We start from the raw sequence: 114,124 nt of genomic DNA, 5'->3' as shown, positions 1-114,124 counted from the left end.
AAATGCGGATTCCGCAAGAAAACAAAGCGACTCAGGCATGGTTCGATAAGGTCGCAGCGCGCCCCAGCGCCCAACTTTAATTTCGTTGAATTCAATCGACACAATTCGTCGTCACGAACTGTACATAAATGTCTAGACAGAAGTGAACAGTGCGTCTAGCGTCCCGTTTAAGTCATGCAGGGGAGAGCGGGATGAAGTCTCAGTATCGCGTTGTGGTTATCGGAGGCGGGGTCGTAGGCGCTTCGGTTTTGTATCATCTGGCCAAGTTCGGCTGGTCGGATGTGGTGATGCTTGAGCGACGACGGCTGGCCTCGGGGTCATCGTGGCACGCAGCGGGCGGTATTCACGCGCTGAATGCCGATCCAAACATGGCGGCGCTGCAAGCCTATACGATCGACCTGCTGAGTGAGATCGAGAAAGAATCAGGCCAGAATATCGGTTTGCACATGACCGGCGGTCTGACCTTGGCAGGTACGCCCGAACGGTGGGAGTGGTTGCAGGCGAATTACCGTATTTTCCAGTCCATCGGCATTGATGACTGCGAATTGTTGTCGCCGGAAGAGGCGCAGAAACGCTGCCCGATCATGTCCACCGATGGCGTCTTGGGCGCGATGTGGGCTGATCGCGAAGGCTATATCGACACGACTGGTACGGTCCAGGCCTACGCGACGGCGGCGAAAAAGCGCGGTGCGGAATACTATGAGGAAACCAAGGTCGAAAGCCTGACGCAGACGGCCGATGGGTGGGAGGTTGTGACCGACAAGGGCACGATCACCTGCGAGCATGTGGTCAACGCGGCGGGGCTCTGGGCGAAGCAGGTCGGGCGCATGGCGGGGGTAGAACTGCCGGTTTCTCCGCTGAAACACCACTATCTAATCACCGATACCGTGCCCGAGGTCGCGCAGGCCGATTTCGAGATGCCGATGACCGTGGACCTAGAAGGGTTCACCTATATGCGGCAGGACCAGAAAGGCGTTCTGGTCGGTATCTACGAGGTCGAGCACGAACACTGGGCCATGGACGGCGCGCCGTGGAAATATGGCGAGGAACTGTTTCAGGAACAGCTGGATCGGATCGAGAATGAGCTGACACTGGGTTTCGAACGCTACCCCTCGATCCAGAATGTGGGTATCAAGACTTGGGTGAACGGCGCCTTCACTTTTGCGCCGGACGGCAACCCTCTGGTCGGGCCGGTGCCGGGCAAGCGTGGCTATTGGTCGGCCTGTGCTGTGATGGCGGGCTTCCTGCAAGGTGGCGGCGTTGGCAAAACACTGGCCGAGTGGATGATCCATGGCGAGCCCGAAGCCGACGCGTGGCCGATGGACGTGGCCCGCTTTGGCGATTTTGCGCAAAACAAGCGCTATATCCGCGAAACCACGGGGCAGTTCTATTCACGCCGCTTCGTGATGACCTATCCGAACGAGCAATTGCCTGCGGGGCGTCCTCTGAAAATGGCCCCGGCGCATGATGCTATGACCGAAGCCGGGTGTAAGTGGGGCGTCAGCTGGGATCTGGAAGTGCCACTCTATTTTGCGCCGAAAGGGTTCGAGGAAACGCCAACCCTGAAACGGTCAAACGCGCATGACATCGTGGCTGAGGAGTGCAAGGTGATCCGCGAGGGTGTCGGTTTGATGGATATTACCGGCTTCTCGCGGTTCGAAGTCAGCGGCCCCAACGCGCAGGTTTGGCTGGACAGGGTGATGGCTTCGAAACTGCCTGCGCCGGGGCGTGCCAAGCTGGCCCCGATGCTGGGTGAGAACGGGCGGCTGAAGGGTGACCTGACCGTTCTGAACTGGGGCGACGGGACGTGGTGGATCATGGGCAGTTATTACCTGCGCGCCTGGCACATGCGGTGGTTCGATGACCACATGATCGACGGTGTCTCGGTCCGCGATCTGGGCGAAGAATATTGCGGGTTTGCGGTGGTTGGCCCGAAATCGCAGGCGGTGGTCGAGAAGCTGGCCGAGCAGGATATCTCGGGCCTGAAATTCATGGGCTGCGGCGAGTTCGATATTGGTTTGGTCCGCGCCCGCGTGGCCCGTATGTCTGTGACCGGCGAGAAGGGCTATGAGATCAACTGCCGCTATGGCGACCACATCAAACTGCGTCGGATTTTGCTGGAAGCCGGGGCCGACGAAGGTATCCGCGAATGTGGCTTCAACGCGATGCTGTCCACGCGGCTTGAAAAGAGCTTTGGCATCTGGTCGGCGGAATTCACGCAGCTTTATACGCCGGGCATGACCGGGATGGATCGCTGGATCGACTGGGACAAATCCTTTGTCGGCAAAGAGGCTGCCTTGGCGGAACGCGACGGCAACGGACCGGCCCAAGTGCAGGTCACGCTGGAGGTCGACGCATTGGACGCTGACGCCAGCGGGTACGAGCCCATCTGGGCGGACGGCGAACGCGTGGGCTTTGTGACCTCGGGCGGGTACGGCCACTATACCGGCAAATCGCTGGCAATGGCGCTGGTCAACCGAGACAAGGCCGAGCCGGGGACCGAGTTGTCAGTGCATGTGGTCGGTGTCGAACGCTCTGCACGGATCGTTGCGCCATCACCGTACGACCCACAAGGCAAAGCGATGCGAGGCTGAACATGGAAGCTCAACGTGGCAGACGCAGGCGGGGACGTGGGGCCGAAGCCGCCCCCGCACCCAAACGGGATGTGAATTACCGCCAGCTCAGAAACCCGTTTCCGCCGATGGAGGTGTTCTCGGCGGATCAGATCGCCGACATGCACGCGTCGTCCTTACGTCTGTTGCAGGAACTGGGCATCAAGGTGCTGCTGCCCGAAGCGCGGTCGTTGTTCGCCAAGGCTGGGGCCAAGGTCGATGAAGACACCGAGATGGTGTTTATTGGCAAGGATATGGTCGAGGCCGCTGCCGCCTCGGCCCCCAAATCCATCGCTTGTCGGGCAGGGGCGCGGCATCGGGATTTCACGCTGGAATTGGGATCCTTGGTCTTTCAACCTGGTGCCGCGGCCCCCAACGCCACCGACCTTGAACGCGGGCGGCGGCCGGGATCGGGACGCGACTATCTGGAATTCCTGAAGCTCACCCATCATTTCGACGTGTTCCAGATGATCTCGCCTTTGGTCGAACCGCAGGATGTTCCGACCAACGTGCGACACTACTTCACGACGCGCGCGCAGATGGAGCTGACGGACAAGTTCCCTTTCTTCTTCTCACGTGGGAAACCGCAGGTTTTGGACAGTTTTGAGATGCTGTCTATCGCACGAGGGCTTTCGGATGACGCATTCCGCGCGGACGCGCATTGTTATACGATCATCAACACCAACAGCCCGCGCACGCTGGATATTCCGATGGCGCAAGGGTTGATCGACTTTGCGCGGCACGGCCAAATCTCGATCATCACACCGTTCACGCTAATGGGCGCGATGGCTCCGATCACCGTGGCGGGTGCTATCACTCTGTCCCATGCCGAGGCGCTGGCCGCGTTGACCCTGACGCAGCTGGCCAACCCCGGCGCGCCGGTGTGTTATGGGACGTTCACAAGTAACGTAGACATGAAATCGGGCGCGCCTGCCTTCGGGACGCCTTCGCACTTTCAGGCGTCCTTGGCAGTGGGGCAGTTGGCGCGGCATCTGGGCCTGCCATGGCGGTCGGCTGCGGGGTCGGCCTCGAATATCAATGACGTGCAGGCGGCGAATGAAAACCAGTTCGGCCTGTGGGGCTGTCTGATGGCCGGGGCAACCGTGATCATCCATTCGGCCGGGTGGCTCGAAGGCGGCTTGACCGTATCCTACGAAAAACTGGTTAGCGATGCCGAAGTGCTGAACATGGTGGCCGAGCTGTGCAATGGCGCGCAGGCCGGCGCCTCCGAGATCGGGTTCGATAGCGCGCTGCGCGAGGTCGACCCCAGCGGACATTTCTTTGCCACCAGTCAGACAATGGAGCGCTATAACACCGAGTTCTACCAACCCCATCTGCACGACTATGCCAATTTCGGCACGTGGACGGAACGCGGATCGGTCGATGCCAACCATCGCGCGACCGGGGTCTGGAAGGACATCCTTACCAATTTCGAATCCCCCGTTCAGAACTCTGACCGGCTGGGCGATCTGCACGACTTCATTGCCCGACGCACAGAGGAGGGCGGTGCGCCGCCCGAGAGTTGAATGAGCAAACCGATCCTGCACCGCGACGACCCCGAGGCCGAGCCTCTGGTGGGTAACATAAAGGTCACGCGCGACGACTGGTTGAACGTGGCGATGGACGTCCTGATCTCGGACGGGATCGACCAGATCAAAGTGCTGAATCTGGCCGAGCGGATGGCTGTGTCGCGGTCTTCGTTCTATTGGTATTTCAAATCGCGGCAAGAGCTGCTGGACGCGTTGTTGGCACGCTGGCAGGCGACCAACACCGCTGGGTTGATCCGTCAGGCCGAGGCCCCGGCAGACACGATCACGGGCGCGGTGTGCAATGTGCATCGCTGCGTGGTGAACACCGATCTGTTCGACACGGCGCTGGATTTCGCCATCCGCGACTGGGCGCGTAAATCGGGCAAAGTGCGTCGTGCGCTGGATCAGTCGGATGCGCGGCGGCTAGAGGCTTTGCACGCGATGTTCGCGCGCTATGGGTATCCCGAGGTCGAGGCCGAAACCCGAGCCCGCGTGCTGTACTACATGCAGATCGGATACGATCTGGCGCAACTGAACGAACCCATGTCTGTGCGGATCGCCATGGTGCCGCACTATTTGTTTGTCTTCACCGGGGTTGAGCCGCGCCGTGAAGAGATCGAGGAATTCAGCGCCTATTACCGGCGCTACTGGACAGGAGATCCGTCATGACCCAACCAGACGCAATCATCATCGGAACAGGCGTGATCGGCGCAGCTATCGCGTTCGAGATGGCCAAGGCCGGGTGGAAAACCTTGTCACTGGATCGCAATACGCAGGTTGGGCATGGCTCGACCGCCGGGTCATGCGCGATTATTCGGATGCATTACTCCACCTTTGATGGCACCGCCTTTGCGTGGGAGGGCTATCACTATTGGCGCGACTGGGCCGCGTATCTGGGCTTGCCAGAAAACGCTAATCTGGCGCAGTTCCGCGAGACCGGGTGCCTGGTGATGAAGACCGAGGCCAACGGGACGTTGGAAAAACACATGGTTAACAGCGCGGATCTGGATTGCCCGTTCGAGGAATGGACACCCGAGAAGATCACCGAGCGCTTGCCTGTCTATTCCATGGACAGTTTCACACCGCCAAAACGCATGGACGATCCTGAGTTTGGCCTGTCCAACGGACGGAAGATGCAAGGCGGAGTGTTCTGGCCACAGGCAGGCTATGTGACTGATCCGGCATTGTCGGCGCAGAACCTGATGGATGCCGCCAAACAGCACGGGGCCGAGGTGCGAACAGGGGCCGAGGTGGTTGAAATTCTGACAGAGGCCGGGCGCGTAGCCGGGGTCAAGCTGGCCAATGGTGAGGAGATTCGTGCCAAGGTGGTGGTGAATGTGGCCGGGCCGGGGTCGGCCATCATCAACGGTATGGCAGGGGTGCTGGATGATATGACCATCGAGACGCGCCCTCTTCGGCAAGAAGTCGTGCATGTGCCTGCGCCCGAAGGGTTCGATTTTGAAAACGATGGCACCATCGTCTCGGACAGCGACATCGCGCTGTATTGCCGCCCCGAGCATGGCAACCACATCCTTGTGGGCTCGGAAGACCCGGAGTGCGATCCGCATCAGTGGTGCGAGGATGATGTCAACTACAACCGTGATTTCACCGACCAATGGACCACGCAGGCGATGCGCTATGCCCAGCGGGTTCCTAGCCTGGGCATCCCGTCTAAGACGCGTGGTGTGGTGGACCTATATGACGCCTCGACCGATTGGATTCCGATCTATGACAAATCCAGCCTGCCGGGGTTCTACATGGCCTGCGGCACAAGCGGGAACCAATACAAGAATGCGCCGATTGCCGGCAAGATGATGGCTGCTCTGATAGACTATGTCGAAGGTGGCGCTGATCATGACGCCCAACCGCTGCAGTTTACGTTGCCCTATATCAATCGCGTGATCGACGTGGGGTTTTATTCCCGGAAGCGCCCGATCAACGAGGAAAGCAGTTTTTCAGTTTTGGGGTAGTTTGACGCGTAAAACGCTCTAACCTTTCTGGGGACTGCAACAAGGCAGGACCCCAGAATGACCGATACTCAGACCCGAGTTTTGATTATTGGAAGCGCGCCGGCTGCCGTTGCAGCGAAAGATTGGGAGCGTTCGCCATTTACGCACATAGTGGCGATCAACAACGCCTGGCGTATTCGTAATGATTGGGATGTACTGATCCACCCCGAGGACTTCCCGGTCGAGAACCGACCCGCCGCGACGCTTAGCAGTCAATCCATTGTTGGTGCCGCAGACTACGTACCTTTGCAAAATGACTATGGTGGGTTCGTCTACGCGGGCGGCACGATGGCCTTTACCGCAGGGTACTGGGCACTGGCTGCGCTGCGCCCCTCTGTGTTGGCATATTTCGGCTGTGACATGGTATACCCCAGCGCTGGAAAGACACATTTTTATGGAACCGGGGCGGCCGATCCTTTGCGTGCTGACGTTACGCTCAGGTCACTTGAAGCAAAATCGGCTCGGCTTGGGTTGTTCGGTGCTGCTCAGGGATGTCGGATCGTGCGGCTTTCCAACGGGGAAAGCAGGCTGGTCTATCCTTCGGTCGCTTCGACATCGCTTGGTTCGGTCGATCTGCCGTGCACGCATGGGATGAGTGCGGCATTGCAGCGTGAAAAAGAGCTTGGTTACTACGTGCCGTCGGGTCGCTATTGGGAGCATTCGGATGCGTTTGACACCGACCGAATAGATGAATTGGACAAGATGTGGCTGTCAGCTTACCGGCAGAGTGCGTTGGGTAAGGTCGCCTAAGCTGCGAATTTCACCCAGGCCCAGACCATTGCGACATAGGTTAGATTGTGCAGGCACTGATCCAGCCCGGCCGCGCGCCAAAAGGCCGCTTGCGTTGGCATTAGTTGTTTTTTGTCGGAATAGCTGGCCTTTGCGAAATCAATATTGAAATGAACGATCCATTCCAGCGCGGCGATGATAAGAATAAATGCCCAAGGCGAGCCAAATAGTAGGAAAACAATGACGGACCCCACAACATGCACTGCCGCATGTTGTGCGCGTCCCATATGAAAATATTCCCCGCGTCCCGCCAGCATTTTCGGCGTTTGGAGGTAATAGTCCGCAAACATATGTTTGATCTGCAATAAGCAGAGCATCAAAAACACTGCGCCTAAATTGGCAGGCAAATGAATCCTCCCGACATCGTCCTGATTTAAACACTAGGCGGTAACTTGTGGTTGCGCAAATGAACTTGTTCACATTCGGCGAAAATCTGATCAAATTGGAAACTGTTTGCGTCGCTGGCCACGATTGCGGTAAATTCAAACCATTGGATTTGCGACAATGTCGCCAAGATCGGGTCAGTGATCCGCAACAGGGGCAGGTTCCATAGAACGCACGATTTTCCGCTTTATTTGGAAATACTCCAAACGCGATCAGTTGATCTTGCTGGCCGTGACTGCGACGCTGTTTCCGCTGCTTTACCTGACGCTGGAATTGCCAAAACGGATCATCAACGATGCGATCGGGGCCGGAAGCTCGGTGGTGAACGTGATGGGCTATCAGTTGCCGCAGACCACCTTCCTGATCATCCTGTGTTTCGCGTTTCTGGCTGCGGTTCTGGCCCACGGCCTGATGAAAATGCGGATCAACACGATGAAAGGCGTTCTGAGCGAGCGGATGCTGCGTCGTTTCCGGTATCAACTAATCAGTCGCGCGCTGCGCTTTCCCCAACCTTATTTCGAGCGCGTCAGCCAGGGTGAGATGGTCTCGATGATCACTGCCGAAAGCGAGCCGATGGGCGGGCTGATGGGGGACGCGATCAGCCAACCCGTGCTGCAGGCCGGGCAGATGATCACCATCCTGTCTTTCCTGTTTCTGCAAAGTGTCTGGTTCGGCCTTGCCGCGGTTGCCTTAATCCCGGTGCAGGCCTGGTTGATCCCCAAGCTGCAACGCCAGATCAACCTGCTGAACAAAAGCCGGATTCAAGAAGTTCGTATTCTGGCCGCCCAAATCGGGGAAAACGCGGCGGGCGCGTCGACGCTGCGCACGAATGGGGGGTGGCGGTATCGTCGTGCGATGATCTCGGACCAGCTGGGGCGGCTGTTCAGCATTCGTTTCGAGATTTACCAGAAAAAGTTCTTTATGAAGTTCATCAACAACTTCATTTCGCAACTGACGCCGTTCTTGTTTTATCTGGTCGGCGGATTGCTGGTTCTACAGGGCTCGGTCTCGCTGGGTGCGCTTGTCGCGGCGCTGGCGGCCTACAAGGACCTGAGCTCTCCGTGGAAAGAGCTGCTGACCTACTACAATCAGACTCAGGACATGTCATTGCGCTGGGACGTAGTGGTTGAACGGTTTGCACCCGCGGGAATGGTTGACGAAAAACTGTTCGAAGGCGAACCAGACAGCACGCCGCGCCTGAACGGCGATATAACACTGGGTCACGTCTCGGTCCGGGATATGGACGGCAATCAGGTTCTTGATGACCTGAACCTGACCTTTCCCGGTGGAAAAACCATCGGCGTCGCAGCCCCCAGCGAAGAAGATCGGCGCGCCCTGGCAGAATTGCTGACGCGCGAGATCATGCCTTCGTCCGGTCGGGTTGAAATCGGGGCGGAAAACATGGCCGACCTGCACCAAGGCGTCGTTGCTGCACGAGTTGGATACGCGTCTTCGCGTCCGGTGATGTTTCAAGGCTCGTTGGGCGACAACGTTATGATGCCGATGCGGTTCAAGCCGGTGACAGGCGGGGTCGAAGATCACGACTTTGCAGAGACCCGGCGGGCAGGGAATAGCGACGATCCCTACAGAGCCGAATGGCTTGACCCTTCGCGGGCTGGTGTTGAAAACGCCGAATCTCTGCGCGACTGGTGGCTGCATCTGATCGACGGCATGGGCTCGGGCGCGGCGCTTTTTCAACGTGGGGCAGAACAGGTCTTTGAACCGGGCGAACACCAGGATCTGGCCCGGAAGCTTATTGAATTGCGACCCCTCGTACAGCAGGCGGTGCGAGATGCCGGGCTTGAACAGCAGGCCCTGATCTTCGACTGGTGCTGCTACAATCCTGCCTTACCCGTTGCCGAAAACCTGCTGTTCGCGACCCCGCGTGTGCCTGTGACGCAGGACTTGCTGGCCCGCCAACCTGTCTTTTTGGGAGAGCTGCGAGAACTGGGCCTGGACGAGACACTGGTCAACCTGACGCGCGATGTGGTGGATATGCTGCGGCAGATCTTTGGTCTGGACGGCACAGACCATCCGCTGTTTCGAAAGCTGGGCCTTGAAGCACAGACTTATGAAAGCGCGATAGAATTGCTGGAGCAGACGCGGGATGAGGGGGTCTCGGGTCTGAATGACGAACAGCTCGCTAACCTGCTTGCGGTTCCCGTTGTGATTTCGGCCGAGCAAATCGGTCCGGCATTTTCAGATGAACTGAAGAACCGCATTCTTGAACTGCGCCACAGTCATTCGCATAAACTGCTTGAGACTTTGCACGACGTGTTTGTGCCACTGAATGCCGAAGAATTTGCGCCCGGCCTGACGGTGATGGAGAATGCGTTGTTCGGCAAGGTCAGCCAGATTGGGGGTGCGCGTTCAGATGAGGTGCGCAAACTGATCGTGGATGTTCTTGACCGCAACGGGGCACGGCCACAGGTGGTCGAATTGATCTATGACGTTCCGGTGGCGCTGGGTGGTCAGAATCTCCCGGCGGTTTTTGCCGAGCCGCTCTCGTTCACGCGCGCGACGATCAAGAAACCGGATATCCTGATTTTGGATAATGCGCTGGCCAGCTATGACATGGCCACGCAGGTGGCGGTCTATAAGAATATACGCTCTTTGCTACCTGAGACGACCGTCATTTATCTGAACGATCAGTATGACAATCCGGATGTATTCGACATGTATGCCGAAATCCGGCAGGGTCGGGTGGTTTCAGATGAAGGACCTGCGGACGTGGAAGAAGACAGTGCAGCCTCGGCCGACTTGGCGCGCAAGCTGCGCGCGCTTGAGCAGACGCCGCTGTTTTCGGGTCTTGACCGTCGTCAGCTGCGCCTTTTGGCTTTTGGTGCCCGCTGGTTTGACGCCAAGCCTGGCGAGGTTGTGTTCCTCAAGGACGACCAACCCACAGATGGGGCCTATGTGGTGTTGGAAGGCGAAGCGGGTCTGTATCTGCCACAACCTGACGGACCGGATCAGTTGATCACAAAAGTTGGTGCAGGAGCGCTGGTCGGAGAGCTGGGCCTGATCCGCAAAGAGCCGCGCGCACTGAGCATGCTTGCCGAGACGAATCTGTCCTGCCTGCGGATCGGGGAAGAAGAGTTCTTGGCCGTTGTCGAAAACGATGCCGCCACGGCCTTTAAGCTGATGCAGGTGATTGCAGGGTATGTGTCAAACTAGTCTTGCGGTTTACAGAACAGGTCGTAAAGCAAACCAATCATTTGGGCCGTGTTTCCGTCCTGCAACGAATAGTAGATCGTTTTCCCCTCGCGCCGGGTCGACACCAGCCCCTCGCCGCGCAATCGCGCCAGCATCTGGCTGACGGCGGCTTGTCGGATATTCAGCAGGTTCTCAAGCTCACCCACTGATTTCTCACCTTCGCCCAAATGGCAAAGGATCATCAGGCGGCCTTCATGGGCCAGAATTTTCAGGAACGCAGCGGCATGCGCGGCGCTCTCTTGCATATCTGAAAGGGCGCTGTCCTGATCCTGAGCGTCTTTTTCCTTAAGTGTCACGTAGGAGCCTGCTTGTGATAGGGGGTCAAGGTAATATGCCCCAAACCGCAGCAGTTTGTCACCCCTCGGTTGCAGGGGCACCGCCCTGAAACGCATTGCCGTCGACGTAATTGCAAGGTTCTTCCTGCATCTGAAGGTGTAATCCGTCACCTGTCAAAGGATGCGCCCGCGCCAAGTCTTCGTCGACATCGATGCCCAAGCCTGCAGCCGCCGGTGCCGTTACAAAACCGTTTTCAACGCGCAACGTGCTTTTGATCAGGGCGTCGTGAAATGGGGTCTCGATCGTTTCCAGCAAAAGCAGATTTGGGATCGAAGCCGCCAGATGAATATTCGCGGCCCATTCCACCGGCCCCGCGTATAAGTGCGGAGCCATTTGTACGTTAAAGACCTCGGCCATTGCAGCGACTTTCTTCATTTCCCAGATGCCACCGGCACGGCCCAGTGCAGGTTGAAGAATCTCGGCTGCGCCTGCGCGCAGGACGGCTCCGAACTCGGCCTTCGTGGTCATTCGTTCGCCTGTTGCCACAGGAATTCGGACATTGCGGGCAACACGGGCCATGTCCTCGATCATGTCGGGGGGCGTGGGTTCTTCGAACCAGAGTGGCGAATATGGCTCTAGCGCCTGACCCAGGCGGATCGCACCGGCGGTATTGAATTGGCCATGGGTGCCGAACAGCAGGTCGGCCTTGTCGCCCACGGCCTCACGGATGGCCTTGCAGAAGGCGACAGACATCGAGATATCGGACATTGCAGGCATATGCCCGCCGCGTATTGTATAAGGCCCGGCAGGGTCGAACTTGACCGCTGTAAAGCCGCGCCGGACCATTTCAGAAGCGCATTCAGCTGCCTGATCAGGTGCAGTCCAAAAGTCGTTAAGATTATGCTGGGGTAGGGGGTACAGATAGGTATAGGCGCGGATCCGATCATTCACCAGCCCACCCAGCAGAGCGTAGACGGGACGGTCGCGATCTTTGCCCAGAATGTCCCAGCAGGCGATCTCAAGCCCCGAAAACGCGCCCATGACTGTCAGATCGGGTCGTTGTGTAAAGCCGCTGGAATAGGCGCGGCGGAACATAAGCTCGATGTTTTCGGGGTTTTCGCCCTGCATGTGACGCTCAAAGACGTCCCGAATGACGTGGCGCATAGCATCAGGGCCTACAGATGAAGCATAGCATTCGCCCCAACCGGTTATACCCGTGTCGGTCGTGACTTTGACCAATATCCAATAGCGCCCGCCCCAACCGGGTGCCGGCGGAGCGGTCACAATGATGTCGAGGTCCTGCAGCTTCATGGCGTCTCCTCCGGTCGTTTGCCTTAGGCTTTGTCGAACATGATCACGTTTCGCTTGGCCGAGCCGGTTTTGGTGTCTGCGATCGCCTCGTTGATCTGCGACAACGACCACCGGCCCGAGATCAGCTCGTCCAGCTTCAGCCGCCCCTGTTCATACAAGTCAATCATCCAGGGAATATCGCGCTGTATGACCACGTCGCCCATTTTCGATCCGATCAGGCCTTGCCCTAGCGCTGCAAGGATAACGGGTTCATAGCTTGACTGATCACCAGAATGAGGCATCCCGATCATGACAGCCTTCCCACCGGGCCCAAGATATCGGGGTGCCTGATCATAGGCCGGGATGGCGCCTACCGTGATCAGCACGGCGTCGGCCCCACGCCCGCCCAAGGCTTTGTAGGCGTCCTTCCATGGTGACTTCGACGTCGCCAAAACACCATGCGTCGCACCGAACTCTGCAGCGATGTCCAACTTATCTTCGGTCATATCGACGGCCACAATGCGCCGCGCTCCGGCGATACGCGCGCCCTGAATGGCGTTTAGCCCCACGCCGCCAGCGCCGATCACGACCACGTCCTGCCCTGGACGCAGACCGGCGGCGTTCACCGCGGCCCCCACGCCGGTGATCACACCGCAGGACAATAGGCTGGCTACATCCTTGGGCATGTCTGCCGGGATTTTCACAATCTGACGGTGGCTGACCACAACTTTTTCGGCAAAGGCACCGCAGGCCATGGCCTGTTCCAGCGGTCCACCGTCGGCCGTGCGCAGCGGCCCTTTAACGGTGTCATATGGCGTTTCGCAAATCGTTGGGTTACCGCCTGCACAAGACGGGCAGGATCCGCAGGCGCGGATGAGGGTGACGACAACCGGGTCGCCGATGGCAAAGCCCCCAGCTGCCGGACCAACCGCAGTAATGACGCCCGCGGCCTCGTGCCCGTAAACGGCAGGCAGGAACCCACCCCAGGCACCGCTTGCGTAGTATATATCCGAGTGGCAGATCGCGACCGCGTCCAGAGTGACTTCGACCTCGCCCGTTTGAGGTGGCGCGATTTGGATGTCCTCGATGACCAAGGGGTCACCGAAGGCCCGGCAGACGGCGGCTTTGATTGTTTGCATCTCTTCCCTCATTTCCTTTGGGCCACGGTGGCGCGCCGGATTGCAGGCTGCAAGGTGGAATCCGTCACAGCGGTGTCGCTGTTACACTTTTTTGGGTTTTGCTTTCAGAAAGGCTGCAAAGCCGACGACCATCAAGGCCATGGCCAGCAAGAAAGGGGCACCCGGCAGATAAAGTCCCGTATCTGGTCTGGCAAACTGCGCAAAGACGCTGGTCATCAGCAAGGGGGAAATCACCATCGATAGGGCATGCAGTGAGGTAAGGACGCCCTGCAACTCGCCTTGCTGGCTGTCCGGCGTAGCCTTGGACATCATCGCTTGCAAGGCGGGGGTCACAACCGCACCCAGCGCGGTGAGAGGGATCAGCAGCAATGCGATCGGACCACTTGTCAGAAACGCCAGAATAGCGAAGCTGATAATCTCGATGACCATGCCGTAGATGATCGTTCCTCTTTCGCCCAGATACCGGGTAGCTGGCCGGATCAACCCGCCTTGAACGGCAGCCATGCCAATTCCATAAACACCAAGGGACAAGCCGATCATCTGGGGGGACCACCCAAACCGTTCGGTGGTGAAATAAGCCCAGATGGCAGGGTATACGTAAATTGAGATCGAATAGAGGAAATATACCCACAGCATCGGGCGAATGCCGGGCAATCCCGCAATGGCGCGGAGGGAATTGATTGGGTTTGCGCGGCGCAGATTGAAAGCTCTGCGCGTTTTGTCGGTCACGGTTTCGGGCATTACGAAAAGGCCAATTGCAAAGGTCACCAACGATAATGCTGCGGCTGCCCAGAAGGGGGCGCGGGTCCCGTATTCGCTCAGCAGGCCGCCGGTCACGGGGCCCAAAACGAACCCGACGCCGAAAGCTGCGCCGAGCAGACCGAAATTGGCCGCCTTTTCTGCGGGTTTGGAAACATCTGCCATAAAGGCTGCTGCAGTGGCGTGGGTGGCCGCTGTGACACCACCGACAATCCGCCCAACCAATAGCAGCCATATACTGCCCGCCAATGCCATCACCACATAGTCCAACGACATAACGAACAGCGACACCAGCAGAACTGCTCTGCGCCCATAGGCGTCTGAAAGATTGCCGAGGATGGGGCCGAAGACGAATTGCATTGCCGCAAATGCAGTGCTGAGAACACCTCCCCAAACTGCTGCACCGGCCAGCGTACTGCCCTGAACTTCGACGATGAGTTCGGGCATGATCGGCAGAACCAGCCCAATGCCCATTGCGTCGATCATGACTGTGAGCAGGACAAAGAGAAAGGGAAGACGCATGGAAACCGCTGAGTGAATACTCCGGCACTCTAGCCACAGAGTTTATCGCTGAAAAGTGGCTTACGCCCCGCCCTCGTGGGGCAAGTCAATTGCGATACTGTCCAATATTTCGGCCAGCTGACCCGGATGGGAAAAGAACGGAGAGTGAGAGCTGTCGATGCTATGCCGCATGGCTTCGGGAACGCCGAAACTCATCTGCTTTTGATACTCGGGCGGGATCGTGCGGTCGTCGGTGGCTTGGATATAAGCCTTGGATACGCGCGCGAATGCATCGCTGAGCGGCAGGGGCGTATCTTGCGGCGCAATGGCCTGAGGACATAGCCGCGAAAGCGCATAGGGTACGGTTTCAGCCGGGCAGTCGTGATAAAACAGATCCTGAACCCGCTCGGGCTTGACCGTGTAGGATAGACCATCTGCCGATTTATCCACCGCATCTCCGATGGTCTGACGAGCGGACTGTCGGCGCATCTCGATCATCGACATCCCGTCTTTGGGAAGGTAGGCGCACAAATACACCAAGGCGCGCATCCTTGTCGGCTGGGCCTCGGCCGCGGCGCTGATCGGGTAGCCGCCCCATGAATGCCCGACGACAATCGTCTGCGGCGAACACGCCTTGAGTACCGCGTCGCGGCATCCCTGCAATGTGACCTCGGAAACCGGTGTCGGATCAGCACCGTGGCTAGGCATGTCGATTGCGCGTGCCGTATGCCCCAAGGCGGCAAGTTCGGGGATCAGATCGCGCCAGCACCACGCACCGTGGCATGACCCATGGACCAAAAGGAAATCTGCCAATGCTGTTCTCCTTCAGATATGCCCGATATCCGCCAGGAAACGGCTTAGAATCGCTGCGTATTCCTGGGGTTGCTCGACACAGGGCAGATGCCCGGCTCGGCGCATCAGTTCAAAACGAGAGCCGGGGACAAGATCAATGGTTTCCCGTACCAGATCAGGCGGAGTTGAGCCATCCTCGCTGCCGGCAATGCCCAGTGTAGGCAATCTTAAGCCGCTGGTTGGCGTATAGAAATCCGTGCCTGAAATCGCCGCGCAACATCCCAAGTATCCGTCCTCGGGTTGTCGCGCCATCATGTTGCGCCATAACAGGTGATCTGGCGTCGCCCGAAAGGCTTTTGAGAACCAGCGTTCCATTGTGGCGTCTGCCAGCGCTTCGATCCCACCCTCACGAATGGCGTCCATACGCTGGTTCCACATCGCTGGGGTGCCGATTTTGGCCGCGGTATTCGACAAGACCAACCCCCGGATCAAGTCCAACCGTTTGACGGCCAACCCTTGTGCGATCAGCCCGCCAATCGAAAGGCCCACGAACACACAATCCCGGATTTCGAGGTGATCCAGCAGGGATTCTGCATCCCGAACCAGCGCCCCCATAGAATACGGAGCAGGTGGTGCAGAAGACAGCCCGTGCCCCCGTTTGTCATACCGGATCAGGCGAAGCCCGGCCGGCAGATGAGGCAATACGGCGTCCCAAAGCCGCATATCCGTGCCCAGCGAATTGGCGAATACGACCGGTGCCCCGCTTGGATCGCCATCCTCACGGTAATGGAGCTTTATGTCCCCGAAATCTGCAATTTGCATGACACAATCCCCATTCGTCATACGTTCAGCCAGCACCCTGCCTTATCGGTCCTGTGTTGTCAGGTCAGGAATTCCAGTGCTTTTCCAAAGACTTCCGGGTCAGCGTTGCCGCCAGATGCCACTACGATAACCGTGTCACCTTCAATTTCGGCGCCACGGTACAAAGCGGCCGCCAACGACACAGCGCCGCCGGGCTCCAACACTATTTTCAATCGCAAGAACGCTTGGGCCATGGCGCGAAGGGCTTCCTCTTCCGTGACCGAAAGGCCCGGACCGCACAAACGGTTCAGGATGGGAAAGGTGAGGTCGCCGGGCTGCGGTGTCAGGATCGCATCGCAAAGATTTCCGGATGTCGCCTTGTTCGCCTGAATATGCCCGGTCGCCAATGAGCGTTTCACATCGTCAAATCCTTCGGGCTCACACGGGCGCGGGCGAAGCCCCGGAGCGTGACCCTCCAATGCCAGCGCAATTCCAGACGTCAGCCCGCCTCCGCCGCAGCAGACAAGAACGTCGGCTTGGGTGACGCCGAGGGCAGTGGCTTGCCGGGCGATCTCCAATCCCGTCGTGCCCTGACCCGCTATAACCTGTGGTTCGTCATAGGGTCGGATCAGCGTCAAGCCACGCTCGGCTGCAAGGGCTTCGCCGATCTCTTCACGGCTTTCATTAGCGCGATCGTACAACACCACTTCTCCGCCCAAAGCGCGGGTGTTGTTGATTTTCAGCTGAGGCGCGTCCGAGGGCATGATGATGACGGAGGATATGCCGTGTTGTGCGGCGGCATACGCTACCCCCTGTGCGTGGTTGCCCGACGAATAGGCGATCACACCGCTCTGGCGCTCGGCTTCACCCAATGCGGAGATGGCCGACCAAGCCCCTCGAACCTTGAAACTGCCCGTGTGCTGCAGGCACTCGGGTTTAACCAGAACCCGACGGCCGGCAAGTTCATCAATGAACGGAGAAGACAGCAGCGGCGTTTCCCGCACATGTCCTTTCAGCCGCTCAGCGGCGGCTTCGATCATTTGCAATGTGCTCATAGGGCGTCCAGTGTTTTTCGGATCAGATCAAGCGACTCAGGTTCATCCAGAAAAGGCGCATGGCCCCGGTCTGGAACCGAGACAGAGACCAGCCCCGGATGTCGATCATGCATCTCGGCCAGGGTCTGCTCGCTTAGCACGTCCGAGTTTTCGCCGCGAATAACACCGGTCGGGATGTTTCGCAGAGCTTCATAGAACAGCCACATGTCCGGTATCGCGCCTGCCGCTGCCTGATCCAGAAGAGCGGTGCGCAGGCTTGGGTCATAGCGCAGTTTCAAACCTTGCGGGGTTTCCTCGTTCTGGAACTCAGCCATTTGTCGCCACCTTTGCAGTGGGACACCGGGGAAATGCGCCTGCATCATGTGCGGCAGGGCACGCGCCGCGTCGTCATAGGTCTTTGATACGGGTTGTTTGCCGACATAGTCCATGATCTTGGCGATACCCGACGTATCGATGACAGGGCCAATATCGTTAAGCACAACTGCGGCCAGACGCTCCGGGTGGCTGGCAGCCAGTGCCATGGCGATCAGACCCCCGCGTGACGTTCCGATCACTGATACCCGCTCAAGGCCAAGGTGATCCAGCAATTCAATGGCGTCATGCGCTTCGCGCAAGACGTTGTAGTTTCCATGGTCGGGGTCATAATCCGATTGTCCACGCCCCCGGTAATCCATCGCGATCATTCGATGATCGGCCATATGTGGCGCCAGAAACGAAAAATCCTGCGTGTTACGGGTCAGCCCTGCAAGACAGAAAACAGGCGCGCCGGACCCGGTGTCCTCGAAATATAGTTTCTTGCCGTCAGTGGTCGTGAAAAAGGGCATTACAGTCCTGCGATTTGGGGAATGGTCGTCAGGTCGGACAGTACATGCGCAGGCTTCCATGGCAAGCGATCCATCGGCTCCTGTGCCCGGTTGACCCAAGTGGTCACGAAGCCGTACCCGCTGGCCCCCGCGGCGTCCCACCCGTTTGAACTCACGAACAGAACCTCGTCCCGCGCGCATCCAAAACGTTGTTGAACCAGATCATAGACTTTGGAATGCGGTTTGAAGACGCCGACACTTTCGACCGACAGAACATCGTCTAGTACATCGCCGATGCCGGCCGATTGGACCGCTCCGTCCAGCATCGGAGGGGAGCCGTTCGACAGTATTGCAGTCTGAAGGCCGCCGGCTTTCAGAGCGGCTAGCATGGCGGGAACCTCGGGGTAAGCCTGCAATTCCCAATACAGGTCCAGCAAGCGCTGTCGCAAGGTCGCGTTGCCGTCCAGACTAGTGGCCTCCAGCGCCCAGTCCAACCCATCTTGGGTCACGTCCCAGAAATCAGCATGAGCGTCGGCAACGGCGCGCAGCCATGTGTATTGCAACTGTTTCAGGCGCCAGTAATTCGCCAGGTCGGGCCACTTTTCCTGCAATGATTCAAAGCCCGGTTCTGCCGCGGCCTGTCGTGCCGCAGCCGCGACATCAAAAAGCGTGCCATAGGCGTCGAAAACGCATGTTGTGATCGGCATCGTGTCCCCTCCATCCATCCGGCGCAGGTTTGCACAACAGGTGGTCGCTTGAAAGGGGGAAGGGTTTACAATGACGTGTCAGCCCCTAGGGTTGGCCGTTCAACTCTTTAACGGCCGGAGGCCAGAATGACCGCAATCAAACAGGGCGACACTGTTCGCATTCACTACACCGGTACGCTGTTGGACGGAAACGTCTTTGACAGTTCGGACGGGCGCGACCCGTTGGAGTTCGTGGTAGGCTCGGGCCAGATCATCCCGGGTCTGGACAGTGCGATGCCGGGTCTGACGGTTGGCGAAAAGAAGCGAGTCGAGATTGCCTGCGGTGATGCCTATGGACCGATTAATCCAGAAATGCGGCAAAGTATCCCCCGCGAAGGTATCCCGGATGACATTCCCCTGACACCAGGATCACAACTGCAGATGCAGACGCCTGAAGGTCAGGTGCTGCCAGTCACGGTGGTCGAGGCTGACGACGCAACAGTGACGCTGGATGCAAATCATCCATTGGCTGGTCAGGATCTGATTTTCGACGTCGAGGTTATTTCGGTCAACTGACCTATCGTAGCAGAGAGGATCAGACTGTAATCAGGCTGGTCCAGGATTCGAACTCAGCACGAACCTGCGGCTGCGTGAAAAACACAAACAACATTAACAATGTTGTCAGGCCCAGCAATGCAATCCGCCCGCGTACCCCTAGAAAACCCGATTTACGACGGGACCTAGAGGAGCGCGCGTTGCTTGCAACAATATGATCAGCTTTGCTCATGCCGCCTGTTTTGCCGGTGAAAGATGGTCAAATCTTGGCACCGGCAGGGAAAACTCGGGTCACATAAAGTCTGGCTGCGGCATGCCCAGTACGTGGAACCCGCCATCTACCTTGATAATCTCGCCCGAGGTGCAGGCTCCGGCTTCTGATGCCAAGTACACAGCAGTGCCGCCCACGGCCTCCAGCGTCGCGTTCGAGCGCATTGGCGCATTCTGGTCGCAGAACTTGTAGGTCTTGCGTGCGCCACCGATGGCCGCACCGGCCAGTGTTTTCATCGGACCGGGCGAGATGGCGTTCACGCGAATGCCTTCGGGGCCTAGATCATTGGCCAGATAGCGCGTAGCCGATTCCAGCGCCGCCTTGGCGACACCCATCACGTTGTAGTTCGGAACCACGCGGTTCGAGCCCTGATAGGTCAGCGTCAGCAAAGTGCCACCATTGTCCTTCATCATGGGATAGGCGCGGCGGGCGACCTCGATAAAAGAGTAGGCCGATACATCCATCGAATGTTTAAAGTTCGCCCGCGTTGTGTTCAAGAACCGGCCGGTCAGTTCCGACTTGTCCGAATAGGCGATTGCGTGGACCACGAAATCAATCGTCGGCCAACGCTGGGCTAGTTCGTCAAAGGCGCGATCCAGCGATTCGTCGTCGGTCACATCCGCGTCGACCATGAAGTCGCTGCCGAGGCTTTGCGCCAAGGGCTCCAGCCGCTTTCCGAATGCTTCGCCCTGATAGGTGAAAGCCAGTTCGGCGCCCGCTTCGTGCATGGCCTTGGCGATGCCCCACGCGATCGAGCGGTCATTGGCCACGCCCATGATAAGGCCGCGTTTGCCTTTAAGAAGATCCGACATCACATTCACCCGTTATACTTTGAAAGAACCATGGATCCGTTGGTGCCGCCAAAGCCGAAGCTGTTGGTCATCACCGAGTCGAGTCCCGCATTTTCAACGACTTGCGTTGCAATTTCACCGGGCTGGATGCCTTCGGCGAGCGTTTCGACATTGATCGACGGTGTAATGAAATCATTGTCCAGCATCAGCAGGCAGAAGATCGCCTCCAATGCGCCCGCAGCGCCTTGCGCGTGGCCGGTCATCGACTTGGTCGACGAAATCGGCGGCACGTTGCCTTCGCCAAAGATGCGGCGCACGGCTTCAACCTCGCCCACATCGCCGACCGGGGTCGAGGTCCCGTGGGCGTTGATGTATCCAACCTTGCGGCCTTCGGGCAGGGTGGACAGGGCCAGACGCATCGCGCGTTCGCCGCCTTCACCCGAAGGCGCCACCATGTCATGCCCATCCGAAGTGGCTGCATAGCCGGTGACTTCTGCGTAGATCTTGGCCCCACGCGCCAAAGCGTGATCCAGATCCTCAAGCACGACGATGCCGCCGCCACCGGAAATCACGAACCCGTCGCGATTCTGATCAAAGGCGCGCGAGGCTTTGTCCGGCGTGTCGTTGTATTTCGACGACATCGCGCCCATCGCGTCGAACAGGCAGGACAGCGTCCAGTCCAGTTCTTCACCGCCGCCTGCAAACATCACATCCTGCTTGCCCAGCATGATCTGTTCCGCCGCGTTGCCGATGCAATGCAGCGAGGTCGAGCAGGCCGAGGTAATTGAGTAGTTGATGCCCTTGATCTTGAACGCCGTTGCAAGGTTGGCCGAAATCGTCGAGCACATGCATTTCGGCACCGCGAACGGCCCGATCCGCTTGGTCGCGCCGTTTTTCAGCACGGTCTGATGCGCTGTCAGCATGGCGCTGGTCGAGGGGCCACCCGAGCCTGCCACCAGACCTGTGCGCGGGTTCACCACCTGATCTTCGGTCAGACCGGAATCTGCGATAGCCTGGCTCATCGCGATATGGGCATAAGCCGCGCCGGGCCCCATGAAACGCAAGGTGCGCTTGTCCACATGCTCTGTCACGTTGATCTTCAGCGAGCCGGCAATCTGGCTGCGAAAACCGTGTTCGACCATCTGGTCGTTGGCCTCAATGCCGGATTTGCCAGCTTTGAGTGAGGCCAGAACCTCTTGGGCATTGTTCCCGATGGAGGAGACAATCCCCAAACCGGTGACAACTACTCGACGCATATGCGTGCTCCTTATTTCGGGCCGATCAGGCTCAGGCTTCGGACAGGACGACTTTCATGTCCTTGACGTCGTAAATCATTTCACCGTCCGCTTCGACGATGCCATCCGCCACACCCATGGTCAGGCGGCGCGTCTGGATCGCTTTTTTGAAATCAATTTTGTAAGTCAGCATCTTGCGGTCGGGGCGGACCATGCCGGTCAGCTTGACCTCGCCCACGCCAACAGCCATGCCACGCCCCTGCCAGCCGCGCCAGCCCAGGTTAAAGCCGGTCAGCTGCCACAGGCCATCCAGCCCCAAACAGCCGGGCATGATCGGGTTTCCGGGGAAGTGGCAGTCAAAGAACCACAGATCCGGAGTAATGTCGAATTCAGCCAAAACATGACCTTTGCCATACGCGCCACCATCGGCTGAGATATCGATAATCCGGTCCATCATCAGCATCGGCGGGGCAGGCAACTGCGCGTTACCGGGGCCGAATAATTCGCCACGGGCGCATTTCAGCAGATCATCCTTGTCAAAGCTGCTCGGGAATTGGGCCATTCTTGCCGCCTCTCCTGCCAGGGGTCTGTTCATTCAATCTGGCCTCGTCTAGCACCCGTATGCAAGGTCCTGCAAGAGCGGTGGCCAACATCATGCGGTGTTCTGTCCGTTCTTTGCGAATGAATTTCATTTGAAATTACCTGACTTCAGCACCTATATATACTTCAGCAACAAAACGGTATCGGATTCATGACACCAGAAAGCCAGAGCATAGCCACGAACTGGTTGGTTCACGCCGGACTGCGCCCGACGCGTCAGCGTGTGGCCCTGGCCGAGCTTTTGGTCGGGGACGGAAAGCACCGTCATGTGACGGCGGAAAGCCTGTTTGAATCAGCTAAAAAGAACGGCGATGCCGTGTCTTTAGCGACTGTATACAACACTCTGCGGGCATTCTGCGACGCGGGCGTTCTGCAGGAAATCACTGTAGACGGGTCGAAAAGCTATTTCGACACCAACACGCATGATCACCCGCATTTTTTCTGGGAGGATGAAGGGCGCCTGAGCGATGCACCATCCGAACAGCTTGTGATCCAGCGCCTGCCCGAAGCACCCGAAGGGGTCGAGATCGCTTCGGTCGATGTCGTGATCCGGTTGCGAAAGAAGTAACCTTACGTCGTTAATTCCGACAGGATATCTTGCGCTCTGTCCAAGAGGGTGTCCATTGGACCCGTTCCATGCCGCGCGAGCACGACGGGCTCGGCTGCGAAATCATCGGTGACAGGTCGACTAACCAGTGGCCTCCCATCGTAGCTAACTGCAGCGGGGATATTCGCATAGGTCATAGCGACTCCTTCATTGTTTGCGGCCAGGCTGCGTTGGATTTCAAGTGATGCAGCGCGGTGTGCGACATTGGGTGTCTGCCCAGCTTTGCGAAACAAAGTCAGAAAATGTTGGGCAGAAAGTCCTTCGTCCGACAGGATCAAGGGATACGCCGCGATTTCCTTCAACGAGAGATGCCTGTGCTCCGCAAGCGGATGATCCGGAGACATCACCGCGTTCGGGCATGTGATGCAGAGCGACGTGGTTGTGAACCCGGCATCCAGCGTCAGCCCATAGGTAATCGCAAAGTCGATCTCACCCTGAACTAAGCCTGAGATTAAACCTTGGAAATTATCTACCCGGTAAGTCACATGGACATCTGGAAGGCCCTCTCGCAACAGGCGCAAAGCGCGGGCGAGCAGGAAGGGGGCAAGATCGTCGAAACATCCCAATCGCAAACGAGCCGCTGCAGGCCCCGTGGAGGTTGCGTTTTCCAGTTTCGCGGCGCGCGACAGCAATGCCTCGGCCTGTTCGATGAATGAGCGCCCTTGCGGGGTCACGGTCATCGCAGCACCGCGCTTTCGTGTGAATAATGGGTACCCCAGTTGGTCTTCGACCCGTGTTAGGGCGTTGGACAAAGCCGGTTGCGAAACATTCAGATGTTGGGCCGCCGCGGACAGGCCGCCGTATCGTCCAATGGCGCAGACATATTCGTATTGTCTAAGTGAAAGGTATAACATGGTTTTATATTTAGCTTCAAAAGATATGACTTGAACAGAGACCAATGCCATGCGCAGATCACAACGCAATCGGCACGGAGACTGACATGACCCATCCCCTTGTGACGCAAGACATGATCGACACCTATCAGCGCGACGGTGTTGTTCTGATCCGGAGACTGTTTGCCGATTATGTGGAAACCTTGCGCGATGGGGTTGCGGCGAACATGGCTGAGCCTGGCCCATACGCTTCGGACAATAAGAAACAGGGCGAGACCGGACTGTTTTTTGACGATTATTGCAATTGGACGAGGGTCAAACAGTTTCAAGATGTGATCCACAACTCTCCGGCAGCTGAGGTTGCCGCCGATCTGATGCAGTCACAAACTGTTCAGATGTTTCACGACCACGTCCTGGTGAAGGAACCGGGCACCTCGATGGCAACGCCGTGGCATCAGGATGGGCCGTATTATTTTGTTGAAGGTCAGCAGACGATCAGTTTCTGGTCACCGCTTGATCCGGTGACAAAAGCGACCTTGCGCTGCGTGGCCGGATCGCACCAGTGGGAGAAAGAGGTTCTACCGACTCGCTGGGTGTCCGAAGAAGGGTTCTTTCCCGATGAGGGCCAATACATTCCTGTCCCTGACCCGGATGCTGAAGGGATGCGCGTGGTCGAGTTCGAGATGCAGCCAGGTGACGCGGTAGCGTTCAACTATCACACGCTGCACGGCGCGCGCGGGAATCACTCTGACAGCCGCCGTCGTGCGTTTTCACTGCGTCTGGTGGGCGATGACGCGCGCTATGTAGAGCGACCCGGTCGAACCTCACCGCCGTTTCCGGGCCATGACATGGTGCCCGGGCAGCGTCTGCGTGAGGATTGGTTTCCGATGGTGTGGCCACGATAGGGGGCTCTGCCCCCGGCGCGGCGGGGCCGCACCTCTCCAGGGATATTTTTGGCCAGATGAAGGTTGGATCAGAACCACTGACCGGATTCGATCAGGCCCAAATCCAGCAATTGGGTCGAGTTCCATTCGAACGCGACCGAGTTCCGCCACTTGAAGCTTGGGATGTCGAAGGTCGACCCGGCGTTTGATTTCAGTGCTTTAGCCGCACGGAATGAGCAGATCGCTGCGGTCAGGTTGTGGTGCCAGGGGCAGGAATACGTGTTATATTCTGGTTCGCTAAAGGTGTGATCGGGCAACAGGCGCAGATTTTTGCGGGGCTTGAACAGGCCAATCCTGTCGATGCGGCGGCGTTCATAGGGGATGTGGTCTTCGAACCTCCAGCGCAAACCACCGGACATGTCCAGCTGGCGCTCTAGCGGCTGACCGTCAGGAGTGTGGCGAGTGTGGGCATAGTATCCAATGCGGTCCAGCATAGCACGATCCGGAGCCACTCCGTTGGGGAAAGCCGTAAGGTCATCGGCATACAGATCGACCACATGGGTCAACATCGCATCGCGACGTTCTTCGGTGTGAAAGGCTAGCATCTCACCGATGGTGCGGGTCTCGCAGAAGGGGAAGAACAGGTATTCGGCGTTGTAGCAGTAATACATCCAATTGGATGGAGCGGCTTCAATCACCTTGTTAATCGTGTCGAAAACGACGGTCCGCGGTGCGCAGGTCAACGCAACCCGGTGAATACGTTTTGTCAATTCCTCCGGCAGTGTGAATTCTGCGGGCATAAAGGCGATCAGATTGGTAAACCCAAGTTTCAGGTGATGGCGTATTGTACTTTCAAGTTCGACATCGTCCTCGGCAAAGATCAGGGCAATCGGCCCCTTTTTCAGCGCATCCGTGCCGGATTGCAGGAAAGAGTTTACAGAGTCGTACTGCATGGCCTGTTCGCGCTCGTCTTGCTGGTGTTTTGGGTCAAAATCGGGTAATCGCGCGGGCATTGCAAGCGGCGTTCGTAAGGTATAGATGACGCCGATCCCGCGAACGCAAAAGGCCCTACCCATGTCGGAACCTAAAAAGCTGTACATCAAGACCTATGGTTGCCAGATGAACGTCTATGACAGCGAACGTATGGCCGAAACGCTCGGCGGTCAGGGATATGTAAAGACAAAAAGCCCCGATGACGCTGATATGATCTTGTTGAACACCTGCCACATTCGTGAAAAGGCCGCTGAAAAGGTCTATTCCGAGTTGGGTCGTTTCAAAGGTCTGAAGGCGGAAAAGCCTGATCTTAAGATCGGGGTGACCGGTTGTGTTGCACAGGCCGAGGGCGAAGAGATCATGCGTCGTCAGCCTCTGGTCGATCTGGTGGTGGGGCCGCAAAGCTATCACCGTCTGCCCGAGATGGAAGCCAAGACCCGCGAGGGTGCCAAGGCGCTGGACACCGATTTCCCGGAAGAAGACAAGTTCGAAAAGCTCAAGAACCGACCCAAAGCCAAGCGCGGCCCCACGGCGTTTTTGACCGTTCAGGAAGGTTGCGACAAATTCTGTGCCTTCTGTGTTGTGCCCTATACCCGCGGGGCCGAAGTCAGCCGCCCGGCGGATCGCATCATCCGCGAGGCGCAGGATCTGGTCGAACGCGGCGTGCGCGAAATCACTTTGCTGGGTCAGAACGTCAACGCCTATCACGGGGCTGGCCCGAACGGTGACATGACGCTGGCGGGGTTGATCTGGGAGTTGAACAAGGTTGACGGGCTGGAACGTATCCGATTCACCACGTCGCACCCCAACGACATGGCCGATGACCTGATCGAAGCGCACGGAACCTGCGACAAGCTGATGCCCTATCTGCACCTGCCGGTTCAGTCGGGCTCGGACCGGATTCTGAAACGGATGAATCGCAGCCACACGGCGGACAGCTATCTGCGCCTGATCGAACGCATCCGTGAAGCACGGCCCGATATCATGATGTCGGGCGACTTCATCGTGGGCTTCCCCGAGGAGACAGAAGAGGACTTTCAGGCCACGTTGGATCTGGTGGAGCAAGTTAGATACGGATATGCATATTCGTTCAAATATTCGACGCGACCCGGTACGCCGGCGGCCGAGCGGTCTCAGGTTGATCCTGAGGCGGCGGATGACCGCCTACAACGTTTGCAAGCTGTGATCACCCGCCATCAGCGCGAAATTCAGGATGCCATGGTAGGCCGGAATGTCCGTGTTCTGTTCGAGAAGCCCGGTCGCCTGCCTGGCCAAATGGTCGGAAAATCCGAGTATCTTCATTCGGTTCACGTCTCGGGCGCCAATGTCGAGGTGGGTGAGTTGCGCGACGTGCGCATCACCGCGTCGGGGGCAAATTCGCTTGCGGGCGAGCTGCTCTGAACCCGGCTGAAACTGTGGTGAAAACACCAACGCCTGATTCTGAACCGAAAATTAATACTTGATTTATGACTTCGATCTATGCTCGGAGAAATGCTAGATTTTTTAGGGGTCTAGGGTTCCATACGTATCAGGAGTTCTAGTCTCCTAGGCAGATCAGTGTGTCGAGATGTCGGAGATTGCGAGTGTTTGAATTGACGGTTCTGAAAAGCTCTGGTTTGCGTCTGTTGTGGGGGCTACTTACTTCCATTGTCTTCGGGTCCTGCGCTTTGGCCGGGAATTCAGAACCTGGTCTCACCGATCCGCCAGTAGTCAACCCCAAGCGTTCTAACGGCGACATAAGTGCATTTTACCTGGGCGTTACCGGTGGATATTCTCTCGGAGGAACAGATGAGTTTGGGTTGGCAACGCCCGGGGCCACATTTCCTGTTGGAGACTTGGATCTGAAGGGGTCATTCGGCGGTGTTCGCGCAGGTTGGCGTGGAGTGCTTCCTGCGCGAAGTGGGCGCGACTACGTATATGGGCTAGAGATTGGGTACGAGTTCGGCTCGATAGATGATGAAGTCACCACCTCGGTCAATGGCGTATCTGTTACCGGCGGCTCCGAGGTGTCTGATATATTTTCTGTACGGTTTCGCAGTGGCCTAACGAACAAAAGCGGCAGTATTTTGTATTTTGTGTCTGCTGGTTATGTTCGCGGAGATGTCGAAACGACGAACAGCCTTACGTTTGGCCCGACAGCCCAGTCCTTCCAGGAATCCGACAGCAGGAATGGTTTTTCTGTCAGTATCGGAGCTGAGCATAGCCTGAACGACGATTGGTCGATTACTGGTGAATACGAGTATGTTCAGTTTGAGGGCAAGGATGTCGAGTTTGGCAGCGGGTTTTCGACTCGTTCGACGCCTGAGTATCGCAGTCTTCGGTTTGGTTTGAACTACACCTTCTGACCTCCTTAAGTCTGGTGGCCTGTGGGCCTGAAGTCGGTTCGATATACTCGAGTGCAATCGGCGGTTTTGTCATTCGTTTGCGAAAATTTGAATCTGTGGCTTGCGCCCACCGGCAATTGTTGTCACGCTCGGGGAGAAACGCCAAGACAGGAGAACGGATTGGCCATCGGTGCCCTTACCCCACCGCAAGATGAAATGCCCCAGCGTGAGGCGTTTGTTGAATTTCCCGACAACCGGTTGTTGATTGATTTGTGCGGCGAATATGACCGTAATCTGACCGACATCGAACAAAAACTCTCGGTGCAGATTGTGCGCCGTGGCAACCAGCTTGTGGTCATGGGCGACGAAGACGCCCAGAAACAAGCGATCGAAGTGTTACAGGCGCTTTATACAAGGCTGGAAACCGGTAAGGATGTCGAAGCCGCCGACGTGGATCGCGAATTGCGCATGGGCGGGTCCGAGAAGGGAACGGGAAGTCGCGAAGGTGATCAGCTCGAGATGTTCAAGGGCGGAACGGTCGAGATCAAAACCAGAAAGAAATTGGTCGAACCGCGCACAGATGCCCAAAAAGCCTATGTCCAGTCGCTGTTCAACAATGAACTGGCCTTTGGCATCGGACCAGCGGGTACGGGCAAAACCTATCTGGCTGTCGCTGTTGGTGTGTCGATGTTTATCGGCGGACATGTGGACCGTATAATCCTAAGCCGCCCTGCGGTCGAAGCCGGTGAAAAACTGGGCTATCTGCCGGGTGACATGAAGGACAAGGTCGATCCTTATATGCAACCGCTGTACGATGCGTTGAACGATTTCCTTCCGGGTAAACAGTTGGCCAAGCTGATCGAGGAAAAGCGAATCGAAATTGCGCCCTTGGCCTTTATGCGCGGTCGAACTTTGGCAAATGCGTTTGTTGTCTTGGACGAGGCACAGAATGCCACGACTATGCAGATGAAGATGTTCCTGACGCGTTTGGGCGAGGGTAGCCGAATGGTGATCACCGGTGACCGCTCGCAGGTGGATTTGCCGCGCGGGGTTCAGTCAGGTCTGGCCGATGCGGAACGGTTGCTTAAGACGATCCCGAATATCAGCTTCAACTATTTCACGTCGAAAGACGTCGTGCGCCATCCGCTTGTCGCCGCGATCATCGAGGCGTATGAGGCCGACGCGGGCCGTGAAACCTGAGAGGTTTCAGGCTACGATGCCCGGGGCTTTGGACGACAGACATGAACCTTGAACTGACGGTGGAAGACACTCGCTGGCAGGGGCTGGAGCCCTTGGCACGCCGCGCCATTCAGGCGGTTATGGACCATTGTAACCTTCAAGAAGACTGTGAAATCAGCCTATTGGCCTGCGACGATGTCCGTATCGCGGATCTGAACGCTGAATTCCGGGAAAAACCCTCGGCGACTAATGTACTGAGTTGGCCTGCCGAAGATTTGGCCGCGGACATCGCAGGTCAGCCGCCGTTATCTCCGACCCCGGATTTTACCGGAGAGACAGCTTTGGGGGATATCGCGATCTCATTTGACACCTGTGCACGTGAAGCGGCTGAGGCAGGAAAAGCCATGGATGATCATGTCACACATCTGATCATTCACGGAATGTTGCATTTGTTGGGATACGATCACATCCGTGACCCGGACGCCACTTTGATGGAGGGGGTCGAAGTCGAGATACTTGGCAAATTGGGTATTGATGACCCATATACTGTTTAATAGGGGCCATTTTGGCCGATCATTTGGAATGGGATAATGGGCGATACAGACGGCAGTTCTATGGCAGCGCAAAGCGCGCAACCAAAGGAAGGCACAGAAAACATCAAAGAGAAAGCTGGGTTTTTCTCTCGAATAGTGGATGCATTCTCGTCGCAAGATGATGAGCAGGTTTCGGGCGCCAATGGGCATGAAACCGACAAAACGCAACCACGTGGCATGATCAATCTGCGCAGAATGCGAGTCGAGGATGTTGCGATCCCGACAGCAGAAATCGTGTCGGTCCCATCAACCATAACCAAGGACGAACTTGCGCAGGTGTTTCGCGAAAGCGGCCTGTCACGTATCCCGGTCTATGACGGCACTCTGGATACGCCTTTAGGGTTTGTGCATCTCAAGGATTTCGCGCTGACCCATGGGTTTAACGGAACCTCATCCACATTCGACCTAATCTCAATGTTGCGCACTTTGCTGTTCGTGCCACCCTCGATGCCAATCGGCGTTCTGATGACAAAAATGCAGACCGAGCGCAGACACATGGCGTTGGTGATCGACGAATATGGGGGCGTCGACGGTTTGGTAACGATCGAAGATTTGATCGAACAGGTTGTAGGCGAAATTGCGGATGAGCATGACGCCGATGAAAGCCAGCTTTGGCTACAAGAAAAGCCGGGTTGCTATATCGTTCAGGCCCGCGTACCGCTCGAGGATTTCGAGGCCGAGATCGGACGTTCCCTGACCAGCCATGAGGACGTCGACGAAGAGGAAATCGATACCCTGGGCGGGCTTGTCTTCATGCTCTCGGGGCGCGTTCCTGCCCGTGGCGAAGTTGTCTTGCATCCCGAGGGGCCCGAGTTCGAAGTCATAGATGCCGATCCGCGCCGGATCAAAAGACTGCGGGTCATGTTGCCGGATCTCGTTGCATGAACCCTGCCGCGAGGTGGCCATTCTGGATGACTTTTGGTTTGGCAGCGTTTCTGGGCGCCATTGCGGCGTTTGGGCTAGCGCCATTCGGTTATTGGTTTGCAACTGTGGCCGCGCTGCTTGGTCTTGGGCCGTTGTTCGTCACTGCGCCTTCTCGGTCACGCGCGGCCTGGATCGGCTGGGCATTTGCCACCGGGTATTTTGCGCATGCTCTCAGCTGGATTGTCGAGCCCTTTCTGGTCGATGCCGAGCGTCACGCCTGGATGGCGCCATTTGCCCTGATTTTCATGGCCGGAGGGCTCGCGATATTCTGGACCTGCGCTTTTTGGCTGGTGCGCCGTCCGAGCGCGTCTGCACTTGGTCAGGCTGTCTTGCTTGCATTGGCGGTTTCGCTTGCCGAGGGGGCGCGGGGGTATGTTCTGACGGGATTTCCATGGGCTGGATTGGCGCAAATATGGGTTGACACTCCGGTGGTCCATGTTCTGGCGTTGATCGGCCCTTATGGGTTGGGCGCCGTGACCTTGTTGGCAACGTTACCTCTCGGGGCGGCGTTGGTGCAGCGCTCAAGGATCGGGGCGGCAGCCACGTTGTCTGTTGGTGTTATCGGGCTGGTAGTGGCTAGTGCGTTGTCTGTGCCTGCAGTGACCTTTACCGGTCATGTTGTCCGGATTGTGCAGCCCAATGCGCCGCAACACCAGAAATGGGACCCTGACTACGCTCCGCTTTTCTTTGCACGACAGTTGGAGTTTTCAGCAGCGCAGCCCCGACCGGATATGATTGTTTGGCCTGAAACGTCTGTCCCGGCTTGGTTGGGTAGCGCGCAACCCTATCTGGATGCAATCGCGGATGCAGCCAAGGGTGTGCCAGTTGTCTTTGGGATACAAAGAGGCGAGGGGCCTCGGATCTACAACTCATTGGTCTATCTGGGCGAAAATGGCCAGCAAGACGCGTTGTATGACAAACATCACCTTGCCCCGTTTGGCGAGTATGTTCCTTTTGGCGATTTAATGGCGCGTTTCGGTGTTTACGGGATGGCGACTACAACGGGACATGGTTTCAGTGCAGGGCCAGGGGCCGAACTGTTCGAGGCGGGCAAGCTGGGCAAAGCACTGCCATTGATTTGTTATGAGGCCGTCTTTACGCAAGATGTTCTATCGGCTCCGGCGCGGGCTGATTTTTTGCTTCAGATCACAAATGATGCCTGGTTTGGAACCCGTTCGGGACCATATCAGCACCTTGCGCAGGCGCAGATGCGCGCTGTTGAACAGGGTCTTCCGATGATGCGTGCCGCTAATACCGGTGTGTCCGCCATGATCGACCCGCTGGGTCAGGTGACGCAGTCTTTGGCGCTGGGAAACGCGGGTTTCATAGACGCTGAGCTTCCTGCGCCTTTGGCAGCGACCCTTTATTCCAGGCTTGGCGACTATCCTCTTTTCCTTGCACTGTTTTTCGCGACGATCGCACTGTGGCGACCTGCTCGGCGGACTTGATAGCAATTACTGATTGACGCTTTCAAACTCTGAGCGTATCCCCCATGTGCCCGTCACAACGGCTTCCTGGCGTGATGGGGAAATCTTAATGGAGCACTTTTATGTCCCGACAGAACTATACTTTCACTTCGGAGTCCGTATCCGAAGGGCACCCCGACAAGGTCTGTGACCGGATTTCGGATGCGGTACTTGACGCATTTCTGAACGAAGAACCTGAAGCGCGCGTGGCGTGTGAAACTTTTGCCACGACCAACCGGGTTGTTATTGGTGGCGAAGTCGGTTTGTCGGATCAAGACAAACTTCACGATTACATGGGTCGCATCGACGAGATCGCGCGCGACTGTATCAAGGATATTGGCTACGAGCAGGACAAGTTCCACCACGAGACCGTCGAGGTTACAAACCTGCTGCACGAGCAATCTGCCCACATCGCACAGGGCGTTGATGCCTCGGGCGACAAGGACGAAGGCGCCGGCGACCAGGGGATCATGTTCGGCTACGCTACGACCGAAACGTCTGCGCTGATGCCGGCCCCGATTCAGTATTCCCACGCGATCCTGCGCCGTCTGGCAGAGGTCCGTAAAAACGGTACCGAGCCCGCGCTGGGCCCTGACGCGAAATCGCAACTGTCGGTCGTGTACCGCGATGGCAAGCCTGTGGGGGTCAGCTCGATCGTGTTGTCGACCCAGCACCTGGATGCAGCGCTGTCTTCGGATGATATCCGCGCTATTGTCGAGCCTTATATCCGCGAAACCCTGCCCGAAGGCTGGCTGACGGCCGAGACCGAGTGGCACGTGAACCCAACCGGCAAATTCGTGATTGGCGGCCCCGACGGGGATGCGGGCCTGACCGGCCGTAAAATCATCGTCGACACCTATGGCGGTGCCGCACCTCATGGAGGCGGCGCGTTCTCGGGCAAAGACCCGACCAAGGTGGACCGTTCAGCGGCCTATGCGGCGCGCTATCTGGCCAAGAACGTAGTCGCTGCTGGCATGGCGGAACGCTGCACCATTCAGCTGAGCTATGCGATTGGTGTTTCCAAGCCGCTTTCGATCTATGCCGAGACCTATGGCACAGGTCAGGTTTCCGACGCCGAAATCGAAAGGGCCGTTGGACAGGCGATGGACCTGACACCGCGCGGTATTCGTGAACATCTGCAGATGAACAAGCCGATCTACCAGCGCACTGCAGCTTATGGTCACTTTGGCCGTGAACCCGATGCGGATGGCGGTTTCAGCTGGGAACGCACCGACCTTGTGGACGCGCTGAAAGCGGCGGTCTGATCGGTATCCAAAGGTGCGCCCTGACGGGCGCGCTCTTTTCTGGTGCTTTTTGGGGGCGGCGGGTCTGTTGAGTGGACCGGCCGCCTCTTGCGTCTGTGGTGTCTGCGCAGTATGGGCACGGCCATGAGCACCGAGACACCCCAACGCCCCCGCAGGAACTTTTATGGCCGCTTCAAGGGCAAAACCCTGAAGCCCAGTCAAAAGACGTATCTGAGCGAAGACCTCGATGCGCTGTCCCCCGGTGCGGTCGATTGGGAGAGTAACCCCGAACGCGCGCCGCTGGACCTGCAGGCGCTGTTTGGCGGGCGGGATGTCTGGCTTGAGGTTGGCTTTGGCGGCGGTGAGCATCTGGTGCATCAGGCGGCGAACAACCCCGATATCGGCATCATCGGGGCCGAACCCTACGTCAACGGCGTCGCCATGTTGCTGGGCAAGATCCGGCAGGCTGGGGTCGAGAACCTCGCTGTGCATCCTGGCGATGCGCGCGACCTGTTCGATGTTTTGCCCGAGGCCAGCATCTCGCGTGTATTCCTGCTCTATCCCGATCCGTGGCCCAAGACGCGGCACCATCGTCGCCGCTTTGTGACACAGGAACATCTGCAACCGCTGGCGCGGGCGCTGAAACCGGGTTCGATCTTTCGGGTCGCGACTGATATTCCCGACTATGTTCGCCAAACGCTTGAGGAAGTGCCACGCGCCGGGTTCGAGTGGCTGGCCGAGCGCCCGGCTGACTGGCGCGAACCATGGGACGATTGGATTTCCACCCGTTACGAACAGAAGGCTCTGCGCGAAGGGCGCACGCCGCATTACCTGACCTTCCGCCGCACAGGCTGATTGCCGCTGGACCAACCGGCCCCAATTCGCTAATCGGCTAAGGCACTGATAGCGAAAACAGGAGCCCCCATGTCCGGACACGGCACGCCCATCCCGATGACCTCATATCCCTGCGGTCCGCTGACCGGAACGGCAGAGGTGCCCGGCGACAAGTCGATCTCGCACCGATCGCTGATCTTGGGCGCGATGGCGGTGGGTGAGACGAAGATTTCCGGCCTGCTAGAGGGCGAAGATGTTATGGACACCGCCAAGGCCATGCGCGCTTTTGGGGCCGAGGTCACAGATCACGGCGGCGGCGAATGGACCGTGCATGGCGTGGGCGTTGGCGGGTTCGCCGAGCCGGATCAGGTGATCGATTGCGGTAACTCGGGCACCGGGGTACGGCTGATCATGGGCGCGATGGCAACCTGTCCGATCTCGGCCACGTTTACCGGCGATGCCAGCCTGAACAAACGCCCGATGGCGCGGGTGACGGACCCGCTGGCGCTGTTTGGGGCGCAATCGGTTGGTCGCTCGGGTGGGCGTTTACCGATGACCATCGTGGGCGCGGCCGAACCCGTTCCGGTACGCTATGAGGTGCCGGTGCCGTCAGCGCAGGTGAAATCTGCTGTGCTGCTGGCAGGTCTGAACGCACCGGGCAAAACTGTTGTCGTTGAAAAAGAGGCCACCCGCGACCATTCGGAACGGATGCTGGCCGGGTTCGGCGCAGAGATCACCGTTGAGGATACAGATGAGGGCCGGGTGATCACCCTGACCGGTCGCCCCGAGTTGAAGCCCCAGGTTATTGCCGTTCCGCGCGACCCGTCCAGCGCGGCGTTTCCGGTTTGCGCAGCGCTGATCACGCCCGGTTCGGATGTTTTGGTGCCGGGCATTGGCCTGAACCCGACCCGCGCGGGGCTGTTTACCACGCTGCGCGAGATGGGCGCGGACCTGACTTATGAAAACGAACGCGAAGAAGGCGGCGAGCCCGTTGCCGATCTGCGGGCGAAATACTCGCCTAACATGAAGGGCATCAACGTGCCGCCGGAACGAGCGGCCTCGATGATTGACGAATACCCGGTGCTGTCCGTGGTTGCGGCCAATGCCACCGGCACCACGATGATGGGCGGCGTGAAAGAGCTGCGCGTCAAGGAAAGCGACCGGATCGACGCAATGGCCCGCGGGTTGCGCGCCAATGGTGTGACCGTGGAAGAGGGTGAAGAATGGTGGTCGGTTGACGGTCTGGGCATCGGAAATGTTCCCGGCGGCGGTACCTGCGAGAGCTTTTTGGATCACCGCATCGCCATGTCGTTCATGGTGATGGGAATGGGAGCGAAAACGCCGGTCTCGGTTGATGATGGCGCTCCGATTGCAACCTCGTTCCCGATCTTTGAACCGCTGATGGCGACGCTGGGCGCCAAGGTCGAACGCGCGTGAGTTTCACGGTTGCCATAGACGGGCCAGCGGCTGCAGGGAAGGGCACGATCTCTAAGGCCGTCGCGGCGCATTTCGGCTTTGCCCATCTGGATACCGGGTTGCTCTACCGCGCGGTGGGGCGGCGCACGCTTGAAGGGACGGACCCGATCGCAGCGGCGCAGGCCCTGACAGCCGAAGAATTGCAACAGGGTGACCTGCGTACGGCCGAGATCGCGCAGGCGGCCTCGAAAGTGGCGGTGATCTCCGAGGTCCGCGCGGCTCTGGTCGATTTCCAGCGCGCCTTTGCGCGGCGGGTCGGGGGTGCGGTTCTGGACGGGCGCGATATTGGCACTGTCATTTGCCCCAATGCCGAGGCGAAGTTGTTCGTAACCGCCAGTGCCGAGGTCCGGGCTGAGCGGCGTTACCTTGAATTGAGTGCCAAGGGGGCCAATGTCACGCGCGATCAGGTTCTGGCCGATGTGCGCGAACGCGATGCGCGGGATGCAGAACGCAGCACGGCCCCGATGAAACCGGCCGAGGATGCGGTGCAACTGGACACATCGCAACTGAGCATCGAGGACGCTTTGGCGCAGGCCATCGAGCTAATCGAACAGAAAAAGCCCGCGACGCCGTAACGCCGCGAGCTTTCGCTTGGAGGTGGGTTAAAGCTCGCCGACTGCGACGCTTTTGATCTTTGACCATTTGCCATCAGCGGTTTTTGCCGTGCCGGGTACGTCTTTCAAAAACGCGGCGCGGGTTTCGGCATTCAGGAACAGGTACAGCTTGCCGTCGGCGACCAGGTATTGATCCGGATCACCGTCAAATTTCTTGCCAACCGACACCCCGAACGAGCAGAACCCACCATGCTGCGGCAGATAGGCGGCGGGGTTTGCCTCGAACGCGGCAAGGTTCTCGGCGGTGGTGAAATAGTAGGAGGCACCGTCATAGGTGGCCGAATGGTTGGCAAAACCATCAACCGGATTGCCGTCATTGACCAGTGCCACCAGATCGACCCCATGTGCGGCCAGAGGAGCGCCCGCCGCCGAGATACCGTTCGAGACGTTGATTTCATCTGCGGCAAAGGCCGGGGCGGCGATCAGGGGCAGGGTGGCGATCAGAGTGGTCAGAACCAGGGATTTCATTGCGTTTCCTTTCATCATTTAAGCTGGGCGCGGCCGGATTGCCCGCCGCTGAAACAAACCTAGGCGTCAGGAGTTGAACGGACTATGATTGATGAGCTTGAAAACATTGCAGATCGTCCGATACTCGGATCGTTTGGAAGGTTCTCCTCACCAAGCTTTGTTTGGCCAGTGTCGTTTGATCCACATATGTTCAATGGGCAACCTGCAGGAGCGATGCGATGATCCGACTAGCCCTTTTTCTGATAGTTCTGGCCACAGGTCTGGCCGCTCAAGAGGCGCAGGACGCTCCTGAGTTGGAACCGCCCATGACCTATGAGCGGCTAGGAAAAATTCTTTTCGCTTTGGACCCGGAGGCGCTGCCGCAGGGGCCTGGTTTTCAGCTGACGGTCGGGGATACTCCGGTTCTGGTCATCACGGATGTGAACGCCGATCGGATGCGGGCCATGGTGTCGATTAGCAGCGCGGCTGATCTGTCACCCGCGGACCTGCAGCGCATGATGCAGGCGAATTTCGACAGTACGCTAGATGCGCGTTATGCGATCGCCAACGGTACCTTGTGGGCGGCCTATATTCATCCGTTGTCCACGTTGGAAAAAGACCAGCTGATCTCGGGTCTGGCCCAAACGGTTAACATCGCCAAGACATACGGCACCCTCTATTCCGGCGGTGCTGCAGAATTCGGTGGTGGTGACAGTCAGGGCCTACAGCGCGAATTGATTGATGAGCTTTTGAAGAAAGGCGAAGAGATCTGAGGCAGGCGCAACTATGCGCGTTCAGATGCTTGTCTGACACGCCGTTTTGGCGCGCTCAACGCCTATGTCATAGGCTCTGGCCCGGTGCGGGAAAACTGTTATAGTTCCCCAAAATAAAAAGGGGGGAGCAGAGCAGAATGAACAATCGATTGCGCAAAATCACCATTGTGGGTGGCGGTACAGCCGGGTGGATGACCGCACTTATCCTTGAGATGGTGTTGTCCCGGACATCGGCGCCAAAAGATCGACCGCGGATATGTCTGATCGAAAGCCCGAATATTTCGACTGTGGGTGTGGGCGAAGCAACGGTTCCTCGTATGCCGGTGACGCTCCGGCAGGCTGGAATAGCTGAACGGGATTTCTTTCGCGAAACCAACGCTTCCTTCAAGCTGGGTGTGAAGTTCTGCAACTGGAACAAGGACGCCAAAGGTAACCGTATCGATTATATGAACCCATTTGCTCATGGCCAAATGCTGGAAGGGCTTGAAGCGGCCGAGTATTACTTGCGATTTGGCAATGGGGATCGGGATTTCACGCAATCGATCGCTCCGCATGACGATTTGGCCCGTCTCTGCAAAGGCGCGCGACCGCTGGGCGCACCAGAATTCGAGCAGCGATTTGGCTATGCGTATCATCTGGATGCGGTGAAATTCGCAGGGATGCTGACCAGGGTTTGCACCCAGCGCGGTGTCGAGCACATTCAGGATGAGGTCCAGTCGGTTGAATTGGACGAGCAAGGCAATGTCAGCCACCTGATGTTAGAGCGTAAAGGTCGCCATGACATCGAGATGGTTGTGGATTGCACCGGGTTCCGTGGGTTAATCATCAATCAGGCTCTGGGTGAGCCGTTCATGGATTACTCGGACTATCTGCCAAATGACCGGGCGATGGCATTGCAGATCGAACATCCTGATCCGGACAAGATCGAGAGTGCCACACGGTCCACGGCCCTGGGGGCCGGTTGGACCTGGCGCGTGCCTTTGTTTAACCGAGTGGGCACCGGCTATGTGTATTCCTCGGCGCATCGCACGGATGATCAGGCGGCGGACGAGTATCTTGAATGGTTGGGAGACAGCGGCAAGGGACTGACGCCGCGCGTTATCCCGATGCGCGTTGGGCGGGTGCGAAACGCCTGGGTAAAGAACTGCGTCGCCATCGGCCTGTCTGGCGGTTTCATCGAACCGTTGGAGAGCACTGCGATCCACATGATCGACCATGCGATCCGCTGGTTTGCCGAACACCTGCCGACGCGTGATATCGAGCCGTCACTGCGCGCGCGCTACAACCGGCAGATGGATAAGCTCTATGACGAGGTGCTTGAATTCATTTGTCTGCATTACCGGCTGGGCAACCGCACGGATGATCAATATTGGATCGACGCACGGACCGAGATGAAAATTCCCGACCGGTTGGCTGAGAACCTTGAGCTTTGGCAGCACCGTTTGCCTATGCAGCACGATGTCGAGTTTGCCACTCTGTTCGACCATCGCGTTTTCCAAACAGTGTTACTAGGCAAACAGGTCTACGACACCGGCTATGGAACTGGTATTCGCGACCGCGTTCGTCCGTTGAAAAAACCGATTTGGTTCCAATGGTGGAAGGGCGCGAAGGTGGATCTGGCTCAGATCCTTAAGTCCATGCCAGATCATAAGACATTGCTACGCGACATTCGCGGTGAGTTGGAAAAACCGGCCTTCGGTAAGCCGGCAAGGCCGACAGTGGCGATGCCAGGGGTAAAACCGGCACCTTTGGCCGTTCAGAACATGCCGAACTTTGCTGAAATTCAAAGCGGCGCAAAGGATTTGCAACTCTTTTAGCAGCACCTTGCGCGGTGCAAAAAAATGTTCAGACCAAACTTGGGGGCAGGGCAAAATCCTGCCCCTTTTCTTTGAAGGGAACTCTTGTTGGTCGCCCTTTGGTATGTAATAACATCACAAATTGCGATGAGGCCAACGGTGCATTTTGAAGATGATACACATTTTAAGCGCGGGACGGTCAGGCGAAGCGGCCGTAACCTGCGCAGTAATCTGAAACGCCGGCGGCGGTGCACGTGCCCGATGCAGGCATACGACTCGTTGCCCTCTGAATTACGCGCCTGGCTGGCAGAAGCGTGCTTGCCCTGGAGCCCTTCCTCGGCCCTGAAAATCTGGAATCGTTCGGGTGGATCGGTAAATGCTGCCGAAGCCCTGTCCCGGCTTGATGCAATCGAGCAGTCTATGTTGAGAAGGGACTCGGTTGTCTGGACGGGCAAAGAATGCGCGTAAGCTGGCAATTAAGGGCTTTGCTCTTGCGCATTGCCTGAAATCGGCCTATACGCGCGCTGTCTTAACACGGGCGGTCAACGTCCGGATGACGTATCTGAGCAGGGCCGGGTTACCTCGGCCCTTTGTGTTTGTGTAGTCAGATGCGCACCGGATTACGCTTGCAAGGCACCATGAAACAAGACCGGCGGAGACAACCGCTCGGCCAGAAAAAACACTTGTAAAGGAAAACACTGCCACATGGCTGATACATCCATGGAGGAATTCGAAGCCCTCCTGAACGAAAGCTTCGAAATGGACACGCCCGAAGAGGGCTCTGTTGTCAAAGGCAAGGTTCTGGCGATCGAAGCCGGCCAGGCCATCATCGACGTAGGCTACAAAATGGAAGGCCGCGTTGATCTGAAAGAATTCGCAAATCCCGGCGAAGCCCCTGAAATCGCTGTTGGTGATGAGGTCGAAGTTTACCTGCGCGCCGCAGAAAACGCCCGTGGCGAAGCTGTCATCTCGCGCGAGATGGCCCGCCGTGAAGAGGCATGGGACCGTCTGGAAAAAGCATATGCCGACGACCAGCGCGTCGAAGGTGCAATCTTTGGCCGCGTCAAAGGTGGCTTCACCGTCGATCTGGGTGGCGCAGTTGCGTTCCTGCCCGGCAGCCAGGTTGACGTGCGCCCCGTGCGCGACGCTGGCCCGCTGATGGGTCTGAAGCAGCCGTTCCAGATTCTGAAAATGGACCGCCGCCGTGGCAACATCGTTGTCTCGCGTCGCGCAATCCTGGAAGAATCGCGTGCCGAACAGCGCGCCGAAGTTATCGGCAACCTGTCCGAAGGTCAGACCGTCGAGGGTGTTGTCAAAAACATCACCGAATACGGTGCATTCGTTGACCTGGGCGGCGTTGACGGCCTGCTGCACGTCACCGACATGGCATGGCGCCGTGTGAACCACCCGTCCGAGATCCTGACGATCGGCGAAACCATCAAGGTTCAGGTCATCAAGATCAACAAAGAGACCCACCGCATCAGCCTTGGCATGAAGCAGCTGCAAGAAGATCCGTGGGATCTGGTTGCTGCGAAATACCCGCTGGGCTCGGTCCATCAGGGTCGTGTCACCAACATCACCGACTACGGCGCGTTCGTCGAGCTGGAAGCCGGTGTCGAAGGTCTGGTGCACGTATCCGAGATGTCCTGGACCAAGAAAAACGTCCACCCCGGCAAGATCGTTTCGACCAGCCAGGAAGTCGACGTCATGGTTCTGGAAATCGACGGCGCCAAGCGTCGCGTGTCTCTGGGCCTGAAGCAGACTCAGCGCAACCCGTGGGAAGTGTTTGCAGAAACACACCCCGAGGGCACCGAGGTCGAAGGCGAAGTCAAGAACATCACCGAATTCGGTCTGTTCATTGGCCTCGAAGGCGACATCGACGGCATGGTTCACCTGTCGGACCTGTCCTGGGACGAGCGTGGCGAGGATGCGATCCAGAACTACCGCAAAGGCGACATGGTTCCGGCCGTCGTTTCGGAAGTTGACGTCGAAAAAGAGCGTATCTCGCTGTCGATCAAAGCCCTGGGCGGTGACAAGTTCGCCGAAGCCGTGGGCGGCGTGAAGCGTGGTTCGGTCATCACCGTTGAGGTCACCGCGATCGAAGATGGTGGTATCGAGGTGGAATACGAAGGCATGAAGTCCTTCATCCGCCGTTCGGACCTTTCGCGTGACCGTGCCGAGCAGCGCCCCGAGCGTTTCAACACTGGCGACAAGGTCGACGTCCGCGTCACCAATGTCGACAGCAAGACTCGCCGTCTGGGCCTGTCGATCAAAGCACGCGAAATCGCCGAAGAGAAAGAGGCCGTGGAACAGTACGGTTCTTCCGACTCGGGCGCGTCGCTGGGCGATATCCTGGGCGCAGCGCTGAAGTCGGGCGACTAAGTCCGGACCTCAGTCCAAACAGTTTTACGGCCCCGTACAAGAGTGCGGGGCCGTTTTTGTTGCGAATCAACATGTTCTGAATTTTGAGCTATATTCACCTGCTGTTCATGCTTTAGGGGGTCAATTCCCGTGAACGGGCAAAAAATCGCGTGACTTTGAGGCAGAATCAAGGCTCAGCAGACAGAGTCAACGTTCCCCCGAACTAAGTTTTTTCCTATACTGTTCAGAATAATAGACATGGTAATCCGGTCGCCTGGGAGGGTAACGCATATGATCCGTTCAGAACTGATTCAGAAAATCGCCGACGAGAACCCACATCTTTACCAACGCGATGTCGAGCGGATCGTGAATACTGTGTTCGAAGAAGTGACCGATGCCATGGCCCGTGGTGATCGGGTTGAACTGCGTGGCTTTGGAGCGTTTTCGGTCAAACAGCGCGACGCGCGGGTGGGCCGAAACCCCCGTACTGGCGAGACCGTTCAGGTCGAAGAAAAAAGTGTTCCGTTTTTCAAGACTGGCAAGTTGCTAAGGGACCGTTTGAACGGTAAAGCCTAAGGCATGATGCGCTACGTTAGATATGCTTTTTTGGCGATCCTCGCGATCGTTCTGATCTCGGTTTCGCTGGCCAACCGCGAAGCCGTTGAGCTGACACTGATGCCTCAGGCGATTGCCGATCTGATTGGGTTCAATATCAGCACCTCTCTGCCCTTGTTCCTTGTGGTTCTGGGCAGCGTTGTTGCGGGCCTGGTTATCGGGTTCCTCTGGGAATGGCTGCGTGAGCATAAGCACCGTGCAGATGCGTCGGCCAAAACCGGTGAAGTTCGCAAACTTGAACGCGAAGTCAAAAAGCTCAAGAAAAAGCAGAACGAAGGCAAGGATGAGGTCCTCGCCATTCTGGACGAGGCCAGCTAAGCTAACATGTCCGATGTAGCGGTCAAAATTTGCGGCCTGACCGCCGCTGACCAAGTGCGCGCCGCAGCGGACGCAGGCGCGCGGTATCTAGGGTTCAACTTCTTTCCGAAATCACCGCGCTATGTCTCGCCGGAGCAAGCCGCCCAACTAACGGATCACGTCCCTGTCGGTGTGGCAAAAGTGGCCTTGGTGGTGAACGCATCTGATACGTTGCTGGACAGCATTACCGCAGCTGCCCCGTTCGACATGTTACAGCTACACGGGTCGGAAAGCGTAGAACGTGTGCAAGAAGTCAAAGCGCGTTACGGTCTGCCCGTCATAAAGGTGGTTGGCGTGGCCGATGCCAAAGACCTGCAAGCAATAGACACCTACAGTGATGTTGCCGACCAGTTGCTGGTTGATGCCAAGGCCCCTAAAAACGCGGTCTTGCCAGGTGGAAACGGGTTGGCCTTTGATTGGCGTTTGCTGGCTGGGCGTAAATACTGGCGCAAGCCTTGGATGCTGGCCGGTGGCTTGAACCCCGATAACGTGGCCGAGGCGATCCGGATGACCGGTGCACGTCAGGTGGACGTTGCCTCGGGTGTGGAGAGCGCGCCGGGTATCAAGGATGCCGATCTGATGCGTGCCTTTATCGCTGCGGCAAACGCGACCGGTTGACGCGTCTGGCAAAGCATCGAGCGAGTGCGTTTTGCCATGGCAAATCCCGCCGCTACCTCCTATGAACGAAAGGTAAGATGACGGAGACAGCCATGGCCAACGATCTTTTCAATTCCTTCATGTCCGGTCCTGATGAGCAGGGCCGTTTTGGCATCTTCGGCGGACGGTTTGTCAGCGAGACCCTGATGCCGCTGATCCTGTCGCTGGAAGAGGAATACGAGAAGGCCAAAGACGATCCGACTTTCTGGGCCGAGATGGATGATCTGTGGGCGAACTATGTGGGCCGCCCCTCGCCGCTGTATTACGCGGAACGTCTGACCGAACACTTGGGCGGCGCGAAGATTTACCTGAAACGTGATGAGCTGAACCACACCGGTGCGCATAAGATCAACAACGTGCTGGGGCAGATCATTCTGGCGCGCCGTATGGGCAAGACCCGGATCATCGCCGAGACCGGCGCAGGGCAGCACGGCGTGGCCACAGCCACCGTTTGCGCGAAGTTCGGCCTGAAATGCATCGTCTACATGGGCGCCCATGATGTGCAGCGTCAGGCCCCCAACGTGTTCCGTATGCGCCTGCTGGGGGCCGAGGTGATTCCGGTCACGTCCGGCCGAGGCACGCTGAAAGACGCGATGAACGATGCGCTGCGCGACTGGGTGACCAATGTGCGCGACACGTTCTATTGCATCGGCACCGTGGCCGGGCCGCACCCGTACCCGGCGATGGTCCGCGATTTCCAGTCGATCATCGGTAAGGAAGCGAAAGAGCAGATGATGAAGGCCGAAGGCCGTCTGCCCGACACTATCATTGCCGCCATCGGTGGTGGTTCAAACGCGATGGGCCTGTTCTACCCGTTCCTTGACGACAAATCGGTGAATATCATCGGTGTCGAGGCCGGTGGCAAAGGTGTGAACGAGAAGATGGAGCATTGCGCATCATTGACCGGCGGGCGACCCGGCGTGTTGCACGGCAACCGCACCTATCTGCTGCAGGATGATGATGGGCAGATTCTTGAGGGCTACTCGATCTCTGCCGGTCTGGACTATCCGGGCATCGGGCCCGAGCATTCCTGGCTGCACGACATCGGCCGCGCGCAATATGTTTCGATCACCGACAAAGAGGCGCTGGAGGCGTTCCAGCTGTGCTGCGCCACCGAAGGCATCATCCCCGCGCTGGAGCCCAGCCACGCACTGGCTCACGTTATGAAAATTGCGCCCGAACTTCCCAAAGATCACCTGATCTGTATGAACATGTGTGGACGGGGCGATAAGGACGTGCAGACCGTAGCCAAGTATCTGAACTTTGACATGTCGGATACAGAAGGCCGCAGCGCCGACTAAACCCGATTGCGAAAACCACAAAAGGCGCGCCTGCTTGAGCGCGCCTTTTTTTGTCCGCCCACCTGCTTAATCTGCGTTGGAATGCTCTGTCAGAATCGCCAGAGAGACGATGTCCAAAGCGCGCTGATGGGTTGCTTCAAGGTGCACTTTGGGTGCACACCCTTCGTCATGGGCCTGTAGAAAACGGCTGGCGCAAAGGCACCAACTGTCTCCGGGGTTGAGGCCGGGAAAGTTGAACTCGGGGCGCGGTGTGCTGAGGTCGTTGCCGACATACTTGGAAAAGGCCAGAAACTCGGCCGTCATCACGGCGCAGACCGTATGGCTGCCCTGATCTTCGGGGCACGTATTGCAGGCCCCGTCACGAAAGAACCCGGTCAGAGGGTCTTGGGAGCAGGGGGCCAGAACGCCCCCCAGCACATTGATGCTGTCCTGTTTTTGCATGGCGACACCCTACAGGCTTTGCGCAATACTGCGAAACATTTCGACATTGGCTTCGTTTACGCCATCGTCGCGGAAATTGCGATCCGCTCCGGTCGTCACGATCAAAACGCCGCGGGGTTGGTCGAAATAGATATACTGACCGTAAACGCCCCGTGCGAGAAACTCGCCCTCATGCGCACCTATCGGAATCCACCATTGGTAGCCATAACCGATCTTCCCGACCTCGGTCGGAGCGCTGGGCAGGACGGATTCGGCGACCCAATCCGCGGGTACGAGTTGCTGACCGTTGTGCTGCCCATTCTGCAGGATCATTTGACTGAACCGGGCAAAATCCCGAGTTGTGAAGTTCAAGCCACCTAGAACAAAGGCAACCCCGGCACCGTCGGTCACGTAATAGCCGTCGTATTCCAGACCCAGCGGCTGAATGATCTTTTCGGTCAGCAAGTCAGTGACGCTGCGCCCGGTTGCGCCTCGGATCACCATTCCAATCACATGGGTGTCGATCGAGACATACTGCCAGGTCTCACCCGGTTTTGTGAAATTGTCCTGCAGCGAGGCTGCAAAATCGTCCAGCTTTCCACCCAACGCCACGACACGCCCCATACGGTTGATGTCTGACTTGGGGTCAAAATAATCCTCGTTGAATGTGACGCCGCTGGCCATATTCAGCACATTGCGCAGGGTCGCGCTGTCATAGGCCGTACCCTTCAGTTGCGGGGCGTATTGAACCACCTGATCATCCAACGAGGTGATCGCGCCTTCCTCCAATAGGATACCGAACAGAGCCGAAAGGTAGCTTTTGGCGACCGACCAGGAAATCCGGCGGTCTTCCGGCGTGGTGCCCAGGTAATACTCCTCGAACCGGATCTGACCATCCTGCATCACGAGAAGAGACGTCACAGCCCGGTCTTCGATCCACTGATCGGTGCCTTCGGGTAGATCAAAGCCAGTGCCATAGGGCAGGTCCCAGGTGGGGCCGTCACCGCGCGGCAGGTCGACCGTCAGGAACGCCTGATCCATATGCGAGAAGTTATGGACAATCTTGTCTTCGCTGAATAGCGAATTCACTGCCATAAGTCGCTGAATTTCTTCACGTTTCCAGAAGCCAACAACCACGGCGGCCAGTACCAGCATCAATGTGATGCGCAGCACCCACTTCAACAGCGTTCTCATATGTCTCCTCCCATATGCGTGCTGTATTGGACCGCGCCCCGATGCGATCTGCAATCGGGACGTTACGGCAAGACCTATGAGTCTATTTGAACTTATCCAGCAGTTTTTGCATGGCCGATCGTTCATCGACCTCGGGCTCAGGCGCGGGCTTTGGTGCCGATTGGGACGGTTGAGGCGTTTTTGACGATCTCGGTGGCGCAGTCCGTAGGGCAACCGCATTCATGAACTTGCCGCTTTCGTTATCGGCAAGATGCGCGGCCCCATCTGATACGCCGCGCAGCACGTCCTCCAGCCAGTCCGAGTCAGCCTTGGCAAAGTCGCCCAGAACGTAAGGAGAGACCATCTCTTTGCGCCCCGGATGCCCGATCCCTAGTCGCACACGATCATAGGCGGGGCTGATATGTTCGTGGATGGATCGCAGCCCATTGTGACCGGCGTGACCACCGCCCGCCTTGACCCGAACCTTACCGGGAGCGAGGTCAAGCTCATCATGAAAGACGGTCACATCAGTCGAGTCTAATTTGTAGAACCGCATCGCTTCGCCAACAGATTGACCCGAGCGGTTCATGAAAGTCTGCGGCTTGATCAACAGCACTTTTTCGCGACCCAGCCGCCCTTCGGCGATCTCGGCCTGAAACTTGGACTTCCAAGGGCCAAAGCTGTGATCTTGGGAGATCCTGTCTACAGCCATAAAGCCGATATTGTGGCGGTTGCGGGCATATTTCGCCCCCGGATTCCCCAAACCGACGAACAGCTTCATGATCTCGTCCCCGTTGCTTTGCACAAGGTTGATGGCACGGATCGCGACCGGTTTTCCACCCCAACCCTGCAAAAGAAAACGGGGCCCATCCGGACCCCGTTTCCAATCCAGTCACTCAAGCGTCTGGACTTATTCTTCTTCCTGACCGACGACTTCAACCTCGTCTGCAGCCACTTCTTCACCTTCTTCGTCGTCGCTGGTCGACAGACCGGTCGGTGCCGAGATGTTCGCGATCACGAAGTCACGGTCGATGGTGGGCTTGGTGCCTGCAGGTAGATCCACGGCCGAGATGGTGACAACATCGTTGATGTTCAGACCGGTCAGATCAATTGTGATCTTCTCGGGGATGTCACCGGCGGTGCAGACCAGCTCAACCTCAGGACGCACAACAGTCAGAACGCCACCCTTCTTGATGCCGGGGGCTGCTTCTTCGTTGACGAACTCAACGGGGATGAACAGCGCAATCTTGGTGGTCCGACGCAGGCGCATCAGGTCCAGGTGGGTCGGCAGGTCTTTGACAACGTCACGCTGAACGTCGCGGCAGATGACGCGGACGTCCTCGTGGCCTTCAACCTTCAGGTTCCACAGAGTGGACTTGAACCGGCCTGCTTTCAGACGCTTGAACAGTTCGTTGAACGGGATCTTGATTGCCAGTGGGTCTTTGTCGCCACCGAATACAACGCCCGGAACCATGCCTTCGCGGCGGGTCTGACGAGCGGCGCCCTTGCCTGTCCCCGTCCGTTCCAGAGCTACGAGATCAGGAATCTCTCCAGCCATGATAATTCTCCAAATGTTAGGGCGGGCATCCTCCAAGGCTGTATGCCCGCGTGAAGCCGCGTCCTTAGCTTGATTCATCTGTTTTGGAAAGGGGTTTTTACAGGTTCAACCATTTGCGAGGCTCTGCCTCGCGCTCCGAGGTATTTTCAGCCAGATGAAGTGCAGATCCCTTGCTTGATCTGGCCACAAATATCTCGGGGGAGTCGCCCGGAACGGGCGGCGCGGGGGCAGAGCCCCCTGACGCCCTGATCACTTGCGCCAACGTCCGCCGAAATCTTCGGGCACCAATAGATTGTGCCGGCCCAGGTCGGTGACTTTTCTTTCACCACACAGTGCCATGGTTGTGTCGAATTCCTTTTGGATGACGTCCAGCGCGGTGGTCACACCTTTTTGTCCCATCGCCCCCAGACCATAGACAAACGCTCGGCCGATATAGGTGCCTTGCGCACCCAGGGCCACTGCTTTCAAAACGTCCTGACCGGACCGGATGCCGCTGTCCAGATGGACCTCAATATCGCCTCCGACCGCGTCCATGATCTCGGGCAGAACACGGATCGAGCTGAGAGCACCGTCCAGTTGCCGTCCACCGTGATTGGATACCACGATGGCATCAGCCCCAAGTTTGGCCGCCATCCGGGCGTCGTCTGCATCCAGGATACCCTTGAGGATGACCTTGCCGCCCCATTGTTCCATCAGCTTTTCGACTTTTTTCCAGTCGAGGCTGGGGTCGAATTGTTCGGCCGTCCACGCGCCCAGCGACGACGCGTCCGAGATACCGTCCACATGGCCAACGATATTGCCGAATTCCCGCCGTTTGGCGCGCAGCATTTCGATCCCCCAGGACCATTTGGTCATCAGGTTCGCGATGGTTTTGGGGGTCAGCTTTGGCGGCGCGGACAGGCCGTTTTTCAGGTCCTTGTGGCGCTGCCCCAGGATCTGCAGGTCCAGCGTGATGACCAAAGCGGAACACTTGGCGTCTTTGGCCCGTTGGATCAGTCGGCTGACGTAATCCTGATCCTTCATGGTGTAAAGCTGGAACCAGAATGGTGCCGAAGTGTGTTCGGCTACATCTTCTATCGAATTGATGGACATTGTGGACAGAGTGAAAGGCACTCCGAAATCTTCGGCGGCTTTGGCGGCCTTCATCTCTCCGTCTGCGTGTTGCATACCGGTCAGACCAACCGGAGCCAGCGCGACTGGCATTGTCACATCCTGCCCGATCATTTTGGACGCAGTTGACCGCCCAGACATGTCAACAGCCACCCGTTGGCGTAGCCGAATATCTTCGAAATCCGAGCTGTTGTCGCGAAAGGTCTGTTCGGTCCAGCTTCCGCTTTCTGCGTAGTCATAGAACATGCGCGGGACACGCCGTTCATAGATGCGTTTGAGATCTTCAATATTCGTGATGACGGGCATGAGGTCAGCTTTCGAAGGATTGGTATAAATTGTTTACCAATACCCGACCCGCGTCGCAACGCTGCATTTGGTGTTGGTAGGTGATTGGATTGTTCAAAGAAAAACCGCAGCGGCATAGGCCAACTGCGGTTTCAAAGCGATTAAGTGGTCGCAAGCCGTCTCAGGCGGAATGTGCCCCATCTGAGAGCGTCTTGACGAAGTCGAGTACCTCGGCGACGGGCTGGCCCTTTGCGATCTGACTGACGATAGCCGAGCCGACCACTGCGCCGTCTGCCACGCTGGCGATGGCCTTCGATTTTTCGGGTGTATTGATCCCAAACCCAACGATGACCGGCAGGTCGGTTGCGGCCTTAATGCGGGCGACTTCGGGGCCGACATTAGTGGCTTGCGCCTCGGCCGCGCCGGTAATTCCGGTAATCGATACGTAATAGACAAAGCCCGAGGTGTTCTGCAGCACACGGGGCAGGCGTTTGTCATCGGTCGTCGGGGTGGCCAATCGGATGAAGTTTAATCCGGCGGCTTGCGCGGGCAGGCACAGCTCGTCATCTTCTTCTGGCGGAAGGTCGACAACGATCAAGCCATCGATGCCTGCGGACTTTGCGTCCTTCAGGAAGCTGTCGACGCCGCGGCTGTAAATCGGATTGTAGTATCCCATCAGAACGATCGGTGTCGTGTCGTCGGTTTCGCGAAAGCTGCGGGCCAAATCCAGCGTGCGCTGCAAGGTCATACCGCCATCCAACGCGCGTTGTCCGGCGGCCTGAATGGTTGGCCCGTCGGCCATTGGGTCGGTAAAGGGCAAGCCAAGCTCGATCACGTCGACGCCCGCTGCCGGAAGGCCCTTAACGATCTCAAGCGAGGTGTCGAAATCTGGATCTCCGGCCATGATATAGGCAACGAATGCCTTTTTACCTTCGGCCTTGAGGGCGGCGAATTTGGCGTCGATACGGGTCATCTGTGATCCTTGCATTCAGGTTTGATCCTGATGTGCAGAAACTTTGGCCGGAAATCAATCCCGACTGACCAGATTGACCTAGAACCCCAGGTGATAGCGTAGGAGCAGCGCATTCACGCCGGGGTTAAAGCTTTCGGTACTGGCGTTCGATTTGTGAGTGACTGCCAGCGAAATGGCGTTGCCGCTGTCCAAGGTATAGCCAAGACCCAGAAGGCTGCGAATCTGAAAGCCACCACCCAAGTCATTGTCGCCATTAGAGGCGTTAAAGTAGCCTGGCATCACACTCAACTCAGCGAACCAGCGATCCGAAAAGGAATAGATGCCCACCAAACCTGCGCCGATATGCGTGTCTCCGTCGGTGTCGACGGTCAGCGCCGCACCCAGACCAGCGCTGAAGCGCGTTGCTTCGTGAAACGGACGGTGCTGGTATTCCAGTGAAAACACGCCCTGATCGTCGCCGTTGCCGTTAGAAAAATCCGCAAAACCCGCGCCAAAGATGACAGATTGGGCCTGCGCCGAGGTTGCAGCCACGAGCAAGGCGACAGAAGTAAGTAACGCTTTCATTGGGTTCTTCGTAAATTAATTGTGTGTGAATTCCTACTTGGGGACCATGACCCGCGCGGTTCAACTCACGCAAGTACAAATACCGTAACGGTTTAGTGAAGCTGCGGTGGCCATCTGCCGGTTGCACCGGTTGGGTTGCGCATTTTCCACAACCTGCCTAGAAGACGCCGTCACATCGCTTCAGGAGGCCGCAATGGGCTTTAAAATGGGAATCGTGGGTCTGCCGAATGTAGGCAAGTCGACTCTGTTCAACGCGCTGACCAAGACTGCCGCGGCACAAGCGGCGAATTTCCCGTTCTGCACCATCGAGCCGAATGTGGGCGACGTGGCCGTGCCGGACGAGCGTTTGGACAAGCTGGCGGCAATTGCGTCCTCGAAGCAAATCATCCCGACGCGCATGACCTTCGTGGACATCGCCGGTCTGGTGAAGGGGGCGTCAAAGGGCGAGGGGCTGGGCAATCAGTTTCTGGCCAATATCCGTGAAACCGACGCGATTGCCCATGTGCTGCGCTGTTTCGAAGACGGTGATGTGACCCATGTGGATGGCCGCGTTGACCCGGTGGCTGATGCTGACACGATCGAGACCGAACTGATGCTGGCCGATCTGGAAAGCATCGAAAAGCGCCGCGCCAATCTGGTGCGCAAGCTGAAGGGCAACGACAAAGAGGCGCAGCAACAAGACCGCCTGCTGGCCGAAGCGCAAGCTATGCTGGAAAGCGGTAAACCCGCGCGGCTGGTTGAGGTTACGGCCGAGGACGCCAAGGCGTGGAAGATGCTGCAACTGCTGACCACCAAACCGGTTCTGTATGTCTGCAACGTGTCCGAAGAAGAAGCCGCCGAGGGCAATGAATATTCCGCCAAGGTCGCTGAAATGGCTGCCGCGCAGGGCAATTCTCACGTCATCATCAGCGCCAAGATCGAAGAAGAGATTAGCCTGCTGGAAGCGGACGAAGCCGAAATGTTCTTGAGCGAGATGGGCCTGGAAGAACCCGGCCTCGACCGTCTAATCCGCGCGGGCTACGACCTGTTGAAACTGGAAACCTATTTCACCGTCGGCCCGAAAGAAGCCCGCGCCTGGACCATCCGCACCGGCACCGCGGCACCGCAGGCGGCTGGCGTGATCCATGGTGATTTCGAAAAGGGCTTCATTCGGGCCGAGACCATCGCCTATGACGACTACATCGCCGCCAATGGTGAGCAGGGCGCGAAAGAGGCGGGTAAAATGCGGGCTGAGGGCAAGGGTTACATCGTCAAGGATGGCGATGTGATGCACTTCTTGTTTAACAACTGAGCCCGTCTGGCAAACGTCTGTATCAGAGCTTTTCGTTCAGGCTGCAATGGCTGATCAGCCACCCGCCGTCAGGTTGCAGGTGCAAAACGTTAAGGGATGTCCCGTGACCGGTCGTCCCTTCACTAAAGTGGACAAGGCACCAGCCGATTTGACCGTCGATGCCCGCCTGAACAACCGTAACGATTTTGTCCTCACCACCTTCCTCAACCCATTCAGCATGGGTCGCTTCGATAGCCTTTCGACCGTTGGCTGCAGGACCGTAGGGCGAAAATAGTTGTGCGTTATCCAGGAAGAACGACGCGCAACCAGTTGCATCTTTTGACCGATAGCAATCAACATACCTGTCATACAATTTCTGAAAAACTTCTACAGCGGTCATCCGAAGCCTCTCCGTGTTGCCCTTGCCATGTATTAGAGGCGAGTTTCTTGAGTGAGACAAGAATGCGTTCAAAGGTATGCTCGCATGCAAACGGTGCTTTTCCCGCAGGTTAATACGGCTAAAGTGGTCGTCGGCCCGTTATTGGAAAACTCGAATATGATCGAAATCCGCGACCTCCAACTCCTTAGCGCCCTTGCGCGGCACCAGCATTTTGCCAAAGCGGCCGAGGAATGCGGGATTTCGCAGCCCGCCTTTTCCATGCGCATCCGCAACCTTGAGGACAGGCTTGGCGTCTCGATCGTCCGCCGTGCCAACCGGTTTCAGGGCCTCACCGAAGAAGGCGAGATGATCGTCCAGCGGGCGCGGCGTATTCTGGATGAGACCAAGGCGTTGGAACAGCAGGTGCAGGCGTCCAAGGGTGAGATCACGGGGACGCTGATCCTGGGCGTGATCCCCACCGCAATTGCCTTTACCGGACGTCTGATCAAACGGTTGCAGCAGGCCCACCCGCGCATCCTGTCGCGGATCGAAACCATGTCGGCCACCGCCATTCAGCACCGGTTGGATGAGGGCAGTCTGGATGCGGGCATCACCTATGGTGACAGCATCGGCACCGATCTGCGGCAGGTTCAGCCCCTGTACGAAGAAACCTATGTGCTGCTGGTTCCTGCGCATATGACTGATGAAACCGGGCCGATCCCGTGGGCGCAGGTGGCTGAGTTTCCGATCAGCCTGCTTGAGCCGCAGATGCAGAACCGGCGTATTCTGGACCGGATTTTCGCTGAACAGGGCCTGCACCCGCATGTGGTGGCCGAAACCAGCGGCTTCACCGCTTCGATGGTCATGGCGCGCGAGGGGTTGGCGGCCACGGTTGTTCCCCGCGTGCTGGTACGGGCGCTGGGCGAGTTGAAGGGGACGAAAGTGCTGCCTCTGGTCGATCCGGTCGTCAGCAAGCCGATTTGCCTCGCCACGCTCAGCCGTGATCCGGAATTGCCAACGGTTGAGGCGCTACGGGCGGTTGTCGCCTCCTTACGGTGATAAGGATTCGTTATCGTGCGATTGAAATATGCGATTTGACGATATGCTAGTCTGATGAGACACGGGGCCTTAATCGGAGGGCATCATGGCACCATTAGACACCAAGCCATCAGGCGCACCCAAGGGCGTCTGGAAGTCAGGTAAAGGCAAAGGGCGGCACACGCCCAAAGGCCGTCAGTTCACGGATGAGGCGCAGGCTAAAATCGCACGCCTGCTGGGCGACCGCCCGCGCCGCCGCGATCTGCTGATCGAATTCCTGCATTTGATTCAAGACGAACACGGCCATATCAGCGCCGACCACATCGCCGCTCTGGCGGTTGAGATGCGCATCGGTCAGGCCGAGATCTATGAGACCGCCACCTTTTATGCCCATTTCGATGTGGTGAAAGAGGATGAGACGCCTCCGCCCGCGCTGACCATCCGTGTCTGTGATTCCCTGTCCTGCGAAATGGCCGGTGCCCAGCAGCTGCAAAAGGCGCTGGAGGACGGTCTGGATGCGTCGGAGGTTCGCGTCGTGCGTGCGCCCTGCATGGGCCGCTGCGATACTGCGCCGGTGCTTGAGATCGGTCACAACCATATCGATCATGCGACCCCCGAAAAGGTGCAGGCTGCGATTGCGGCTGATGACACCCACGCGCATCTGCCCGACTACGAAGCCTTTGCTGCTTATGAGGCGAACGGCGGCTATGCCAAGCTGAAAGAGCTGCGCGACGGTGGCGATTGGGAACAAGTTCAGGAAGACATCCTGTCCTCGGGCCTGCGTGGTCTGGGCGGTGCGGGCTTCCCGTCGGGCAAAAAATGGGGCTTTGTTCGTATGAACGAAGGCACCCGCTATCTGGCCGTGAACGGCGACGAGGGCGAACCCGGCACGTTCAAAGACCGCTACTATCTGGAGCGCACGCCGCATGTCTTCCTTGAGGGCATGCTGATCGCCGCATGGGCGGTTGAGGCCGAGACCTGCTTTATCTACATGCGCGACGAATACCCAGCGGTTCTGGAAATTCTGCGCCGTGAGATTGCCGCGCTGGAACGGGCCGGGATCGTCGCGCCTGGCTATATCGACCTGCGCCGGGGGGCCGGTGCCTATATCTGCGGCGAAGAATCTGCGATGATTGAATCGATCGAGGGCAAAAAGGGCCTGCCGCGTCACCGTCCTCCGTTCGTGGCGCAGGTCGGCGTGTTTAACCGCCCGACGTTGGTGCACAATGTCGAGACGCTGTATTGGGTCACCAAGGTGTGTCGCGAGGGGCCGGAATGCCTCAACAGCACAGAAAAGAACGGCCGCAAGGGCCTGCGCAGCTATTCGGTCTCGGGGCGTGTGGCAAAGCCGGGCGTCTATCTACTGCCCGCCGGTTCGACCATTCTGGACGTGATCGAAGCGGCCGGAGGGATGGCCGAAGGTCAGACCTTCAAGGCCTACCAGCCGGGCGGTCCGTCTTCGGGGCTGTTGCCCGCATCTATGGATGACATTCCGCTGGACTTCGACACGCTGCAACCGCATGGCACCTTTATCGGCTCGGCCGCAGTGGTTGTCCTGTCCGATCAGGACACCGCCCGCGACGCGGCGCTGAATATGCTGCGGTTTTTCGAGGATGAAAGCTGCGGCCAGTGTACACCCTGCCGCGCTGGTTGCGAAAAGGCGGTCAAGCTGATGCAGGCCGACAAGTGGGACACCGATCTGCTGGAAGACCTGTGTCAGGTCATGGGCGATGCCTCGATCTGCGGTCTAGGGCAGGCTGCCCCGAACCCGATCCGCCTGGTCATGAAACACTTCGCTGACGAAATCTGAGGGGAGACAGAGCCATGCTAGACGCAAGCCCAAACAAGACCGTCACCTTCAACCTGAACGGCGAAGATGTCACCGTGCCCGAGGGTTGGACCATCTGGGAAGCCGCCAAAGGCCAAGGGTTCACCATTCCGCACCTGTGCCACAAACCGCAGCCGGGCTACAAACCCGACGGCAACTGCCGCGCCTGTATGGTCGAGGTGGAGGGCGAACGCACACTGGTCGCTTCGTGCATCCGACCCGCAGCGGATGGTATGGTAGTCAAGACAGACAGCGACCGCGCCGAGAAATCGCGCGCCATGGTCATGGAACTGCTGGTCGCTGACCAGCCGGAGGAGGCACATGACGCGTCCAGCCACTTCTGGGACATGGCCAAGCTGAATGATGTCAGCGACAGCCGGTTCCCGGCGAAAGAGGCCGAGAAAATCCCGCTGCTGGATGACAGCCACGTTGCGATGCGCGTCAATCTGGATGCCTGCATCAACTGCAATCTCTGCGTGCGCGCCTGCCGCGACGTGCAGGTGAACGATGTAATTGGCATGGCTGGTCGTGGCCACACAGCGCAGGTGGTTTTCGACCAGAACGACCCGATGGGCGATTCAACTTGTGTCGCCTGTGGTGAATGCGTTCAGGCTTGCCCGACCGGCGCGCTGATGCCTGCGACCGTGCTGGATGACCAGCAGAAGGGTGACAGCAAAGATTACGACTCTGAGACCGAAAGCGTCTGCCCGTTCTGCGGCGTGGGCTGTAAAGTTTCGCTGAAGGTCAAGGACGGCAAGGTCAAGTATGTCGAAGGCATCAACGGTCCGGCTAACGAAGGTCGCCTGTGCGTCAAAGGCCGGTTCGGCTTTGACTACATCCACCACCCGCACCGTTTGACCAAGCCGCTGATCCGGCGCGAGGACGCACCTGCCAAGGGCTTGAACGTCGATCCTTCGAACTTGTCGACCCATTTCCGCGAAGCGACCTGGGAAGAGGCGATGGATCTGGCCGCGACCAAGCTGAAGGAACTGCGCGACGATGATCCGCGCAATGTCGCTGGTTTTGGCTCGGCCAAGTGCACGAATGAAGAAGCCTATCTGTTCCAGAAGTTCATCCGTCAGGGTTTCCGCCACAACAACGTCGACCACTGCACCCGTCTGTGCCACGCGTCGTCGGTGGCCGCGCTGATTGAAAACGTTGGATCGGGTGCGGTTACGGCTGCGTTCAACGACATCAAAGACGCGGATGTGGCGATCATCATCGGGGCCAACCCTATCGAGAACCACCCGGTTGCCGCGACCTATTTCAAGCAGTTTACCAAACGCGGTGGCAAGCTGATCGTAATGGACCCGCGCGGTGTCGGGATGCGCAAGTTCGCCGATGAAATGCTGCAGTTCCGACCGGGAGCGGATGTGTCGATGCTGAACGCGATCATGAACGTGATCGTCGAAGAGGAGCTCTACGACAGCCAATACATCCATCGGTGGACCGAGAACTGGGAGGCTGAAAAAGAACACCTGCGCCAGTTCACGCCCGAAGCGATGGCTCCGATCTGCGGTATTGAACCGGATCAGATCCGCCGGGTGGCCCGTACCTTTGCACAGGCCAAGGCCGGCCTGATCTTCTGGGGCATGGGTGTCAGTCAGCATATCCATGGAACGGATAACTCGCGTTGTCTGATCAGCCTCGCGCTGATGACCGGGAATGTTGGTAAACCGGGCGCGGGTCTGCACCCGTTGCGTGGTCAGAACAACGTGCAGGGCGCCTCGGATGCTGGTCTGATCCCGATGTTCCTGCCGGACTATAAAACGGTCACAGACGACAACATCCGGGCGAAGTTCACCGATGTTTGGGGATCAGAGGATTTCTCGAACGAAAAGGGCCTGACGGTCACCGAAATCATCGACCAGATTTATGCCGGAAACATCAACGGCATGTATATTTTGGGCGAAAATCCGGCCATGTCTGACCCGGATGTGAACCATGCCCGCGCAGCGCTGTCAAAGCTGGACCTGATGATCGTTCAGGACATCTTCCTGACCGAGACGGCAAACTACGCTGACATCATCCTGCCGGCCTCGGCGCTGTATGAAAAGAACGGCACCGTGTCGAACACCAACCGTCAGGTGCAGCGTGTGCGCCCGGCTGTCGCTCCTCCGGGTGAGGCGCGTGAAGACTGGGCGATCACTGTGGAATTGGCGCAGCGCATCGGTCTCAACTGGGATTACACCGATGTGTCTCAGGTCTTTGCTGAGATGAAGCTGACCATGGAGTCGCTGGACAACATCACGTGGGAACGTCTGGAAAACGAAACGATCACCTACCCGTCCCTGTCCGAAACCGATCCGGGTCAGTCCATCGTGTTCGGCGACGGATTCCCCCGGGCTGATGGCAAAGCCAAATTCACGCCCGCCAGCGTCATCCCGCCGGATGAGGCCCCAGATGCCGAATATCCGATGATCGCCACAACAGGTCGTCAGCTGGAACATTGGCACACCGGGTCGATGACCCGCCGGTCCAACGTTCTGGATGCCGTCGAGCCCGAGGCGAACTGTTCGATGAACCCGCGGACCCTCAAACTGATGGGGATTGAGCCGGGTGAGACGATCCGCCTGACCACCCGGCGCGGCTCGATCGACATTATGGTGCGCGCCGACCGGGCGATTGCCGAGGATATGGTGTTCATTCCGTTTGCCTATGTTGAGGCAGCAGCGAATATCCTGACCAACTCGGCCATCGACCCGTATGGCAAGATCCCCGAGTTCAAGTTCTCGGCCATCAGGGTTGAAAAGATCGAAGACGCCATCGCGGCGGAATAGCCGACCACCACTCATCTTGGAAAGGCGGCCCTTGCGGGTCGCCTTTTTCTTTTCTTGACAGAGATTTATTGACGGCCAAACCTGTCACCGCTTTTGGTGGTGGAGGGTTCCATGGCGCGCCGCTTTGTCGATTTGTCCGTTCCGCTGGAAACCGGGATCATATCCGACCCGCCGATCATGCTGCCTGAAATCGAATACCTGACCCATGAACAGACTGCAGAACAGGTCATGTCTTTCTTTCCCGGCCTGCAGAAGGACGATTTACCGGGCGGTGAGGGCTGGGCCATAGAACGTTTGCAGATCGCGACCCATAGCGGCACTCATCTGGATGCGCCGTACCATCATCACTCGACCATGAATCGAGGAGAACGCGCGATCACGATCGACGAGGTGCCGCTGGAATGGTGCATGAATCCCGGTGTGAAACTGGATTTCCGCCATTTTGATGATGGCTATGTGGTGACGGCCGCAGATGTTGAGGCTGAATTGAAACGCATCGGCCATACGTTGCGGCCATTGGACATCGTGGTCGTCAACACGTCCGCAGGCACGCATTATGGGCAACCTGATTATCTGATGAAAGGTTGCGGCATGGGCCGCGCAGCAACGCTGTATCTGACCGAGCTCGGTGTGCGCGTCACCGGCACCGACGCCTGGAGCTGGGATGCCCCTTTTGCCCTGACCGCTCAGGAATACGCCGAGACACAAGATGCCTCAATTATCTGGGAAGGCCACCGTGCTTCGATAGACATTGGGTATTGCCACATGGAAAAACTGACCAATCTGGAAAGCCTGCCGCCGACCGGTTTCGAAATCTCGTGTTTTCCGTTCAAGATCAAAGGCGCTTCGGCGGGATTCACGCGCGCCGTCGCCATATTTGAGGATGATGCAGATGACTGAACCATTGGGCGGCCATGATGGCCCCTATGACGCACCTGTCGAAATTCACGGATTCAAGGTTCTGCCGGAATGGATTGACTATAATGGCCACATGAATGTGGGCTATTACGGAGTGGCATTTGATATGGCGCTGGAACGGTTGATGGTTGATCATCTGGGACTGGGCGAAGTTCAGGTCGGCGCGTTGGGGCAGGGGCCTTACGTCCTGCAATCGCAAATGTCTTTCCTGCGCGAAGTTCTCGAAGGTCAGTCGTTGACCTTTCGCTTTCGCATGTTGAATGCCGATCACAAACGCGGGCACTATTTTGCCCAGATGCTTTCGGCTTCAGGCGAGGTGTGCGCTACACAAGAAGCGCTTTTCATGAATGTCAGCCATACAACAGGTCGATCTGTTGCGTATCCAGTTTGGGCTACAGCCCGGTTGGCGCGGATGGCGCGTGATCATGCAGAGCTTGAGCCGGCGCCTCAGATCGGTCAACCGATTGCGATCCGGCGTCAGTAATTGCGTTCAAAGAACACACCCAGCCCAGTCTCGCCCCGGCCATCGACAGTGCCCCGGACGGTGAAGTTATCGGTGACGTCAAGGTTCAGGTTCACTTCGGTGTCGCCTTCTGTGTTGACGGTGAAATCGGTGTAGAGGTTGTCGCTCAGGTAAGCGCCCGCGCCCAAGCGTCCCGCTCCGCCTTCCGTCGCGCCTATATCGACCGTGTCTACCCCTGTGCTGTCACGCAGCCCCTTGGTGGCATCACCACCTGCGCCGCTAAGTTGTGCCAGCGATGCCGCCATCTGGGCAATCACAAAGGGCGACAGTTCCGAGAACCGGTTGCCAAACAACAACATGGCCAGAGCCTCTTCGGCGGGGCGTTCCGGGTCAGAGAATACGTCGACTTCGGGTGAATCCAGCGGCCCGGCGATTTCGATCGTAGCAGTACCGTCCGAGGTGCTGGTTGAAGATTCGAACTCGATATACGGTGTGAGGTCGCCTTGCAGCGTTACGATACCCTTGGTCAACGCCAATCGACGCCCCAGAATATCAAAGTGACCGCGGATCAATTCTATCTGCCCTGACGGGATGACGGATGATGTGGTCCCGCCGATAAACAGCCGCCCACCCAGTTCCGCGTTCACGCCGCGACCGCGCACAAAGACCTCTTTCGGGGCCAGCAATGCGATATCCAAAGCAATGCGCGAGTCGCTTTGTGTGGTCTCTTCGTCCTTGACCAGACCGGCGCGTTCCCGTGTCAGCAGTTCTGCAGCACTTTCGCCAACATGCTGGATGTCGGGGATCGCCGCCGCCCCTACCGCGCCAGAGGCGGCTGCTAGGTTGATGTTTGTTTCAACGAAATTGATCTGCCCTGAAACCGAGCTGTTTCCTGCCAACGCTCCGGTCATGGCAATTTGTCCAGCCAGTGTGGTCTCATACAAAAGCTGGTCCGTCAGAACCAGGTTATTCAAAGTCGTTACGATATTCGCGTTGAAGGGCGGGGTCAGGTCAACCGGCCCGGCGACCGAGAACGATCCGCCGGCGCGGGTGCCGCCGGAAATGGAAACCGTTGCTCGGCTTCGCGACAGATCGACTGACCCGCTGATGCCAGTGATTGTTTGCGCGGCGCCCGGAATGGCCAGCGATGTGCCAGAGGTGGTGATCGACCCGCTAAGGGCATCAAGCGCTGGCTTGCCCTTAAGAGTAACGTCATACCGGGCAGTTCCGTCGATTTTATTGGGTGAAATGAACAGGTTGGCAATTCCTATGTTCAAACCGCCCACAGCCTTCAGATCCGCTTCACCCGTGCTTTCGTCAAACGTACCCGAAACGTCGCTGTTAATCTGCGCGGGGCCTTCGGCGCTGGTGTCGATGGTCCAGATGCCACTTTTGCGTTGCGCAGTACCCGTGGCAGCAATGGTGCCGGGGAAGTCGGGTGCAAATCGTTCAATGCGATTGAACTTGGCGTCAAATTCCACATCTGCGTCGCCGTCTGTTTCGACTGTCCCTTTGAGATTGGCATAAGAACTGTCAGGTCCGCTTAAATTTGCAGTTCCTTCCAACCCGGTCCGAGTTGGCGCCACGTTGCCTTCCAAAGTCAGGGGGCCAGACAGAGTCCGGGTCACACGGGCGACGTCGTCCAGTGTCACCGAGTAATCCAGCCCTCCGGCTTCGCGCGAGACCTTGCCCGAGGCGTTTGCAGAGATTGCCGTTCCTGTCAGTCGGAACGTGCGAACATCCAGACCCTCGTCGCCATTTTCAGCGTCTATGGTCAGGGTTGTACGCCCCTCAATCAGCTTGTCGAGCACCTCGATCCCGGCCCGAATGTTGTTGGCGTCCACGTTCCCTTGAACGTCAAAAGCGCGCGTGGCGAGGTCGCCGCTGCCCTGTAGGTTGGCGTTCACCGATCCGGCCAGATCTTGCCCGGCCAGTCCCGAAAAAAGCGACAGGTCAGGCACGGTCAAACGCGCCTGACCCTGGCCCGAGGGTTCTTCGGTCGGGTCATTTATCGTGGCCTGAACCTGCGCGCTCAGGGCTTGGGCGTTGATTGTTGCGCTTCGTATATCAATGGCATCTGCAGTCCGTGCACCATCCCACTGGATTGTGGTCTGACCGGTCAACAGGGGATCAATATCCGCCATGCCCGTTCGTATGTTCCGACCGACGACATTGGCGGTGCCGTCAAACTCCAACGTTTGTACTGTCCCCGTGCCGCTGACTTCTGCCCGTACTGAGCCCCCCAGCTCACGCTGCGCCAAGCCCGAGAACACCGACAAGTCCGCCGCATTTACCCGCGCTTGCCCGTCGATGGTCAGATTGCCATCGGGTGTGGTCACATCGCCGCTTGCCTGAGCCTGCGCAGCTTCGCTGTTCAGATCGAAGGCGCGGATGGTAATGCCGTCTGAATCACGTTTGGCATCCAGCGTGATTGTCGTTTCGCCAGTGATGACCGGGTCGATGTCGTCGCGCCCGGTTGACAGGTCGCTGCCCTCGACAGCCAGCTTGCCGTCAAAGCTGCCTTCCAGTGGCGATCCCGACCCATCAATTCTGGCCGAGACCCGCCCCCCAAGGTCCATCTGTGCGAGGTCCGAAAATCGGGCCAAGTCAGACGCTTCGAGCGTAGCTGAACCGTCCACGTTCAAACCGCTGTTCAGGCCATCGACCAAAGCATCCAGCGCAAGCGTATAATCCGATCCGACCAGTTCGAACCCCGATAGGTTCAGCGACTGATCACTGCCATAGTCAAACTGGCCGTCCAGCGTGATGCGTTGGCCGATGGCCGTGTTCAAAGCAGGATCAGTCAAATCAACACCGGTGACGCTGGCTTGAAGGTAGCCACTTACTGACAGGGTTTCGGCCTGATCCAGAACTCCTTGCGCCGTAATCCGGGCGTTTTGCAGGTTGGCTTGAGGGGATTTAAAGCCGTCCGCCGTCAGGCTCAGGTCCCAAAGGTTGCCGTTTTTCTGATCGAAAAGTGCGGAAATTTGTGCGGCCTGAAGGGATGTATCCCCGCCAGCCACAGGCAGGATCACAGCCTGACCGTCTGGAGGCGTGATACGTCCCTGCAAAGCCGCAAGTGCCAGTGTTCCACCTTGGGCCAGTTGCAACTCGCCCTTCAAGTCCAACGCTTGCGTGGTCAGTTCCAGGTCCGAGACATCCAGCGCCCCTTCGGGTTTGGTTTGGCCGTTTACGAAAAGTCGTGTCTGGGTGCCAAAGAACGGATCGATATCGGCTGATAGAAATGGGGTCAGATCACCACTGAGGTCGGTGGTAAACGCAATGCCTTCTGATGCACCTTCGGTGGCCGCGCGCAGGCGAACCTGACCGGTCACGCGTTGCTGGTTGTCGCTGCTCAGGCCGATATCGGCGCTGAAATCCGTCAGCGGGCCGGACCCTTTGGCGGATAATCCGATAGGTGGGCTGTCGGGAATGTTCAGGGCGGTAGAAATCAGACCGCCGGATGCTTCGGTCACATTCAGATCAAGGGTGATCTCGCTGGTGGCGTTCTGGAACCCGGCGGTCAGAGTGATTTCGTCGCCCGCGCGGTCCAGCCGGGTGATATCGAGATTGGTGTCCAACGTTCCGTCGGCCAGGGAAAGATTGCCGGTAACCGACAGGTCTGCGGCCACGCCTATCAACGGCTCGCCCAGGGAAATCTCGTCTATACGAATTTCGCCGATCTCGATGGAAACGGGCAGTTCAGGAAGTTGAAATGGCTGAGTTTCGGCAGAAGGTGCAGGTTCGTCCGGTGCGGTTGTCGCGCCGGGCGCGCGAGCGATGTCGATTTCCTGCGCTGTCAGCGCGTTAACCGAGAATCTGCCTCGGATCAGCGCCAGGCGGTTCCAGTCCAGTTGCGCGTCCTTGATGGTCAACCAGACGCCTTCATCATCCGCGACTGTGATTTCCTCGATGGTGGCGCGCGCGCTCAGGGCGCCTTGCAGACCCTTGACCGTAACGTTCTGATTGTCACCCGACAGCGTATCTTGCAGGAAATTCTCAAGCATACTGCCACCGCTGTCTTCCTGCGCGGCCAGAGGAGGGGCATAGAGGACCAGCGTGGCGGTCAGGACTGTATATGAATATCGCCTTATCAAAATGCCTGTCCGATCCCGATGTAGAACTGCAGTCCATCGCCGGTGTCGCCCTGAACGGGAACGGCGAGGTCAAGACGCAATGGGCCAAAGCCACCCAAATCGTATCTGACGCCTAGACCTGCGCCAGAATGGGACGCCGCGGCGCTGGTGACGAATGAGGACGAATCCACCACGCCGTAATCATAGAACCCGACCAGCGAAATCGCATCGTTTATCTTGCCCCTGACTTCTCCGGAGAGGCCAAGGAAGGATTTGCCGCCGGCAATTTCGTCTCCGACCGGAATGCCGAGGCTTTCGAACGGTTGCCCACGTACGGTGCCGGCGCCACCGGAAAAAAACAGGAAGTCTGGGGTAACTGCGTTCAGTGACGGCCCCAGGACTGAACCTGCTTGCACCCGCCCAGCAAGTACAATGCGCCCGCCAGTTCCCAGGCTGGTATAGGTGCGCGCGTCAGCAAAGAACCTGATGCCGGTCTCAGTTTCTGAAATTCCCAGAAAGGGCATGATCTGTGCGTCCAGATAAAACCCTTTCGTCGCACTGACCTTGCTGTCGCGCTGATCCCACTCGGTGCGGGTGGGGACAATAAAGTATCGGAACTTGCGCCCGTCGCCGAACGCGTCATCCGCGTCGGACCATTGAAACCCGGCCGAAGCTTCGGCGTATAGCCGATCCGAGAAAGTACGTCGCGCACCATACGCCAGCGATGTTATAGTAACGTTGTAATTGTCGGTGTTGCGGCGTTCCAGCAGGGCGTTCCAGAACGTGTTGTCATCTGGTCCCAGCCGATCTGGCTGGTCCAGTCGAAGACCGATGCGCCCGTCCAGATCCTCGGCGCCGCCGATATTGCGCAGCGCTGCTTCGAACCGCAGCCGTTCTGCCCGCCGAAACACGTTGCGATGGGTCCAGGTTGCGGTCAGATCGATCCCATCCCGAGAGGCGATCTCGAATCCGAAAGTCAGGCGGCGTTTGGGCAGATCTTCGAAATAGGCGTCGAAATCCAGCGTGCCATCAGGGTTCGGGGTCTCGCGTTCTTCAAGCGCGACAACGTTAAAAGTTCCGGTCCTGCGCAGACGGGTCCCGACCTTTTGGATGTCCTCGGGGGAATAAACCTCGCCCTCTGGGAAACCTGCAATCTTTTCGATCGACGAGTGTTTCACATCCGTATCGCCCGAGATGATCATTTTCCCGAACGTCAAGCGCGGCCCCGGAGCCAGATCAATCTGAGCGTCCAACTGGGCCTGCGCGTGTCGGGCGATGACTCTTTGACCTTGAATATCGGCTTTGGCATGGCCTGCATTGCGCCAGCCTTGGACCCCTGCGGAACCGGCACGCTGAATCGCCCCGGTGGTGGCCAGTTCGCCGATCGCGAATTCTTCGGGCAGGACGGTCTGTGGGGCCAAAGGCTGTACGATCGCTTCACCAAACCGGAACTTAGGTCCGGTCTGCACAGTGATGGCGGCGCGGTTGATCTGCGTCGGTACGCTCAGGGAACTCAGTTCGGCCGCTTCCTGACCGTCCAGCTTGATGCTGACGACCGGGCTGAAATACCCCTCGTCGTATAGAATCTGAACAATGGTCCGATAATCCGACAACGCGGCCGATAAAATTTCCAGTGGTGTGCCCAGTCCGCGCGACTCGGCGGTGGCAACGGATGAGGTCTCTTCAAGACGCTCGATCAGAGCTTTGGGCGCGCCTGGAGCGGTCAGAGTTGTCTCTAGCGCAATTAGCGAAGTGGGCAGAACCGCAGCCAGCAGGCCAAACAGGCAAGTTCTCACACAAGCGCGCGGTCCGGTCTTCTGCATCAATTGGCCTCAACTGCCCCAAGTTGAAATCAGTTTTCGCCGTCATGGAAGAAGCGGCGCGTCATGACATTCATGTTAGAGCATTCATCGCCGGTCAGGGGGAAAAATAATCGAAACAGACCAGAAATTAGCGGGTTGTGTGATCAGAGAGTCGCTGGATCAGGACCCCACACTGCGGAACCAGCGAATGATGGCTTCGCGATCTTCGGGTTCCATATAAGTGACGTTGGCCGGAGGCATGGCGTGGCTGACACCAGCCTGCAAGTAGATTTGCCTGGCGTTGCGGGCAATGTCGCCTTCGGTTTCAAGCAAAACGCCCTTCGGAGCCCATTGGATACCCTCCCAGACCGGTTCGCGCGCGTGGCACATAGAGCATCTTCCCAGAACGACGTCATGTGCCTCCTCAAAACCCTCTGCCGCGGCAAATTTCTGTTCATATCGCGTAAGGGGTTGCGCTTCGGCATCTTCCACAGGTTTGTACATCGGCGCAGTCGACAGCCACATGATCCCAATGAAAAGCAGCGCTGTGGCCAGCCATGTCCACGTCGGGTTTCCGGCGCGTGCGTGGCGCGTGTTGAAATAGTGCCGGATGGTAACGCCCATCAGGAAAACCAACGCCGCAATGATCCAGTTATATTGAGTCGCAAAGGCCAGCGGGTAATGGTTCGACAGCATCAGAAATACAACAGGAAGCGTCAGGTAGTTGTTGTGCGTCGACCGCAGCTTGGCGATCTTGCCGTATTTCGGGTCCGGCGTTCGGCCATTCTTCAGATCATCGACCACGATGCGCTGGTTGGGCATGATGATGAAGAACACATTCGCTGTCATGATCGTTGCGGTGAACGCCCCCAGATGCAGCATCATCGCGCGGCCCGTGAAAATCTGGTTGTATGCCCAGCCCATCGCCACCAGCAGCGCGAACAACAGCACCATCAGCAGGGTGGGACGCTGCCCCAGCTTGGATTTGCATAAAAAGTCATAGATCAGCCAACCCACAGTCAGCGAAGCCGCCGAAATCGCAATGCCCTGCCACAGCGCCAGATCGGCCTTTTGCGCATCAATCAGATACAGCTCTCCGCCGACCCAATAGACGATCATCAGCAGCGCCGCGCCGCTCAGCCAGGTGGCATAGCTTTCCCATTTGAACCAGGTCAGGTGATCGGGCATCCGCTCGGGCGCGACCAGATACTTCTGGATGTGATAGAAGCCGCCGCCATGTACCTGCCACTCCTCACCATCTGCCGGGCCTGAAATGTCGCGGTTCAGGCCAAGGTCCAGTGCGATGAAGTAAAAAGACGATCCGATCCAGGCAATGGCGGTGATCACGTGCAACCAGCGCACGGCGAATGCCATCCAATCCCAGAACACGGCAAATTCGAACATGTGGGGTCTCTCCGATTGGTTAGGGCCACACTAGGCAAACCGCTTTTTATTCGGTATTCCCGTATATTGCCAAACTGTATCAAAAAAAACGATAAGATGTCCTATCTCGACAATATTCGAACCTTCGTCCGCGTCTATGATTTAGGCAGTATGTCTGCAGCTGGTCGGGATTTGCGTATTTCCCCAGCGGTGACTTCGGCGCGGATATCGCAACTTGAAGATCACCTAGGCGTGCGCCTGTTCCAGCGCACCACACGCAACCTTTCCCCAACCGAGCAGGGCCGGGCGTTCTATCCAGGCGCAGTGGCCGTTCTTGACGCAGTGGATGAAGCCGAGGCGCAGGTGGTGCATCTGACCGAAGCACCGCGCGGGTCGCTTTTCGTTGCTGCTCCGTTAGGGGTGGGGCGGCGATTGTTGGCCCCGCATGTGCCTGATTTCCTGTCAGAATACCCCGAGATTGACGTTCGGCTGCGTTTAACGGATCGATCGGTTGACCTGACGACTGAAGGCTTGGATCTGGCGTTCTTTATTGGTCAGCCCGAAGACAGCACATTGCGTATCCGCAAGATCGCAGACTGCCCGCGTGTTCTGTGCGCCGCGCCGGAATATGTCTCTCGACGGGGGATGCCGCGCACCGGTGCTGATCTTGTTTCGGACAAACATGAATGCCTGAACCTGCGGTTTCCGGGCGCGACCGAGTTCCAGTGGCTGCTGGAAACGCAAGACGGTCCTCGGCGGTTTGCGGTTTCCGGACGGTTCGAATGCGACGATGGCGACGTTCTGACGGATTGGGCCTTGTCTGGGCAGGGTATTGCAATGAAACCGGTGTTCGAAGTCGCCGAACACCTGAAATCAGGTCAACTTGTTCCAGTTGCGGTCGAGACGCCCCCGGTCGCGGTGCAAATGGCCTGCCTGTACACGCATAGGCGCCATCAGGACCCGAAGGCACGTCTGTTTATGGATTTTATGATCGCGAGAATTGGTAAGATCGTCAACGCGTTGGGCGAAGGGGGTTGATTGGGGCTCCCGCCACTGTTCGCGCCCTTCGGGCGCTGCACAGCGTTGGGCCCGGCGCTGCGGCATGGCCGCAGCGTGGGAACGCCCTTGAGTTGCGGAACGCCTAGATCAGGAGAAACCGCGCCGTACCTGAAAGGTGCGGCGCCCGGCCCAACGGGAGGAACCCGGCAGGGTGATCGACGGGCGGGAGGGGCCCTGCGTTAACTGCCGCGATAGGTCGAATAGCCAAAAGGTGAAAGCAGCAGCGGTACGTGATAGTGCGCATCAGGATCTGACATGCCGAAACGTATTGGGATCTTGTCCAGAAACAGCGGATCTTCTGCCGATTGCCCCGTTGTGCGCAGATAATCGCCAGCGTCAAACACCAATTCGTATGTACCGATCGCAAAGGCGTCCTTTGGCAAAATGGGACTATCCGTTCGGCCATCAGCGTTTGTTGTCATCTGGGCGAGGATATGGCGCGCCTCACCCGCTACGCTGTAGAGCGTGATGTTCAACCCTTGGGCCGGACAGCCGCGCGCGGTGTCCAGAACGTGCGTTGTCAGATAGCCTGCCACGGCATTCTCCTGTGATCTGCAATTTGCTTTGCCACAGTCTGGCGCAAAGTTCTAAAATATGGAAATGCCAAAAGAACCGGAAACTGCGTTCGGATTAGTTTGATAATCATCCGGCTGTTTCTGGGCTATGGCTGAGGACAAACAAAAGAACGGACACCCATATGCAGCCCCCTCGTTATCCTCGCGACATGATCGGATACGGTTTGACACCGCCCGACGCTCAATGGCCCGACGGTGCCAAGATCGCGGTTCAAATCGTGCTGAATTACGAAGAAGGCGGGGAAAACAACATACTTCACGGCGATGCGGCCTCCGAAGCTTTTCTGTCTGAAATCGTCGGGGCCGCGCAATGGCCGGGTCAGCGGCATTGGAACATGGAGTCGATTTACGAATACGGCGCACGCGCCGGGTTCTGGCGGTTGCACCGGCTTATGAAAGACCTGCCAATTACGGTCTATGGTGTCGCGACCGCGCTGGCCCGGTCCCCAGACCAAGTTGATGCAATGAAGTCTGCGGGATGGGAGATCGCCAGCCACGGTCTGAAATGGGTTGAGCACAAGGATATGCCCGAAGCAGAGGAACGCGCCCAGATTACCGAAGCGATCCGCCTGCATACCGAAGTCGTCGGCCATCGTCCGCGCGGCTGGTACACGGGGCGCTGTTCCGAGAATACGGTTCGATTGGTCGCTGAAGAGGGCGGGTTTGACTATGTCGCTGACACCTATGCGGATGATCTTCCCTACTGGGTCAACGCAGGCGAAAGGGATCAGCTGATCGTTCCATATACCTTGGATTGCAACGACATGCGCTTTGCCACCCCACAGGGTTTTAACGCGGGCGACCAGTTTTATTCCTATCTCAAGGACAGTTTCGACGCGCTCTATGCCGAAGGCCAAGAGGGCGCGCCCAAGATGTTGTCAATCGGGCTGCATTGCAGGCTGATCGGGCGTCCCGGCCGGGTTATGGCGTTGAAACGGTTTCTAGACTATGCGCAGAGTTTTGAGGACGTATGGTTCGCCACCCGCTTGCAAATCGCACAGCATTGGGCCGCACATCACCCGCCGAGCCGCCATCGGAAACCGTCCCAGATGGACCACGCAACATTCGTCGGCACTTATGGCGGCATCTTTGAACATTCGGCCTGGATTGCCGAGCGCGCGTTCGAGCTAGAGCTTGGCCCGGCTAATGACACTGCGGGTGGATTGCACAATGCGCTGACGCGTATGTTCCGGTCTGCCTCGGATCACGAAAGACTTAGCGTTCTGACCGCGCACCCGGATTTGGCCGGCAAACTGGCGCAGGCGAAACGTCTGACACAGGAAAGCACGTCTGAACAGGCATCAGCCGGGTTGGATGCGTTGACAGACGCCGAGCGCGCGGCGTTTACGGACCTGAATACTCGTTACACCGAGAGGTTTGGGTTCCCTTTCATCATCGCGGTGCGGGATCACGACAAAGCCTCGATCCTGCAGGCGTTTCAGCGGCGGATTGAGCAGGATCGCGAAACGGAATTCCGCGAGGCCTGCCGTCAGGTTGAACGCATTGCCGAGTTTCGGCTGCGGGACATTCTTCCGTCATGATGCAGATCGTCGCCCGTCCGCTGACCGCTCAAGCCTTTGCGCCGTACGGAGACGTGATTGAGGCTGCGGGTCAGCCAGACAAAATCATAAACCAGGGACAATGCGGCCGTTTCCATGACCGTGCCCAGATGGATTTCGCTGACGGACGCGCGGGTATCAGCCTGTTTAACGCCAATCCGCGCGCTTTCCCCTATGTGTTGGATATGGTCGAGCGGCATCCCGAAGGCAGCCAAGCCTTTATACCGATGACACATCAACCGTTTCTGGTCGTGGTCGCACCAGATGCCAATGGAATGCCCGGCCAGCCCGTTGCCTTCCTGACGTCACCCGGTCAGGCCGTAAACTATCATAGGGGCACTTGGCATGGCGTTTTAACGCCGCTGCATGGTCCGGGCCTGTTCGCGGTTGTTGACCGCATCGGTGCCGGGGCGAACCTTGAAGAACACTGGTTCGACACGCCCTATGAAATTGTCGCCCGCTGACGTCGCCAATCAGCGGCCAACCATCAGTTGGGCGACATCCAGCATCCGGGCCGAGAAACCCCATTCGTTGTCGTACCAGCCAAAGACGCGGACCTGATGTTCGCCGATCTGCCGCGTCTCTGGGCCTGCGATGACAAGCGACTCGGGGCGGGTCCGCAAATCGGACGAAACCAAGGGCTCGTCCGTCCAACCCAGAACAGGAGATTGCGCAACGGCCTGACGCAGGTTGGCCTCGAACAAATCCGCAGACACTGGGTGTTCAAGCGTCACGATCAGGTCAACCGCCGAGACGCTGGCCGTGGGAACCCGCACCGCCGCGCCCGAGACGCGACCGGCCAGATGAGGCAAAACCTCGTCAATCAGGTGCATGGCACTGGTGGTGGTGGGAACCATCGAAAGTGCGCCCGCGCGAGATCGGGCCAGATCTCCGCGCGGTGCGTCCACCATTGGCTGGCTGTTCGTATAACAGTGGATGGTCGTCATGTGGCCCGATACCAGGCCACCGATCTCATCCAGAACCTTGACTAAAGGCGCCAGACCGTTCGTCGTGCACGAGGCGTTCGACACGATGCTCGCATCGCCCAGCTGGTCTTCGTTTGCGCCCAGTACAACGGTAACCTCGGTCGCCGGAGACGGGCCGGAAATCAGCACTCTCCCCGCACCCGCCGTCAGGCCCTGGCTGGCGACATCTGATGTGCGTGCAACGCCCGTGCAGTCCATCAGGACATCGACGCCGGTCAGATCCACACGAGACAAATCCGCACTGTGGGTCACTGGTATCGCCATCCCGTCGACGATCAATTCGTCAGCAGAGTGTTTAACATCGCCCGCATAGGGACCGAATGTGCTGTCGTATTTGAACAGGTAGGTGCAGGTTTCCAGCGGTGCAATGTCGTTGATCAGCACCAGTTGGATACCACTGTCCTGCGGCATGGCCAGAAGCTGCCGCAGGATCGTGCGGCCGATCCGGCCGAATCCGTTAATCGCAAGTTTCATGCGCAAGCTATGGCAGCGGGCTGCGCTGACCTCAATGCCCGTTTCGCCTTGGGGTCAGTTGCAACTGACCTGCGAAAAGAACTGGCCCGAGATATTCTGGTACATGCTGCCTCGGATGGGGGTGCACCCGGTGGCCTGCTGGATCGCTGCGATGGCCTGAAGGGTGCGCAGGCGCGGCGGCGGCCCAAAAGGGTTGAGGTTGTTGTTGTCCCGCGTCGCGCGATACACGACCGGAGCATCCGAGACCTGCGTGATCGCCCAGGTCCGGCTGAAGACCGAAACCGATTTGGTCGGTTCCTTGGCGACCACAGGGGTCGCGTTAATAGCCGTAAGGCCGATGACGGCGGCCAGCGCCAACATTGATCCACGCAGTACCATTGAACAATCTCCAGTGCTAAAAACTGCGGGTATTTCATCAGATTCAACCGGTCCTGTGAAGCCCCGAGCCCAAGAAACCCACCGGAAACTCAGCGTTTAGACAGGGTTAGGGGCATGTGACGGTTCACATCCTTGTAAAGAAGATAACGAAACCGCCCCGGTCCACCGGCATAACAGGCTTGCGGGCAGAAAGCGCGCAACCACATATAGTCGCCGGCTTCGACCTCGACCCAGTCCTGATTCAGCCGATAGACGGCTTTACCTTCAAGCACGTAAAGCCCGTGTTCCATCACATGGGTTTCGGCAAACGGGATCACGCCGCCCGGCTCGAACGTGACGATGTTGACATGCATGTCGTGGCGCAGGTCTTGCGGATCGGCGAAACGGGTTGTGGCCCAACGCCCCTCGGTGCCGGGCATCGGGGTTGGGGCGATGTCGCGTTCATTGGTGATGATCGGATCAGGGGCGGGCAGGCCGGGAACGGCTTCATAAACTTTGCGGATCCAGTGAAACCGGGCAGTATCTTTGCCGCGATTGTGCAGGGTCCATTCGGACCCGGCTGGGATATAAGCATAACCCCCTGTCTCCAACACATGAACATTGCCGTTCAGCGTCAGGGTTGCCGAGCCTTCGACCACAAACACTACGGCCTGTGCGTTCGGGTCGGTTTCGGGGCGGTCGCTGCCACCACCGGGCTGAACCTCCATGATATATTGCGAGAATGTTTCGGCAAAACCACTCAGCGGGCGGGACAGAACCCAAAGCCGGGTGTCCTGCCAAAAAGGCAGGTAACTGGTGACGATGTCACGCATCGTCCCTTTGGGGATCACCGCATAGGCGTCAGTAAACATGGCGCGGTCAGTCAAAAGCTGGTCTTGTCCGGGATGTCCGCCTGACGGCGCATAATAGGTGGGCTGTGCCATTTGATGCCTCTGGTTCAGGTTTCTCGCACTATGGGGGGATTAGACAGGCGCTTATAGCGGCGCGATCGCAATAGGTTTGTTCGGGAATATTTGAAGGTTGAAACCTCTTGGGGTTGGCCATGAGGGTTCACATGTCTATCCTTGAATGAAAGTGCATTTCAGAATTGTGAGGCCCCATGAATTCTCTTTTCTCTCTTACAGCAGCAGGCGCTGTGATAATTGGCCTCAGCGTTACTGCGCAGGCCAAGCCATTGTCGCGGATCATCGCAGAATCGGGGTTGAGCCCGGACGATTTCACACTGCTGACGGCCGCGGCAGACGGATTGTTTCAGGGCAGTACGCCACAGGTTGGCTCGGAAGCTACGTGGGCCAGCACGGAAACCGACGCAAAGGGTACCGTCACCGTGCGGGATGTCCGCGGCAATTGCGTGCATTTGCAGCACTTGATTGAACCGGCCAATACCGATCAGATACGTGAGGTCAGAACGCGACGTTGCCGCGACGCGGGCGGCAATTGGATTCTCACGCCTTAAAGAGCGCTAGTATCCGCGCGCCCGGTCCACTTCGTGCAACAAGGGCGCGCCACTGTTGAGGCGCTCGAAATTCTCGGCCACATCGCGCAGAGCGTCGCCCAGATGCCAGCCAGAAACGTGCGGGGTGATTGTTACACCCGGATGTGTCCACAAAGGGCTGTCTGCGGGTAAGGGTTCGGTTCGGGTGACGTCCAGAACGGCACGACCGGGCCTTCCCTGATCCAAAGCCGTGATCAACGCGGCCTCGTCAATCAAATCTCCGCGTCCTGCATTCAGCAACTGGCTGCCGGATTTCATGGCCGCCAGCATATCGGGTCCGAACAAGCCGACCGTTTGCGGGGTCGATGGCAGAATGGCACAGACATGGTCACATGCGGACAACAGATCGGGCAGGGCGTCCTCGCCATGCAGGCATGTGACACCGTCGATCTGCTTGGGTGAGCGGCTCCAGCCCATGACCTGAAACCCAACCGCGCGCAGCATCTTTGCGCTGCGGGCGCCGATATGACCCAAACCCAGCACTCCGACCACTGTGTCCGGCGAATAGAGCGGCGCCTTCGGGGACCATTCCGACCGGTCCTGCGCAGCCTCGTGAAAGGGCATGTTGCGCTGTTGACGCAGGATGTAGGCCACGAACCACTCGGCGATGCCTTGCGCAGGCGCGTCAGGTTTCAGGCGCGTAACACGCACATGGTCGGGCAGGTTGGGGTTGCCGACAATCGTTTCGACGCCTGCGCCCAGTTTTTGCACAAGCTGCAGATTGGGCAGGCGGGCAAGTTGATCATCGCTGAGTCCTGCCAATGCGATCATTGTAATGTCGCTGGGGTCTCCGATCGTGGCAGGGGTGCGTACGTCCAGACCGGGCTTCAGTGCCCGAACATCCCGCGCGATATCGCTGTCGCTCATCCAATCGGACAGACCTGTCTCTATCAACAATGCCATTTTAACTTCCCCCGAACAGTTTGATTGACTTGACGTCCCGTCCTAGCTGGACATCTTGACGGCAGCTAAGTCATTCTCGGGCCAAAGGTAAAGCCCGGTCACCGGGTCGGAGGAGGAAAACCCATGAACATGTCATTCGGCCTGCGTGATGAGAACGCTCAACTGTTACAACGTGTGGCAGACATGATCCGCGATGAGATCATGCCGCTGGAGGCAGAATATCACGCAGAGATCGGCAAAGGGGATCGTTGGCAATATACAGAACGTCAGTCCGAAATCCTTGAGGGCCTGAAGGCCAAGGCCAAGGCTGCGGGGCTTTGGAATTTCTGGCTGACCGACAGCGACAAAGGCTTTGGTCTTTCCACCGTGGAATACGCTTATTTCGCCGAAGAGATGGGCAAGACCCCTTTGGGCGCCGAAGTCTTCAACTGTTCCGCCCCAGATACCGGCAACATGGAGGTCTTCGAACGCTACGGAACCGAAAAGATGAAAGAGCAGTGGTTGAAACCGCTGCTCGAAGGTGAAATCCGCTCGGCCTATCTTATGACCGAACCGGATGTGGCCTCGTCGGATGCGACGAATGTGTCGATGTCTTGCGTGCGGGACGGCGATGACTATGTCCTGAACGGCGAAAAATGGTGGTCGTCGGGGGCCGGTGATCCGCGATGCAAGGTCTATATCGTGATGGTCAAAACCGCCGGGGAAGAGCAGCCTAAACACCAGCGGCAGTCGATGATCGTCGTGCCGGCCGACACACCGGGTGTCGAAATTCTGCGCCCGATGGAGGTCTATGGCCATGACGACGCGCCGCATGGGCATATGCATATCCGGTTCACCAACATGCGCGTTCCGGCTGAAAATATACTGTTGGGTGAGGGGCGTGGCTTCGAGATCGCTCAGGGTCGCCTTGGGCCGGGGCGTATTCACCATTGCATGCGCGCCATCGGGCAGGCCGAAAGCGCGCTGGATCAGATGTGCAAACGGTCCCTGCAACGCGAGGCGTTCGGTAAGAAGCTGGCCCAGCTTGGGGCGAATTTCGACATCATCGCCGAATGCAGGATGGAGATTGAGATGGCGCGCCTGCTGTGCCTCAAGGCTGCGTGGTATATGGATCAGGGCGATGTACGCGCGGCAGCACCGTGGATCAGCCAGATCAAGGTTGTGGCCCCGCGCGTAGCCTTAAAGGTGATTGACGAGGCGGTGCAGATGTTTGGTGCGCAGGGGATCAGTCAGGACACACCGCTTGCCACGGCCTGGACCCATGTGCGGACTTTGCGGTTGGCCGATGGGCCCGATGCGGTGCACCGCCGTCAGGTCGCGCGGGCTGAGCTGAAGAAACACACGCAGGAAAAAGTCTGAGCAAGGCCATGGTTTCCAATCCGGACGTGAGGGCGCAATCCTATTTCCACATTCGACCGGACGGTGCGTTTGTGGGTAACGACCCCGCGCGCGGCCCGTGGTCGGCCGTGCACTGTCATGCCGGGCCGGTCAGCGGGTTGGTCGTGCGTGCGGCGGAAACCGAAGTCGGGCCCGAGAAGATGTTGACCCGGCTGACGGTGGATTTATTGCGGCCATTGCCTTTGGCCGGATTGCGAGTCGCTGCCGAAACCACGCGCCATACAAAGACATTGGCGACAACGCGGGTGACCGTGCACGATTTGGATGACACGCTTTGCGCCGTTGCAACGACGATGCATCTGGTGCGCCGTGATCTTGGGCCAGTGCCAAACGTGACGATGCAGCCCCCTCGGTTGGATGATGCGGTCACGGGTCCTTTTCCGATTGGCGAAACACGTCACAATCTGCCGGGCTTCGCCAACCATTCGGACATTCTGTATCCCAAAGGCGGAAATCAGGCAGCCGGTCCAAAAACCGTTTGGATGCGCACGCCGCCGCTTTTGGCCGATGAGGCACAATCGCCGATACAGGCCCTGTGTCCGCTGGCAGACTGCGGGAATGGTATCTCGTGGAACGCGCCCACCACCGAGATGGGGTTCATGAACACCGACCTGACAGTGCAAGTTCACCGCGAGCCGGTCTCGGACTGGTTGGCGTCAGAGTCATTGTGCCATTGGCAACACTCGGGCATCGGGATGTCTCAGTCCGTACTTTATGACACAGAAGGTCCGGTCGCGACGGCGCTGCAAACGCTTGTCTTATTTCCGCCGGATTAAACAGTTGGCCGGATTCTGCGTGCTTTCTCAAAAGTGCGTTGTCGCTGCGGGGCCGAAACCCTATCTTTCTCACATGCGCTGGATATTGACCCTTTTCACCTTTTGCTTGCCGGTCCCGGTCTTGGCTCATCCCCATGTGTTCATCGACACGGGGCTGGAGTTCATCGTCGATGACGCAGGCAATCTGACACATGTGCGGGTAACCTGGGCTTATGATGAGCTGTATTCGCTTTTCGAGCTTGAGGACAGAAAACTTGATCAAGATGGCGACGGTATTCTGAGCGAGAGCGAACAGGCCTTTCTGGCCGGGTTCGACGCGCAGTGGATCGAAGGGTATAACGGCGATCTGGTGGTGCGTGCAGATGGCCAGATCATCCCTCTGTCGGGTCCGATGGAACCTACGGCCACCACTGATAACGGCCGCATTGTCTCGACCCACCTGAGGGCGGTTGAGGGAGAACCGGTCGCAGCGGCGGCTTTGTCAGCCAAGGCGTTCGATGAAATCTACTACACAGCATATGAGGTTACGCGCCCGGTAACAGTGTCCAGTAAGCTGACGTGCCAGATAGAGCGGACGGATCCCGATATTGACGGCCAGCTCGCCCAGATGCGGGCGTTCCTGCTGACCCTTGATGCCAATTATGATCTTGAGGAGAACGACATCCCGCTGGTTGGTGAAAGCTTTGCGACCGAGATCCGCGTTTCATGTCCAAGTACCTGATTATCCCTGTCCTCCTGTCGTTTGGCCTGCTGCTGTGGTTCTGGGGCAGCGGAGGATTTGACAGCCTTGCTGCCTGGGCCGCTGGCGAACAGCGCGAGTTCCAGAACCAGATCGCCCGATCCCTGCGCGCCGCCCGCGCGGAACAACCCGAAGCTGTCGCGACCCTTTTAACTGTTTGTTTCGCTTACGGATTTTTCCACGCCGTAGGCCCGGGTCACGGCAAAGTCTTGATCGGAGGGTACGGGCTGGGGCGCAAGGTGGCCTTTTGGCGTTTGTCCGCGATCAGCGTGCTGTCCAGTTTGGGGCAGGCCGTCACTGCAGTGGTTCTGGTGTATGCCGGGGTTCTGGTGTTCCAGATGTCGCGGGACAGTTTGGTTGGCACAACCGAGCAGGTCATGGCGCCCGTAAGCTATGGCGCCATCGCTGCAATTGGCCTTTGGCTGGTGTTCCGGGCGTTACGCAGTTTCGCCAGGCGGTACCGGGCGGATCGGACACAGGTGCATCATCACCATCATCATCATGACGGCCACGATCATCATCACGGTCATGACCACGAGGTTTGTTCGGATTGCGGGCATCGGCACGGTCCGACGGCGGAAGAAGTTGCGCAGATCGGGAATTGGAAAGAGGCTGCCCTGCTGATTGTGGGCATCGCTGCGCGTCCCTGCACCGGGGCGCTATTTGTGTTGATCCTGACGTGGCAAATGGGCATCGCGATGGTTGGAATCGCCGGTGCTTTTGCAATGGCACTGGGCACGGCGACAGTGACAACACTGGTCGGTTGGACCTCATTTGGTTTGCGCGGCGGGTTGCTGGCCTCGGCCTCGGCCACCCGCTTTGCGCAGGTTCTGGCGCCGACGATCGAACTCGTCGCGGGTCTGGTGATCGCCGTTATTGCCAGCGGGCTGCTGCTGCGCGCGATTTAATCGAAAACCGGCTGAGGATATCCAACCCGCGCCAGATACAGACCTTGCGGCGGACAAACTGGCCCGCAGGCGGCGCGGTTCTGGGCCGCAAGCGCGTCTTGCACATCCTCAGGTGTCCAAGCGCCTGCGCCGACCCTTTCTAAAGTGCCAACAAAGCTGCGCACCTGATTGTGCAGAAAAGAGCGGGCGCGAACGTGGAAATGCACCTCTGGGCCCGAGAACCCGTCGGTTTGTTCCACCCGCAATTCATCCAGTGTTTTGACCGGGCTGGCCGCCTGACAGATCGAGGACCGGAAGGTGGTAAAATCATGCCGCCCAATCAGCGTATCCGCACCGTCCTGCATCGCCTGCACGTCCAAGCGATGATTGATCTGCCAAACCTGCCCAGCATCATGTGTGGCTGGCGCACGACGCATCAGGATACGGAACAGGTACTGCCGTTCGACCGCCGAAAACCGGGCGTGCCAGTCGTCATCGACCTGCGCCGCCTGCACAATCGCCACAGGGTGGGGTTTAAGGTGATAATTCAATGCTTCGGATAGACGGAACGGATCCCAGTCCTTGATCAGATCACAATGGGCGACCTGTCCCAGTGCGTGAACGCCTGCATCGGTGCGGCCGGCAGCTGCGATGGTATGCGCGCCGGGTTGGATGCGCGACAGGGCCTCTTCGATCGCCCCTTGCACGGATGGCTGATCCTTTTGCCGCTGCCATCCGGCAAACGGCTCTCCTTGGTATTCGACTTTCAACGCGTATCTTGGCATGGGCCGCTGGTAGCGCGACGCGCCGCCACGGGCAAGAGCGGGAAAGCGCTGGCATGTCAGGCGGTGGCTACCTATCTTGAGCGAAACAATAAAAGCGGGGCGACGGTTTGGTCATCTCTTCCCTGGCAGACAGTGTGGTGCGCGGCGTCGAGTCCGTGGGCGATACCGTGTCAGAAGCCTTTTTTGAACCAGTGATCCGGCTGGGCGTGACCGGTTTGGCGCGGTCCGGCAAAACGGTATTCATCACGTCACTGGTGGCAAACCTGCTGGACCGTGGGCGAATGCCCGGATTGGTGGCGCAGCAAGAGGGGCGGATCAATGCGGTTTACCTGCAGCCGCAACCCGACGACACCGTGCCTCGGTTCGATTATGAAAACCACCTTGCGGCGTTGACCGGGCCTCAGCCACACTGGCCAGACAGTACCCGCGCCGTGTCCGAGTTGCGCTTGTCCTTCAAAGCACGTCCATCCGGGCTTTTGTCGGGTTTGCAGGGACCACGCACTGTGCATCTGGATATTGTCGACTATCCGGGTGAATGGCTGCTGGATCTGGCTTTGTTGGACAAAACCTATGAGGCTTGGTCGGCAGAGACGCTCGAACGCATTACCGCGCGTCCACAGGCTGCCACGTTTCTCACTCAGGCCAATGCTGCCGATCCGGCGGACACGCATGACGAACCCACCGCTCAGGCGCTTGCGAAAGCGTTTGCAGAGTATCTGAACGCGGCCCGTGATGCGGGGTTCTATGATTGCACACCGGGGCGTTTTTTGTTGCCCGGTGACCTGGCTGGTTCGCCGGTGTTGACATTCGCGCCGCTGCCGGTTGATCGACCTACGCCCCGGCGCAGCCTGCACCGCGAAATGGCCAGAAGGTTCGAGGCATATAAGTCGCAGGTCGTTAAGCCGTTCTTTCGGGATCACTTCGCGCGGATCGACCGGCAGGTCGTTCTGGTGGATGCGCTGGGCGCGATTCATAAGGGTCCGCAAGCGGTCGAAGATATGCGCCGCGCGATGGCAGATATCCTGTCCGCATTCCGTCCCGGCCGAAACGCTTGGCTAAGCCGATTGCTGCTTGGAAAACGGGTCGAGCGCATTCTGTTTGCCGCCACCAAGGCCGACCACTTGCACCACCAACAACATCAACGTCTGACCCATATCATGGAGGCGCTAATTCGTGACGCCCGCGACAGGGCCAGCTTTGCCGGGGCGGACACGACGGCCTTATCGATGGCCTCATTGCGCGCGACAACCGAGGAAATGCGTTTGCATGATGGGGTAGAATTGCCCTGCGTTCGAGGAACGTTGATGGATGGCAAGCAGGCGGCGTTTTACCCGGGCGAATTGCCGGATGACCCTTTGAAACTGTTGGGGGCGGCGCGCAATGGGGCCGAAGGTTGGCTTGACGCCGAATACGGGTTCATGTCCTTCGCCCCTGCCAAACTGACCCTGCGCCCCGGAGATGGGCCGCCCCATATTCGGCTGGATCGCGCAGCGCAGTTTCTGATCGGAGATCGCCTGTGATCGCAACTCTGCGCCCGGCTCGCAGCACCGATGCCGGTGCGACCGGAGAGATTCTGCACGGTTTCGCGCGCGAGAACGACTGGATGCCAGAGCTGCACACTCAGGCCGAGACCATCGCGTTCTGTGGCCGTATGATAGATCAGGATTGGGTCACAGTGGCTGAACTGGACGCCCGCGTGGTGGGTTTTCTGGCTTTGAACGGGACAGAAATTCATTCCTTGTACCTGATGGCCTCTGCCCGACGGCAAGGCATCGGACGACACCTGCTGGACCATGCCAAATCCCGGCGCACACAGCTTTCGCTGTTCGCGTTTCAAGCCAATCTGCCCGCGCGGCGGTTCTACGAACATAACGGGTTTGTCGAAGTTGCGCGTAGCGATGGGGCCGATAACGATGAAAACCTGCCGGACATTAGATATGTCTGGATACGAGAGGGGGCAGAAAATGGCTAAAGGTCCCGTGCTGATCGACCTCGAAGCGGACGAGCCCACCGTGGACGTGGCGAAGGCGCCTCCGGTGCCTGAGATCGGGCAACCTCAAGGGCAGGCGATGCAGGGTGTGGTCCGGCTTGCGGCTCGCAGGCCCTCGCGGCTGGCGCGTTGGTTCTGGGGGCTGGCCTTAGCTGCTGTTGGCGCAGTTGTGTCCATCGCGGCGTGGGACTTTGTGAACGGGCTTTTGCTGCGTGCGCCGGTTTTGGGTTGGGTCGTGACGGGGCTTTTTGCAGCGTTGGTGTTGGTCGCCCTGATCATCGCGCTGCGTGAATTGGCGGCAATCGCACGTTTGTCTCGTGTTGACGGGATAAGGCAAGCGGCGGACACTGCGCTGGCCGAGGATGATCTGGCACAGGCACGCGCGGTTACGACCAAGCTTATTGCTTTTTACAAGGGTCGGGATGAAACCAAATGGGGTCGTGACAAGCTGACCGAACGTATGGGGGAACAGTTCGACGCCTCGGGGCTGCTGACCTTGGCCGAAGATGAATTGCTTGTCCCATTGGACGCCGCCGCCAGCCGCGAGGTCGAAGCGGCCGCTCGTCAGGTGGCCACTGTTACGGCCCTGGTGCCTTTGGCGTTGGCAGATGTCGCCACCGCTTTGGCTGCGTCGCTTCGGATGATCCGGCGCGTTGCTGAAATCTATGGCGGTCGCGCCGGGTTTCTGGGGAGTTGGCGGCTGACCCGTGCGGTTTTTGTTCATCTGGTCGCAACCGGAGCAGTCGCGGTTGGCGATGACCTGCTGGAGCCCGTTTTGGGCGGCTCGGTTCTTAGCAAACTGTCCAGAAGATTCGGCGAAGGTCTGGTCAATGGGGCCCTCAGTGCCCGTGTCGGTGTGGCCGCAATGGAGGTTTGTCGACCTTTGCCCTTCTCTGACCGTCACAAACCCTCGACAAGGGGAATGATCAAGCGGGCCTTGGCGGGTTTGTTTTCCAAAACTTGACCTGCCGCAAGGTGCTGACGTCCACTGGATGGCATACCAGACCCGGAGCCAGCCATGACCGAGCACGGACACAGCCAACAGGAAATAGCCGAACGTATCAACGCGCCACCTGGCCGCGGCGTGCTGCGCGATGTCGTTTATGGGGGCATCGACGGATCAGTGACCACCTTTGCGATCGTGGCTGGGGTTGCTGGGGCTGGCCTTTCTCCGTTCATTATCGTGGCGTTGGGGCTGGCCAATGTTTTGGCAGATGGCTTCTCGATGGCGGCGGGCAATTACTCTGGCACAAAAGCTGAATTGGACAACATTCGCCGCATCCGCGCGATCGAGGAACGGCATATCCACCTGTACCCCGACGGCGAGCGAGAGGAAGTGCGCGAGATTTTGGCGCAGAAAGGTCTGTCGGGGCGGGTGCTGGACGAGGCGACCGACGCAATCACTGCAAACCACGACAACTGGATCGATCTGATGATCGAAGGGGAATACGGGCTGGGCAGTGTCGACCCTCATCCTCTCAAGGCTGCGATGGCGACCTTTTGGGCATTCCTGATCGCGGGGATGGTGCCGCTGTTGCCCTTCCTCGCTGGGGTGGATCAGGCTTTTACTATTTCCGCCTGGATGACAATGGCCGTGTTTTTTGCCATCGGTGCGCTCAAAAGCAGGTGGTCGCTGGCACCTTGGTGGCGATCCGGGGGCGAGACGTTGTTGATCGGTGGTGCTGCTGCCTTGATCGCGTATCTAGTCGGGTCGCTGTTTCATCCTTGACGGGCTAGATTGATCCAGCTTGGCGCAGGTGGTTGTTGAAGGTAACAAACATAAACTCGGGCCTTTCATTGCCTGTCCAGCAACTACGTTAATTGCGGGTTTCCGGCGATTGCGGTGGTGCAGATCATCTTCGGGCAGTTAATCCCGCGCCTCACGTCTGGCTGCATTTAGCCGTGAGTTATACCTGCGAACTGGCGGATTTTCTGACTGTTGCCCAACGGGCGTCTCGGGTAGCCTGACGGTGAACCCAACCGGAGAGCCCATTGGAATCCTTGCTTGTTCTTGTTGGATTGATCGTGCTGGCCATCCCGGTAGGCATCGTTTTTCTGATTGTAAGTCACACCCGCCTGCGCCGTCGGGTTGAGCAGTTAGAGCAGGATCTTCGCGCGCTGGGTGGGGATGTTTCCAAAACCAGCGATGCACCACCCCGACCCGAACCGCGCAAGCCGACCGAAAAACCGGACAAAGCTCTGAAACCCGCCCCGTGGTCCAAGGCGCAGACACCCCAACCCGCTGCCGAGCAGACACCGCCTGCCGCCGTAGTGTTTCGTGAGGACCGGTTTACCGCGCTTTCGACCTGGTTGCGAGAGAACTGGTTTTATGTGGTGTCCGCCCTTTCACTGGCGTTGGCAGGGATATTCTTGGTTCAATACGGTGTCGAAAATGGGATGTTGCCTCCGTCCGCCCGTGTGATTGCCGCGTTGAGTTTCGGTGTGGTGTTGATCGTGGCCGGAGAAGTGATCCGCCGCAGGTTTGGAGATGATGAAGCCTCGGCCACCGCATATTTGCCCTCGGTTTTCTCGGGCGCCGGTCTGGTTACCCTGTTCGGAGGTATTCTGGCTGCTAGGCAGCTCTACGACTTGATCGGCCCCGAAAGCGCGTTGATTGCAATGGTCGTTGTTGCCCTGTTGGGATTGATCCTTGGCTGGTTCCACGGCCCCTTGCTGGCTGCTGTCGGTCTGATCGGGGCCTTTGCAGCCCCCTTTCTTGTTGGCGGCACGTCCAAGGATCCGGGCTGGCTATATGCCTATTTCTTTGTGATCGCCGTTTTGGGATTGGGGATCGACACAGTGCGCCGCTGGGCGTGGATATCCGTCCTGACTCTGTTTGGTGCCTATGCCGCTTGCCTGCTGCTGGTGCTGTCCTCACCGCTGACAGAACCGTATTACCTGATCTGCGTCACAGCGTTGGCCGTGATTTCCATTGCCATACCAATTCGGCGTGTCTGGCCCGATCATGAGGGCGCGATGATCAGCCAGATCATCAGTCGCAAAACGGGCGATGCATGGCCCGAATTTCCCACGCGGGTTGCCTTTGGCGCGGTCGCCGTTAGTTCCGCGATTCTTTCGGTGCATTGGGCTGATAGCCCGGCGGAGTTCTGGCTGGGCGTTACCTTGCTGGCGGGGCTGGCGCTTGGATTGATGCTGTGGGGTAGGCGGGCGGAGGCATTGCAGGATGCGACGAAATTGCCAGCGCTGGGCCTTGTCTGGTTCGTTCTGATGCATGGCTGGGATAACGGCATCGTTCTGCGCCACTTCGCTGAGACCTATGCCGCAACCGCCGAAGCGGACTACCCCTGGGTGGTCACAGTCTTGATTATTGTGGGTGGGGTGATTTCCGTCACTGCGGCCTGGCGCTCGATGCATGCGCACAAATATGCGGCCGGGTGGGCTGGCGCAGCTGCGGTCTTTGCGCCTGCGTTGGCCATCGCTCTTGAGGTCGGCTGGCACCCTGCGACTGTGATCGGAGCCTACCCGTGGGCACTGCATTGTATCGCATTGAGTGCGTTGATGGTAGTCTTTGCCGAGCGTTTTTCGCGCGTTGACGGAGATCAACGGATGCGCGCGTCGCTGGCGACGCTCTCGGCTTTATCCTGTTTGACCTTTGCCTGCGTCATTGTCCTGAGTTCTGCGGCGCTGACCATTGCTCTGGTCGCGATGGTAGTCGTGGCCGCCGCGCTGGATCGCAAATTCAACCTGCCGCCGATGAGCTGGTTCATCTGGGCTGGTGTCTTCACGGTCACGGTGCGGCTGGTGTTGAACCCGGGGCTTGACTGGGCCGGTTCCGCCGCGATCCTTGAAATGACGTTGGTCTACGCAGTCGCAACCCTTGGTTTCCTGTCGGGTTGGTTGCTGATCCGCTCACTGAATCGGCCTGTTGCAACTCTATTGCTAGAGAGCGCCACCTGGGCCACCGGGGGTATATTGCTGTCTTTGCTGCTGGAACGCTGGTTGCAGAGTTTTGGCGAGGGCAACGCCACTAATAGCCACTGGGGGCTGGGCTTACTGGCGATAATCTGGTTGCTTCTGGCCTTTGCGCAGGTTCAGCGGTTCGAACTGGGCGGAAAGCTGAACTATGCTCGCTATTTGCTTGCGGCGTTTTTTGCTGGGCATGGTCTTTTCCGATTGGTTCAGGCGTTGGTTGATGCGAACCCGTTGCTTAACAAGGTTGCGTCACCGGTTCTGGGTCTGCCGTTATTGAACACGCTTGCGGTCGCTTACTTGTTGCCTGCACTGGCAATTGGGCTCTCGGTCTGGAGGATTCATGCGACTCCGCTGTGGCTGAAGCGCGCCAGTTGGGGCTTGAGCGGTGGATTGACGGCTGTCTGGTTAGGGCTGATGATCCGTCATGTTTGGCAGGGCGCGGCCGGCATGTATGAGGGCAACGGCGTGACCCAGCCCGAGCTTTACACTTACACCATTGCTCTTCTGGTAATCGGGGCGGTGGTTTTCTACCAGTCGCTGGCGCGCCGATCCGACCTGATGCGCAAAGCCGGGCTGGCGGTGATTGGGCTGGCGGTGGCCAAGGTGTTCCTGATCGATATCGCCGGGCTTGGCGGACTGATCCGGGTGTTCTCGTTGCTGGCTTTAGGGTTGGCTTTGGCGGGTCTGGCGTGGCTTAACCGCTGGGCGCAGTTGCGCCATTCGCCGCATGCGCTGGAACCTCTGGACCATTGAGGGCGGGCGTCCTATAAGCGCGGCCATGTATGACCGGATGGCCATCATTATTCGAATTATATCCCCGGCGCTCTGACATCCTGAGACGCCGGGCAAAGGTGTTTGAGACCTCGCACCGACCGCTTCGATCCACACGACCAGATCATCCAAAGGACGCCCCCAATGTGCGCCGAAACACCTGATTACAAAGACACGCTGAACCTGCCCAAAACCGATTTCCCCATGCGCGCTGGCCTGCCCAAGCGCGAACCCGCATGGCTGGAGCGTTGGGAAACCATCGGCGTCTATGACCGCCTGCGCGAGAAGGAAGGCCGCACGCCCTTTACTTTGCACGATGGCCCTCCCTACGCGAACGGCCACCTGCATATCGGACACGCGCTGAATAAAACCATCAAGGACATGATCGTGCGGAGCCATCAGATGATGGGCCACGACGCGCGTTATGTTCCCGGCTGGGACTGCCACGGCTTGCCGATCGAATGGAAGATCGAAGAGCAATACCGCAAGAAGGGCAAGAACAAGGACGAGGTGAACGTCGTCGATTTCCGTCAGGAATGCCGCAAGTTCGCCGAGGGCTGGATCGATATCCAGCGCGACGAGTTCAAGCGCCTTGGCATCACAGGCAACTGGGCCGATCCCTATATCACCATGGACTACCACGCCGAGGCCGTGATCGCCGATGAGTTCATGAAGTTCCTGATGAACGGCACGCTCTATCAGGGATCGAAACCCGTGATGTGGTCGCCGGTGGAAAAGACCGCTCTGGCAGAGGCCGAGGTCGAGTATCACGACAAGGAAAGCTTCACCATCTGGGTGAAGTTCAAGGTCGTGAATGCGGGTGATCTGGATGATGCGTTTGTGGTGATCTGGACGACGACTCCGTGGACCATGCCATCGAACAAGGCGGTCGTGTACGGCAAGGATATCTCGTATGGCCTCTACGAAGTCATCGGAGCGCCCGAGGAATGCTGGGCCGCTGTGGGTGACAAGTTCCTGCTGGCCGATAATCTGGCTGCTGATGTGCTAGGCCGTGCCCGTTTGAACGACGACCAGTGGACCCGTGTCCGCGACGTGACCGCGGATGAGCTGGCAGGTGTGCAACTGACCCACCCGCTGGCCGGGGCCGAGGGCGGCAATGGCGAATGGGACGACATCCGCGACTTCCGCGCCGCTGAGTTTGTGACCGATACTGAAGGTACGGGGTTCGTCCACTGCGCGCCGTCCCACGGTATGGAAGAATTTGAGCTGTACCGCGATCTGGGCATGCTCGAGCAGGTCATCACCTATAACGTGATGGACGACGGCTCGTTCCGTGCCGATCTGCCTTTCTTTGGCGGCAAATACATTCTGTCCCGCAAAGGTGGCGAAGGTGATGCAAACAAAGCCGTCATCGACAAGCTGGTCGAGGTCGGCGGGCTGTTGGCGCGCGGCAAGATCAAGCACAGCTATCCCCATTCGTGGCGCTCGAAGGCTCCGATCATCTATCGCAACACGCCGCAGTGGTTTGCATCCGTGGACCGCAAGCTGGACGATGGCATGGGAGAGATGGGCGACACCATCCGTGAACGCGCCCTGCGCTCGATTGATGAACTGGTGAAATGGACCCCGCAGACGGGTCGTAACCGCCTGTATTCGATGATCGAAGCGCGCCCGGACTGGGTTCTGTCCCGCCAGCGCGCCTGGGGTGTTCCTCTGACCTGTTTCACCAAGAAGGGCGCCTTGCCCACCAACGCGGACTACCTACTGCGCAACGCCGATCTGAACGCGCGGATCAAGGCTGCGTTCGAAGAAAACGGCGCGGATATCTGGTACACCGACGGGTTCAAGGAGCAGATCCTGGACGGTATCGCCAACCCGGATGAATATGATCAGGTGTTCGACGTGCTGGATGTGTGGTTCGATAGTGGCTCGACCCACGCCTTTGTTCTGCGCGACCGCGAGGACGGGACCGAGGATGGAATCGCCGACGTTTATATGGAAGGTACCGACCAGCATCGTGGGTGGTTCCATTCGTCCATGCTGCAGGCTTGTGGCACCAAGGGCCGTGCGCCGTATCGCAACGTCGTGACTCATGGCTTTACGCTGGATGCCAAGGGCAACAAGATGTCCAAATCGCTGGGCAATACCATCGTGCCGGAAGAGGTCATCAAGCAATACGGTGCCGATATCCTGCGTCTTTGGGTGGCTCAGACCGACTATACCGCCGACCAGCGGATCGGGCCTGAGATCCTGAAAGGCACTGCCGACAGTTATCGCCGTTTGCGCAACACGATGCGGTTCATGCTGGGATCGCTGGCGGATTTCACTGAAGCCGACCGGGTTGAACCGCAAGACATGCCGCGTCTGGAGCGCTGGGTGCTGAGCCGTCTGGCCGATCTGGATGTACAGGTGCGCAAAGGCTATGCCGCCTTCGATTTCCAGGGTGTGTTCAGCGCCGTGTTCACCTTTGCCACGGTCGATTTGTCCTCGTTCTATTTCGACGTGCGCAAGGATGCGCTCTATTGCGATGGCGACAACCTGCGCCGCCGCGCCGCGCGAACTGTGCTGGACATCCTGTTCCACCGCCTGACCACATGGCTGGCCCCGGTTCTGGTCTTCACCATGGAAGAGGTCTGGCTGGAGCGGTTCCCGGGCGATGACAGTTCGGTCCATCTTGTGGATTTCCCGGACACGCCCGCCGATTGGCGACATGCCGAGCTTGAGGCCGCCATGGCCAAGGTGCGCCGCGTGCGCCGCGCCGTGACCGCTGCGCTGGAAATCCAGCGTCAGGACAAAGTGATCGGGTCCAGCCTTGAGGCTGCTCCGATTGTGTATGTCGAGGATCAGGAAACCCGCGATCTGCTGGCCACGTTTGATGTAGACGACATGTGCATCACCTCAGGCCTGACAGTCAGTGGTGATCCTGCTCCGGCAGAGGCTTTCCGTGTGCCAGAGATCGAGGGCGTTGCGGTGGTGTTCGAAAAGGCTGAAGGCGAGAAATGTCAGCGGTGCTGGAAGATCTTGCCGGATGTGGGTCTTCACGCCCATGCGGGTGTCTGCGGGCGCTGTGACGAGGCGTTGGCTTAGCGTCTCTGGCTTTGGAGTTTTGCGAGGCTCTGCCTCGCGCTCCGAGGTATTTATGGCCAGATGAAGGGGCGGATCGCTCTGATTGGGGTTGCGGGTGTGGCGAAACATCTGCAACCCTTTTTCTATGCCGATGATTGCCGTTGATACTAAGTTTGGCCGCCTTGGGGTTGAGGAAACCGATGGGGCGCTGACGCGTCTGGTTTGGGACGGGGTGGATGACGGGCCGGTCACGCCTTTGTTGCGTGAGGCTGCGGCGCAATTGCGGGCCTATGACCGGGGGCAGTTGGACCGGTTTGATCTGCCATACCACATCGCCGGATCGAAGTTTCAGCGGCAGGTTTGCGACCTGATGTTTGCCATTCCGCTGGGTGAAACGCGGACCTATGGCGAGATCGCCAAAGAGCTGGGCCAGCCGCCGCAACTCGTAGGACAAGCCTGCGGAGCCAATCCAATTCCCGTTATCATCCCGTGCCATCGGGTGTTGGCGGCAAACGGGCTGGGCGGGTTCTCGGGCGAGGGCGGTGTGGAGACCAAGGTAGCCTTACTGCGACACGAACGGGCGGCGGGTTTGCTGATCTGAGGAGCGGATTTCTGTTGCAATCCCGTTGCTTGAAGCTCAATTTATCTCATATTGAGAACTCAAGGGATCAAAGATCATGACAGCTCATACAGACCCTGCCGCTCGTAAGAAGGCCATTATTGACCGCCTGATGTCGTTGGAAGAACAGGAACTGGCAACCGCTCAGGCCCATTACGATGCGTTCATGAAAGAGTCGCAGCTGGATGATCGCGAAGGACATGACAAGGACGACATTGCGGCCTCTCGGGAAAGTGCGGATCTGGCGGCGGCGTTTGATGCGCCGGTTCAGGCGCATCACGCCAAGATCGACGTGATCGAGAACACCGATTTCAGTGTGACTGATACGGTCAAGCCCGGAGCCGTGGTCAAGTTCAACAATCGGCGCTTTGTCGTCTGTGTATCGACCACGCGGTTCGAGGTTGAGGGCAAGACCTATATGGGCATCTCAACCCAAAGCCCGATTTATCTAACGATGACGGGGCTGCAAGAAGGCGACGTTTTCACCCATAATGGCACCGAGTTCGAGGTGCAGGAGGTTCTTTAACTCTTGCGCTGGGGGATCACCTGCTGGGCGATCCCTGCAAACACCAGGTAGAGGCTGGTGATCACGAGCCCCCAGTGTGCCCAGCTTTCGGGGTGGAAATCGACCCAGGCGGCCCAGCCTGCGAAGAAGGTCCAGGCAAGCGCCATTGGGAGGGTCAAATTGCGCCAGCGCTCGGTGCGGACGGGGTGGACGAATTTCAGCGGCAGGAACATCGCCAGCGACAGCAGCGAGACCAGCAGCAGGATCACCCAGAAATTCGGCTCGAGCGCGAAGATCACGATGACGAACATATTCCAGCAGCCGGGAAAGCCGGAGAACGAGTTATCCTTGGTCTTCATCCGCGTATCCGCGAAATACATGGCGCTGGCAAAGGTGATGACGATGATGGCGAACCAGCCGGTCCAACCGTCCATCAGTCCGGATTTAAACAGGGCGAAGGCAGGGATGAAAACATATGTCAGGTAATCGATGATCAGATCTAGCAGAACACCATCGAATTCAGGCGCATTGTGCTTGACGTGGTAATGCCGCGCCAAAGGGCCGTCGATTCCATCCACGATGAAAGACACAACCAGCCACAGATACATCAGGCTCCACTTTTCCTCGACGGCGGCCAGCATGGCGAGCATGGCAAAAACTGCACCGGTTGCAGTGAAAAGATGAACGGATAGAGCTTTGAATCTGAGTGTCATTCGCGTGTCATGTACGAAGCGTGCCCAAGATGCAAAGCAAAAAGCCGGGACATGCGAAAATGCATTGCGTCATGCCTTGGGATGGGTGCGGTCGTACACCTCCATCAGGCGGGTTGTGTCGACGGCGGTATAGGCCTGTGTGGTTGAAAGTGAGGCATGACCCAGCAATTCTTGTATCGCGCGCAGGTCCCCTCCAGCGGATAAAAGGTGGGTTGCAAAGCTGTGCCGCATGGCGTGCGGGGTCGCCGTGGCCGGTAGCCCAAGTTGCTGACGGGCTTTTGCCATAACCGCCTGAATGGCGCGAGGGTTCAGCGCCCCACCCCGCACACCGCGAAACAGAGGTTTGTCTTTGGCCAGCGGATGCGGACACAGGATCGCGTAACGATCGACGGCCGCCCGTGCGGCAGGCAAGACCGGCACGATCCGTTCTTTGTTGCCTTTGCCGACGATTCGCAGCGATTGGGGTAGAGGAGCGTCGGCACCAGTCAGGGAAAGGGCTTCGGAAATCCGTAGGCCGCAGCCATAAAGCAAGGTGACTACGGCCGCATCGCGAGCCGAAATCCAATCGCTGGTCGATTGCAGCTCGACTGTTTCTATCAAGGCGCGGGCGGCGTCTTCGGCCACGGGGCGGGGTAGCTTTTGGGTGAATTTGGGGGCACGCGTTGACAAAACGGCTGTCGGCTCGAACCCTTCCCGTTCCGCCAGCCAGCGATAAAAGGTTTTGACTGCAGATAGCTTGCGCGCCAAGGACCTTGCGCCGACGCCGGAGCTGCGCTGATCGGCCATCCAGGCGCGCATGTCGGATACTGTAATTCGCGCCAAAGCGGCCAGCCCCTGGCGTTCGCTGTGGTGCAGAGTCATGAACGACAAGAATTCGGCCACGTCGCTGCGATAGGCGGCCTGCGTATTTTCCGCGCGCCCGGACAGGGCTACAAGTCCCTCAAGCCAATGCTGCAACGCGTCGCGGCAGGCCGGAGAGATCAGGCTCATGACAGCCAGTTGCGCATGGAACGTTCGAACACGCCGGCGAAAAAGGTCAGCAGATCTGTTCCCAGTTGCGGAGTGAAATGGTTGGGGTCCTTCGCGCTCATGATAATCATGCCCGGCAGGCGACCCTCGCCAAGATCCAGTCTCATGCACGCCTCAGACCGCAGGTGGTCGGCTTGCTCGCCGAATATGCGGTGGGTGGGATGAATGACTTCACGCAACACGACCTCACGTGCGGGGCCGCTGCGGTCGAATGTCAGGTAGTTGTCGACAAAACCGGGTTCGACAATGGCCAGTGCACCGCCCAGTTTCTCGATAGCCGGGTCTTGCTGCAGAGCAGTAGTTTCCAGCACCAGAGTGATGCGATCAACGCGCAATATCTCGGCCACATCCGTACCGAGCGTGCGCAGGAAGTCTTCGAACCCTGTGGGCTCCAGCAGGCGCAAGATTGCGCGGTGGACCTGATTGGTGCCTGCAAGGTTTTCGTAAGCGGCGGCGATCACCGAACGGTGCGTGTCTTCAAGCCGATCCAGTCGTGCTTCGAGACGTTGCATGGCGATGCCACGTAGGTCGATGATGTTGTCTCCGCGCGCCCGTTCGTTGGCGGCGACAAGCGCCTGCATCAGGTCCTTGTCGTCGAGAACTGCGTCAGGCTCGGCCAGAATCGCCTCGCGGAGAGTGTCCTTGAGTTTGGTATTGCTGCTCATGTCCCGTCCGGTCTTTTTTATGTTTTGCCGCCTTATAGCACGGCTGGACCGATTTGCCTTGGGAAAAGTGAGCTTGCGGAAGGATTTCCCGTCTTTTACGCAACGGGGGCTCCTCCCGCCTGCAAGAACCTGATCTGCGATCAGGGCTGGCAGTTGGGCCGGGCGCGGTGCCTTGCGGCACCGCGCGGCAGTGTCAAGGATCAGAGGATTTTCTGACCGGTTTTGGCCCAGTCGGCCAGGAAGGTTTCAAGCCCCTTGTCGGTCAGCGGGTGATCGGCCAGTTTCTTGATTACGGCAGGCGGAGCGGTGATCACGTCGGCGCCGATGCGGGCGCTGTCTGTTACGTGGTTCACGGTGCGGATGGATGCGGCTAGAATTTCGGTCTCGAACCCGTAATTGTCATAAATCTGACGGATATCGGCGATCAGGTCCATGCCGTCGAGGTTGATATCGTCCAGACGTCCGATAAAGGGCGAGATGAAGGTCGCACCTGCCTTGGCGGCGAGCAGCGCCTGATTGGCCGAAAAGCAGAGCGTCACGTTGACCATCTGGCCTTCGTCAGACAGGGTTTTACAGGTTTTCAGCCCTGCCCATGTCAGCGGAACTTTCACGGCGATGTTAGGCGCGATCTGGGCCAGCTTGCGGCCTTCGGCGATCATGTCGTCGGCTTCGGTGGCGACGACTTCGGCGGATACGGGGCCGTCGACCAGATCACATATTTCTTTGGTGACTTCCAGAATGTCACGACCTGATTTCAGGATCAGTGAGGGGTTGGTGGTCACACCGTCCACCATGCCCAGATCGTTCAGTTCGGCGATGGCGTCGATCTCGGCTGTGTCTACGAAGAATTTCATGAGGGCAGTCCTTTGATGGGTTGGCCTTGGTCGCGGATGGCTTTACCCCAATAACACCGATGCTGAAACCCCCGACCCGAGGAGATGCGGTGAGCGCGCAGGAGTATTTCGACCAGGGTGAGCTGGTGGCTGTGCTGACCACACAGCCCTTGGACCGGACGCTGGACTATAAAGCGCCCGAGGGCGGGTGTTTTATGGGCGCGTTTGTCGAGGTGCCGCTGGGCCCGCGCAAGGTACTGGGTGTGGTTTGGGGGCCGGGGCAGGGCGGTTTTGATCTGGCCAAGGCGCGATCCGTGATCCGTGTGCTTGAGGTCGCGCCGATGCGCGAAGAGATGCGTCTGTTTCTGGGCAAGGTGGCTGATTACACGCTGACACCGATGCCTGCGATGCTGCGGCTGGCAACCCGCGCGCCGGGGCTGGGCGATCCGCCGTCGATGCGGAAAATCTATCGTTTGGGTGGTGCAGAGCCCGACCGCATGACCGATGCGCGGACCCGTGTGCTTGAGGTGCTGCGCGACTATGGCGGGTTGGCGTTCACGTTGAAGGAACTGGCCGAGCAGGCGGGGGTGACGTCCTCGGTCGTCAAGGGCTTGGTTAAGCAAGGCGCGGTGCGCGAAGAAGACAGCCCGCGTGATTTGCCCTATCCCCGGCTGGATCCGGACTTGCCGGGCAAGACGCTGACCGGGGATCAGGCCGACGCTGTCGCGCGATTGAAGGCCGGGCAACGGTCCGGCGACTATGGCACGACACTGCTGAAGGGCGTCACCGGCTCGGGCAAGACCGAGGTTTACCTAGAGGCCGTCGCCGAAGCCCTGCGCATGGGGCGGCAGGCGCTGGTTCTGTTGCCCGAGATCGCCCTGACCGCCGAATTCCTGACGCGGGTCGAGGCGCGGTTTGGTGCGCGGCCTGCTGAATGGCACTCGGGTGCTACCATGACCGAACGCCGCCGGGTCTGGCGCATGGTCGGGCAGGGGGAAGCGCAACTGGTGGTCGGTGCGCGTTCGGCGCTGTTTCTTCCGTTTCGCGATCTGGGGCTGGTGGTGGTCGATGAGGAACACGACACCTCTTATAAACAGGAAGACGGGGTGCACTACAGCGCGCGGGATATGGCGGTGCTGCGGGCCTCGATCTGCGGGGGACGCGTGATTCTGGCCAGCGCGACGCCATCGCTGGAAAGCTGGGCCAATGCCGAGGCCGGAAAATATGAGCGGCTGGACCTGACCTCGCGCTTTGGGGCGGCAGTGCTGCCGGAGATGAAGCCCATCGACATGCGGACCGAGCAGATGCAGCCGGGGACGTGGATTTCGCCGTCGCTGCGGCAGGCAGTGCGGCAACGGATCGAACGCAGGGAACAATCACTGCTTTTCATCAACCGCCGTGGCTATGCGCCGGTGACGCTTTGCCGGGCGTGCGGTGAACAGATCGCCTGTGATCATTGCGACGCGCGGATGGTTGAGCACCGGTTCCTGAAACGCCTGATGTGCCACCAATGCGGTGAGACCAAGCCGATGCCCGACACCTGCCCGTCCTGCGGGGTCGAAGGCAAGCTGGCCCCGGTCGGCCCCGGGATCGAACGGCTGGCCGAAGAGGCGGAGGCGACCTTCCCCGAGGCCAAGATCGCAATGCTGAGTTCCGATCTGTTCGGCTCGGCCCGCGCTTTGAAGGCCAAGATCGAAGAAATTGCCGAGGGCGACGCGGATATTGTCATCGGTACGCAGCTGGTGGCCAAGGGGCACAACTTTCCAAAGCTGACTTTGGTAGGAGTGATTGATGCCGACCTGTCGCTGCACGGGGCCGACCTACGGGCAGCGGAGCGCACATTCCAGCTTATGCGGCAGGTTGCAGGCCGGGCGGGACGGGCGGATAAGCCGGGGCAAGCGCTGTTGCAGACGTTTCAGCCTGAACACCAGGTGATCCGCGCCATTCTGTCAGGCGATGAAGAAGGGTTCTGGAAGGCCGAGGCCGCCGGGCGTCAGGCCGCTGGCGTCCCGCCCTATGGGCGCATGGCCGGGATCGTGTTGTCCGGGCCCGAGGTCGGGCCGGTTTTCGACATCGGTAACGCGATGGCGCGCAACGATGCGCCGCTGCGCGCGATTGATGCACAGGTCTTTGGTCCTGCGCCCGCGCCGATTGCGCGGATACGCGGGCGACATCGTGTGCGCCTGCTGGTCAAAGCCCCCAAGGGAGCGCCCATTCAGGACGCCATCGCCCGCTGGATCGCACCCTTGCGTCTGAAGGGCGACATTCGCCTAACTGTCGATATCGACCCACAGAGTTTTTACTGACCTCTGCACCTGTGCAGGTCGCTTGTGCGTCTGCCCCCTCGCCAAACTGTAAAAATGAGCGTAGAGCGGTGTCATGCTGAAACCCATGCCGCTCTCTGACGCGCAGAGCCTTCCGTTCTGGCGCCGTCCCATAACGCTCTTGTTCATGATGGCGTTGATGATGCCCATTGCGTTCAACGCATGGAGCGCGCTGCTGAACAATTTCGTCATCGAAGTGGCGAATTTCGACGGAGCGGATATTGGTCTGCTGCACACCGTTCGCGAAATTCCGGGCTTTCTGGCTGTTGGTGTGATTGCGGTTATCATCTTTATCCGTGAACAAGTGCTGGCGATGATCTCGCTGATGATGCTGGGCGTTGCGACTGCGATCACGGCGTGGTTCCCCAGCCTTGGCGGGCTGCTGTTTGTGACCTTGCTCAGCTCGATCGGGTTTCACTATTACGAGACGGTAAACCAGTCGCTGCAGCTGCAATGGTTGCCCAAGGATCGCGCACCGCAGGTGTTGGGCTGGCTGGTGGCCATGGGTTCAGCGGCGACAGCAGTGGTTTACGGGTTGATCGTGCTGACATGGGACCGGTTCGATCTGTCCTATAACCTCGTCTTCATGGCAGCGGGCGGCGTGACGGCCTTGTTGGCGCTGTTCTGCCTGCTGGCTTACCCGCAATTCGATGCGCCAACGCCGCAGACCAAGAAACTGATCCTGCGCAAACGCTATTGGCTGTATTACGCGCTGCAATTCATGGCCGGTGCCCGGCGGCAGATCTTTGTCGTCTTCGCAGGCTTCATGATGGTCGAGAAATTTGGGTTCGAGGTGCATGAGCTGACCAGCCTGTATCTGATCAATCTGGTGATCAACATGGCCGCCGCTCCGATTCTGGGCAAAGCCGTGTCCGTGTTCGGCGAGCGCCGCACGCTGATCTTTGAATATGCCGGTCTGGCCATCGTGTTCGCGGCCTATGGCGGCATCTATTGGTTTGGCTGGGGCGTGGTGCTGGCCGCGATCCTTTACGTGATCGACCACGTGCTGTTCGCGCTGGCATTGGCGCTGAAAACCTATTTCCAGAAAATCGCCGACCCTGCCGATATCGCACCAACCGCAGCCGTGGCGTTCACGATCAACCACATTGCCGCTGTATTCTTGCCTGCGTTGCTGGGTTTGCTGTGGGTGGTCTCGCCCGGCGCGGTGTTTACGCTGGCGGCAGCGATGGCGATGATCTCGCTGGCCTTGTCGTTGCTGATCCCGCGCCATCCCGAGCCGGGCAATGAAACCATCCTGTCAAAATACGCCCCGGCTCCTGCCGAATAAGCCAGCGCTTGACCTTGCCTGCCCGGCGGCCTAGGCGCAGGGGAAACCCAAACAGGAGGCCCCCATGCCCACATTCACTGCGCTGACCACTCTGATGGGCAAGAAAGCCGCCGAAGGCTTGGGCGAAGCAATGGAGCGTCTGGAGCCGGAACCCACCGGCGTTGGTGTGTTCGAGGTCGAGGATGGCTCGGGCCTGTGGGAAGTTGGTGGCTATTTCACCGAAACCCCGGATGAAACCGCGCTGGCCGTTCTGGCCGCCGCATTCGAGGCCAAGCCCTTTGTCGTCTCGGAACTGCCCGAAACCGATTGGGTCGCTCATGTGCGACGCGAACTCGCCCCGGTCGAGGCCGGGCGGTTCTTTGTCTATGGCAGCCACGACGCGGACAAACTGCCCGAAGGCCGCATTCCCCTGCTGATCGAGGCCGCGATGGCTTTTGGCACCGGACACCACGGGACGACGCTGGGGTGCCTCAAGGCGCTGGATCATCTGCTGAATGAGGGGTTCGAGGCGACGAAGGTGGCCGATATCGGCTGCGGCACCGCTGTTCTGGCCATGGCCGCAGCGCGGGTATGGCGGGGTGATATCATCGCCAGCGATATTGACCAGGTGGCCGTCGTTGTGGCCGAGGCGAACTTGAAAGCCAATGGCATGGCCGGACAGGTGGAATGCGTCGAGGCGGCAGGGTTCGACCATCCCGACCTGAAAGCGCATGCGCCCTACGATCTGATTTTTGCCAACATCCTGAAAGGCCCTCTAGTTGCGTTGGCACCCGAGATCGGGGCGAATCTGAACACTGGCGGATATGCGATTCTATCTGGAATCCTGAACGAACAGGCCGATGATGTAGTCTCGGTTTATTCTCAAAACGAGTTCAATCTCACTCAAAGATCCCAGATTGGCGAGTGGACGACGCTAATCTTAAGCAAACAGGGCTAAATTCGGGCCATTTACAGGAGTTTTGTAGATTTCTGCCACTTTTTTGGCGCAATCTCTTTTTACCGTTCAAGCATGGATATCGGGGGCGGTTTGTGGAGGCTGCCATGACTGGAAAACAACTGGAATTTGATCAGCGCATTCATCGCCTGAACAAAAAGCACGCAAAACTCAGCCGAGGCTATCGCGCGACGATGCGAAAAGATGGTCTTGTAGTAATGAGGCCGCAGCGTGTTCAGTCGGCTGTGCCGTTCAAAGTTCTTGTGATGGCTTTTTTGGGCTTTATCGCTTTCAAAACTTTCTTGCTTACGAGCTTAGGTTCTGGCGGATATCAGTATCGCGTGGACAGCCTTGCCGAAGGCACTCAGGTCGAAAAAGCTGGTGCGTGGATCATGCAGATTGATCCGCTTTCTTCGTTTCTCTCAACTCAGGTCGCCAAATATTTGCCCTGAGTTTCGTCTGCTCTGACGAAAAACGCCGCGCATAGATGAATGCGCGGCGTTCTTCTTTGCCCCCGAGGGAGAAAGGGGCTTGTGAGTGGTGGGGGTGTGCTAATCCCTACCGGCGGCCTTCTGCCACGACGTCGATGTCGCCCCGGCACAGACCGATATCTTCCAGTTCGCGATCTGTCAGACCGCTCAGCGCATTACGGGTCATGCGGGCGTCATTCCATTCGATAACGGCGCTTACGGCCGATGCAAAAATTCCGCCGATACGGCCAGCTGGGCCGAATGAGCCAGTGGTGGCGCGGGTGGTATCCAGTGCAGCCATATCCTGTTTCCTTCTGGTTAGAGTTCCATGAGTGTCATTCGATTTGACGGGCATTTAGGGATGTCGTTCTGACACTGCAAGTGATGAAAACGCATGTGTCCTATGCGTTTTTTGCAAGTCTCGGAATTTGTGAAAACCCCTTAATACTATGGCCATTTTACGGTCATAAAACATGTCGAAAACAGGCTTTCCGCTGTCGTAAATTGACTGATTTGTCGGTGGCGAAACAAGTCTGTCGTTTTTAGCCCGCCCGTCAATTCGCTTGGAAAATGTTCACGCTTCGTGCTAACCCGTAAGAAAGATCACAAAAACCCGAGCAGGCTGGGGCACAACATGCGAATTTTGGGCATTGATCCGGGGCTACGAACCCTGGGATGGGGCGTCATCGAATCGCATGGCAGCCGCCTGAGCCATGTGGCCAACGGGCTGTGCAAATCGGATGGGGATGATTTGGGCGAGCGGCTGTTGTCTCTGCACAACCAGATTGTCGAGGTGATCGCCGAACACGCCCCCGATCAAGCCGCGATCGAGCAGACTTTCGTGAACAAGGATGGCGCTGGAACGCTGAAACTGGGTCAGGCGCGCGGGGTTGCCCTGCTTACTCTGGCGCAGGCGGGGTTGCCAGTAGGGGAATACGCGCCGAACCGGGTTAAGAAAACGGTGGTAGGTGTCGGGCACGCCGAGAAAGAGCAGGTCTTGCACATGGTAAAGCTGCAGCTGCCCGGGTGTCAGCCCAAAGGCGCGGATGCGGCAGATGCGCTGGCGATTGCGATCTGTCATTCCTACTACGGCACGGCGCCGCAGACGCGGATGAAAGAGGTACGGGTATGATCGGAAAACTCACAGGACGACTGGATTACCGCGCGGCGGATCACGTCCTGATCGACGTGCGCGGGGTTGGGTATATCGTCTATTGCTCGGACCGGACCATGGCGGCGCTGCCGGGTGTGGGTGAGGCGGTCTCGATCTATACCGACATGGTGGTGCGCGAAGACCTGATGCAGTTGTATGGTTTCTTGTCTCTGGTCGAAAAGGAATGGCATCGGCTGCTGTGTTCCGTTCAGGGCGTGGGGGCCAAAGTGTCTTTGGCGATCTTGTCGGCGCTTGGCCCAGATGGCGTCAGCCGCGCGATTGCCTTGGGCGATTGGGGCGCGGTCAAGGCGGCCAAGGGCGTGGGGCCGAAGACGGCGCAGCGCATCGTTCTGGACCTGAAAGACAAAGCGCCGGGTGTGATGGCCATGGGCGGCACCGTGACCGAGGCGATGGATGGCCCTGTGCTGGAAACGGTCGAATTGGTTGAGCCCGCGCCTGCGCCGAAACGCGCGGCGAAATCGGCCTCGGGCAATGCGGCGGCCTCGGCTGGTGCGCTGTCGGCGCTTTCCAATCTGGGGTACGGCCCGTCCGAGGCGGCCTCGGCTGTGGCTGAAGCGGCCGCCAGCCTGCCGGATGCGGGCGAGGCCGAGTTGATCCGGGCGGCGTTGAAACTGCTGGCTCCGAAAGGCTGAATGAATGACTGACGCCGATCCAACCCTGCGCGCTGACCCTTTGCCCGAGGATAACGATCGCGCCCTGCGTCCTCAGGGATTGGATGAGTTCATCGGTCAGGCCGAAGCACGCGCCAACCTACGCATCTTTATCCAATCGGCCCGTCAGCGGGGCGAGGCGATGGACCATACGCTGTTTCATGGCCCTCCGGGCCTTGGCAAGACGACGCTGGCACAGATCATGGCGCGCGAGCTGGGGGTGAATTTCCGCATGACCTCTGGCCCCGTGCTGGCCAAGGCGGGTGATCTGGCGGCGATCCTGACCAATCTGGAATCACGCGACGTGTTGTTCATCGACGAGATTCACCGGCTGAACCCCGCCGTCGAAGAAGTGCTGTACCCGGCGATGGAGGATTTTGAGCTGGATCTGGTGATCGGCGAAGGCCCCGCCGCGCGCACCGTTCGGATTGAGTTACAGCCCTTTACGCTGGTCGGAGCGACCACGCGAATGGGTCTGCTGACCACGCCCTTGCGCGACCGTTTCGGCATTCCGACAAGGCTGCAATTCTACACCGTCGATGAACTGCACGAGATCGTCACCCGTAATGCCCGCAAGCTGGGCGCCCCAGCGGATGACGCTGGCGCGCGTGAAATCGCGCGCCGGTCGCGTGGCACGCCGCGCATCGCGGGGCGGCTGCTGCGTCGGGTGGTGGATTTCGCCATCGTCGAAGGCGACGGGCGGATCACGCAGGAACTGGCCGATGGCGCGCTGACCCGTTTGGGCGTGGACAATCTGGGTCTGGACGGTGCGGATCGGCGCTATCTCAAGCTGATTGCCGAAAATTACGCTGGGGGACCGGTGGGGATCGAAACGCTCTCGGCGGCGCTGTCGGAAAGTCGGGATTCGCTGGAAGAGGTGATTGAGCCATACCTGTTGCAGCAGGGTTTGATCCAACGAACGCCCCGTGGGCGGATGCTGGCGCAAAAGGCGTGGACGCATCTGGGTATGGCCGCGCCCAAGGGGCAAAGCGATCTGTTTGGTTGAAGCCTGAGACAAGAACTTTTATGGGTGCGCCATAGCAGCCACCCAGTGTCGAGGATTGCGTGTGACCCGTGAAGACATACAAACCCTGTTCACCCGCGAAAGCGGAGAGTTTCTGTTCGCCCGCTGGGGACGCCCAATCGTCCCGATCGTTTTTGGGGTGCAGGACGATACGCTCGCCACCGTCAAAGGTGCGTTTGAGGCGGTTGTAACCTTGGCCGGGCACAAGATGGCCGAAACCGACCCCGAGTTGGGCGCAAATTGCATGGTCTTCTTTTTCCGCGACTGGAAGGAGTTGCTGGAGGTTCCCGATCTGGACCGCCTCATCCCCGACCTTGCGCCTTTGGTGGCTCGACTGGTCGCGGCAGATGCCAATCAATACCGCGTTTTTCGGTTCGAAGAGGATGGTGCAATTCGGGCGGCGTTTGTCTTTCTGCGCATGGACAATGAGCTGTCGAAAGTTCCGGCTGAAACTCTGGCGCTTAGCCAGGTGGTACAGACAATACTGCTTTGGTCTGACACCGCTTTTCGGGCGCAATCACCGTTGGCTGTGGCAGGTGAAACAACAGTGTTGCGCCCCGATGTCGCCGCGTTGATCCGGGCCGCTTACGACCCCGTGTTGCCAGGGGCAACGCAGGATTCTGCACATGCTTTACGATTGTTCGCGCGTCTGCAAGCAAGCCACTAGGTCGAACCTCAGGGGATTTTGCTGTGGAACGCTGACAGCAATGCGGTCTCGTCGGTGAAAAAGGCTTCCTCTCCGACCAGATCGGTGACGCCGTACCTGTCCAGTTCCGCGCGCACCTTTGGTGAGACAAGCAAGAACACCAACCGAATGCCCTGTGCGTCCAGCACCCGGTCCATGTCGCGCAACGTAAAACCGGCGGAGAAGTCCACGTCATCTACGGCCGATGCTTCAAGGCAAAACCAGCGTATATCGTTTTGTGGGTCCGACGTGATCGCCCGGATTTCATCTGCAAGCCGTTGCGTGTTGGCATAATACAGGCTGTGGGAAAAACGATAGATCACCAGTCCGGGGTCAAACTGGTTGGGGCGCTCGATGGATTTGGCGCGCCAGCCTTCGCCTGTTTCATTGCGCACGATCACGGTGTTTCTGGGGTGATAGCCGCGTCGCGTATGGTCGATCAGGGATAGGGCCATCGCCAGAATGATCCCTTGTTCGACTCCAACCAGCACCACAACTGCAGCGGTTGCCACTGCGATCCAGAATTCGGACCGTGCCTGGCGATAGATCGCAATCAGACCCTTTACGTCGATCAGTTTGAGTCCGATCAGAAACACGATTGCAGACAGGGCGGCGTTAGGCAGATACGCCAGTGGACCGGTCAGGAACAGAATGACAATAAGCACGATCAGCACGGTGGTCAGCTGCGCAATCTGACTGCGCCCACCCGCGCTTGCGACCATTTCGGTTTTTGTGGGGCTACCGTTAACCACAAAAGTCCCGCTGAACGCAGCGCCAATATTGGCCAGACTCAACCCGATCAAATCAGTGTTTTCGTTGAAGCGCTCTTCATACCGGGCAGCGTACGCGCGCGAGGTTGCTGCGCTTTGTGCCAGGATGACAACAAAGATCGAAATGGCCGTCGGCAGCAATTGTTTGAACAGGTTCCAGCTCCAGTCGACATTTGGAATGGACAAGGAGGGCAAACCGCTGGGAACGGGGCCAAGCACTGCAATTCCTGATGCGCTGAGTTGGAACGCCCAACTGCACAGGATGACGCCGATAATGGCGATCAAAGGCCCCGGAGTTTTGTTCGACAAGCGTTTGCAGCCGACGACGATGACTAAAACAGCAGCGGATACCAGTAGCGTACCGGAACTGATCTGATCAATCTGTTGCACGGCATCTGCCAGCTTTGCGATTGTGCCATGTCCGGAAGTCTCGATCCCCAATAAGCCGGGGAGTTCACCGCACGCGACCTGGATACCGACGCCGGCAAGGAATCCAACAAGCACCGTTCTGGACAGGAAATCCGCAAGAAAACCTAAGCCGATAACTCGGGCAACTATCAGCAATACCCCGGCCATCAACGCCAGGAGTGAGGCAAGGGCCAGATATTCGTTGGATCCCGAAACCGCCATGCCCGCCAGCGCCGAAGCCGTAATTGCCGCCGTCGCTGAATCTGCGCCCACCACCAAATGCCGCGAAGATCCGAAGATTGCGAACAGTGCCATCGGGATGAGGATAGTGTACAGGCCAGTCACGACCGGAGTGCCTGCGATTTTGGTGTATCCCATCACCTCAGGGATCGCGAGGCAGGCAAAAGTCAGCCCTGCCAGAACCTCGGCCGGCAGTCTGGGCAGGTTCAGCGGCAGAATGCCCTGAAAAATCGGTAGCGCCCTGTTTTCTCGGCCTTTACCTGCCACGTTGCCCCCTATGCAATGTCGGTTTCTTGAGTGAGAGTGTATCGGGAGGAGCGTTGGAATACGAGCATCTGTACCTGATCACGAAAATTAACAGGTCTTGGGGATTGCAGGTGGCACGGCGGACATGCATCTGTTTGGAGTGGGGGATGCCCCGTTTGTTCAGAAGTCCTTATGTGGCCGGAATTCAGATCATGACCCAAGATTCAGACGCGTTGAAAAAGCACATTTTCCCGATCCGGGTTTATTATGAAGACACGGATATGGGCGGCGTGGTCTACCACGCGAACTATCTGAAATACATCGAACGTGCCCGGTCGGACTATGTACGCAATATTGGTAACGACCAGAACGCGATGCGGGATGCTGGCATCGTCTGGGTCGTGCGAAAAATCGAAGCTGAATACCTGGCCACAGCCAAATTCGATGATGAACTGCAGATCGAAACCTGGATCACGGCACTTTCGGGTGCCAGATTAACGATGGCACAGCGCGTGTCGCGAGGGGAAATCGAGGTATTCACTGCCTCGGTCACGGCAGTTTGTATGAATGCACAGGGCAAACCGGTGCGTCTTCCGGCAGAGATTCGCGCATTGTTGTAACAATTTCAGCCGCCGGGGTGGTTCTGTTGGCTTTTCACACCCAACTGCGTTAGCGTTCATCAAAACAAGGCCAAAGAAACGGCCGTCAGGCAAAACTAAAGAGCAGGTTCATGGAAGCTGAAACGCTGGCGCTGGCGCAGGAGATCGACTTCTCCATGTGGGGGCTGTATGCCCGCGCGACCTTTATCGTAAAACTGGTGATGCTGATGCTGATCGGTGCGTCGGTTTGGTCTTGGGGTATTATCATTCAGAAAATCATCAACTATCGGGCCGCCCGGCGCGAGGCGCAGGTGTTTGATGAGGCGTTCTGGTCCGGAAACCCCCTGGATGAGTTGTTCGAACAGATTGGCACACAGCCTGACGGCAGTTCGGAAAAGATTTTCGCCTCGGGTATGATCGAGTGGCGTCGCTCGCACCGTACAGATGGCGGGTTGATCGCCGGCGCAACGGCCCGGATCGACCGGTCGATGGATGTGGCCATCGCGAAAGAGGCTGAGACTCTGCAAAAGGGCCTGCCTGTCTTGGCAACGGTAGGTTCGACCGCACCCTTTATCGGCCTGTTCGGAACTGTTTGGGGCATCATGAACGCCTTTATCGAGATTGCCGAACAACAAAACACCAATCTGGCGGTTGTGGCCCCCGGTATCGCCGAGGCTTTGCTGGCGACCGGTCTGGGCCTGTTAGCCGCGATCCCGGCGGTGATTTTCTACAACAAACTCAGCGCCGATAGTGATCGGATCGTGGGTGGCTACGAGGCGTTTGCCGACGAGTTCGCCACCATCCTGTCGCGCCAGTTGGACAGCTAAGATGGGTGCGGCGGTTCAGCAAAGCTCGGGCGGGAATGGGCGCAGACGCGGACGGCGTCGCGGTCGTGCACAGCCCATGGCCGAGATTAACGTGACCCCGTTTGTGGACGTCATGCTGGTGCTGCTGATCATCTTCATGGTGGCCGCACCTTTGTTGACGGTCGGGGTGCCGGTGGATCTGCCCAAGACCGCGGCAAGCGCATTGCCCGGCGACAACGAAGAACCCTTGACCGTGACGCTGACGGCTGATGGGCAAGTGCAGATCCAGACTACTGACATTCAGCGTGAAGAATTGATTGGCAGATTGCGCGCCATCGCGTCCGAGCGCAGCAGTGACCGCGTGTTCTTGCGGGCGGATGGCTCGATCCCTTATGCGCAGGTGATGCAGGTAATGGGTGCGTTGAATGCGGGCGGGTTTTCCAATGTCGGGCTTGTGACTGACACCGGCGGCCCGACGCTTGACGAAGGTGGAGAGTGAGGCGGCACGGTGGATACCGGCACCAAGATCTCGGCTATTGCCCATGTCAGTCTGATCGGATGGGCCTTATTCGGCGGCACGTTCCGGTCCGAACCCTTGCCTATGGCCGTACAGGATGTCTCTGTGATTTCGGCTGAGCAATTTGCGGCAATGACCGCCCAACGGGACGCGCCCGAAGTGGCCACCCCGGCCGCTTTGCAGCAACCCGAAGCTCCGGTCGAAGATGCAACGCCCCCCGCACAGGTCGAAGAAGAGCAGCCGGTGCCAGAGGTATCGGAACCGGCTGAGCCGGAGCCTGATACGGTTCCGGAAGCGGTTGAGCCCCCTCCTGAACCAGTTGTGATAGAACAACCCCCGACGCTTGAGCCTCCCGAGCCGGACGTAGTTGCCTTGCCAACACCGCCGGGACCCGAAGCACAGCCGCGCCCTGCGGACAGGGTTGCGCCCGAGCCCGTCGCGCCGCCTCCGCCCGAGGCCGCACCGGATGATATCGAAACACCCGCTGTGTCTTTGGACGAAGGCGCCGAGGTTCAGCAGGAACAGCAGGATCAAACCGCCCCCGAAGAGGCGACAGATGAGATCGTGACCGAGGCCGAGGAAGCCAAGGAATACGCGCCCCGCAGTTCTCCGCGGCCACAGGTTCGGCCAAACCGACCGACCCCTCCGGCGCAGCCCGAGGTGGCGGAAGCGCCTGAAGCCGAGCCCGAGACGCCTGCACCCCAGCCTGCGGATGAAAGCGCCATCGAGGATGCGTTGGCTGAAGCGTTGGGGCAGGGCAACGAACCCTCGGGCCCGCCACTGACCAGCGGTGAGAAAGATGCGATGCGTTTGGCAGTGTCCAAGTGTTGGAATGTAGGGTCGTTGTCGACTGACGCGTTGCAGACTGTGGTCGTCGCCGGGTTTTCACTCACGCCGGATGGCAATGTGGTGGGCGGCAGCTTGCGCCTGATCGAGAGTTCCGGCGGATCTTCCGGCGCTTCAAGACAGGCCTACGAAGCCGCCCGGCGTGCTATCTTGCGCTGTGGAGCCAGAGGATATGACCTGCCTGCTGACAAGTATGAGCATTGGCAGGATATTGAGATTACATTCAATCCCGAGAGGATGCGGATCAAATGATAAGATTTCTGACCAGCCTGTTGCTTGGCCTGACGCTTTTGACAGCGCCGGTTTATGCCCAGAACGGACCGCTGCGCTTGGAACTGGATCAGGGGATTATCGAACCCTTGCCCTTCGCGGTGCCCAGTTTCGTGCCCGACGGTCCGGCTGCGGCTCAGTACGCGCAGGATATCACGCGGGTTGTCGCAGCGGACCTCACCGGCACCGGGCTGTTCCGCGAAATCTCATCCGATGCGTTTATCAGCCGGGTCAGCAGCTTTGAAGATGCGCTGCAATTTGCCGACTGGAAGGCGATCAATGCCGAGGCACTTGTTACCGGGGCGGTGAATGTTTCGGGCAATCGGCTGACGGTCCGCTTCCGGGTCTGGGACGTTTTTTCCGGGCAGGAGCTTGGTAACGGTCTGCAGTTCGCAGGCACTACAGATGGCTGGCGGCGCATGGCGCATAAGGTGGCCGATCAGGTCTATAGTCGCGTGACGGGTGAGGGCGGTTACTTCGACAGCCGAGTGGCCTTTGTGTCGGAAAGCGGTCCCAAGAATCAGCGGCTTAAACGTCTGGCGATCATGGACTACGATGGTGCAAACGTGCAGTACCTGACCGACAGTGCCGCCATCGTGCTGGCCCCGCGCTTTTCGCCGACGGGGGATCGGTTGCTTTATACCAGCTATGAAACCGGCCAGCCGCGCATCTATGTGCTGGATGTGGACCGTGTCCGCCGCACCGAGCTGAACACGCCCGGCGGCACGATGAGCTTTTCGCCGCGCTTCTCGCCGGATGGACGCTCGATTGTCTATTCGCTGATTCAAGGGGGGAATACCGATCTTTGGAAGATGGATCTGGCCTCGGGGCAAAGCGTGCGTTTGACTAACACGCCGGCGATTGAGACCGCGCCCAGCTATTCGCCAGATGGGTCGCAAATCGTGTTCGAAAGCGACCGCTCGGGCACGCCGCAACTGTATATCATGCCCGCAAATGGGGGTGAGGCGACGCGGATCAGTTTCGGTCAGGGGCGTTATGGCACGCCGGTCTGGTCTCCGCGCGGCGATCTGATCGCGTTTACCAAGCAGAACAAAGGCCGGTTCCATATCGGCGTGATGCGCACCGATGGCAGTGAGGAACGCCTATTGACCTCGTCTTTTCTGGACGAAGGGCCGACATGGTCGCCCAATGGCCGGGTGATCATGTTTACCCGCGAAACCCAAGGGGCGAGCGGTCGGGCGACTTTGTATTCGGTGGATATTTCGGGCCGGAACCTGCGCCCGGTGCGCACGCCGGATGGTGGCAGCGATCCGTCCTGGGGGCCTTTGCAGAATTGATCGCGGGGGCGGTCGGAAAAGTTCACAAGAAACCCGCGCTGTGATACACAGGCGGCAATAAACTGATAAAACAACGAGGCACTTGAAATGAACGTATTGGGCAAAGTGGTAGCAGTGGGCGCGCTTGGCATTCTGGCTGCCTGTACCAGTAACGATCCATCCGATTTGGGCGGGGGCTTTGGCAATGGCGCGAATGGTGGTGGATTGGCGGCTGGGTCACCAAGTGATCCGCGCTCACCTGCCTATTTCCAGCAGACCGTCGGCGATCGTGTGTTGTTTGCGGTCGATCAATCAACGCTGACACCGCAGGCGCAGACTGTTTTGCAAGGGCAGGCGGATTGGTTGCTGGCAAACCCGGATTTCGTGGCGAACATAGAAGGTCACGCGGATGAACAAGGCACCCGTGAATATAACCTCGCATTGGGCGCACGCCGGGCGAATGCGGCACGGGAATATCTGATCTCGCGCGGGGTGGCAGGCAATCGCTTGACTACGGTCAGCTTTGGCAAAGAACGCCCAATCGAGATTTGCAGCACCGAGGAATGCTATTCCAAGAACCGCCGTGCGGTTACTGTGCTGACCGGGTCAACACTGGGGTAAGGCGATGAAAGTTGCAGGATGGGTTCTGGCGGCGGTTCTGACCACCGCCAGCGTGGCGCAAGCGCAAGATCAGCAGACTCTGGCGGATATTCGGCAAGAACTGACTGTGTTGCATGTGGAAATCCAGCGTCTGAAGCGTGAGTTTTCGACAACGGGCTCTCCGGCACCGAACCTGTCCGGCAGTTCGATATTGGAGCGTGTGGACGCGATCGAGGCCGAGTTGCAGCGCCTGACCCGCCAGACCGAGCAGTTGAACCAGCGGGTGCAGAATATCGTTACCGACGGCACCAACCGCATCGGCGATCTGGAGTTCCGTCTGGTCGAACTGGAAGGCGGTGACCTGAGCGCGCTAGGAGAGACCTCGAGCCTTGGAGGGGACACCGAGATTGCTACCGCGGCCCCGACCTCGCCCAGCGCACCGGTTGCGATTGATCAGGGAGAGCTGGCAATAGGTGAACGGGCGGATTTTGATGCTGCGGCGCAGGCATTGGCTGAAGGTAGTTTCCAAGCAGCGGCTGACCAATTTGCCAATTTTGACGTCTCTTACCCGGGCAGCCCACTGGCGCCTGAAGCCAATCTGAAGCGCGGGCACGCGCTTGAGGGCCTGGGCGACACGCGTGAAGCTGCGCGTGCTTTCCTTGCCAGCTTTACCGGCGACTCCGAGGGCGCATTTGCGCCCGAAGCGTTGTTTGAACTTGGCTCGGCTCTTGGGCGTCTTGGGCAGCGGGATCAGGCGTGCATCACGCTTGGGGAAGTCGGGGTGCGGTTCCCCGCCTCTTCTGCAGCGACTAGCGCAACGCAGGAAATGACCTCGCTGGGCTGTCCTTGAGCGCACTTGCCGACAGGTTACGATCCGAGATTCGTGCAGGTTTGCCTGAACAGTTGCCTTCTCGACTAGGCGTTGCCGTATCGGGCGGAGGCGACTCGCTCGCCTTGTTGCATCTGATGAATGATCTCGCTCATGCCGAAGGTATTGAACTGCGTGCGGCGACAGTAAACCACCATCTGCGCGCGGAAGCAGCGACCGAGGCGCTGTGGGTTTCGGACCACGCAAAGTCTATGGGTGTGTCGCATGACATTCTGGAGTGGCACGGTTGGAAAAAATCGGGAAACCTTCAGGATCAAGCGCGTCGCGCACGGTACGATTTGCTGACGGACTGGGCGCGGCGAAACCAGATCGGTGCGGTTGCTTTGGGTCATACTGCGGATGATCAGGCCGAGACCTTTCTGATGCGTTTGGGTCGCGCGGCAGGTGTTACCGGTCTGTCCGGCATGTCGACTGTTCGCAATCGTGACGGGTTTGTCCTATTGCGTCCGATGCTGAAGATCACCCGGCAGACCCTGCGGGAATACCTGACCGAGATCGGGGTCGAATGGATCGAAGATCCTTCGAATCAGGATCGTCGTTTTGATCGTGTCAAAGCCCGTGATGAGTTGGTCGGGCTTGGTGAAATCGGCATAACGGTCGAGTCTTTGGCACGGGTTGCTGATAATCTTGCACAAGCCCGTGATGCCTTGGATCACTTTACGCAGGAATCCGCTGCCAAGGTGTTGGTTCCGGTGTCCGGTGATGTCTGTTTGGATCGCGAGGGCTTTGATGCTCTGCCCCAAGAGATTCAGCGCCGTTTGTTGATTGGCTGCATCCGATGGATTGCGGGAGGTGACTACCCGCCGCGCCAATCAGCGGTAGATGTCGCCCTTCATGCGATCAAACAGGGAAACGGGGCAACACTAGGGGGCTGTGTTCTTGTTACAAAAGCGCAGAAAACATGGATTTGTCGAGAACTAAACGCGATTTCGTACGAAACATGCGATCCCGACCAGACTTGGGATAAACGCTGGATTCTGTCCGGCCCCTCCGGAAGCGATTTGCAAGTAAAACCACTTGGTGAACATGGCATCGCGCAGGTTTCAGGTTGGCGTGATCTTGGAAAACCACGTGCGGCTTTAGTCGCCTCGCCCGCGATTTGGCACAAAGATGTGTTAATTTCGGCCCCATTGGCCGGTTTTGGCAACGGATGGCGCGCAGAAATCGTGTCGAAATGGCCCGACTTTCACTCTTCGTTTTTATCGCATTGAACCTGCTTGAATCCTCTCTATTTTAAGAAGCAACCCGGCGGACACGCATCCGCCGAAATCTTTTGGGAGATTTTCCTTGGGCAACGCTCGTAACATCGCCTTCTGGGTCGTTCTGTTTTTGCTGATCCTTGCACTGTTCAATTTGTTCAGCGGACCGGGTGGAACGCTTCAGAGCAATGAAAGAACCTATTCCGATTTCGTGGCCGCCGCGCAGAGCGGTGAAGTCAAAAACGTTACGCTGGATGGTGAACAGATTCGCTATACCACGCAAAGCGGCGCAAATTATGTGACCATCAAGCCAGCTGACGCCGAAGTCACAAAACTGCTGATCGATGAAAACATCCCTGTGCAGGCGGTCAAACAGCAGCAGTCGGGTTTCCAGTCCTTCCTGATCACTCTGCTGCCGTTCCTGCTGTTGATCGGCGTCTGGGTCTACTTCATGAACCGGATGCAGGGCGGCGGCAAAGGTGGCGCGATGGGCTTTGGCAAGTCCAAGGCTAAGATGCTGACCGAAAAACATGGCCGCGTGACCTTTGACGACGTGGCCGGTATCGACGAGGCCAAGGAAGAGCTGGAAGAGATCGTAGAGTTCCTGCGCAATCCGCAGAAGTTCAGCCGTCTGGGCGGCAAGATCCCAAAAGGCGCGCTACTGGTGGGTCCTCCGGGCACTGGTAAGACACTTCTGGCCCGTGCGATTGCAGGTGAGGCAGGCGTGCCCTTCTTCACCATCTCAGGCTCGGACTTTGTCGAGATGTTCGTGGGTGTTGGTGCGTCCCGTGTGCGCGACATGTTCGAACAGGCCAAGAAAAACGCACCTTGTATCGTGTTTATCGACGAGATTGACGCCGTGGGCCGCCATCGTGGTGCCGGTTATGGCGGCGGCAATGACGAGCGCGAACAAACGCTCAACCAGTTGCTGGTCGAGATGGACGGGTTCGAGGCCAACGAAGGTGTTATCATTCTGGCGGCTACCAACCGTAAGGACGTGTTGGACCCCGCGCTGCTGCGTCCGGGCCGGTTTGACCGCAACGTGACCGTCGGCAACCCGGACATTAAAGGCCGGGAGAAGATCTTGGGCGTGCATGCGCGCAAGACGCCTCTGGGCCCCGATGTCGATCTGCGCATCATCGCGCGGGGGACACCGGGTTTCTCGGGTGCCGATCTGGCGAACCTGGTGAATGAGGCCGCTCTGATGGCTGCGCGTGTAGGCCGTCGCTTTGTAACCATGGAAGACTTCGAGAACGCCAAAGACAAAGTGATGATGGGGGCCGAGCGCCGCAGCATGGTGCTGACGCAGGACCAGAAGGAAAAGACCGCGTATCACGAGTCCGGCCACGCTGTGGTTGGTTTGGAACTGCCGCTTTGCGATCCGGTCTATAAGGCGACGATCATTCCGCGCGGTGGTGCGTTGGGTATGGTTGTGTCGCTGCCGGAAATGGATCGCCTGAACTATCACCGCGATGAGTGCGAGCAAAAGCTGGCCATGACTATGGCCGGTAAAGCCGCCGAGGTCATCAAGTATGGTGAAGATCACGTCTCGAACGGCCCTGCCGGCGACATCATGCAGGCCAGTCAATTGGCGCGCGCGATGGTGATGCGCTGGGGCATGTCGGACAAGGTTGGCAATATCGACTATGCCGAAGCGCATGAGGGCTATCAGGGCAACACCGCAGGTTTCTCGGTCTCGGCCCATACCAAAGAGCTGATCGAGGAAGAGGTAAAGCGCTTGATCCAGCAAGGGTATGAGCGCGCTCACCAAATCCTGACCGACAAGAACGAGGAATGGGAGCGTCTGGCCCAAGGTCTGCTGGAGTATGAGACCCTGACCGGCGATGAGATCAAGCGCGTCATGAACGGTGACAAGCCAACCGAAGATGATGACGAAAGTGACAAGCCGGACGAAGGCAGCGCACCCAGCGTGACGGCTATCCCAAAGACCAAGGTCAAAAAATCTCCACCCGATGGCGGGATGGAGCCGGAACCGACGGCATAGTTCAAAAACCCGGGCTAAGACCCGGGTTTTTCTTTTCTTTCCCGTGTGCCTGCATTCTAGTGGCGGCTGGAACAGAGCGAAGGAGAGAGAGACGATGCCGGTCTTACGCAAAACGGAATTCACGGCCGAAGTTGTCTGGCTTGGTCAGGTGCCGGCTGGGGCCTCCATCAGGGCCGAGGCCGCGGCCTCATTGTCTCTTGGGTTCGCGGGGGTTGCAGGAGAGCGACACGAGGGGGAAAACCGCGCGTCCTGTGTGCGAATGACAAACATCTATCCGAAGGGCACGGAAATCCGAAATGTGCGGCAGCTCTCGGTGTTGTCCCAAGAGGAAATGCAGGAAACTGCGGCCGAGATGGGGTTGGACACGCTCGATCCGTCCTATCTTGGGGTCAGTATCCTGCTGAAGGGTATCCCTGATTTCACCCATGTGCCTCCGTCATCGCGCCTGCAAGGGCCGAATGGAGTAACGATCACGATCGACATGGAGAACCGCCCCTGTGTGATACCGGGACGCGAGGTCGAAGCCGATCTGCCCGGTCACGGTGCCGCTTTCAAGCCTGCCGCGCAGGGAAGGCGCGGTGTGACGGCTTGGGTCGAACGCCCCGGAGTTCTGAGCTTGGGTGATTCCCTGACGTTGTTTGTTCCCGATCAGCGCGCTTGGGCACCTTAAGACACAGGCTTTCCGATGCGAAACGATCAAAGTTACGTGACGCCACCCTGTAAGTGACGCTACGCCGTTTCAAGACATGATTATGTCGGAATCCACATCTATCGCCACGGTACACGACGGTATGGGTTGACCAGCGCCGACGCCCTGCGTCGGTTTTGCACGGCATTCAATCAGGGACCCTGCCCAATGAGCTATAAATCCGACATCGAAATCGCCCGCGAAGCGAATAAGAAGCCGATTCAGGAAATCGGTGCCAAGATCGGCATCGAATCCGCCGATCTGCTGCCCTATGGCCACGACAAGGCGAAGGTCAGCCAGGACTTCATCAACTCGGTTCAAGACCGCGAAGACGGCAAGCTGATCCTTGTCACCGCGATCAACCCGACCCCTGCGGGTGAAGGCAAGACCACCACCACCGTTGGTCTGGGCGACGGTCTGAACCGCATTGGCAAGAACGCGATGATCTGTATCCGCGAAGCCTCGCTAGGCCCGAACTTCGGCATGAAGGGCGGCGCTGCAGGTGGCGGTTACGCACAGGTTGTTCCGATGGAAGAGATGAACCTGCACTTCACTGGTGACTTCCATGCCATCACCTCGGCCCACTCGCTGCTGTCGGCGATGATCGACAACCACATCTATTGGGGCAACGAGTGCGACATCGACATCCGTCGCGTTGCATGGCGTCGTGTGGTTGACATGAACGACCGTGCTCTGCGCCAGATCACCGCCTCGCTGGGCGGCGTGTCGAACGGCTTCCCGCGTGAGGCTGGCTTTGACATCACCGTTGCGTCCGAAGTTATGGCGATCCTGTGCCTGGCCAACGACCTGAAAGACCTGGAAAAGCGTCTGGGCGACATCATCGTTGCTTACCGCCGCGACAAGACCCCGGTTTACTGCCGCGACATCAAGGCCGAAGGCGCAATGACCGTTCTGCTGAAAGACGCAATGCAGCCGAACCTGGTGCAGACACTGGAAAACAACCCGGCCTTCGTCCATGGCGGCCCCTTCGCGAACATCGCGCACGGCTGTAACTCGGTCATCGCGACCAAGACCGCGCTGAAAGTGGCTGACTATGTCGTCACCGAAGCAGGTTTTGGGGCCGACCTGGGTGCCGAGAAGTTCATGAACATCAAGTGCCGCAAGGCGGGCATTGCCCCGTCTGCCGTGGTGCTGGTTGCCACCGTGCGCGCGATGAAGATGAACGGCGGCGTCGCCAAGGCTGACTTGGGCGCAGAAAACGTCGATGCGGTTCAGTCCGGCTGCGCTAACCTGGGTCGCCACATCGAGAACGTGAAATCCTTCGGTGTGCCTGTTGTTGTCGCCATCAACCATTTTGTCACCGACACTGATGCCGAAGTTGATGCGGTCAAGAAATATTGCGCCGATCACGGAGTCGAAGCGGTTCTGTCACGTCACTGGGAACTGGGCTCGGAAGGCTCGGCACCGCTGGCCGAAAAAGTCGTGGAAATCGTTGAAGGTGGCACTGCTAACTTCGCGCCGATCTACCCCGATGACATGCCGCTGTTCGAGAAGGTTGAAACCATCGCCAAGCGCATCTACCGCGCCGATGAGGTTCTGGCCGACAACAAAATCCGTAACCAACTGCGCGAGTGGGAAGACGCGGGCTATGGCAACCTGCCGGTCTGCATGGCGAAAACCCAGTACTCGTTCTCGACCGATCCGACCCTGCGCGGTGCGCCCACCGGCCACTCGGTCCCGGTGCGTGAAGTCCGCCTGTCCGCTGGT

General features: G+C 58.4%; 108 protein-coding genes and 1 riboswitch (2 of these 109 cut by a window edge). Of the genes, 69 read left to right on the top strand and 39 right to left on the bottom strand.

Features of this window, described 5'->3' with window-relative positions; translation table 11 throughout:
- The 6 genes from AC2TAD_RS05040 to AC2TAD_RS05015 form a co-directional block, all read left to right on the top strand.
- A protein-coding gene (locus tag AC2TAD_RS05040) for a glutathione S-transferase family protein (RefSeq protein WP_480866316.1) crosses the window boundary here: on the top strand, positions 1-80 show its final stretch. 550 nt of this gene lie to the left of the window's left edge; only the last 80 of its 630 coding nucleotides appear in the window; the start codon falls outside the window, past its left edge; it ends in the stop codon at positions 78-80.
- A gap of 111 nt (positions 81-191) precedes the next feature.
- Entirely contained in the window at positions 192-2,594 is a 2,403-nt protein-coding gene (locus AC2TAD_RS05035) for a GcvT family protein (RefSeq protein WP_480866314.1), read from the top strand.
- Positions 2,595-2,596: 2 nt separating this feature from the next.
- Entirely contained in the window at positions 2,597-4,138 is a 1,542-nt protein-coding gene (locus AC2TAD_RS05030) for a trimethylamine methyltransferase family protein (protein ID WP_480866312.1), read from the top strand.
- Positions 4,139-4,810 carry a TetR/AcrR family transcriptional regulator gene (locus AC2TAD_RS05025; RefSeq protein ID WP_480866310.1) on the top strand — a complete coding sequence of 224 codons (672 nt, stop codon included), beginning with the start codon at positions 4,139-4,141 and terminating at the stop codon, positions 4,808-4,810.
- A complete protein-coding gene (locus AC2TAD_RS05020) occupies positions 4,807-6,111 on the top strand; it encodes an NAD(P)/FAD-dependent oxidoreductase (protein WP_480866308.1) in 1,305 nt (434 codons plus the stop codon). Before AC2TAD_RS05025 ends, AC2TAD_RS05020 begins: the two co-directional genes overlap by 4 nt.
- Before the next feature lie 57 nt (positions 6,112-6,168).
- A complete protein-coding gene (locus AC2TAD_RS05015) occupies positions 6,169-6,900 on the top strand; it encodes a hypothetical protein (RefSeq protein ID WP_480866306.1) in 732 nt (243 codons plus the stop codon).
- Here AC2TAD_RS05015 and AC2TAD_RS05010 read toward each other — a convergent pair.
- Positions 6,897-7,256 (bottom strand): DUF3307 domain-containing protein, encoded by a 360-nt coding sequence (locus AC2TAD_RS05010; RefSeq protein ID WP_170355054.1) that lies wholly within the window; start codon positions 7,254-7,256, stop codon positions 6,897-6,899. The genes AC2TAD_RS05015 and AC2TAD_RS05010 overlap by 4 nt on opposite strands.
- Before the next feature lie 244 nt (positions 7,257-7,500).
- Between AC2TAD_RS05010 and AC2TAD_RS05005 the strand changes: the two genes are divergently transcribed.
- Positions 7,501-10,497, top strand: a complete 2,997-nt coding sequence (locus AC2TAD_RS05005) for a cyclic nucleotide-binding domain-containing protein (RefSeq protein ID WP_480866654.1) — start codon at positions 7,501-7,503, stop codon at positions 10,495-10,497.
- Here AC2TAD_RS05005 and AC2TAD_RS05000 read toward each other — a convergent pair.
- From AC2TAD_RS05000 to AC2TAD_RS04960, 9 genes are all read right to left on the bottom strand, one after another.
- Positions 10,494-10,781, bottom strand: a complete 288-nt coding sequence (locus AC2TAD_RS05000; RefSeq protein ID WP_170355056.1) for an ArsR/SmtB family transcription factor — start codon at positions 10,779-10,781, stop codon at positions 10,494-10,496. The genes AC2TAD_RS05005 and AC2TAD_RS05000 overlap by 4 nt on opposite strands.
- A 109-nt stretch (positions 10,782-10,890) precedes the next feature.
- Complete coding sequence (locus tag AC2TAD_RS04995; RefSeq protein WP_480866304.1) at positions 10,891-12,123, bottom strand: mandelate racemase/muconate lactonizing enzyme family protein; 1,233 nt, start codon at positions 12,121-12,123, stop codon at positions 10,891-10,893.
- A gap of 23 nt (positions 12,124-12,146) precedes the next feature.
- Positions 12,147-13,241 (bottom strand): Zn-dependent alcohol dehydrogenase, encoded by a 1,095-nt coding sequence (locus tag AC2TAD_RS04990; protein ID WP_480866302.1) that lies wholly within the window; start codon positions 13,239-13,241, stop codon positions 12,147-12,149.
- A gap of 81 nt (positions 13,242-13,322) precedes the next feature.
- On the bottom strand, positions 13,323-14,522 hold the full coding sequence (locus AC2TAD_RS04985) for a TCR/Tet family MFS transporter (protein WP_480866300.1): 1,200 nt from the start codon (positions 14,520-14,522) through the stop codon (positions 13,323-13,325).
- A 60-nt stretch (positions 14,523-14,582) separates the two neighbouring features.
- Positions 14,583-15,314: an alpha/beta fold hydrolase gene (locus AC2TAD_RS04980; RefSeq protein ID WP_480866298.1), complete on the bottom strand. Its 732-nt coding sequence runs from the start codon at positions 15,312-15,314 to the stop codon at positions 14,583-14,585.
- A 12-nt stretch (positions 15,315-15,326) separates the two neighbouring features.
- Complete coding sequence (pcaD, locus tag AC2TAD_RS04975; protein ID WP_480494141.1) at positions 15,327-16,115, bottom strand: 3-oxoadipate enol-lactonase; 789 nt, start codon at positions 16,113-16,115, stop codon at positions 15,327-15,329.
- Positions 16,116-16,174: 59 nt separating this feature from the next.
- Positions 16,175-17,149, bottom strand: coding sequence for a threonine ammonia-lyase (locus tag AC2TAD_RS04970; protein ID WP_480866296.1), 975 nt, complete (start codon positions 17,147-17,149; stop codon positions 16,175-16,177).
- Positions 17,146-17,973, bottom strand: a complete 828-nt coding sequence (locus tag AC2TAD_RS04965) for an alpha/beta fold hydrolase (protein WP_480866295.1) — start codon at positions 17,971-17,973, stop codon at positions 17,146-17,148. The genes AC2TAD_RS04970 and AC2TAD_RS04965 overlap by 4 nt, the downstream gene beginning before the upstream one ends.
- The gene (locus AC2TAD_RS04960; RefSeq protein ID WP_480866294.1) at positions 17,973-18,659 is read right to left on the bottom strand and encodes a haloacid dehalogenase type II; all 687 of its coding nucleotides are present in this window, start codon (positions 18,657-18,659) and stop codon (positions 17,973-17,975) included. The genes AC2TAD_RS04965 and AC2TAD_RS04960 overlap by 1 nt, the downstream gene beginning before the upstream one ends.
- A 126-nt stretch (positions 18,660-18,785) precedes the next feature.
- On the opposite strand from AC2TAD_RS04960, the gene AC2TAD_RS04955 reads away from it, so the two are divergent.
- Positions 18,786-19,214, top strand: a complete 429-nt coding sequence (locus AC2TAD_RS04955; protein ID WP_480866292.1) for an FKBP-type peptidyl-prolyl cis-trans isomerase — start codon at positions 18,786-18,788, stop codon at positions 19,212-19,214.
- A gap of 270 nt (positions 19,215-19,484) precedes the next feature.
- On the opposite strand, the gene AC2TAD_RS04950 is transcribed toward AC2TAD_RS04955, so the two are convergent.
- Genes AC2TAD_RS04950 through fabA form a run of 3 tightly spaced genes read right to left on the bottom strand, consistent with a single transcriptional unit; the run spans position 19,485 to position 22,052 of the window.
- Complete coding sequence (locus AC2TAD_RS04950) at positions 19,485-20,276, bottom strand: enoyl-ACP reductase FabI (protein ID WP_480494153.1); 792 nt, start codon at positions 20,274-20,276, stop codon at positions 19,485-19,487.
- A 5-nt stretch (positions 20,277-20,281) separates the two neighbouring features.
- Positions 20,282-21,511, bottom strand: a complete 1,230-nt coding sequence (gene fabB / locus AC2TAD_RS04945; RefSeq protein WP_480866291.1) for a beta-ketoacyl-ACP synthase I — start codon at positions 21,509-21,511, stop codon at positions 20,282-20,284.
- Between the two features lie 31 nt (positions 21,512-21,542).
- On the bottom strand, positions 21,543-22,052 hold the full coding sequence (gene fabA / locus AC2TAD_RS04940; protein WP_480866652.1) for a bifunctional 3-hydroxydecanoyl-ACP dehydratase/trans-2-decenoyl-ACP isomerase: 510 nt from the start codon (positions 22,050-22,052) through the stop codon (positions 21,543-21,545).
- Positions 22,053-22,241: 189 nt separating this feature from the next.
- On the opposite strand from fabA, the gene irrA reads away from it, so the two are divergent.
- Positions 22,242-22,658, top strand: a complete 417-nt coding sequence (irrA, locus tag AC2TAD_RS04935; protein ID WP_170354845.1) for an iron response transcriptional regulator IrrA — start codon at positions 22,242-22,244, stop codon at positions 22,656-22,658.
- A gap of 2 nt (positions 22,659-22,660) precedes the next feature.
- Here the strand turns inward: irrA and AC2TAD_RS04930 are convergent, their stop codons facing one another.
- Positions 22,661-23,551: a LysR family transcriptional regulator gene (locus AC2TAD_RS04930; protein ID WP_480866290.1), complete on the bottom strand. Its 891-nt coding sequence runs from the start codon at positions 23,549-23,551 to the stop codon at positions 22,661-22,663.
- 86 nt (positions 23,552-23,637) lie between these two features.
- On the opposite strand from AC2TAD_RS04930, the gene AC2TAD_RS04925 reads away from it, so the two are divergent.
- On the top strand, positions 23,638-24,435 hold the full coding sequence (locus tag AC2TAD_RS04925) for a phytanoyl-CoA dioxygenase family protein (protein WP_480866288.1): 798 nt from the start codon (positions 23,638-23,640) through the stop codon (positions 24,433-24,435).
- Positions 24,436-24,503: 68 nt separating this feature from the next.
- Here the strand turns inward: AC2TAD_RS04925 and AC2TAD_RS04920 are convergent, their stop codons facing one another.
- Positions 24,504-25,367 (bottom strand): hypothetical protein, encoded by an 864-nt coding sequence (locus AC2TAD_RS04920; RefSeq protein WP_170753945.1) that lies wholly within the window; start codon positions 25,365-25,367, stop codon positions 24,504-24,506.
- Positions 25,368-25,488: 121 nt separating this feature from the next.
- On the opposite strand from AC2TAD_RS04920, the gene miaB reads away from it, so the two are divergent.
- The 10 genes from miaB (at position 25,489) to cmk (ending at position 36,022) form a co-directional block, all read left to right on the top strand.
- Positions 25,489-26,808: a tRNA (N6-isopentenyl adenosine(37)-C2)-methylthiotransferase MiaB gene (gene miaB / locus AC2TAD_RS04915; protein ID WP_480866286.1), complete on the top strand. Its 1,320-nt coding sequence runs from the start codon at positions 25,489-25,491 to the stop codon at positions 26,806-26,808.
- 182 nt (positions 26,809-26,990) lie between these two features.
- A complete protein-coding gene (locus AC2TAD_RS04910) occupies positions 26,991-27,752 on the top strand; it encodes an outer membrane protein (RefSeq protein ID WP_480866284.1) in 762 nt (253 codons plus the stop codon).
- A gap of 159 nt (positions 27,753-27,911) precedes the next feature.
- On the top strand, positions 27,912-28,931 hold the full coding sequence (locus AC2TAD_RS04905) for a PhoH family protein (protein ID WP_170354849.1): 1,020 nt from the start codon (positions 27,912-27,914) through the stop codon (positions 28,929-28,931).
- Between the two features lie 41 nt (positions 28,932-28,972).
- Positions 28,973-29,464, top strand: a complete 492-nt coding sequence (gene ybeY / locus AC2TAD_RS04900; protein ID WP_480866283.1) for an rRNA maturation RNase YbeY — start codon at positions 28,973-28,975, stop codon at positions 29,462-29,464.
- Between the two features lie 36 nt (positions 29,465-29,500).
- Positions 29,501-30,388 carry a hemolysin family protein gene (locus AC2TAD_RS04895; protein ID WP_480866281.1) on the top strand — a complete coding sequence of 296 codons (888 nt, stop codon included), beginning with the start codon at positions 29,501-29,503 and terminating at the stop codon, positions 30,386-30,388.
- Between the two features lie 26 nt (positions 30,389-30,414).
- Positions 30,415-31,875 (top strand): apolipoprotein N-acyltransferase, encoded by a 1,461-nt coding sequence (gene lnt, locus AC2TAD_RS04890; RefSeq protein ID WP_480866279.1) that lies wholly within the window; start codon positions 30,415-30,417, stop codon positions 31,873-31,875.
- Positions 31,876-31,922: 47 nt separating this feature from the next.
- Positions 31,923-31,971, top strand: a riboswitch (SAM-SAH riboswitch).
- A 5-nt stretch (positions 31,972-31,976) separates the two neighbouring features.
- Complete coding sequence (gene metK, locus AC2TAD_RS04885) at positions 31,977-33,158, top strand: methionine adenosyltransferase (RefSeq protein WP_480866277.1); 1,182 nt, start codon at positions 31,977-31,979, stop codon at positions 33,156-33,158.
- Positions 33,159-33,281: 123 nt separating this feature from the next.
- Positions 33,282-33,992, top strand: coding sequence for a tRNA (guanosine(46)-N7)-methyltransferase TrmB (gene trmB / locus AC2TAD_RS04880; protein ID WP_480866275.1), 711 nt, complete (start codon positions 33,282-33,284; stop codon positions 33,990-33,992).
- Between the two features lie 69 nt (positions 33,993-34,061).
- A complete protein-coding gene (gene aroA, locus AC2TAD_RS04875; protein ID WP_480866273.1) occupies positions 34,062-35,408 on the top strand; it encodes a 3-phosphoshikimate 1-carboxyvinyltransferase in 1,347 nt (448 codons plus the stop codon).
- A complete protein-coding gene (gene cmk / locus AC2TAD_RS04870; RefSeq protein WP_480866272.1) occupies positions 35,405-36,022 on the top strand; it encodes a (d)CMP kinase in 618 nt (205 codons plus the stop codon). Before aroA ends, cmk begins: the two co-directional genes overlap by 4 nt.
- Before the next feature lie 27 nt (positions 36,023-36,049).
- On the opposite strand, the gene AC2TAD_RS04865 is transcribed toward cmk, so the two are convergent.
- Complete coding sequence (locus AC2TAD_RS04865) at positions 36,050-36,529, bottom strand: YHS domain-containing (seleno)protein (protein WP_170753648.1); 480 nt, start codon at positions 36,527-36,529, stop codon at positions 36,050-36,052.
- Between the two features lie 218 nt (positions 36,530-36,747).
- On the opposite strand from AC2TAD_RS04865, the gene AC2TAD_RS04860 reads away from it, so the two are divergent.
- The 8 genes from AC2TAD_RS04860 to trpB all read left to right on the top strand — a co-directional run bounded on the left by AC2TAD_RS04860 (position 36,748) and on the right by trpB (position 44,368).
- Complete coding sequence (locus tag AC2TAD_RS04860; protein WP_170354858.1) at positions 36,748-37,281, top strand: hypothetical protein; 534 nt, start codon at positions 36,748-36,750, stop codon at positions 37,279-37,281.
- Positions 37,282-37,418: 137 nt separating this feature from the next.
- On the top strand, positions 37,419-39,098 hold the full coding sequence (locus tag AC2TAD_RS04855) for a tryptophan halogenase family protein (protein ID WP_480866270.1): 1,680 nt from the start codon (positions 37,419-37,421) through the stop codon (positions 39,096-39,098).
- A gap of 126 nt (positions 39,099-39,224) precedes the next feature.
- Entirely contained in the window at positions 39,225-39,545 is a 321-nt protein-coding gene (locus tag AC2TAD_RS04850; RefSeq protein WP_480866650.1) for a DUF6525 family protein, read from the top strand.
- 237 nt (positions 39,546-39,782) lie between these two features.
- The gene (gene rpsA / locus AC2TAD_RS04845; protein WP_480866269.1) at positions 39,783-41,459 is read left to right on the top strand and encodes a 30S ribosomal protein S1; all 1,677 of its coding nucleotides are present in this window, start codon (positions 39,783-39,785) and stop codon (positions 41,457-41,459) included.
- Positions 41,460-41,729: 270 nt separating this feature from the next.
- On the top strand, positions 41,730-42,014 hold the full coding sequence (ihfB, locus tag AC2TAD_RS04840) for an integration host factor subunit beta (RefSeq protein ID WP_170354862.1): 285 nt from the start codon (positions 41,730-41,732) through the stop codon (positions 42,012-42,014).
- A gap of 6 nt (positions 42,015-42,020) precedes the next feature.
- Complete coding sequence (locus tag AC2TAD_RS04835; protein WP_170355059.1) at positions 42,021-42,371, top strand: lipopolysaccharide assembly protein LapA domain-containing protein; 351 nt, start codon at positions 42,021-42,023, stop codon at positions 42,369-42,371.
- Positions 42,372-42,377: 6 nt separating this feature from the next.
- The gene (locus tag AC2TAD_RS04830; RefSeq protein WP_170753650.1) at positions 42,378-43,028 is read left to right on the top strand and encodes a phosphoribosylanthranilate isomerase; all 651 of its coding nucleotides are present in this window, start codon (positions 42,378-42,380) and stop codon (positions 43,026-43,028) included.
- Positions 43,029-43,120: 92 nt separating this feature from the next.
- The gene (gene trpB, locus AC2TAD_RS04825) at positions 43,121-44,368 is read left to right on the top strand and encodes a tryptophan synthase subunit beta (RefSeq protein WP_170354864.1); all 1,248 of its coding nucleotides are present in this window, start codon (positions 43,121-43,123) and stop codon (positions 44,366-44,368) included.
- A gap of 66 nt (positions 44,369-44,434) precedes the next feature.
- On the opposite strand, the gene AC2TAD_RS04820 is transcribed toward trpB, so the two are convergent.
- The 7 genes from AC2TAD_RS04820 to AC2TAD_RS04790 form a co-directional block, all read right to left on the bottom strand.
- On the bottom strand, positions 44,435-44,809 hold the full coding sequence (locus AC2TAD_RS04820) for a DUF2237 family protein (RefSeq protein ID WP_480866267.1): 375 nt from the start codon (positions 44,807-44,809) through the stop codon (positions 44,435-44,437).
- Between the two features lie 9 nt (positions 44,810-44,818).
- Positions 44,819-45,982, bottom strand: coding sequence for a serine hydrolase domain-containing protein (locus tag AC2TAD_RS04815; RefSeq protein ID WP_480866265.1), 1,164 nt, complete (start codon positions 45,980-45,982; stop codon positions 44,819-44,821).
- Positions 45,983-46,064: 82 nt separating this feature from the next.
- On the bottom strand, positions 46,065-46,742 hold the full coding sequence (pth, locus tag AC2TAD_RS04810) for an aminoacyl-tRNA hydrolase (protein ID WP_480866263.1): 678 nt from the start codon (positions 46,740-46,742) through the stop codon (positions 46,065-46,067).
- Positions 46,743-46,871: 129 nt separating this feature from the next.
- Positions 46,872-47,519: a 50S ribosomal protein L25/general stress protein Ctc gene (locus AC2TAD_RS04805; protein ID WP_170354868.1), complete on the bottom strand. Its 648-nt coding sequence runs from the start codon at positions 47,517-47,519 to the stop codon at positions 46,872-46,874.
- 249 nt (positions 47,520-47,768) lie between these two features.
- Complete coding sequence (locus tag AC2TAD_RS04800; protein WP_170354869.1) at positions 47,769-48,935, bottom strand: alpha-hydroxy acid oxidase; 1,167 nt, start codon at positions 48,933-48,935, stop codon at positions 47,769-47,771.
- A 160-nt stretch (positions 48,936-49,095) separates the two neighbouring features.
- A complete protein-coding gene (gene trpA / locus AC2TAD_RS04795) occupies positions 49,096-49,887 on the bottom strand; it encodes a tryptophan synthase subunit alpha (protein ID WP_170753947.1) in 792 nt (263 codons plus the stop codon).
- Between the two features lie 78 nt (positions 49,888-49,965).
- On the bottom strand, positions 49,966-50,451 hold the full coding sequence (locus AC2TAD_RS04790) for an acyloxyacyl hydrolase (RefSeq protein WP_480866261.1): 486 nt from the start codon (positions 50,449-50,451) through the stop codon (positions 49,966-49,968).
- A 193-nt stretch (positions 50,452-50,644) separates the two neighbouring features.
- On the opposite strand from AC2TAD_RS04790, the gene ychF reads away from it, so the two are divergent.
- Complete coding sequence (ychF, locus tag AC2TAD_RS04785) at positions 50,645-51,742, top strand: redox-regulated ATPase YchF (protein ID WP_170354871.1); 1,098 nt, start codon at positions 50,645-50,647, stop codon at positions 51,740-51,742.
- A gap of 22 nt (positions 51,743-51,764) precedes the next feature.
- On the opposite strand, the gene AC2TAD_RS04780 is transcribed toward ychF, so the two are convergent.
- Entirely contained in the window at positions 51,765-52,121 is a 357-nt protein-coding gene (locus tag AC2TAD_RS04780; protein ID WP_480866259.1) for a YybH family protein, read from the bottom strand.
- 156 nt (positions 52,122-52,277) lie between these two features.
- Here AC2TAD_RS04780 and AC2TAD_RS04775 point away from each other — a divergent pair, with 156 nt between their 5' ends.
- The 5 genes from AC2TAD_RS04775 (at position 52,278) to AC2TAD_RS04755 (ending at position 59,148) form a co-directional block, all read left to right on the top strand.
- Positions 52,278-53,159, top strand: a complete 882-nt coding sequence (locus tag AC2TAD_RS04775; RefSeq protein WP_170753949.1) for a LysR family transcriptional regulator — start codon at positions 52,278-52,280, stop codon at positions 53,157-53,159.
- A gap of 85 nt (positions 53,160-53,244) precedes the next feature.
- Complete coding sequence (locus AC2TAD_RS04770) at positions 53,245-54,948, top strand: NAD(P)H-dependent oxidoreductase subunit E (protein WP_480866257.1); 1,704 nt, start codon at positions 53,245-53,247, stop codon at positions 54,946-54,948.
- Positions 54,949-54,962: 14 nt separating this feature from the next.
- A complete protein-coding gene (fdhF, locus tag AC2TAD_RS04765) occupies positions 54,963-57,746 on the top strand; it encodes a formate dehydrogenase subunit alpha (protein WP_480866255.1) in 2,784 nt (927 codons plus the stop codon).
- Between the two features lie 111 nt (positions 57,747-57,857).
- The gene (locus tag AC2TAD_RS04760; RefSeq protein WP_480866253.1) at positions 57,858-58,646 is read left to right on the top strand and encodes a cyclase family protein; all 789 of its coding nucleotides are present in this window, start codon (positions 57,858-57,860) and stop codon (positions 58,644-58,646) included.
- Positions 58,639-59,148 (top strand): thioesterase family protein, encoded by a 510-nt coding sequence (locus AC2TAD_RS04755; RefSeq protein WP_480866251.1) that lies wholly within the window; start codon positions 58,639-58,641, stop codon positions 59,146-59,148. Before AC2TAD_RS04760 ends, AC2TAD_RS04755 begins: the two co-directional genes overlap by 8 nt.
- On the opposite strand, the gene AC2TAD_RS04750 is transcribed toward AC2TAD_RS04755, so the two are convergent.
- From AC2TAD_RS04750 to AC2TAD_RS04740, 3 genes are all read right to left on the bottom strand, one after another.
- Positions 59,142-63,224, bottom strand: coding sequence for a translocation/assembly module TamB domain-containing protein (locus tag AC2TAD_RS04750; RefSeq protein ID WP_480866249.1), 4,083 nt, complete (start codon positions 63,222-63,224; stop codon positions 59,142-59,144). The genes AC2TAD_RS04755 and AC2TAD_RS04750 overlap by 7 nt on opposite strands.
- A complete protein-coding gene (locus tag AC2TAD_RS04745) occupies positions 63,221-65,026 on the bottom strand; it encodes an autotransporter assembly complex protein TamA (RefSeq protein WP_353390668.1) in 1,806 nt (601 codons plus the stop codon). Before AC2TAD_RS04745 ends, AC2TAD_RS04750 begins: the two co-directional genes overlap by 4 nt.
- Before the next feature lie 159 nt (positions 65,027-65,185).
- The gene (locus AC2TAD_RS04740) at positions 65,186-66,409 is read right to left on the bottom strand and encodes a urate hydroxylase PuuD (RefSeq protein ID WP_480866247.1); all 1,224 of its coding nucleotides are present in this window, start codon (positions 66,407-66,409) and stop codon (positions 65,186-65,188) included.
- 96 nt (positions 66,410-66,505) lie between these two features.
- Between AC2TAD_RS04740 and AC2TAD_RS04735 the strand changes: the two genes are divergently transcribed.
- Positions 66,506-67,426, top strand: a complete 921-nt coding sequence (locus tag AC2TAD_RS04735; RefSeq protein ID WP_170354880.1) for a LysR family transcriptional regulator — start codon at positions 66,506-66,508, stop codon at positions 67,424-67,426.
- Positions 67,427-67,626: 200 nt separating this feature from the next.
- On the opposite strand, the gene uraH is transcribed toward AC2TAD_RS04735, so the two are convergent.
- Entirely contained in the window at positions 67,627-67,983 is a 357-nt protein-coding gene (uraH, locus tag AC2TAD_RS04730; RefSeq protein WP_170354881.1) for a hydroxyisourate hydrolase, read from the bottom strand.
- A 161-nt stretch (positions 67,984-68,144) separates the two neighbouring features.
- Here uraH and puuE point away from each other — a divergent pair, with 161 nt between their 5' ends.
- Together puuE and AC2TAD_RS04720 are read left to right on the top strand one after the other, a co-directional pair.
- Positions 68,145-69,563, top strand: a complete 1,419-nt coding sequence (gene puuE / locus AC2TAD_RS04725; protein WP_480866244.1) for an allantoinase PuuE — start codon at positions 68,145-68,147, stop codon at positions 69,561-69,563.
- The gene (locus AC2TAD_RS04720) at positions 69,560-70,045 is read left to right on the top strand and encodes an ureidoglycolate lyase (RefSeq protein WP_480866242.1); all 486 of its coding nucleotides are present in this window, start codon (positions 69,560-69,562) and stop codon (positions 70,043-70,045) included. Before puuE ends, AC2TAD_RS04720 begins: the two co-directional genes overlap by 4 nt.
- 9 nt (positions 70,046-70,054) lie before the next feature.
- Here the strand turns inward: AC2TAD_RS04720 and AC2TAD_RS04715 are convergent, their stop codons facing one another.
- The 3 genes from AC2TAD_RS04715 to AC2TAD_RS04705 form a co-directional block, all read right to left on the bottom strand.
- On the bottom strand, positions 70,055-71,041 hold the full coding sequence (locus AC2TAD_RS04715) for a type I glyceraldehyde-3-phosphate dehydrogenase (protein ID WP_480866240.1): 987 nt from the start codon (positions 71,039-71,041) through the stop codon (positions 70,055-70,057).
- A gap of 54 nt (positions 71,042-71,095) precedes the next feature.
- Positions 71,096-71,419 carry a hypothetical protein gene (locus AC2TAD_RS04710; RefSeq protein WP_170354885.1) on the bottom strand — a complete coding sequence of 108 codons (324 nt, stop codon included), beginning with the start codon at positions 71,417-71,419 and terminating at the stop codon, positions 71,096-71,098.
- 89 nt (positions 71,420-71,508) lie between these two features.
- Entirely contained in the window at positions 71,509-72,342 is an 834-nt protein-coding gene (locus AC2TAD_RS04705) for a bifunctional allantoicase/(S)-ureidoglycine aminohydrolase (protein WP_480866238.1), read from the bottom strand.
- A 176-nt stretch (positions 72,343-72,518) separates the two neighbouring features.
- Here AC2TAD_RS04705 and AC2TAD_RS04700 point away from each other — a divergent pair, with 176 nt between their 5' ends.
- Positions 72,519-72,875 carry a hypothetical protein gene (locus AC2TAD_RS04700; RefSeq protein WP_170753687.1) on the top strand — a complete coding sequence of 119 codons (357 nt, stop codon included), beginning with the start codon at positions 72,519-72,521 and terminating at the stop codon, positions 72,873-72,875.
- A gap of 6 nt (positions 72,876-72,881) precedes the next feature.
- Here the strand turns inward: AC2TAD_RS04700 and AC2TAD_RS04695 are convergent, their stop codons facing one another.
- Positions 72,882-73,817: a 2-hydroxyacid dehydrogenase gene (locus AC2TAD_RS04695; protein WP_480866236.1), complete on the bottom strand. Its 936-nt coding sequence runs from the start codon at positions 73,815-73,817 to the stop codon at positions 72,882-72,884.
- A 123-nt stretch (positions 73,818-73,940) separates the two neighbouring features.
- On the opposite strand from AC2TAD_RS04695, the gene AC2TAD_RS04690 reads away from it, so the two are divergent.
- The 4 genes from AC2TAD_RS04690 (at position 73,941) to AC2TAD_RS04675 (ending at position 77,638) form a co-directional block, all read left to right on the top strand.
- Positions 73,941-75,176: an acyl-CoA dehydrogenase family protein gene (locus AC2TAD_RS04690; protein ID WP_480866235.1), complete on the top strand. Its 1,236-nt coding sequence runs from the start codon at positions 73,941-73,943 to the stop codon at positions 75,174-75,176.
- A gap of 8 nt (positions 75,177-75,184) precedes the next feature.
- Entirely contained in the window at positions 75,185-75,991 is an 807-nt protein-coding gene (locus AC2TAD_RS04685; RefSeq protein WP_480866233.1) for a thioesterase family protein, read from the top strand.
- Between the two features lie 121 nt (positions 75,992-76,112).
- Positions 76,113-76,712, top strand: a complete 600-nt coding sequence (locus AC2TAD_RS04680; RefSeq protein WP_480866232.1) for a DUF1007 family protein — start codon at positions 76,113-76,115, stop codon at positions 76,710-76,712.
- Entirely contained in the window at positions 76,697-77,638 is a 942-nt protein-coding gene (locus AC2TAD_RS04675) for a nickel/cobalt transporter (protein ID WP_480866231.1), read from the top strand. Before AC2TAD_RS04680 ends, AC2TAD_RS04675 begins: the two co-directional genes overlap by 16 nt.
- Here the strand turns inward: AC2TAD_RS04675 and truA are convergent.
- On the bottom strand, positions 77,635-78,402 hold the full coding sequence (gene truA, locus AC2TAD_RS04670) for a tRNA pseudouridine(38-40) synthase TruA (protein ID WP_170354893.1): 768 nt from the start codon (positions 78,400-78,402) through the stop codon (positions 77,635-77,637). The genes AC2TAD_RS04675 and truA overlap by 4 nt on opposite strands.
- A 107-nt stretch (positions 78,403-78,509) precedes the next feature.
- Here truA and AC2TAD_RS04665 point away from each other — a divergent pair, with 107 nt between their 5' ends.
- From AC2TAD_RS04665 to AC2TAD_RS04630, 8 genes are all read left to right on the top strand, one after another.
- Entirely contained in the window at positions 78,510-79,922 is a 1,413-nt protein-coding gene (locus AC2TAD_RS04665) for a YcjX family GTP-binding protein (RefSeq protein ID WP_480866229.1), read from the top strand.
- Entirely contained in the window at positions 79,919-80,374 is a 456-nt protein-coding gene (locus tag AC2TAD_RS04660; protein ID WP_480866227.1) for an N-acetyltransferase family protein, read from the top strand. Before AC2TAD_RS04665 ends, AC2TAD_RS04660 begins: the two co-directional genes overlap by 4 nt.
- Positions 80,367-81,356 carry a YcjF family protein gene (locus AC2TAD_RS04655; RefSeq protein WP_480866226.1) on the top strand — a complete coding sequence of 330 codons (990 nt, stop codon included), beginning with the start codon at positions 80,367-80,369 and terminating at the stop codon, positions 81,354-81,356. Before AC2TAD_RS04660 ends, AC2TAD_RS04655 begins: the two co-directional genes overlap by 8 nt.
- A 54-nt stretch (positions 81,357-81,410) precedes the next feature.
- Positions 81,411-82,121, top strand: coding sequence for a VIT1/CCC1 transporter family protein (locus AC2TAD_RS04650; RefSeq protein ID WP_353390645.1), 711 nt, complete (start codon positions 81,411-81,413; stop codon positions 82,119-82,121).
- Between the two features lie 263 nt (positions 82,122-82,384).
- A complete protein-coding gene (locus AC2TAD_RS04645) occupies positions 82,385-85,078 on the top strand; it encodes a DUF2339 domain-containing protein (protein WP_480866224.1) in 2,694 nt (897 codons plus the stop codon).
- Between the two features lie 162 nt (positions 85,079-85,240).
- Positions 85,241-88,144 (top strand): isoleucine--tRNA ligase, encoded by a 2,904-nt coding sequence (gene ileS, locus AC2TAD_RS04640; protein ID WP_480866222.1) that lies wholly within the window; start codon positions 85,241-85,243, stop codon positions 88,142-88,144.
- A 124-nt stretch (positions 88,145-88,268) separates the two neighbouring features.
- Complete coding sequence (locus AC2TAD_RS04635) at positions 88,269-88,724, top strand: methylated-DNA--[protein]-cysteine S-methyltransferase (RefSeq protein WP_480866221.1); 456 nt, start codon at positions 88,269-88,271, stop codon at positions 88,722-88,724.
- A 76-nt stretch (positions 88,725-88,800) separates the two neighbouring features.
- A complete protein-coding gene (locus AC2TAD_RS04630; protein WP_170354901.1) occupies positions 88,801-89,268 on the top strand; it encodes a hypothetical protein in 468 nt (155 codons plus the stop codon).
- Here AC2TAD_RS04630 and AC2TAD_RS04625 read toward each other — a convergent pair.
- The 4 genes from AC2TAD_RS04625 to fsa form a co-directional block, all read right to left on the bottom strand.
- Positions 89,265-89,960, bottom strand: coding sequence for a CDP-alcohol phosphatidyltransferase family protein (locus tag AC2TAD_RS04625; RefSeq protein WP_170354902.1), 696 nt, complete (start codon positions 89,958-89,960; stop codon positions 89,265-89,267). The genes AC2TAD_RS04630 and AC2TAD_RS04625 overlap by 4 nt on opposite strands.
- Before the next feature lie 69 nt (positions 89,961-90,029).
- Entirely contained in the window at positions 90,030-90,950 is a 921-nt protein-coding gene (locus tag AC2TAD_RS04620; RefSeq protein ID WP_480866219.1) for a tyrosine recombinase XerC, read from the bottom strand.
- Positions 90,947-91,654: a DUF484 family protein gene (locus tag AC2TAD_RS04615; RefSeq protein ID WP_480866218.1), complete on the bottom strand. Its 708-nt coding sequence runs from the start codon at positions 91,652-91,654 to the stop codon at positions 90,947-90,949. The genes AC2TAD_RS04620 and AC2TAD_RS04615 overlap by 4 nt, the downstream gene beginning before the upstream one ends.
- Positions 91,655-91,854: 200 nt before the next feature.
- The gene (fsa, locus tag AC2TAD_RS04610; protein WP_170354905.1) at positions 91,855-92,508 is read right to left on the bottom strand and encodes a fructose-6-phosphate aldolase; all 654 of its coding nucleotides are present in this window, start codon (positions 92,506-92,508) and stop codon (positions 91,855-91,857) included.
- A gap of 59 nt (positions 92,509-92,567) precedes the next feature.
- On the opposite strand from fsa, the gene AC2TAD_RS04605 reads away from it, so the two are divergent.
- From AC2TAD_RS04605 to AC2TAD_RS04590, 4 genes are all read left to right on the top strand, one after another.
- The gene (locus AC2TAD_RS04605) at positions 92,568-94,793 is read left to right on the top strand and encodes a primosomal protein N' (RefSeq protein ID WP_480866216.1); all 2,226 of its coding nucleotides are present in this window, start codon (positions 92,568-92,570) and stop codon (positions 94,791-94,793) included.
- A 73-nt stretch (positions 94,794-94,866) separates the two neighbouring features.
- Positions 94,867-96,099, top strand: coding sequence for an MFS transporter (locus AC2TAD_RS04600; RefSeq protein ID WP_480866214.1), 1,233 nt, complete (start codon positions 94,867-94,869; stop codon positions 96,097-96,099).
- A 64-nt stretch (positions 96,100-96,163) separates the two neighbouring features.
- Entirely contained in the window at positions 96,164-97,036 is an 873-nt protein-coding gene (locus AC2TAD_RS04595) for a 50S ribosomal protein L11 methyltransferase (protein WP_480866212.1), read from the top strand.
- A 104-nt stretch (positions 97,037-97,140) separates the two neighbouring features.
- Positions 97,141-97,485, top strand: coding sequence for a hypothetical protein (locus tag AC2TAD_RS04590; RefSeq protein ID WP_170355063.1), 345 nt, complete (start codon positions 97,141-97,143; stop codon positions 97,483-97,485).
- A 106-nt stretch (positions 97,486-97,591) separates the two neighbouring features.
- Here AC2TAD_RS04590 and AC2TAD_RS04585 read toward each other — a convergent pair whose 3' ends face one another.
- Positions 97,592-97,804, bottom strand: a complete 213-nt coding sequence (locus tag AC2TAD_RS04585) for a DUF1127 domain-containing protein (protein WP_480866211.1) — start codon at positions 97,802-97,804, stop codon at positions 97,592-97,594.
- Positions 97,805-98,137: 333 nt separating this feature from the next.
- Here AC2TAD_RS04585 and ruvC point away from each other — a divergent pair, with 333 nt between their 5' ends.
- The 4 genes from ruvC (at position 98,138) to AC2TAD_RS04565 (ending at position 101,018) form a co-directional block, all read left to right on the top strand.
- Complete coding sequence (ruvC, locus tag AC2TAD_RS04580; RefSeq protein ID WP_480866209.1) at positions 98,138-98,635, top strand: crossover junction endodeoxyribonuclease RuvC; 498 nt, start codon at positions 98,138-98,140, stop codon at positions 98,633-98,635.
- Positions 98,632-99,309 carry a Holliday junction branch migration protein RuvA gene (gene ruvA / locus AC2TAD_RS04575; RefSeq protein ID WP_480866208.1) on the top strand — a complete coding sequence of 226 codons (678 nt, stop codon included), beginning with the start codon at positions 98,632-98,634 and terminating at the stop codon, positions 99,307-99,309. Before ruvC ends, ruvA begins: the two co-directional genes overlap by 4 nt.
- A 4-nt stretch (positions 99,310-99,313) precedes the next feature.
- Positions 99,314-100,333, top strand: coding sequence for a Holliday junction branch migration DNA helicase RuvB (ruvB, locus tag AC2TAD_RS04570; RefSeq protein ID WP_480866206.1), 1,020 nt, complete (start codon positions 99,314-99,316; stop codon positions 100,331-100,333).
- A gap of 61 nt (positions 100,334-100,394) precedes the next feature.
- A complete protein-coding gene (locus AC2TAD_RS04565) occupies positions 100,395-101,018 on the top strand; it encodes a hypothetical protein (protein ID WP_480866204.1) in 624 nt (207 codons plus the stop codon).
- A gap of 8 nt (positions 101,019-101,026) precedes the next feature.
- Here AC2TAD_RS04565 and AC2TAD_RS04560 read toward each other — a convergent pair whose 3' ends face one another.
- Entirely contained in the window at positions 101,027-102,721 is a 1,695-nt protein-coding gene (locus AC2TAD_RS04560) for a SulP family inorganic anion transporter (protein WP_480866202.1), read from the bottom strand.
- Between the two features lie 191 nt (positions 102,722-102,912).
- Here AC2TAD_RS04560 and ybgC point away from each other — a divergent pair, with 191 nt between their 5' ends.
- The 11 genes from ybgC to AC2TAD_RS04505 all read left to right on the top strand — a co-directional run.
- On the top strand, positions 102,913-103,320 hold the full coding sequence (gene ybgC, locus AC2TAD_RS04555; RefSeq protein WP_480866201.1) for a tol-pal system-associated acyl-CoA thioesterase: 408 nt from the start codon (positions 102,913-102,915) through the stop codon (positions 103,318-103,320).
- 110 nt (positions 103,321-103,430) lie between these two features.
- Complete coding sequence (tolQ, locus tag AC2TAD_RS04550) at positions 103,431-104,126, top strand: protein TolQ (RefSeq protein ID WP_170354913.1); 696 nt, start codon at positions 103,431-103,433, stop codon at positions 104,124-104,126.
- 1 nt (position 104,127) lies between these two features.
- Entirely contained in the window at positions 104,128-104,604 is a 477-nt protein-coding gene (gene tolR, locus AC2TAD_RS04545) for a protein TolR (RefSeq protein WP_170753725.1), read from the top strand.
- A 9-nt stretch (positions 104,605-104,613) separates the two neighbouring features.
- Positions 104,614-105,720, top strand: a complete 1,107-nt coding sequence (locus AC2TAD_RS04540) for an energy transducer TonB (protein WP_480866199.1) — start codon at positions 104,614-104,616, stop codon at positions 105,718-105,720.
- Positions 105,717-107,036 (top strand): Tol-Pal system beta propeller repeat protein TolB, encoded by a 1,320-nt coding sequence (gene tolB, locus AC2TAD_RS04535; RefSeq protein WP_480866197.1) that lies wholly within the window; start codon positions 105,717-105,719, stop codon positions 107,034-107,036. The genes AC2TAD_RS04540 and tolB overlap by 4 nt, the downstream gene beginning before the upstream one ends.
- An 87-nt stretch (positions 107,037-107,123) precedes the next feature.
- Positions 107,124-107,636: a peptidoglycan-associated lipoprotein Pal gene (gene pal, locus AC2TAD_RS04530; protein ID WP_170753731.1), complete on the top strand. Its 513-nt coding sequence runs from the start codon at positions 107,124-107,126 to the stop codon at positions 107,634-107,636.
- A 4-nt stretch (positions 107,637-107,640) separates the two neighbouring features.
- Complete coding sequence (gene ybgF, locus AC2TAD_RS04525; RefSeq protein ID WP_170753733.1) at positions 107,641-108,465, top strand: tol-pal system protein YbgF; 825 nt, start codon at positions 107,641-107,643, stop codon at positions 108,463-108,465.
- Positions 108,462-109,715 (top strand): tRNA lysidine(34) synthetase TilS, encoded by a 1,254-nt coding sequence (gene tilS / locus AC2TAD_RS04520; RefSeq protein WP_480866195.1) that lies wholly within the window; start codon positions 108,462-108,464, stop codon positions 109,713-109,715. The genes ybgF and tilS overlap by 4 nt, the downstream gene beginning before the upstream one ends.
- A gap of 76 nt (positions 109,716-109,791) precedes the next feature.
- Positions 109,792-111,708 (top strand): ATP-dependent zinc metalloprotease FtsH, encoded by a 1,917-nt coding sequence (ftsH, locus tag AC2TAD_RS04515; protein WP_170354920.1) that lies wholly within the window; start codon positions 109,792-109,794, stop codon positions 111,706-111,708.
- 94 nt (positions 111,709-111,802) lie between these two features.
- Complete coding sequence (locus tag AC2TAD_RS04510) at positions 111,803-112,378, top strand: MOSC domain-containing protein (protein ID WP_480866193.1); 576 nt, start codon at positions 111,803-111,805, stop codon at positions 112,376-112,378.
- A gap of 186 nt (positions 112,379-112,564) precedes the next feature.
- Positions 112,565-114,124, top strand: partial view of a formate--tetrahydrofolate ligase gene (locus AC2TAD_RS04505; protein WP_170769970.1) — the 5' portion only. 117 nt of this gene lie beyond the right edge of the window; 1,560 of the gene's 1,677 nt are visible here — the first part of the coding sequence; it begins with the start codon at positions 112,565-112,567; its stop codon lies beyond the right edge, outside the window.

The sequence above is a fragment of the Ruegeria sp. HKCCD7628 genome, from assembly GCF_057221005.1.
The sequence above is the reverse complement of the archived record's forward strand: the minus strand, read 5'-3'. Positions and strand labels throughout refer to the sequence as shown.

Bases quoted from the DNA above. Each gene is read 5' to 3' on its own strand.
- AC2TAD_RS05020 (WP_480866308.1), top strand. From the start codon at position 4,807: ATGACCCAACCAGACGCAATCATCATCGGAACAGGCGTGATCGGCGCA.
- AC2TAD_RS04860 (WP_170354858.1), top strand. From the start codon at position 36,748: ATGATCCGACTAGCCCTTTTTCTGATAGTTCTGGCCACAGGTCTGGCC.
- AC2TAD_RS04835 (WP_170355059.1), top strand. From the start codon at position 42,021: ATGCGCTACGTTAGATATGCTTTTTTGGCGATCCTCGCGATCGTTCTG.
- fabA (WP_480866652.1), bottom strand. From the start codon at position 22,052: ATGGCCCAATTCCCGAGCAGCTTTGACAAGGATGATCTGCTGAAATGC.
- ybgC (WP_480866201.1), top strand. From the start codon at position 102,913: ATGACCCAAGATTCAGACGCGTTGAAAAAGCACATTTTCCCGATCCGG.
- AC2TAD_RS05015 (WP_480866306.1), top strand. From the start codon at position 6,169: ATGACCGATACTCAGACCCGAGTTTTGATTATTGGAAGCGCGCCGGCT.
- AC2TAD_RS04800 (WP_170354869.1), bottom strand. From the start codon at position 48,935: ATGCCCGTCATCACGAATATTGAAGATCTCAAACGCATCTATGAACGG.
- AC2TAD_RS04695 (WP_480866236.1), bottom strand. From the start codon at position 73,817: ATGGCATTGTTGATAGAGACAGGTCTGTCCGATTGGATGAGCGACAGC.
- AC2TAD_RS04620 (WP_480866219.1), bottom strand. From the start codon at position 90,950: ATGAGCCTGATCTCTCCGGCCTGCCGCGACGCGTTGCAGCATTGGCTT.
- AC2TAD_RS04735 (WP_170354880.1), top strand. From the start codon at position 66,506: ATGTCCTATCTCGACAATATTCGAACCTTCGTCCGCGTCTATGATTTA.
- tolR (WP_170753725.1), top strand. From the start codon at position 104,128: ATGGGTGCGGCGGTTCAGCAAAGCTCGGGCGGGAATGGGCGCAGACGC.
- AC2TAD_RS04930 (WP_480866290.1), bottom strand. From the start codon at position 23,551: ATGTTATACCTTTCACTTAGACAATACGAATATGTCTGCGCCATTGGA.
- trpA (WP_170753947.1), bottom strand. From the start codon at position 49,887: ATGACCCGTATCGACGCCAAATTCGCCGCCCTCAAGGCCGAAGGTAAA.
- AC2TAD_RS04850 (WP_480866650.1), top strand. From the start codon at position 39,225: ATGAGGCCAACGGTGCATTTTGAAGATGATACACATTTTAAGCGCGGG.
- AC2TAD_RS04805 (WP_170354868.1), bottom strand. From the start codon at position 47,519: ATGGCTGGAGAGATTCCTGATCTCGTAGCTCTGGAACGGACGGGGACA.
- AC2TAD_RS04635 (WP_480866221.1), top strand. From the start codon at position 88,269: ATGCCGATGATTGCCGTTGATACTAAGTTTGGCCGCCTTGGGGTTGAG.
- pth (WP_480866263.1), bottom strand. From the start codon at position 46,742: ATGAAGCTGTTCGTCGGTTTGGGGAATCCGGGGGCGAAATATGCCCGC.
- AC2TAD_RS04790 (WP_480866261.1), bottom strand. From the start codon at position 50,451: ATGAAAGCGTTACTTACTTCTGTCGCCTTGCTCGTGGCTGCAACCTCG.
- tolQ (WP_170354913.1), top strand. From the start codon at position 103,431: ATGGAAGCTGAAACGCTGGCGCTGGCGCAGGAGATCGACTTCTCCATG.
- AC2TAD_RS04630 (WP_170354901.1), top strand. From the start codon at position 88,801: ATGACAGCTCATACAGACCCTGCCGCTCGTAAGAAGGCCATTATTGAC.
- AC2TAD_RS04650 (WP_353390645.1), top strand. From the start codon at position 81,411: ATGACCGAGCACGGACACAGCCAACAGGAAATAGCCGAACGTATCAAC.
- AC2TAD_RS04970 (WP_480866296.1), bottom strand. From the start codon at position 17,149: ATGAGCACATTGCAAATGATCGAAGCCGCCGCTGAGCGGCTGAAAGGA.
- AC2TAD_RS04995 (WP_480866304.1), bottom strand. From the start codon at position 12,123: ATGAAGCTGCAGGACCTCGACATCATTGTGACCGCTCCGCCGGCACCC.
- ychF (WP_170354871.1), top strand. From the start codon at position 50,645: ATGGGCTTTAAAATGGGAATCGTGGGTCTGCCGAATGTAGGCAAGTCG.
- AC2TAD_RS05030 (WP_480866312.1), top strand. From the start codon at position 2,597: ATGGAAGCTCAACGTGGCAGACGCAGGCGGGGACGTGGGGCCGAAGCC.
- AC2TAD_RS04775 (WP_170753949.1), top strand. From the start codon at position 52,278: ATGATCGAAATCCGCGACCTCCAACTCCTTAGCGCCCTTGCGCGGCAC.
- ruvC (WP_480866209.1), top strand. From the start codon at position 98,138: ATGCGAATTTTGGGCATTGATCCGGGGCTACGAACCCTGGGATGGGGC.
- AC2TAD_RS04820 (WP_480866267.1), bottom strand. From the start codon at position 44,809: ATGCAAAAACAGGACAGCATCAATGTGCTGGGGGGCGTTCTGGCCCCC.
- AC2TAD_RS04770 (WP_480866257.1), top strand. From the start codon at position 53,245: ATGGCACCATTAGACACCAAGCCATCAGGCGCACCCAAGGGCGTCTGG.
- pcaD (WP_480494141.1), bottom strand. From the start codon at position 16,115: ATGCAAATTGCAGATTTCGGGGACATAAAGCTCCATTACCGTGAGGAT.
- tolB (WP_480866197.1), top strand. From the start codon at position 105,717: ATGATAAGATTTCTGACCAGCCTGTTGCTTGGCCTGACGCTTTTGACA.
- AC2TAD_RS04600 (WP_480866214.1), top strand. From the start codon at position 94,867: ATGCTGAAACCCATGCCGCTCTCTGACGCGCAGAGCCTTCCGTTCTGG.
- AC2TAD_RS05025 (WP_480866310.1), top strand. From the start codon at position 4,139: ATGAGCAAACCGATCCTGCACCGCGACGACCCCGAGGCCGAGCCTCTG.
- truA (WP_170354893.1), bottom strand. From the start codon at position 78,402: ATGCCAAGATACGCGTTGAAAGTCGAATACCAAGGAGAGCCGTTTGCC.
- AC2TAD_RS04830 (WP_170753650.1), top strand. From the start codon at position 42,378: ATGTCCGATGTAGCGGTCAAAATTTGCGGCCTGACCGCCGCTGACCAA.
- AC2TAD_RS04685 (WP_480866233.1), top strand. From the start codon at position 75,185: ATGGTTTCCAATCCGGACGTGAGGGCGCAATCCTATTTCCACATTCGA.
- rpsA (WP_480866269.1), top strand. From the start codon at position 39,783: ATGGCTGATACATCCATGGAGGAATTCGAAGCCCTCCTGAACGAAAGC.
- irrA (WP_170354845.1), top strand. From the start codon at position 22,242: ATGACACCAGAAAGCCAGAGCATAGCCACGAACTGGTTGGTTCACGCC.
- aroA (WP_480866273.1), top strand. From the start codon at position 34,062: ATGTCCGGACACGGCACGCCCATCCCGATGACCTCATATCCCTGCGGT.
- AC2TAD_RS04760 (WP_480866253.1), top strand. From the start codon at position 57,858: ATGGCGCGCCGCTTTGTCGATTTGTCCGTTCCGCTGGAAACCGGGATC.
- AC2TAD_RS04705 (WP_480866238.1), bottom strand. From the start codon at position 72,342: ATGGCACAGCCCACCTATTATGCGCCGTCAGGCGGACATCCCGGACAA.
- trpB (WP_170354864.1), top strand. From the start codon at position 43,121: ATGGCCAACGATCTTTTCAATTCCTTCATGTCCGGTCCTGATGAGCAG.
- AC2TAD_RS04615 (WP_480866218.1), bottom strand. From the start codon at position 91,654: ATGAGCAGCAATACCAAACTCAAGGACACTCTCCGCGAGGCGATTCTG.
- fsa (WP_170354905.1), bottom strand. From the start codon at position 92,508: ATGAAATTCTTCGTAGACACAGCCGAGATCGACGCCATCGCCGAACTG.
- ihfB (WP_170354862.1), top strand. From the start codon at position 41,730: ATGATCCGTTCAGAACTGATTCAGAAAATCGCCGACGAGAACCCACAT.
- fabB (WP_480866291.1), bottom strand. From the start codon at position 21,511: ATGCGTCGAGTAGTTGTCACCGGTTTGGGGATTGTCTCCTCCATCGGG.
- AC2TAD_RS04510 (WP_480866193.1), top strand. From the start codon at position 111,803: ATGCCGGTCTTACGCAAAACGGAATTCACGGCCGAAGTTGTCTGGCTT.
- AC2TAD_RS04700 (WP_170753687.1), top strand. From the start codon at position 72,519: ATGAATTCTCTTTTCTCTCTTACAGCAGCAGGCGCTGTGATAATTGGC.
- AC2TAD_RS05010 (WP_170355054.1), bottom strand. From the start codon at position 7,256: ATGCTCTGCTTATTGCAGATCAAACATATGTTTGCGGACTATTACCTC.
- AC2TAD_RS04710 (WP_170354885.1), bottom strand. From the start codon at position 71,419: ATGGTACTGCGTGGATCAATGTTGGCGCTGGCCGCCGTCATCGGCCTT.
- lnt (WP_480866279.1), top strand. From the start codon at position 30,415: ATGACTTTTGGTTTGGCAGCGTTTCTGGGCGCCATTGCGGCGTTTGGG.
- AC2TAD_RS04625 (WP_170354902.1), bottom strand. From the start codon at position 89,960: ATGACACTCAGATTCAAAGCTCTATCCGTTCATCTTTTCACTGCAACC.
- AC2TAD_RS05035 (WP_480866314.1), top strand. From the start codon at position 192: ATGAAGTCTCAGTATCGCGTTGTGGTTATCGGAGGCGGGGTCGTAGGC.
- ybgF (WP_170753733.1), top strand. From the start codon at position 107,641: ATGAAAGTTGCAGGATGGGTTCTGGCGGCGGTTCTGACCACCGCCAGC.
- AC2TAD_RS04925 (WP_480866288.1), top strand. From the start codon at position 23,638: ATGACCCATCCCCTTGTGACGCAAGACATGATCGACACCTATCAGCGC.
- ybeY (WP_480866283.1), top strand. From the start codon at position 28,973: ATGAACCTTGAACTGACGGTGGAAGACACTCGCTGGCAGGGGCTGGAG.
- trmB (WP_480866275.1), top strand. From the start codon at position 33,282: ATGAGCACCGAGACACCCCAACGCCCCCGCAGGAACTTTTATGGCCGC.
- AC2TAD_RS04955 (WP_480866292.1), top strand. From the start codon at position 18,786: ATGACCGCAATCAAACAGGGCGACACTGTTCGCATTCACTACACCGGT.
- ruvB (WP_480866206.1), top strand. From the start codon at position 99,314: ATGACTGACGCCGATCCAACCCTGCGCGCTGACCCTTTGCCCGAGGAT.
- AC2TAD_RS04690 (WP_480866235.1), top strand. From the start codon at position 73,941: ATGAACATGTCATTCGGCCTGCGTGATGAGAACGCTCAACTGTTACAA.
- miaB (WP_480866286.1), top strand. From the start codon at position 25,489: ATGTCGGAACCTAAAAAGCTGTACATCAAGACCTATGGTTGCCAGATG.
- AC2TAD_RS05000 (WP_170355056.1), bottom strand. From the start codon at position 10,781: ATGCAAGAGAGCGCCGCGCATGCCGCTGCGTTCCTGAAAATTCTGGCC.
- AC2TAD_RS04960 (WP_480866294.1), bottom strand. From the start codon at position 18,659: ATGCCGATCACAACATGCGTTTTCGACGCCTATGGCACGCTTTTTGAT.
- AC2TAD_RS04755 (WP_480866251.1), top strand. From the start codon at position 58,639: ATGACTGAACCATTGGGCGGCCATGATGGCCCCTATGACGCACCTGTC.
- AC2TAD_RS04605 (WP_480866216.1), top strand. From the start codon at position 92,568: ATGCTGAAACCCCCGACCCGAGGAGATGCGGTGAGCGCGCAGGAGTAT.
- AC2TAD_RS04585 (WP_480866211.1), bottom strand. From the start codon at position 97,804: ATGGCTGCACTGGATACCACCCGCGCCACCACTGGCTCATTCGGCCCA.
- AC2TAD_RS04865 (WP_170753648.1), bottom strand. From the start codon at position 36,529: ATGAAATCCCTGGTTCTGACCACTCTGATCGCCACCCTGCCCCTGATC.
- AC2TAD_RS04740 (WP_480866247.1), bottom strand. From the start codon at position 66,409: ATGTTCGAATTTGCCGTGTTCTGGGATTGGATGGCATTCGCCGTGCGC.
- AC2TAD_RS04715 (WP_480866240.1), bottom strand. From the start codon at position 71,041: ATGAAACTTGCGATTAACGGATTCGGCCGGATCGGCCGCACGATCCTG.
- ruvA (WP_480866208.1), top strand. From the start codon at position 98,632: ATGATCGGAAAACTCACAGGACGACTGGATTACCGCGCGGCGGATCAC.
- AC2TAD_RS04595 (WP_480866212.1), top strand. From the start codon at position 96,164: ATGCCCACATTCACTGCGCTGACCACTCTGATGGGCAAGAAAGCCGCC.
- AC2TAD_RS04990 (WP_480866302.1), bottom strand. From the start codon at position 13,241: ATGCAAACAATCAAAGCCGCCGTCTGCCGGGCCTTCGGTGACCCCTTG.
- AC2TAD_RS04985 (WP_480866300.1), bottom strand. From the start codon at position 14,522: ATGCGTCTTCCCTTTCTCTTTGTCCTGCTCACAGTCATGATCGACGCA.
- AC2TAD_RS04590 (WP_170355063.1), top strand. From the start codon at position 97,141: ATGACTGGAAAACAACTGGAATTTGATCAGCGCATTCATCGCCTGAAC.
- AC2TAD_RS04655 (WP_480866226.1), top strand. From the start codon at position 80,367: ATGGCTAAAGGTCCCGTGCTGATCGACCTCGAAGCGGACGAGCCCACC.
- pal (WP_170753731.1), top strand. From the start codon at position 107,124: ATGAACGTATTGGGCAAAGTGGTAGCAGTGGGCGCGCTTGGCATTCTG.
- AC2TAD_RS04745 (WP_353390668.1), bottom strand. From the start codon at position 65,026: ATGCAGAAGACCGGACCGCGCGCTTGTGTGAGAACTTGCCTGTTTGGC.
- AC2TAD_RS04675 (WP_480866231.1), top strand. From the start codon at position 76,697: ATGTCCAAGTACCTGATTATCCCTGTCCTCCTGTCGTTTGGCCTGCTG.
- AC2TAD_RS04895 (WP_480866281.1), top strand. From the start codon at position 29,501: ATGGGCGATACAGACGGCAGTTCTATGGCAGCGCAAAGCGCGCAACCA.
- AC2TAD_RS04855 (WP_480866270.1), top strand. From the start codon at position 37,419: ATGAACAATCGATTGCGCAAAATCACCATTGTGGGTGGCGGTACAGCC.
- AC2TAD_RS04920 (WP_170753945.1), bottom strand. From the start codon at position 25,367: ATGCAGTACGACTCTGTAAACTCTTTCCTGCAATCCGGCACGGATGCG.
- fdhF (WP_480866255.1), top strand. From the start codon at position 54,963: ATGCTAGACGCAAGCCCAAACAAGACCGTCACCTTCAACCTGAACGGC.
- ileS (WP_480866222.1), top strand. From the start codon at position 85,241: ATGTGCGCCGAAACACCTGATTACAAAGACACGCTGAACCTGCCCAAA.
- AC2TAD_RS04720 (WP_480866242.1), top strand. From the start codon at position 69,560: ATGATGCAGATCGTCGCCCGTCCGCTGACCGCTCAAGCCTTTGCGCCG.
- AC2TAD_RS04950 (WP_480494153.1), bottom strand. From the start codon at position 20,276: ATGTCGGATCTTCTTAAAGGCAAACGCGGCCTTATCATGGGCGTGGCC.
- AC2TAD_RS04815 (WP_480866265.1), bottom strand. From the start codon at position 45,982: ATGAGAACGCTGTTGAAGTGGGTGCTGCGCATCACATTGATGCTGGTA.
- metK (WP_480866277.1), top strand. From the start codon at position 31,977: ATGTCCCGACAGAACTATACTTTCACTTCGGAGTCCGTATCCGAAGGG.
- AC2TAD_RS04780 (WP_480866259.1), bottom strand. From the start codon at position 52,121: ATGACCGCTGTAGAAGTTTTTCAGAAATTGTATGACAGGTATGTTGAT.
- AC2TAD_RS04965 (WP_480866295.1), bottom strand. From the start codon at position 17,973: ATGCCCTTTTTCACGACCACTGACGGCAAGAAACTATATTTCGAGGAC.
- puuE (WP_480866244.1), top strand. From the start codon at position 68,145: ATGCAGCCCCCTCGTTATCCTCGCGACATGATCGGATACGGTTTGACA.